The sequence below is a fragment of the Cytobacillus sp. FSL W7-1323 genome (assembly GCF_038595015.1).
In the GTDB taxonomy this organism is placed as follows: Bacteria; Bacillota; Bacilli; order Bacillales; family Cytobacillaceae; genus Cytobacillus; species Cytobacillus kochii.
Genome location: NZ_CP151998.1, coordinates 230,686 through 346,028 on the forward strand (window position 1 = coordinate 230,686; position 115,343 = coordinate 346,028).

General features: G+C 37.9%; 126 protein-coding genes, 1 pseudogene, 6 riboswitches and 1 other annotated feature (2 of these 134 only partly in view). Of the genes and pseudogenes, 103 read left to right on the top strand and 24 right to left on the bottom strand.

The genetic code is table 11. From position 1 onward, the window contains the following. The 4 genes from MKX67_RS01225 to MKX67_RS01240 form a co-directional block, all read left to right on the top strand. Positions 1-62, top strand: partial view of an ABC transporter ATP-binding protein gene (locus MKX67_RS01225; protein ID WP_095371049.1) — the end only. 862 nt of this gene lie to the left of the window's left edge; the window shows 62 of its 924 coding nt (coding positions 863-924); the start codon falls outside the window, past its left edge; its stop codon occupies positions 60-62. Continuing rightward, entirely contained in the window at positions 55-738 is a 684-nt protein-coding gene (locus MKX67_RS01230) for an ABC transporter permease (RefSeq protein ID WP_095371048.1), read from the top strand. The genes MKX67_RS01225 and MKX67_RS01230 overlap by 8 nt, the downstream gene beginning before the upstream one ends. Before the next feature lie 165 nt (positions 739-903). Then, positions 904-1,464, top strand: a complete 561-nt coding sequence (locus MKX67_RS01235; protein ID WP_095371047.1) for a dihydrofolate reductase family protein — start codon at positions 904-906, stop codon at positions 1,462-1,464. A gap of 190 nt (positions 1,465-1,654) precedes the next feature. Continuing rightward, positions 1,655-2,143, top strand: a complete 489-nt coding sequence (locus tag MKX67_RS01240; RefSeq protein ID WP_322910237.1) for a GNAT family N-acetyltransferase — start codon at positions 1,655-1,657, stop codon at positions 2,141-2,143. Positions 2,144-2,370: 227 nt separating this feature from the next. Here the strand turns inward: MKX67_RS01240 and MKX67_RS01245 are convergent, their stop codons facing one another. Continuing rightward, positions 2,371-3,234, bottom strand: coding sequence for a LysR family transcriptional regulator (locus MKX67_RS01245; RefSeq protein ID WP_095371038.1), 864 nt, complete (start codon positions 3,232-3,234; stop codon positions 2,371-2,373). A gap of 199 nt (positions 3,235-3,433) precedes the next feature. Between MKX67_RS01245 and MKX67_RS01250 the strand changes: the two genes are divergently transcribed. From MKX67_RS01250 to MKX67_RS01275, 6 genes are all read left to right on the top strand, one after another. Then, complete coding sequence (locus MKX67_RS01250; RefSeq protein ID WP_095371037.1) at positions 3,434-4,456, top strand: AbrB family transcriptional regulator; 1,023 nt, start codon at positions 3,434-3,436, stop codon at positions 4,454-4,456. Between the two features lie 98 nt (positions 4,457-4,554). Continuing rightward, entirely contained in the window at positions 4,555-6,036 is a 1,482-nt protein-coding gene (gene tcuA / locus MKX67_RS01255) for an FAD-dependent tricarballylate dehydrogenase TcuA (protein ID WP_095371036.1), read from the top strand. Between the two features lie 209 nt (positions 6,037-6,245). Next, positions 6,246-6,557, top strand: a complete 312-nt coding sequence (locus tag MKX67_RS01260) for a hypothetical protein (protein ID WP_233435324.1) — start codon at positions 6,246-6,248, stop codon at positions 6,555-6,557. Between the two features lie 237 nt (positions 6,558-6,794). After that, positions 6,795-7,301 (top strand): sigma-70 family RNA polymerase sigma factor, encoded by a 507-nt coding sequence (locus tag MKX67_RS01265; RefSeq protein ID WP_095371035.1) that lies wholly within the window; start codon positions 6,795-6,797, stop codon positions 7,299-7,301. Beyond that, positions 7,288-8,151 (top strand): anti sigma factor C-terminal domain-containing protein, encoded by an 864-nt coding sequence (locus tag MKX67_RS01270; RefSeq protein WP_095371034.1) that lies wholly within the window; start codon positions 7,288-7,290, stop codon positions 8,149-8,151. The genes MKX67_RS01265 and MKX67_RS01270 overlap by 14 nt, the downstream gene beginning before the upstream one ends. A gap of 260 nt (positions 8,152-8,411) precedes the next feature. Further along, on the top strand, positions 8,412-8,702 hold the full coding sequence (locus tag MKX67_RS01275) for a hypothetical protein (protein WP_095371033.1): 291 nt from the start codon (positions 8,412-8,414) through the stop codon (positions 8,700-8,702). 20 nt (positions 8,703-8,722) lie between these two features. Here the strand turns inward: MKX67_RS01275 and metE are convergent, their stop codons facing one another. Beyond that, positions 8,723-11,023, bottom strand: a complete 2,301-nt coding sequence (metE, locus tag MKX67_RS01280) for a 5-methyltetrahydropteroyltriglutamate--homocysteine S-methyltransferase (protein ID WP_322910239.1) — start codon at positions 11,021-11,023, stop codon at positions 8,723-8,725. Positions 11,024-11,170: 147 nt separating this feature from the next. Continuing rightward, a riboswitch (cobalamin riboswitch) is annotated at positions 11,171-11,351 on the bottom strand. Positions 11,352-11,404: 53 nt separating this feature from the next. Continuing rightward, positions 11,405-11,517: riboswitch (SAM riboswitch) on the bottom strand. A gap of 74 nt (positions 11,518-11,591) precedes the next feature. Continuing rightward, positions 11,592-11,879, bottom strand: coding sequence for a DNA-binding protein (locus MKX67_RS01285; protein ID WP_322910240.1), 288 nt, complete (start codon positions 11,877-11,879; stop codon positions 11,592-11,594). Positions 11,880-12,161: 282 nt separating this feature from the next. On the opposite strand from MKX67_RS01285, the pseudogene MKX67_RS01290 reads away from it, so the two are divergent. The 5 genes and pseudogenes from MKX67_RS01290 to MKX67_RS01310 form a co-directional block, all read left to right on the top strand. Beyond that, positions 12,162-13,202, top strand: a pseudogene (locus MKX67_RS01290) (glycosyltransferase family 2 protein); the annotation flags it as partial. Between the two features lie 462 nt (positions 13,203-13,664). Beyond that, positions 13,665-14,906, top strand: a complete 1,242-nt coding sequence (locus MKX67_RS01295) for a nucleotide sugar dehydrogenase (protein ID WP_322910328.1) — start codon at positions 13,665-13,667, stop codon at positions 14,904-14,906. A 65-nt stretch (positions 14,907-14,971) separates the two neighbouring features. Then, positions 14,972-16,459, top strand: coding sequence for a glycosyltransferase (locus MKX67_RS01300; protein ID WP_307315779.1), 1,488 nt, complete (start codon positions 14,972-14,974; stop codon positions 16,457-16,459). Continuing rightward, positions 16,449-16,688, top strand: coding sequence for a hypothetical protein (locus tag MKX67_RS01305; RefSeq protein WP_095371029.1), 240 nt, complete (start codon positions 16,449-16,451; stop codon positions 16,686-16,688). The genes MKX67_RS01300 and MKX67_RS01305 overlap by 11 nt, the downstream gene beginning before the upstream one ends. Before the next feature lie 19 nt (positions 16,689-16,707). After that, complete coding sequence (locus tag MKX67_RS01310) at positions 16,708-16,947, top strand: hypothetical protein (RefSeq protein WP_095371028.1); 240 nt, start codon at positions 16,708-16,710, stop codon at positions 16,945-16,947. Positions 16,948-18,722: 1,775 nt separating this feature from the next. Here the strand turns inward: MKX67_RS01310 and MKX67_RS01315 are convergent. Together MKX67_RS01315 and MKX67_RS01320 are read right to left on the bottom strand one after the other, a co-directional pair. Beyond that, on the bottom strand, positions 18,723-19,409 hold the full coding sequence (locus MKX67_RS01315) for a DUF1796 family putative cysteine peptidase (protein ID WP_322910241.1): 687 nt from the start codon (positions 19,407-19,409) through the stop codon (positions 18,723-18,725). 116 nt (positions 19,410-19,525) lie between these two features. Then, on the bottom strand, positions 19,526-20,659 hold the full coding sequence (locus tag MKX67_RS01320) for a CamS family sex pheromone protein (protein ID WP_322910242.1): 1,134 nt from the start codon (positions 20,657-20,659) through the stop codon (positions 19,526-19,528). Between the two features lie 167 nt (positions 20,660-20,826). On the opposite strand from MKX67_RS01320, the gene MKX67_RS01325 reads away from it, so the two are divergent. Further along, entirely contained in the window at positions 20,827-21,591 is a 765-nt protein-coding gene (locus tag MKX67_RS01325; protein WP_180317028.1) for a hypothetical protein, read from the top strand. A 121-nt stretch (positions 21,592-21,712) separates the two neighbouring features. Here MKX67_RS01325 and MKX67_RS01330 read toward each other — a convergent pair whose 3' ends face one another. Next, complete coding sequence (locus MKX67_RS01330) at positions 21,713-22,099, bottom strand: hypothetical protein (protein WP_180317027.1); 387 nt, start codon at positions 22,097-22,099, stop codon at positions 21,713-21,715. Between the two features lie 70 nt (positions 22,100-22,169). Between MKX67_RS01330 and MKX67_RS01335 the strand changes: the two genes are divergently transcribed. The 3 genes from MKX67_RS01335 (at position 22,170) to MKX67_RS01345 (ending at position 23,481) form a co-directional block, all read left to right on the top strand. After that, positions 22,170-22,352 (top strand): CAP domain-containing protein, encoded by a 183-nt coding sequence (locus MKX67_RS01335; protein WP_322910243.1) that lies wholly within the window; start codon positions 22,170-22,172, stop codon positions 22,350-22,352. Between the two features lie 182 nt (positions 22,353-22,534). After that, positions 22,535-22,708 (top strand): hypothetical protein, encoded by a 174-nt coding sequence (locus tag MKX67_RS01340; RefSeq protein WP_322910244.1) that lies wholly within the window; start codon positions 22,535-22,537, stop codon positions 22,706-22,708. 17 nt (positions 22,709-22,725) lie between these two features. Further along, positions 22,726-23,481: a class I SAM-dependent methyltransferase gene (locus tag MKX67_RS01345; RefSeq protein ID WP_095371024.1), complete on the top strand. Its 756-nt coding sequence runs from the start codon at positions 22,726-22,728 to the stop codon at positions 23,479-23,481. Between the two features lie 50 nt (positions 23,482-23,531). Here MKX67_RS01345 and MKX67_RS01350 read toward each other — a convergent pair whose 3' ends face one another. Next, positions 23,532-24,245, bottom strand: a complete 714-nt coding sequence (locus MKX67_RS01350) for a class I SAM-dependent methyltransferase (protein ID WP_322910245.1) — start codon at positions 24,243-24,245, stop codon at positions 23,532-23,534. A gap of 131 nt (positions 24,246-24,376) precedes the next feature. Between MKX67_RS01350 and MKX67_RS01355 the strand changes: the two genes are divergently transcribed. From MKX67_RS01355 to MKX67_RS01430, 16 genes are all read left to right on the top strand, one after another. Next, complete coding sequence (locus MKX67_RS01355) at positions 24,377-24,853, top strand: NUDIX domain-containing protein (protein WP_322910246.1); 477 nt, start codon at positions 24,377-24,379, stop codon at positions 24,851-24,853. Next, entirely contained in the window at positions 24,846-25,391 is a 546-nt protein-coding gene (locus tag MKX67_RS01360) for a hypothetical protein (RefSeq protein ID WP_307315750.1), read from the top strand. Before MKX67_RS01355 ends, MKX67_RS01360 begins: the two co-directional genes overlap by 8 nt. A 16-nt stretch (positions 25,392-25,407) precedes the next feature. Further along, positions 25,408-25,965, top strand: a complete 558-nt coding sequence (locus MKX67_RS01365) for a DUF4256 domain-containing protein (RefSeq protein WP_289432618.1) — start codon at positions 25,408-25,410, stop codon at positions 25,963-25,965. 284 nt (positions 25,966-26,249) lie between these two features. Beyond that, on the top strand, positions 26,250-26,564 hold the full coding sequence (locus MKX67_RS01370; RefSeq protein ID WP_322910247.1) for an antibiotic biosynthesis monooxygenase: 315 nt from the start codon (positions 26,250-26,252) through the stop codon (positions 26,562-26,564). A gap of 228 nt (positions 26,565-26,792) precedes the next feature. Then, the gene (locus MKX67_RS01375; RefSeq protein ID WP_342488794.1) at positions 26,793-27,344 is read left to right on the top strand and encodes a hypothetical protein; all 552 of its coding nucleotides are present in this window, start codon (positions 26,793-26,795) and stop codon (positions 27,342-27,344) included. A gap of 400 nt (positions 27,345-27,744) precedes the next feature. Continuing rightward, on the top strand, positions 27,745-28,254 hold the full coding sequence (locus MKX67_RS01380) for a phosphoribosylanthranilate isomerase (protein ID WP_322910249.1): 510 nt from the start codon (positions 27,745-27,747) through the stop codon (positions 28,252-28,254). After that, entirely contained in the window at positions 28,241-28,438 is a 198-nt protein-coding gene (locus MKX67_RS01385; RefSeq protein WP_322910250.1) for a hypothetical protein, read from the top strand. Before MKX67_RS01380 ends, MKX67_RS01385 begins: the two co-directional genes overlap by 14 nt. Before the next feature lie 169 nt (positions 28,439-28,607). Continuing rightward, positions 28,608-28,949, top strand: a complete 342-nt coding sequence (locus MKX67_RS01390; protein WP_342489248.1) for a MerR family DNA-binding protein — start codon at positions 28,608-28,610, stop codon at positions 28,947-28,949. Beyond that, complete coding sequence (locus MKX67_RS01395; RefSeq protein ID WP_322910251.1) at positions 28,942-30,447, top strand: long-chain-fatty-acid--CoA ligase; 1,506 nt, start codon at positions 28,942-28,944, stop codon at positions 30,445-30,447. Before MKX67_RS01390 ends, MKX67_RS01395 begins: the two co-directional genes overlap by 8 nt. Next, entirely contained in the window at positions 30,444-32,120 is a 1,677-nt protein-coding gene (locus tag MKX67_RS01400) for an acyl-CoA dehydrogenase family protein (RefSeq protein WP_322910252.1), read from the top strand. Before MKX67_RS01395 ends, MKX67_RS01400 begins: the two co-directional genes overlap by 4 nt. Before the next feature lie 447 nt (positions 32,121-32,567). Then, entirely contained in the window at positions 32,568-32,750 is a 183-nt protein-coding gene (locus MKX67_RS01405) for a hypothetical protein (RefSeq protein ID WP_095371010.1), read from the top strand. Between the two features lie 10 nt (positions 32,751-32,760). Then, positions 32,761-33,081 carry a cytochrome C biogenesis protein gene (locus tag MKX67_RS01410; protein ID WP_095371009.1) on the top strand — a complete coding sequence of 107 codons (321 nt, stop codon included), beginning with the start codon at positions 32,761-32,763 and terminating at the stop codon, positions 33,079-33,081. 218 nt (positions 33,082-33,299) lie between these two features. Next, a complete protein-coding gene (locus tag MKX67_RS01415) occupies positions 33,300-33,545 on the top strand; it encodes a hypothetical protein (protein WP_095371008.1) in 246 nt (81 codons plus the stop codon). Between the two features lie 133 nt (positions 33,546-33,678). Further along, positions 33,679-35,106 carry an aspartate ammonia-lyase gene (aspA, locus tag MKX67_RS01420; RefSeq protein ID WP_095371007.1) on the top strand — a complete coding sequence of 476 codons (1,428 nt, stop codon included), beginning with the start codon at positions 33,679-33,681 and terminating at the stop codon, positions 35,104-35,106. Between the two features lie 98 nt (positions 35,107-35,204). Then, positions 35,205-35,507, top strand: coding sequence for a hypothetical protein (locus MKX67_RS01425; protein WP_322910253.1), 303 nt, complete (start codon positions 35,205-35,207; stop codon positions 35,505-35,507). A gap of 33 nt (positions 35,508-35,540) precedes the next feature. Next, positions 35,541-35,699 (top strand): helix-turn-helix transcriptional regulator, encoded by a 159-nt coding sequence (locus tag MKX67_RS01430; RefSeq protein WP_322910254.1) that lies wholly within the window; start codon positions 35,541-35,543, stop codon positions 35,697-35,699. A 270-nt stretch (positions 35,700-35,969) separates the two neighbouring features. Here the strand turns inward: MKX67_RS01430 and MKX67_RS01435 are convergent, their stop codons facing one another. Then, complete coding sequence (locus tag MKX67_RS01435) at positions 35,970-37,226, bottom strand: cytochrome P450 (protein WP_322910255.1); 1,257 nt, start codon at positions 37,224-37,226, stop codon at positions 35,970-35,972. A 181-nt stretch (positions 37,227-37,407) separates the two neighbouring features. On the opposite strand from MKX67_RS01435, the gene MKX67_RS01440 reads away from it, so the two are divergent. Next, positions 37,408-37,941, top strand: coding sequence for a helix-turn-helix transcriptional regulator (locus MKX67_RS01440; protein WP_322910256.1), 534 nt, complete (start codon positions 37,408-37,410; stop codon positions 37,939-37,941). 125 nt (positions 37,942-38,066) lie between these two features. Here the strand turns inward: MKX67_RS01440 and MKX67_RS01445 are convergent, their stop codons facing one another. Genes MKX67_RS01445 through sigY form a run of 4 tightly spaced genes read right to left on the bottom strand, consistent with a single transcriptional unit; the run spans position 38,067 to position 39,437 of the window. Continuing rightward, complete coding sequence (locus tag MKX67_RS01445; protein WP_095371002.1) at positions 38,067-38,381, bottom strand: YbjQ family protein; 315 nt, start codon at positions 38,379-38,381, stop codon at positions 38,067-38,069. Continuing rightward, positions 38,362-38,580 (bottom strand): hypothetical protein, encoded by a 219-nt coding sequence (locus MKX67_RS01450; RefSeq protein ID WP_095371001.1) that lies wholly within the window; start codon positions 38,578-38,580, stop codon positions 38,362-38,364. The genes MKX67_RS01445 and MKX67_RS01450 overlap by 20 nt, the downstream gene beginning before the upstream one ends. Further along, positions 38,567-38,926 (bottom strand): YxlC family protein, encoded by a 360-nt coding sequence (locus MKX67_RS01455; protein ID WP_307315724.1) that lies wholly within the window; start codon positions 38,924-38,926, stop codon positions 38,567-38,569. The genes MKX67_RS01450 and MKX67_RS01455 overlap by 14 nt, the downstream gene beginning before the upstream one ends. Continuing rightward, positions 38,880-39,437 carry an RNA polymerase sigma factor SigY gene (gene sigY / locus MKX67_RS01460; protein ID WP_322910257.1) on the bottom strand — a complete coding sequence of 186 codons (558 nt, stop codon included), beginning with the start codon at positions 39,435-39,437 and terminating at the stop codon, positions 38,880-38,882. The genes MKX67_RS01455 and sigY overlap by 47 nt, the downstream gene beginning before the upstream one ends. A gap of 556 nt (positions 39,438-39,993) precedes the next feature. Here sigY and MKX67_RS01465 point away from each other — a divergent pair. Then, positions 39,994-40,389 carry a hypothetical protein gene (locus MKX67_RS01465; RefSeq protein WP_322910258.1) on the top strand — a complete coding sequence of 132 codons (396 nt, stop codon included), beginning with the start codon at positions 39,994-39,996 and terminating at the stop codon, positions 40,387-40,389. A 410-nt stretch (positions 40,390-40,799) separates the two neighbouring features. On the opposite strand, the gene thiT is transcribed toward MKX67_RS01465, so the two are convergent. Further along, on the bottom strand, positions 40,800-41,378 hold the full coding sequence (thiT, locus tag MKX67_RS01470) for an energy-coupled thiamine transporter ThiT (RefSeq protein ID WP_095370997.1): 579 nt from the start codon (positions 41,376-41,378) through the stop codon (positions 40,800-40,802). A gap of 104 nt (positions 41,379-41,482) precedes the next feature. Beyond that, a riboswitch (TPP riboswitch) is annotated at positions 41,483-41,587 on the bottom strand. A gap of 133 nt (positions 41,588-41,720) precedes the next feature. Between thiT and MKX67_RS01475 the strand changes: the two genes are divergently transcribed. Both MKX67_RS01475 and MKX67_RS01480 read left to right on the top strand, forming a co-directional pair. Next, positions 41,721-41,960: a hypothetical protein gene (locus tag MKX67_RS01475; RefSeq protein ID WP_095370996.1), complete on the top strand. Its 240-nt coding sequence runs from the start codon at positions 41,721-41,723 to the stop codon at positions 41,958-41,960. Between the two features lie 23 nt (positions 41,961-41,983). Continuing rightward, positions 41,984-42,958, top strand: coding sequence for a M23 family metallopeptidase (locus MKX67_RS01480; protein ID WP_341098318.1), 975 nt, complete (start codon positions 41,984-41,986; stop codon positions 42,956-42,958). An 899-nt stretch (positions 42,959-43,857) separates the two neighbouring features. Here MKX67_RS01480 and MKX67_RS01485 read toward each other — a convergent pair. The 4 genes from MKX67_RS01485 to MKX67_RS01500 all read right to left on the bottom strand — a co-directional run bounded on the left by MKX67_RS01485 (position 43,858) and on the right by MKX67_RS01500 (position 49,377). Next, on the bottom strand, positions 43,858-44,829 hold the full coding sequence (locus MKX67_RS01485; protein WP_095370994.1) for a phosphotransferase: 972 nt from the start codon (positions 44,827-44,829) through the stop codon (positions 43,858-43,860). A 344-nt stretch (positions 44,830-45,173) separates the two neighbouring features. Next, on the bottom strand, positions 45,174-47,228 hold the full coding sequence (locus MKX67_RS01490) for a UvrD-helicase domain-containing protein (RefSeq protein ID WP_322910260.1): 2,055 nt from the start codon (positions 47,226-47,228) through the stop codon (positions 45,174-45,176). A 51-nt stretch (positions 47,229-47,279) separates the two neighbouring features. Further along, positions 47,280-48,119 (bottom strand): AraC family transcriptional regulator, encoded by an 840-nt coding sequence (locus MKX67_RS01495; RefSeq protein WP_233435361.1) that lies wholly within the window; start codon positions 48,117-48,119, stop codon positions 47,280-47,282. A gap of 379 nt (positions 48,120-48,498) precedes the next feature. Beyond that, positions 48,499-49,377, bottom strand: a complete 879-nt coding sequence (locus MKX67_RS01500; RefSeq protein ID WP_095370991.1) for a LysR family transcriptional regulator — start codon at positions 49,375-49,377, stop codon at positions 48,499-48,501. A gap of 106 nt (positions 49,378-49,483) precedes the next feature. Here MKX67_RS01500 and MKX67_RS01505 point away from each other — a divergent pair, with 106 nt between their 5' ends. The 11 genes from MKX67_RS01505 (at position 49,484) to MKX67_RS01555 (ending at position 55,942) form a co-directional block, all read left to right on the top strand. Continuing rightward, positions 49,484-50,485, top strand: a complete 1,002-nt coding sequence (locus MKX67_RS01505; protein WP_095370990.1) for a putative sulfate exporter family transporter — start codon at positions 49,484-49,486, stop codon at positions 50,483-50,485. Between the two features lie 87 nt (positions 50,486-50,572). Further along, positions 50,573-50,986 (top strand): hypothetical protein, encoded by a 414-nt coding sequence (locus MKX67_RS01510; RefSeq protein ID WP_095370989.1) that lies wholly within the window; start codon positions 50,573-50,575, stop codon positions 50,984-50,986. Further along, positions 50,983-52,260 (top strand): hypothetical protein, encoded by a 1,278-nt coding sequence (locus MKX67_RS01515; protein WP_322910261.1) that lies wholly within the window; start codon positions 50,983-50,985, stop codon positions 52,258-52,260. Before MKX67_RS01510 ends, MKX67_RS01515 begins: the two co-directional genes overlap by 4 nt. 63 nt (positions 52,261-52,323) lie before the next feature. Then, complete coding sequence (locus MKX67_RS01520; protein WP_342488796.1) at positions 52,324-52,713, top strand: DUF4275 family protein; 390 nt, start codon at positions 52,324-52,326, stop codon at positions 52,711-52,713. Next, positions 52,710-53,039: an HAD-IIB family hydrolase gene (locus MKX67_RS01525; RefSeq protein WP_322910262.1), complete on the top strand. Its 330-nt coding sequence runs from the start codon at positions 52,710-52,712 to the stop codon at positions 53,037-53,039. Before MKX67_RS01520 ends, MKX67_RS01525 begins: the two co-directional genes overlap by 4 nt. Next, entirely contained in the window at positions 53,036-53,482 is a 447-nt protein-coding gene (locus tag MKX67_RS01530; protein ID WP_322910263.1) for an HAD hydrolase family protein, read from the top strand. Before MKX67_RS01525 ends, MKX67_RS01530 begins: the two co-directional genes overlap by 4 nt. A 14-nt stretch (positions 53,483-53,496) precedes the next feature. Then, a complete protein-coding gene (locus MKX67_RS01535; RefSeq protein WP_322910264.1) occupies positions 53,497-54,228 on the top strand; it encodes a class I SAM-dependent methyltransferase in 732 nt (243 codons plus the stop codon). Positions 54,229-54,258: 30 nt separating this feature from the next. Further along, the gene (locus MKX67_RS01540; RefSeq protein ID WP_322910265.1) at positions 54,259-54,381 is read left to right on the top strand and encodes a hypothetical protein; all 123 of its coding nucleotides are present in this window, start codon (positions 54,259-54,261) and stop codon (positions 54,379-54,381) included. Then, a complete protein-coding gene (locus MKX67_RS01545; protein WP_322910266.1) occupies positions 54,378-54,947 on the top strand; it encodes a hypothetical protein in 570 nt (189 codons plus the stop codon). Before MKX67_RS01540 ends, MKX67_RS01545 begins: the two co-directional genes overlap by 4 nt. A gap of 46 nt (positions 54,948-54,993) precedes the next feature. Then, positions 54,994-55,725: a cytochrome c biogenesis CcdA family protein gene (locus MKX67_RS01550; protein ID WP_322910331.1), complete on the top strand. Its 732-nt coding sequence runs from the start codon at positions 54,994-54,996 to the stop codon at positions 55,723-55,725. A gap of 19 nt (positions 55,726-55,744) precedes the next feature. Next, positions 55,745-55,942 carry a hypothetical protein gene (locus MKX67_RS01555; protein WP_095370983.1) on the top strand — a complete coding sequence of 66 codons (198 nt, stop codon included), beginning with the start codon at positions 55,745-55,747 and terminating at the stop codon, positions 55,940-55,942. 90 nt (positions 55,943-56,032) lie between these two features. Here MKX67_RS01555 and MKX67_RS01560 read toward each other — a convergent pair whose 3' ends face one another. Next, positions 56,033-56,743 (bottom strand): hypothetical protein, encoded by a 711-nt coding sequence (locus MKX67_RS01560; RefSeq protein ID WP_095370982.1) that lies wholly within the window; start codon positions 56,741-56,743, stop codon positions 56,033-56,035. A 309-nt stretch (positions 56,744-57,052) separates the two neighbouring features. Between MKX67_RS01560 and MKX67_RS01565 the strand changes: the two genes are divergently transcribed. The 8 genes from MKX67_RS01565 to MKX67_RS01600 all read left to right on the top strand — a co-directional run bounded on the left by MKX67_RS01565 (position 57,053) and on the right by MKX67_RS01600 (position 65,569). Continuing rightward, positions 57,053-57,592 (top strand): hypothetical protein, encoded by a 540-nt coding sequence (locus MKX67_RS01565; RefSeq protein WP_322910267.1) that lies wholly within the window; start codon positions 57,053-57,055, stop codon positions 57,590-57,592. Between the two features lie 423 nt (positions 57,593-58,015). Further along, positions 58,016-58,291, top strand: a binding site (T-box leader). An 80-nt stretch (positions 58,292-58,371) separates the two neighbouring features. Beyond that, on the top strand, positions 58,372-60,012 hold the full coding sequence (metG, locus tag MKX67_RS01570) for a methionine--tRNA ligase (RefSeq protein WP_095370981.1): 1,641 nt from the start codon (positions 58,372-58,374) through the stop codon (positions 60,010-60,012). 61 nt (positions 60,013-60,073) lie between these two features. Further along, positions 60,074-60,937 (top strand): aminoglycoside 6-adenylyltransferase, encoded by an 864-nt coding sequence (locus MKX67_RS01575; protein ID WP_095370980.1) that lies wholly within the window; start codon positions 60,074-60,076, stop codon positions 60,935-60,937. 112 nt (positions 60,938-61,049) lie between these two features. Further along, a complete protein-coding gene (locus MKX67_RS01580; protein ID WP_322910332.1) occupies positions 61,050-61,298 on the top strand; it encodes a hypothetical protein in 249 nt (82 codons plus the stop codon). A 25-nt stretch (positions 61,299-61,323) separates the two neighbouring features. After that, positions 61,324-61,785 (top strand): helix-hairpin-helix domain-containing protein, encoded by a 462-nt coding sequence (locus tag MKX67_RS01585; protein WP_095370978.1) that lies wholly within the window; start codon positions 61,324-61,326, stop codon positions 61,783-61,785. Positions 61,786-61,933: 148 nt separating this feature from the next. Next, positions 61,934-62,416, top strand: coding sequence for a VOC family protein (locus tag MKX67_RS01590; protein ID WP_095370977.1), 483 nt, complete (start codon positions 61,934-61,936; stop codon positions 62,414-62,416). 205 nt (positions 62,417-62,621) lie between these two features. Further along, the gene (locus tag MKX67_RS01595; protein ID WP_095370976.1) at positions 62,622-65,102 is read left to right on the top strand and encodes a peptidase G2 autoproteolytic cleavage domain-containing protein; all 2,481 of its coding nucleotides are present in this window, start codon (positions 62,622-62,624) and stop codon (positions 65,100-65,102) included. A 77-nt stretch (positions 65,103-65,179) separates the two neighbouring features. Further along, entirely contained in the window at positions 65,180-65,569 is a 390-nt protein-coding gene (locus MKX67_RS01600) for a DUF2283 domain-containing protein (protein WP_157733822.1), read from the top strand. A gap of 20 nt (positions 65,570-65,589) precedes the next feature. Here the strand turns inward: MKX67_RS01600 and MKX67_RS01605 are convergent, their stop codons facing one another. After that, positions 65,590-66,228, bottom strand: coding sequence for an alpha/beta family hydrolase (locus MKX67_RS01605; protein WP_322910268.1), 639 nt, complete (start codon positions 66,226-66,228; stop codon positions 65,590-65,592). Between the two features lie 161 nt (positions 66,229-66,389). Here MKX67_RS01605 and MKX67_RS01610 point away from each other — a divergent pair, with 161 nt between their 5' ends. Further along, positions 66,390-67,535: an MFS transporter gene (locus MKX67_RS01610; protein WP_324837809.1), complete on the top strand. Its 1,146-nt coding sequence runs from the start codon at positions 66,390-66,392 to the stop codon at positions 67,533-67,535. Positions 67,536-67,599: 64 nt separating this feature from the next. Beyond that, positions 67,600-67,995 (top strand): VOC family protein, encoded by a 396-nt coding sequence (locus tag MKX67_RS01615; protein ID WP_095370973.1) that lies wholly within the window; start codon positions 67,600-67,602, stop codon positions 67,993-67,995. Between the two features lie 18 nt (positions 67,996-68,013). Here MKX67_RS01615 and MKX67_RS01620 read toward each other — a convergent pair whose 3' ends face one another. Further along, positions 68,014-68,469 (bottom strand): SRPBCC family protein, encoded by a 456-nt coding sequence (locus MKX67_RS01620; RefSeq protein ID WP_095370972.1) that lies wholly within the window; start codon positions 68,467-68,469, stop codon positions 68,014-68,016. A 361-nt stretch (positions 68,470-68,830) separates the two neighbouring features. Continuing rightward, positions 68,831-68,986, top strand: a riboswitch (cyclic di-AMP (ydaO/yuaA leader). Positions 68,987-69,116: 130 nt separating this feature from the next. On the opposite strand from MKX67_RS01620, the gene MKX67_RS01625 reads away from it, so the two are divergent. From MKX67_RS01625 to MKX67_RS01780, 32 genes are all read left to right on the top strand, one after another. Further along, positions 69,117-70,379, top strand: a complete 1,263-nt coding sequence (locus MKX67_RS01625) for a cation:dicarboxylase symporter family transporter (RefSeq protein WP_095370971.1) — start codon at positions 69,117-69,119, stop codon at positions 70,377-70,379. Between the two features lie 270 nt (positions 70,380-70,649). Further along, a complete protein-coding gene (locus MKX67_RS01630; protein ID WP_342488797.1) occupies positions 70,650-70,790 on the top strand; it encodes a hypothetical protein in 141 nt (46 codons plus the stop codon). Positions 70,791-71,735: 945 nt separating this feature from the next. Next, positions 71,736-71,879, top strand: a complete 144-nt coding sequence (locus MKX67_RS01635; protein WP_322910270.1) for a hypothetical protein — start codon at positions 71,736-71,738, stop codon at positions 71,877-71,879. Between the two features lie 153 nt (positions 71,880-72,032). Further along, a complete protein-coding gene (locus MKX67_RS01640) occupies positions 72,033-72,485 on the top strand; it encodes a GNAT family N-acetyltransferase (protein ID WP_322910271.1) in 453 nt (150 codons plus the stop codon). Positions 72,486-72,500: 15 nt separating this feature from the next. Continuing rightward, the gene (locus MKX67_RS01645; RefSeq protein ID WP_095370968.1) at positions 72,501-73,502 is read left to right on the top strand and encodes a DUF1835 domain-containing protein; all 1,002 of its coding nucleotides are present in this window, start codon (positions 72,501-72,503) and stop codon (positions 73,500-73,502) included. Positions 73,503-73,614: 112 nt separating this feature from the next. After that, positions 73,615-74,310, top strand: coding sequence for a response regulator transcription factor (locus MKX67_RS01650; RefSeq protein ID WP_095370967.1), 696 nt, complete (start codon positions 73,615-73,617; stop codon positions 74,308-74,310). After that, positions 74,307-75,659 carry an ATP-binding protein gene (locus tag MKX67_RS01655; RefSeq protein WP_095370966.1) on the top strand — a complete coding sequence of 451 codons (1,353 nt, stop codon included), beginning with the start codon at positions 74,307-74,309 and terminating at the stop codon, positions 75,657-75,659. Before MKX67_RS01650 ends, MKX67_RS01655 begins: the two co-directional genes overlap by 4 nt. A 7-nt stretch (positions 75,660-75,666) precedes the next feature. Continuing rightward, positions 75,667-76,347 (top strand): PepSY domain-containing protein, encoded by a 681-nt coding sequence (locus tag MKX67_RS01660; protein WP_095370965.1) that lies wholly within the window; start codon positions 75,667-75,669, stop codon positions 76,345-76,347. A 106-nt stretch (positions 76,348-76,453) separates the two neighbouring features. Further along, the gene (locus tag MKX67_RS01665; RefSeq protein WP_095370964.1) at positions 76,454-77,017 is read left to right on the top strand and encodes a PepSY domain-containing protein; all 564 of its coding nucleotides are present in this window, start codon (positions 76,454-76,456) and stop codon (positions 77,015-77,017) included. 219 nt (positions 77,018-77,236) lie between these two features. Beyond that, a complete protein-coding gene (locus MKX67_RS01670; RefSeq protein WP_095370963.1) occupies positions 77,237-78,133 on the top strand; it encodes an NAD(P)/FAD-dependent oxidoreductase in 897 nt (298 codons plus the stop codon). 18 nt (positions 78,134-78,151) lie between these two features. Continuing rightward, positions 78,152-78,583: an Rrf2 family transcriptional regulator gene (locus MKX67_RS01675; RefSeq protein ID WP_095370962.1), complete on the top strand. Its 432-nt coding sequence runs from the start codon at positions 78,152-78,154 to the stop codon at positions 78,581-78,583. Between the two features lie 177 nt (positions 78,584-78,760). Next, on the top strand, positions 78,761-79,306 hold the full coding sequence (locus tag MKX67_RS01680; RefSeq protein WP_233435322.1) for a glycerol-3-phosphate acyltransferase: 546 nt from the start codon (positions 78,761-78,763) through the stop codon (positions 79,304-79,306). Continuing rightward, a complete protein-coding gene (locus tag MKX67_RS01685) occupies positions 79,306-80,904 on the top strand; it encodes an aminotransferase class V-fold PLP-dependent enzyme (RefSeq protein ID WP_322910272.1) in 1,599 nt (532 codons plus the stop codon). The genes MKX67_RS01680 and MKX67_RS01685 overlap by 1 nt, the downstream gene beginning before the upstream one ends. Beyond that, positions 80,901-82,742 carry an LTA synthase family protein gene (locus tag MKX67_RS01690; protein WP_322910273.1) on the top strand — a complete coding sequence of 614 codons (1,842 nt, stop codon included), beginning with the start codon at positions 80,901-80,903 and terminating at the stop codon, positions 82,740-82,742. The genes MKX67_RS01685 and MKX67_RS01690 overlap by 4 nt, the downstream gene beginning before the upstream one ends. A gap of 10 nt (positions 82,743-82,752) precedes the next feature. Continuing rightward, on the top strand, positions 82,753-83,040 hold the full coding sequence (locus tag MKX67_RS01695; RefSeq protein ID WP_095370958.1) for a DUF4190 domain-containing protein: 288 nt from the start codon (positions 82,753-82,755) through the stop codon (positions 83,038-83,040). 140 nt (positions 83,041-83,180) lie between these two features. Then, entirely contained in the window at positions 83,181-83,981 is an 801-nt protein-coding gene (locus tag MKX67_RS01700; protein WP_342488798.1) for a DUF2837 family protein, read from the top strand. 17 nt (positions 83,982-83,998) lie between these two features. After that, positions 83,999-85,030 carry a S66 peptidase family protein gene (locus tag MKX67_RS01705; protein ID WP_322910275.1) on the top strand — a complete coding sequence of 344 codons (1,032 nt, stop codon included), beginning with the start codon at positions 83,999-84,001 and terminating at the stop codon, positions 85,028-85,030. A gap of 581 nt (positions 85,031-85,611) precedes the next feature. Further along, positions 85,612-85,887, top strand: a complete 276-nt coding sequence (locus MKX67_RS01710; RefSeq protein WP_180317025.1) for a hypothetical protein — start codon at positions 85,612-85,614, stop codon at positions 85,885-85,887. A 1,238-nt stretch (positions 85,888-87,125) separates the two neighbouring features. Next, positions 87,126-88,304 carry an acyl-CoA dehydrogenase family protein gene (locus MKX67_RS01715; RefSeq protein WP_251163015.1) on the top strand — a complete coding sequence of 393 codons (1,179 nt, stop codon included), beginning with the start codon at positions 87,126-87,128 and terminating at the stop codon, positions 88,302-88,304. Positions 88,305-88,321: 17 nt separating this feature from the next. Further along, positions 88,322-88,801: a flavin reductase family protein gene (locus MKX67_RS01720; RefSeq protein WP_095370951.1), complete on the top strand. Its 480-nt coding sequence runs from the start codon at positions 88,322-88,324 to the stop codon at positions 88,799-88,801. 20 nt (positions 88,802-88,821) lie between these two features. Continuing rightward, positions 88,822-89,610: an FAD synthetase family protein gene (locus MKX67_RS01725; protein WP_322910277.1), complete on the top strand. Its 789-nt coding sequence runs from the start codon at positions 88,822-88,824 to the stop codon at positions 89,608-89,610. Between the two features lie 34 nt (positions 89,611-89,644). Then, positions 89,645-90,601, top strand: a complete 957-nt coding sequence (gene hpaD, locus MKX67_RS01730; RefSeq protein ID WP_322910278.1) for a 3,4-dihydroxyphenylacetate 2,3-dioxygenase — start codon at positions 89,645-89,647, stop codon at positions 90,599-90,601. 20 nt (positions 90,602-90,621) lie between these two features. After that, complete coding sequence (locus MKX67_RS01735; protein ID WP_095370948.1) at positions 90,622-91,479, top strand: alpha/beta hydrolase; 858 nt, start codon at positions 90,622-90,624, stop codon at positions 91,477-91,479. A 63-nt stretch (positions 91,480-91,542) separates the two neighbouring features. After that, positions 91,543-92,334, top strand: coding sequence for a 2-keto-4-pentenoate hydratase (locus MKX67_RS01740; RefSeq protein ID WP_233435320.1), 792 nt, complete (start codon positions 91,543-91,545; stop codon positions 92,332-92,334). A gap of 65 nt (positions 92,335-92,399) precedes the next feature. Beyond that, the gene (locus MKX67_RS01745; protein WP_095370946.1) at positions 92,400-93,689 is read left to right on the top strand and encodes an MFS transporter; all 1,290 of its coding nucleotides are present in this window, start codon (positions 92,400-92,402) and stop codon (positions 93,687-93,689) included. Positions 93,690-93,831: 142 nt separating this feature from the next. Then, positions 93,832-94,581, top strand: a complete 750-nt coding sequence (locus MKX67_RS01750) for an IclR family transcriptional regulator (protein ID WP_322910280.1) — start codon at positions 93,832-93,834, stop codon at positions 94,579-94,581. Positions 94,582-94,607: 26 nt separating this feature from the next. Further along, positions 94,608-95,483: an acetaldehyde dehydrogenase (acetylating) gene (locus tag MKX67_RS01755; RefSeq protein WP_322910281.1), complete on the top strand. Its 876-nt coding sequence runs from the start codon at positions 94,608-94,610 to the stop codon at positions 95,481-95,483. A gap of 16 nt (positions 95,484-95,499) precedes the next feature. Beyond that, positions 95,500-96,519, top strand: coding sequence for a 4-hydroxy-2-oxovalerate aldolase (gene dmpG / locus MKX67_RS01760; RefSeq protein WP_307315616.1), 1,020 nt, complete (start codon positions 95,500-95,502; stop codon positions 96,517-96,519). A gap of 143 nt (positions 96,520-96,662) precedes the next feature. Further along, positions 96,663-98,543 carry a helix-turn-helix domain-containing protein gene (locus tag MKX67_RS01765; protein WP_322910282.1) on the top strand — a complete coding sequence of 627 codons (1,881 nt, stop codon included), beginning with the start codon at positions 96,663-96,665 and terminating at the stop codon, positions 98,541-98,543. A 292-nt stretch (positions 98,544-98,835) separates the two neighbouring features. After that, positions 98,836-100,248 (top strand): catalase, encoded by a 1,413-nt coding sequence (locus MKX67_RS01770; protein WP_322910283.1) that lies wholly within the window; start codon positions 98,836-98,838, stop codon positions 100,246-100,248. Positions 100,249-100,323: 75 nt separating this feature from the next. Beyond that, positions 100,324-100,593, top strand: coding sequence for a hypothetical protein (locus MKX67_RS01775; protein ID WP_095370940.1), 270 nt, complete (start codon positions 100,324-100,326; stop codon positions 100,591-100,593). Positions 100,594-100,747: 154 nt separating this feature from the next. Further along, a complete protein-coding gene (locus MKX67_RS01780; RefSeq protein WP_322910284.1) occupies positions 100,748-101,716 on the top strand; it encodes an LLM class flavin-dependent oxidoreductase in 969 nt (322 codons plus the stop codon). Between the two features lie 120 nt (positions 101,717-101,836). Here the strand turns inward: MKX67_RS01780 and MKX67_RS01785 are convergent, their stop codons facing one another. Then, positions 101,837-102,145, bottom strand: a complete 309-nt coding sequence (locus tag MKX67_RS01785; RefSeq protein WP_322910285.1) for a hypothetical protein — start codon at positions 102,143-102,145, stop codon at positions 101,837-101,839. 135 nt (positions 102,146-102,280) lie between these two features. Next, on the bottom strand, positions 102,281-103,180 hold the full coding sequence (locus MKX67_RS01790) for a 3-hydroxyacyl-CoA dehydrogenase (RefSeq protein WP_095370937.1): 900 nt from the start codon (positions 103,178-103,180) through the stop codon (positions 102,281-102,283). Between the two features lie 226 nt (positions 103,181-103,406). After that, positions 103,407-103,558: riboswitch (cyclic di-AMP (ydaO/yuaA leader) on the top strand. Positions 103,559-103,980: 422 nt separating this feature from the next. On the opposite strand from MKX67_RS01790, the gene MKX67_RS01795 reads away from it, so the two are divergent. Beyond that, positions 103,981-104,211 (top strand): hypothetical protein, encoded by a 231-nt coding sequence (locus tag MKX67_RS01795; protein ID WP_322910286.1) that lies wholly within the window; start codon positions 103,981-103,983, stop codon positions 104,209-104,211. A gap of 89 nt (positions 104,212-104,300) precedes the next feature. Beyond that, complete coding sequence (locus MKX67_RS01800; RefSeq protein WP_322910287.1) at positions 104,301-105,623, top strand: TrkH family potassium uptake protein; 1,323 nt, start codon at positions 104,301-104,303, stop codon at positions 105,621-105,623. A gap of 11 nt (positions 105,624-105,634) precedes the next feature. Here the strand turns inward: MKX67_RS01800 and MKX67_RS01805 are convergent, their stop codons facing one another. Beyond that, complete coding sequence (locus tag MKX67_RS01805) at positions 105,635-106,348, bottom strand: MerR family transcriptional regulator (protein WP_322910288.1); 714 nt, start codon at positions 106,346-106,348, stop codon at positions 105,635-105,637. 80 nt (positions 106,349-106,428) lie between these two features. On the opposite strand from MKX67_RS01805, the gene MKX67_RS01810 reads away from it, so the two are divergent. From MKX67_RS01810 to MKX67_RS01850, 9 genes are all read left to right on the top strand, one after another. After that, positions 106,429-107,124: a type II CAAX endopeptidase family protein gene (locus MKX67_RS01810; protein WP_322910289.1), complete on the top strand. Its 696-nt coding sequence runs from the start codon at positions 106,429-106,431 to the stop codon at positions 107,122-107,124. A gap of 70 nt (positions 107,125-107,194) precedes the next feature. Beyond that, on the top strand, positions 107,195-107,767 hold the full coding sequence (locus tag MKX67_RS01815; protein ID WP_322910290.1) for a hypothetical protein: 573 nt from the start codon (positions 107,195-107,197) through the stop codon (positions 107,765-107,767). Between the two features lie 18 nt (positions 107,768-107,785). Continuing rightward, positions 107,786-108,256 carry a nucleoside deaminase gene (locus tag MKX67_RS01820; protein ID WP_251162997.1) on the top strand — a complete coding sequence of 157 codons (471 nt, stop codon included), beginning with the start codon at positions 107,786-107,788 and terminating at the stop codon, positions 108,254-108,256. Positions 108,257-108,333: 77 nt separating this feature from the next. Further along, a complete protein-coding gene (locus tag MKX67_RS01825; protein ID WP_307315597.1) occupies positions 108,334-109,020 on the top strand; it encodes a thioredoxin domain-containing protein in 687 nt (228 codons plus the stop codon). 2 nt (positions 109,021-109,022) lie between these two features. Then, entirely contained in the window at positions 109,023-109,442 is a 420-nt protein-coding gene (locus MKX67_RS01830; RefSeq protein WP_095370930.1) for a disulfide oxidoreductase, read from the top strand. A gap of 440 nt (positions 109,443-109,882) precedes the next feature. Then, entirely contained in the window at positions 109,883-110,185 is a 303-nt protein-coding gene (locus MKX67_RS01835) for a polyhydroxyalkanoate synthesis regulator (RefSeq protein WP_095370929.1), read from the top strand. 29 nt (positions 110,186-110,214) lie between these two features. Further along, the gene (locus MKX67_RS01840) at positions 110,215-111,879 is read left to right on the top strand and encodes an AarF/ABC1/UbiB kinase family protein (protein ID WP_307315593.1); all 1,665 of its coding nucleotides are present in this window, start codon (positions 110,215-110,217) and stop codon (positions 111,877-111,879) included. A gap of 117 nt (positions 111,880-111,996) precedes the next feature. Then, on the top strand, positions 111,997-113,532 hold the full coding sequence (locus tag MKX67_RS01845) for a glycosyltransferase (RefSeq protein ID WP_322910291.1): 1,536 nt from the start codon (positions 111,997-111,999) through the stop codon (positions 113,530-113,532). Positions 113,533-113,617: 85 nt separating this feature from the next. Beyond that, positions 113,618-113,719: riboswitch (TPP riboswitch) on the top strand. Positions 113,720-113,811: 92 nt separating this feature from the next. After that, positions 113,812-114,567 (top strand): 3-oxoacyl-ACP reductase, encoded by a 756-nt coding sequence (locus MKX67_RS01850; RefSeq protein ID WP_322910292.1) that lies wholly within the window; start codon positions 113,812-113,814, stop codon positions 114,565-114,567. A gap of 222 nt (positions 114,568-114,789) precedes the next feature. Here MKX67_RS01850 and MKX67_RS01855 read toward each other — a convergent pair whose 3' ends face one another. Further along, positions 114,790-115,343: the 3' portion of an IclR family transcriptional regulator gene (locus MKX67_RS01855; RefSeq protein ID WP_342488799.1), read on the bottom strand. The gene runs 208 nt beyond the window's last position; only the last 554 of its 762 coding nucleotides appear in the window; its start codon lies beyond the right edge, outside the window — the gene reads right to left on this strand; it ends in the stop codon at positions 114,790-114,792.

Here is a 115,343-nt window from a genome sequence, read left to right on the forward strand (position 1 = left end):
ATACGAGTACACTGGAAGATTATTTCTATCAAATTATCCATGGAGGTGAACAGCATGTTTAAATTAATGGAGCTGGAGTGGAGGAAACTAAAGCAAAAAATGGTGATGGGTGAGATCATTATTTATGCGGGTATTCTTATGTTTATGCCGATTTTCTTTATTAAAATGGTAAGCGCTGACTTCGGGCGAAGTTATGCGACAATTATTCAATTGATTTTGGCCATACAGATGGGCTGGGTGCTATTTGGAGCTTCTCTTATTAATCAGGTGGTTATAGATGAGTATAAGAACAAAACGTTCTCTCTTTCATTCGGCTATCCAATTAGTCGGAAAAAGTTAATTATCGCAAAAGTGCTTTTTATCTCACTCGCAGTTTTTCTCTGTACACTCGTATCCTTTCTGTTGTCAGGTATCGTCACGTATCTTCTTGATCATCTGTTCCATATCATTAATGGGCAACCAACCGTTGTAGATATTACTTCATATGCTAGTAAGATGATCATTCATTCTTTTTTCATTACACTAATTAGTTTAATTCCCCTCTTTTTCTTTGGGATTTGGAAAAGAGCAACGATTCCAACTGTCATTTGTGCCATGTTCCTTATGCAATTTCAAAACTTTTCTTCTCTTCTTAATATAAATCTCAATTCTGATCTTGTGAACGCAGGTCTATGTCTTTTGGGAGCGGTTAGCATTTTTCTTTCAATTAAGATGGTTGATAGAGTGGGGGATGTTTAGTACTAAGTTGATATTAGAGAGGGGATGGGAGATACAGGTTTTAAGTACCATGGATTCATTTCTTAAGAAACTAAAAATCAATTCTTATGAAGGTAAACGTAGCCCTAATTTTGCATATGCATAAAAGAGTACGATATAGCTTGTATAAAAAAGGAGGACAAAGGAATGGCAGAATTGATTTATCATGTGGCAATTACGGCAGACGGATATATTGCAGATCCAAACGATATAGCAGATGACAGCATTTTTCTTTATGAAGGTGACCATGGTCCGGATTTTTTAGCTGATATAAAAGGATACGGTATTGCTTTAATGGGCGGGAAGACATACGAAGTCGGATTAAAAGATGGAGTAAAGCCAGGTGAACCATGGCCTCTTGCAAAGTTTGCCAATCCCGACCTTAAGCACTATGTTTTCTCGAGTAAAATGGAGATGGAGTCAAATGAGGAAGTGAAGTTTGTAAAAGAAAATACAATTGAGTTTGTCAAACATTTAAAAAAGACAACGAATGAGAGAATTTGGCTTTGTGGCGGTGGTGAACTGGCTCATTCACTTCTTTACCATGAATTAATTGACACTCTTATACTTAAAGTGAATCCCGTCATGATAGGAGAAGGTATTTCACTTTTTGGTTCGAGCAAAAAACAAATCCAACTAGAACTAATTGACCTTAAAAAATATAATAATGGGGTTTTATTGCCTAAATACAGAATCATATACAAGTAAAGTAGTTTTTTGTGTAACCACGTATTGTTCATTACAAACACCATTAAAAGAATACCAAGCAAAACAACTTAATAGAGCTTACTACAATAAGATGTAGCAAGGCTCTTACATTTTTATATAAATGAAATAACCTTTATATAATTAATGTTAATGGAGATGTTAGATAGATTAAAAAGGAGGAGCTTATATAATGCCTGTGGCGCTTAGAGAAGTATTAAAATCAGAAAAGAATATCTTAAAAAACCTATACTCCCTGTACCTTCATGACCTTTCAAGATACACATCAACACTGGATATTGGGCCAGACGGTATCTTTGAATACGAGGGGGTTGATCAGTTTTGGGAAGTAGATGGGCTATCCCCATATTTCATCTTGATAGACGAGCGTATTATAGGGTTTATCCTCTTATTAGAGCGTCCGTTTCTAAGGAAAGAGTATGATTTTGCAGTGAATGATATTTTCTTGCTTAATAAATACAGAGGGAAAGGAAATAGTACGCGGGCTATTAAAGAGATATTTCATAAGAAACAAGGAAAGTATTACGTCATTGAACTGATTGAAAATAGAACTGCAGTATCTTTCTGGAGAAAAATATATAAAAATTTCAATATTCCATACGAAGAAAAGCAAGATATGATTGACGATGAGCTATGCTTGATTCAAACATTTAAAGTATAAATGTTAAGGTACAGACAGTTTGAAAACGAAAGATCAAACGATACAGCAGACGATAGCATTTTTCTTTAGGAAGGCGACTACTACCCTGAATTTTTATCGGACGTTAAAAAATGTGAATTCAGGCCAAAATAAATCCGTTTTTAGTGGTCAAAAAAAGATTTTAATAGTATTTATCAGACGCTTTAAAGACGAGCCAAACGCTAACGATTGGCCCCCTCCTCAGCAATTTACACATTATAATGACTCTTTAAAAAATCTATAAATAATTTAACATGACGTAAGTTTTCGACGAATGGGTTATAGAAGAGACTGGTTTCTCGGTAATAAATGTCTTCTCCAAAGTCATTTAATGAGATGGTGTATAAGTCTTCTTCACCTTCGATACTGATACCGGGTAGTACGGCGATACCAACGTTATACTTTACCATCTCTTTGCATGTAGCGGCTTGATCAGTTTCGATACTTGGATGTACAGGCTTTTGAAAATTGGTACGCCACCATTTATCAATTATGAGACTTAAGGGTGGATCTGTTTTATAAGTGATAAATGGTAGGTGAGGGATATCTTCTTTTTGAAACGGATTTTTTGATACGATAAATAATTCTTCATTACATAGTGTACATTTCTTTGCATTTAGGGAGTAATTACCGCGGATAATGGCTAAATGGATTTCTTCCGCATTGAGTGCTTCTTTCATTTCGCTGCTCCATCCCGTTTTCAGTTGTATATTTATATTAGGGTAAAGCTCTTTAAAGGCATTCAATATTCTGGGGAGGTGGTGTAGCGCGAACAAACCAGAAGCACCGATTGAGATCGTGCCCTTTATTTCTTCAGCTAGATTAGCTAGTTGATCTACGAGTAATCTTTCGTTATGTAAGGTTTGTTCTGCATGTTCATAAAGAATCCGCCCCTCTTCTGTAAAGTCAATTCCTTTTGACCCTCGTACAATCAACTCAATTTCATATTTTTTTTCGAGCTGTTTAATACGATAGGTGAGAGCAGGCTGCGATGTATACAAATTATTAGCAGTGTGTGTAATATTCTTTGTCTTGTACAAATCAATTAATAGGTGGCAATCATTAAGGTTCATAGCAATTTCCTTCCGCATTGATATAAAAATTTTTTATCGGTGTCGCTGAAATTTATTTATTTTATTCATTGGAATATATCATATATTCTGTAAAAGGAAAAATAAATTTGAATCTGGAGAGTTTTTTTACGGCTGTTGTTTTTGATTTAGTAGGCGTAATTACTGGAGGTAGTAGTGTTTAATCTTTGGAGGGGATTTAATGCGCGCAATTCTTCCTATTGCCACAGTGGTGATTGTAGCGATAGTTGGTGTAGGCATTTTTCAATTACTCTCCTTTCCTATGCCGTGGATGCTAGGCTCGTTATTTGGCGTATTGCTCACACAACTGATATGGAAAATACCTATGAAGTGGCCCGTTATGATGCGAAATATTGGGCTACTTATAGTAGGGACGGCAATTGGTCAGCTTTTTACTCTTAATATATTAGTCTCGATGAAAGACACTTTACTTTTTATGCTCATGCTCAATATTTCTTTAAGTGTATGTTGCTTTGGATTAGCCTATCTTTTGAAAATATGGGCAAAAATACCATTTGCGACAGCGATAACAGCTAGTATTCCCGGTGGGTTATCTCAATTAGTTATTTTTGCAGAGGAACAAGAGAATATTAACGTAGCTATAGTAACGTTTTTTCATGTCATTCGTGTTCTGTTTGTTGTTGGGCTTATTCCGATTATTGTTTCCCTAACTGGAGAGGCGCCGGAATCAGTCATACAAAGTTCAAACAATGTTCTGCATAATATCGGTCTAATCCTATTGGGACTTCTGTTTTTGCCAATTGGGAAAAAATTAAGATTGCCGGTGCCACATTTTTTAACGCCTGTCCTTATGGGTTTGCTATTAAGTCTATTTAAAGTAGATTTAGCCCCAATGGATAGTCACCTGTTGCATATAGCACAGCTTTGTATCGGTGCGTACATTGGATTACTGTTACATCCGAAATCTTTACGATTACCCGTTCGCGTATTAATAGGAGGGATTAGTAGTGCAATATTACTGTTAATCATCACCTTTATAATTGCAGAGGGAATGGTTTTATTATTTGATATGGATTTTGCCACCAGCTATTTAAGCACAGCTCCAGGTGGAATGGATCAAATGGGGCTCATCGCTACCGCATTACAAGCAGATGCTACACAGGTAACGATTTTTCAATTATTCCGCATGCTATTCATTTATATAGTTATTCTACCTGTATTAAAGTGGAAGATATTCAAGTGATAAAAAATTTTTATGGATATGTTTAAAAATTATGTATTTTATTTATTTCTAATCATTTCTTATAGTTAATCTATCAACGAATAAAGGGGATATGTTTGATGGCTAAATATGACGTAGTAATTGTTGGGGCGGGAAATGCGGCATTATGTGCAGCGATATCTGCAAAAGAGCAAGGGAGTTCGGTACTCGTATTAGAGAAAGGACCAATTGAAAAACGTGGTGGTAATTCATTTTTTACTGACGGCGCCATTCGTGTAGCTTATCAAAACTTAGATGCTATTACGAAAGTGATTGATTTAGATCAGGACACGATTAATAAAATTGATATGCCTGAATACAGCACAGAAGATTTCTATAATGATATTATGAGAGTTTCAAAAAATCAAAGTAAACCTGAGTTGATTCGTCAATTAGTTGATCAATCCTTACCAACGATTGAGTGGATGAAAACACAAGGTGTCGTATTTGAGTTGAACTATGCGAACCAATCTTTTGAAAAAGAAGGAAAGGTTCATTTCTGGGGCGGTTTACCAGTTAAAACCGTTGATAAAGGAATCGGCTTAATGCGCAGCTTATTTCATCGCTGTGAAGAGTTGGGAATTGAAATTTGGTATGAAAGTGCAGCCACGAATATTGTCACGGAAAATGAGGCAGTGGTGGCGATTGAAGTGCAAACAAAAGAGCAACTGCAAACGATTCAATGTGAAAGTGTTGTTTTAGCATGTGGAAGTATAGAAGCGGACAAAAAGAAACGTGCGGAAGCATTAGGAATGGAGTGGAACGAAGCAATCGTTAGAGGGACTGAGTTTAACACGGGTGATGGGATTGATATGGCGGTATCAATCGGTGCGCAAACGTTTGGTCAACGGAATGGCTGTCATGCCATTGGAACAGATGCCAATGCCCCACGAGTAGGTGATTTCCAAAAACCAGGTGATATTTTCAAAAAGCATTCTTACCCTTATAGCGTGATGGTCAATGTGGAAGGTCACCGTTTTGTAGACGAGGGAGCCGATTTCCGTAACTACACCTATGCAAAATATGGTAAAGAAATATTAAAGCAACCGAAAAATATAGCCTACCAAATTTATGATGCTAAAGTTCGCCCAATCTTACGTGCGGAGTATGATTTAGAAGAAGCGACCGTCATTGAAGCAGCTACACTTGAAGTGCTTGCAGATCAATTAGATATAAATAAAGAACAATTCCTACAAACCATTTTTGACTATAATGCAGCGGTTCAAGAAGGTGAATTCAATCCTTCAGAAAAGGACGGTAAATCGACAAAAGGCATTACCCCAGCCAAATCTAACTGGGCACAAACCATAAGTGAAGGCCCATTCTATGCCTATCCTGTGACTTGCGGGATTACGTTCTCATTTTGGGGATTAGCGACAACAATCGAAGGGGAAGTAGTCAATCAATCGAATAAACCAATCGAAGGCTTATATGCTGCTGGAGAAATGATTGGCGGTATCTTCTACGAGAATTATCCCGGCGGTTCAGGCTTAATGTCTGGCGCCGTCTTTGGTAAATTAGCTGGTGCAGCGGCTTCGCGCCATGCTCAGAAAGTAAAATAACTCCTTTCACACAAGGTATTCTCGTTACCTTGTGTGTTTTTTTGTAGTGTAGTGTGCTGACAGTTCGCTTACGCTGGTTTTGATTTTTACTTTCCTGCTCTTTAATAAATTATGTTTTTTATATAAATGTAAATAATGGTAATATAATGAAGATATCTATTTCTAGAAGTTTTATGAGTAAATTTCCTGTGAGGTGTAAATCAGATAGTATGATAGGTTTTATCGCGGTCTTATTCAGCATGCTAGGATTCTTCTTAATTATTAATATGTTCCTAGCCATTTTGTATTTTTTTAGTAGTAGAGCTGGTGGAAAATTTTACAGCTGGATAACAGAGGATTTTGTGTTTCTGATGATTTTATCCATACCTTTCTTTGCTTTAACGGAACTAACTGCTAACGAATTGTATAATCGCTTTAACGGGTTTCTTGCAAGAATCCTACTGATTTTTTATATTATTACCTTATTCATCTTAGCGATCGTTTTCTTTATATTATTTGGCTATTTTGCAGAAATGGGGTAAGGGGAGACTAATGCTGTTGATTGATATCCTGTTTTAGTCTTACTTTAGTGAACACTATATAAAATATAATTTATCACCATATAAAAGAGTGCTAATTATCGAGACCACAGTTTAAGCTCATGCTGTGGTTATTTTATTATGGTTTGAAACATTATTATGCTAGATATTAATATTAATTTTAGAATTTTGTTAACATTACTACTATCTGTTTCGTCTTATAAGCATAGGAGGAGGGATATGAGAGAAGCGTTGAATATCGATGTCTTGAATAGAGAGTTAAATATTGTTTATAAATATTTATTAAAAAAAGGGGTACCCCACATAGATGCTCAAGATGCTGTGCAAGAAACAGCGCTTAAGTATATCAAATTATCTGACACGATTCGTTCATCAAAGGTACGAAGTTGGTTAATTCGTGTGGCATTGAATTACCATTATGACCAATGTCGCAAAAATAAGAAATACCACTTTAATTTAGATGAACATAGTGGTGAGCCGGAAAGTACGGAAACCCCCGAGGCGCTAGTTATCTCAAAAGAACGTGCGAGAGAATTGTCTAGTATACTCAATCAGTTAAAACCTTTTTATGCAGAGATTCTACTATTAAAATATCAATCAAATTTCACATATGAGGAGATAGCTATCATTTTGGGGATAAGCATTGGCGCTGTGAAGATTAATTTATACCGCGCTCGAAAGAAATTATTGAAGTGTTTGGAGGAGGCACGTGATGACGAATCATAAAAAGGATGAAATGGATTTTATTAGTGATTCACTATTCCGGCGTTCAGTAAGAAAGGCAAGATGGAAGCAATTTGGTTTATATTTTTTAATTTCTACGATATCCGTTCTTATTTTAATCTTCTTAGTTTTTAGTGGTGTTCAATATCTTATCAATAAAAAAATAGAAAGTGGTATGGATGAGGATTTAAACAGTTGGTCGAAAGGAGCAGGTATTATCAGCCATAATACTACCTTTCATTATAATCTCTTTAGCGCCATTGGTGAGACGGTCTATTTTAAGGAAATTGGAGGAAGACAATTTGTTTGGAATAAAGAGACAAATGAATATCCAGCGATAGGTAGAATAAAGCTTGTTAGTCGAGAGAGCGGTTTAACTGAAGGAAATAAGGTAGATGAAGAAACTAAAAGGGTTGTTCGGTACAACCAAATGAATAATGAGCGTATTGTTGATTTTTATTACCCTCGAATCAACTACAGTTATTTACCTCAGGAAATTGATATAGCTGTAGGACTCGACAAAAACACATTAGTAGAAGTAGCAATATCATTTGATGAACCGATGACTCTTAAAGAATTGGGTAATATCATGGGTGTGGAGAATATCGACTGGTTATGGGTTAATGAGCACACACCGAAACCAACAGAAGGAGATCCTGACCTGCATCATGTGTTGAATGGTGATAACGCTTATGGATATGGTGTTTCAGAAGACGATCCTTATTATAACGATGAATCAGAAACGCTAATTAGTGGAGCCATGATAAGCGGCACACCAGAGGAGTTGGAAAGGTTTAGAGATATAAGTATCATTAGGGCATCTGTTTTAGGGGTAACGATTGATAAATATTAGGATAAAAGGGGTACTCGTATGAATAACAATTACAAATGAAAGATACAAAGGTTATATCGGAAGAAAATTAATGAAAATAAGCAAGATGAGGCCGCAAATGGTCTAGAGCTTCTCCTCGTCGTTTTGATTTTAGTGGTGCTCGTTTTTTGAGTGCGGATGTGAACTGGTTTTGACGTAGTATCATCTCTGATTTGGTAAACGAAAAGGTACAAATACCCAACCAACAGTAATGTGAATAAATAAGAGAGGATGCACCCACTATGAAAAAGCTGTTCCTAAATATGATAAGTATTATTTCTTTCGCCCCTTTTATTACACAAGTCACGCAAGCAGATGTGACGAATAATCTGCGGAAGTTAAAGGATTATAGTTGGTTTAATGCTTATTTGCAGAATGAGATTTATCGCAACTTAATCATCCATAATGTCCGGGTACGGAATGTGATTGGTGAATTTAACGAAAAGAGATTTAACCATGGTTCTTATCAGAAGAAGATGGATAAGAAACTAAACACTGTACTATTAAACGAGGAAATCCGAACGAATGTATAATCGTTCGGATTTCTGTTTGTTTATTCGCCTTTTTTTACAAGTAATTTTTCCCGCGAGAGTTTGGCAGCTTGCACCATGACTGTTAGGGCTGCGACGGTTTCGTCCATGCCTCTTGTTTTGAGGCCGCAGTCAGGGTTAATCCAGAAAAGTTGTGGGTCTAGTACTTGTAAGGCACGGTCGATGTTTTTCGTTAGTTCGTCGAGTTGTGGCACCCGAGGGCTGTGAATGTCATATACACCTAAGCCGATACCTTGTTCGTAGGTGCTTTCTTCAAATGAGTGAATGAGTTCGCCGTGGCTTCTTGATGTTTCAATGGAGATGACATCAGCGTCGAGTGCTTGAATGCTTGAGATAATGTCTTCGAAATCGGAGTAGCACATATGCGTATGAATTTGTGTTTCATTTCTGACAGAAGTGGTGGCTAGTCTAAAAGCATAAACAGCAGCGTTCAGATAATCTTCCCACTTCTCTTGTTTGAGTGGTAATCCTTCACGAATGGCTGGTTCGTCTACTTGAATCATCCGGATACCATTTGCTTCTAGTGCTTCTACTTCTTCTCGAAGGGCAAGGGCAATTTGGTTTGCGACTTCGTAACGAGGGATATCGTCGCGGACAAATGACCAGTTTAAAATCGTAATCGGACCAGTGAGCATACCTTTTACCGGGTGATCTGTTAAGGACTGGGCATAGACTGTTTCTGCAACTGTCATTGGCTGTTCAAATGAGACATCTCCATAAATGAGTGGTGGTTTGACACAACGAGAGCCATAAGACTGCACCCAACCGAATTTTGTGAATTGGAATCCGGCTAATTTTTCACCGAAGTATTCGACCATATCTGTGCGCTCGAATTCGCCATGAACAAACACATCAAGGCCTAGCTCTTCTTGAATATCAATCCACTTTTTAATTTCCGTTTTGATATATGTTTGATAGTCAGTAGCAGTTAACTCTCCTTTACGCCATTTTAAACGATTTCTTCTCACTTCCTGTGTTTGTGGGAAGCTTCCAATCGTTGTTGTAGGTAGGAGTGGTAGTTGGAAGGCTATTTTTTGTGTTGCTTGACGAACAGAATAAGGTGCTTCGCGCTCTGCTAGTGATGATGGTAAGTTTTGAATGGCTGTTTGTACTTGTTGATTGTTTCTAATAGAAGATTGATTTAGCACCTCGATAGCAGTTCGTCTCTCGTTTATCTCATCTTGGATTTGCTCTTTTCCTTCTCTTATTCCTTTCGTTAGCACTACGATTTCTTGTAATTTTTCATCAGCAAAGGCGAGTGCGGTCTTTAATGTATGATCTAGTGTTTCTTCAATTTTGACTGTAACGGGTACATGCAATAAGCTGGATGAAGGCTGGATGATTAAGCGATCTTTCGGAACAATTGCTGTAATTTTTTCTAGAAGAGAGAGCTTATTATCAAGTTTGGCGCCCCAGATATTACGGCCATCGATGAGACCTGCAGCTAATACTTTATCACTTGGGAAGCCGAATTTTTGTAAAGAAGCGAGGTTTTGACCTGCATCATGGACAAAATCAAGGCCGATCGCTTGCACAGGTAATGAGGTAACAGCTTCAAAATGAGTGATGCTTTCAAAATACGTTTGTAAAATGATATTTATCTGTGGTGCTGCCTGGTGTAATGTTTGGTAAACTGCTTGATAGAGTGAGATGTCTTCTTCTGTGAGGGTAGTTGCTAAAATAGGTTCATCGATTTGTACCCACAAGGCACCTTCTTGCTGTAATTCTTTTAAAATTTGTGCATAAAGAGGAACGAATTGATTGACGATTGATTTGAATTCACTTTCTTTATAGCCCTTTGATAATTTCACAAACGTAATCGGGCCCAAGATAACCGGTTTCCCGTCGATTTCAAGCTTCTCTTTTCCTTCTTTATAAAAGGCAAGTGGCCGGTTTTCAGCAAGTGTTGGCGTGAGGTTGTTGAGTTCTGGCACGATGTAGTGATAGTTTGTGTTAAACCATTTGGTCATTTCAGCTGCCACGGCATCTTTGTTCCCTCTGGCAATATCAAAATACGTTTCGATATCAACCTTCCCACCTCTGTATGTAAAACGCTCAGGAACAAGTCCAAACATCACAGCTGTATCAAGGACATGATCATACAGTGTGAAATCGCCAACCGGGATGAGATCAACGCCAAGTTGTTTTTGTTTCTCGAGAGAGGATAAACGAATGACTTCCATTTGTTGCAGAAAAGTCTCTTTATTCAACTTACCACTCCAAAATTGTTCTAGAGCTTTCTTCCACTCCCGCTTCTCGCCAATTCTTGGATAACCTACATTTGAGCTTTTTACTTCAGTCAATTTAAACACTCCTTTAGATTGTATTTTCTCAACAAAAAATCTCTCTATTTATTATTAAATGAGAGATTCATACGCAATATTAACTAGAGTTGAGACCATTTGATTTGCTCAACACGTATTCATCACTCCTCTCTATGCATCCGTAGAGTCTAAGTGCAAACAACAGACAGGTCTCCTGACTTCGGATTATCGCTCGTTATCCCTTCCCATTTCTATTATGAAATAGTGGTCAATGATAAGTCGCTCTCCTTCACAGTGGCGGGACCGTGCCGGCATTCCACCGGGCTTCCCTTTTAAGCAATCATGCATCTGTTGCCTTTGTTATTAAGTTTTGAAAATACAAAAGACCTCTCTAATTAAAAATAGAGAGGTCTTTATCCTCTCTTATTTGCCAAAGCTATTACACTTTGCAGGAATTAGCACCTTTTTAACAAATAATTGTTAAAGGTTGCTGGGTTTCATCGGGCCAGTCCCTCCACCTCTCTGAATAAGAGAATTACATATTTATAATATTTTGAATTTTACAGATAGATTAGCATAATAAATGGAAGCTGTCAAAATAAATTCTTCATGAGTGATATATATCATCAGATTCAAGCCACTTGCGAAATTTATGTAGATGGTAATAATGCTTGCCATTAAGAATGACTTTTGGTGCGTGAGGATGCTTCTGTAATAGATCCTTCATGTCAGCTTCACTTAAATAAAAGTAAAGATGAAGGTGGCTTTGCTCCACAAGTAAATGATTCATATTACCTTCATTTTTACTACTAAATTGCTTCAACCCATTGCCTATGAAATAGCCAAGTAATGCTAAACCGGCGGCAATCCAAATAAAATTCAACTCGAATTCCAATTTGTACTCCCCCTTAAATACATATATATCTACTTTAACATCTCCTAACGAATAGTAATAATATATTTTTTAGTGCCGAATCGGATCAATGCCCCCATAATTAAACCAATCTACCCTGTCTATCGCACCATCTTTCATAGATTGTATACTTGTCCGAGAACAAAATTGGCCAAGCTGTATATATTGATATTACTTAGTGTTTTTCTCGGGTTTGTGATGGAAAAGGCTATAGTTAGCACAAAGGAGACTATTAATTTTGCTGAAGGAGAGAAGTGAAGTGTTATGAATCTATCTGTTATTATTCCCATTCAGAATGAAGAATCTACGTTGTCAGCCGTTTTAGAAGAGTTAGTGAAGATTGAGCCATATGAAATCATCGCTGTTTTGAATGGTTCAACAGATGGATCGGAGAAAATAGCGGAAGCATTTGAATGTAGAAAGCTTGTTTATAAAGAACCTCTAGGGGTGGATATTGGACGAGCAATTGGTGCAAGGGAGGCAAAAGGAGATACGCTTCTTTTTATTGATGGTGATATTGTCGTTAGAGCACAGGAGCTACAAGCACTGCTTGATGGCATTCAGGATGGGGCTGATATTGCCCTAAATGATTTAAGCTGGACAATGAAGCGCCCCATTAGACCACATCCGACAGCAGTATCAAAGTTCTCTCTTAATCATTTTTTAGGTAAAGGTGAGTTATCCGTTAATTCCTTAGTCGCTGTTCCTCATGTGATGAAAAAATCAGCGCTTGATACAATTGGTTGGGAGAATTTAGCTTGTCCGCCATTAGCTCATAGTATAGCTGTGATGAAAGAATTAAAGATGAGTGCACCAGTAGCCATTGATGTGATTGCTACAAATAAGATTCGACCGAAACATCAACAGAAGATTACGGGCTCCTCTTTTTCATTTTCAACAAGTTTAATAATTGGTGACCATTTACGTGCAGTGGCCCAACTGATTGAAGAGAGAGGATATCGCGGTGGTTTAAACGATGGCAGGCGAAATCGGCAATCTTTTAAGGAATATGTACAAGCCTTTTCGGTAAAGGAAGAGAAACGAGCGAAGTATAGTGCGATTATTCCTGTAGGGAAGGAGCCGGATACGATTGCTGAAGTGATTGCTGAGGTAAAGAAGGCAGGCATTGATGAAATCATTGTTGTGTTAAATGGAGCAGATGAACGAACAAAGGAAAAGGTAGAAAAGTCAGGTGTGAAAGTGATTGCGTTTGACCAGGCACTCGGACATAACATTCCAAGAGCGATTGGTGCGCTTCACAGTACAGGAGATATCTGTTTGTTCTTAGATAGTGATTTTGTTATCAAAGCAGAAGATTTAACCCCTTTTATACATGCTGTAGAAGAAGGGGCAGATATTGCTTTAAATGATTTAGAAATATTGCTCGACCGTGCCCATCCGTTGCATTCTGTGAGTGCTGCTAAGTACCTTCTGAATATGGCACTGAAAAGAGAGGACCTCACCGTTAATTCTCTCACTGCTATTCCACATGCAATGAGCAGGAAAGTGATTGACGAGATTGGTATCCTCACATTAATGTCTCCACCGTTATTTCAAGCAAAGGCAATTCTAAAAGGATTTAAAGTCGAATCCATTCATTATGTCGATGTCGTCAAGCCAAATAAAATTAGAAAACAGCATCACAGGCAAGCCGATGGTCGGGTCGAATCAACTGACCGGATTCTAGGTGACCACATTGAAGCATTTTCATATTTACTATCGTTCAATCAGAGATGCGGTTATACAGATGGCAATCGAAAATGGGACATGCTCCAAGGTCAAATAGATAGAGTTGCTGTTATTGGTCTCGGCTATGTTGGTCTCCCACTGGCTCTCCACTTAGCAAAAAAGGGCTGTCATGTAACGGGCATCGATCAAGATACTCATAAGATTGAGTTATTACAGCAAGGGAGCAGTTATATTCCTGATGTAAAAGATGAAGAGCTGCAAGCGGTTCTAAATTTCATTCCAAAACATACGGATGCAGCTATAGCTTTGCTTAAAGCCGCTGAGTATATCATCGTCACAGTTCCAACCCCAATTGACGAACATCATGAACCGGATTTAAGAGCGATGATTGCCGTTACTAACTATCTTTGCCAATATTTACAGACGGGACAAACGATTATTTATGAAAGCTCTACTTATCCGGGAACAGTAGAAGAGGTGATTGAGCCTATATTCACACGCCATCACTTTAAAGCTGGTGAAGACTACTACTTATGTTATTCACCCGAGAGAATTGATCCTGCAAATAAGCAATATACGTTAGCCTCTATCCCAAAAGTAATTAGTGGTCAAACAGAGAGCTCTCTTGCGAAAATTGATCAGTTTTATGCAAAGTATTTTGCTGAAGTTGTGCCAGTAAGCTCGCCGAAAGTTGCAGAGTTAGCTAAGTTATTTGAAAATACACAGCGATTAGTCAATATTTCACTAGTGAATGAGTTGGACGAGCTATGTGAACGATTAGACATTGATTTTTATGAAGCCCTGCAGGCAGCTGCGACAAAGCCATTTGGATTTACTCCTTATTGGCCTGGTCCGGGAATAGGTGGACATTGTATCCCTGTTGATCCGATATATTTACAATGGAAGCTCAATCAATACGGCTTAAGCAGTCAGCTCGTAGCAGCAGCAAGAGAAATTAATGATACGATGCCTCAAAAAATCGTCAAAAAAGTAGAAGCTGAATTAGCAGGGGAGACCGGGGCAATCCTTGTTGTTGGCCTAGCGTATAAAAGGGATGTGAACGATGTCCGTGAATCCCCAGCTTTAACAATTTTTAACGAACTCTTGCAAAAAGGTTATCAGGTAGACTATCACGATCCTTATGTACCAACAGTTGTTCTTGAAAATAAAAGCTATCAATCTGTTCCGTTAACAAACGAGACATTATCAAAGTATCAATTAACCCTGCTTCTTACGGACCATAGTAATTTGGATTATAAACTTTTATCGAAAGTAGAAAATATCATTGATACGAGGCATGTATTAAAAACAGGGAAATGAACAAGCGATACTATATTCCTTGTAAGGGGGTGATGCCACTTAAAGATGTAAGGAGACGATGCTTTTTGGATGGTTCGTGTTTATCTTTGATTGTTCCTATTAGTCGGGATGCGAGTAATCAGTATGTGAGTAAGTTAATCCAGACCTATCAATCTATCACAAATGTTGAGCTAATCTTTGTTGCCCATAAATTATTAAATGTTGATCCGTTTCGTCTCGTAGTAAATGATGCTTGGCAACATGTCTACGAAGCACATGTCATCGGGGCAAAAAAGGCAACAAGATCATGTATGTTATTTTTAGATCTCAACCAACATATTACGGTACCAACGCTCCAGCAATTTTTACAACCTCTGATGGACAATAGCGCGGACGCTGTTCTCAATAATATGGACTATGAATTTCAAAAAAAACACCGCCACATTCCTTCTACTATTTTCCCGCAAATAACCAATGCTTTTATCCATCGTTCGGATTTAAAAATAGACCAAATCGTGTTCGTCCCTTATGGACTCTCTAGAAAAGCAGTAGATACTATTGGTATCGATACGCTTAGCAATCCTGTTGAAGCACATGTGAAATTAGTTCAACAAGGCTATGTATTGTCACATCAGCTTCCTATTCGTAATATCTTTCAGCTGCAAAATCAAGTGTGGGATAGGAAAGATGACAGGAGAAGAATAGACGATTATTTACAAGCTTACACACAAAGGTTCCCGCCTAATAGCCGATCAAAGTTTTCTGATGGTGAAAGAAGATTAGATGTACTAGATTCTGTTATCCAGGGCCATCAGCCAACTATTAGAAAAAATGACCATGCCAACAATCCCTTATCCCAGTTATCAGTTATCATCCCAGCTCAAAATGAACAAGCACGAATTAAGGCAGTAATTGAGGAGTGTATGCGATTAGGTCCGTTAGAAATCATCGTTGTAGTGAATGGGTCAAATGATCAGACAGCGGTTCATGCATATGATGCAGGGGCAACGGTTATTCAGTTTGCTGAAAAACTAGGTTTAGATACTGGTAGAGCGATAGGTGCCCACTTTGCCACCGGAGAGATTTTGTTATTTGTTGATGGCGATTTTGTCATCGCGATGGAAGACTTACAGCCATTTGTACAGGCTGTAGAGAGGGGCGTTGATGTTGCAGTAAATGACCTCAATGCTAGCTTAAAACAGCACTGGCCACTTCACTTAGTTACTGCCTGTAAATACGCAATAAATGTAGCATGTAATCGAGCTGATTTAGGTGTGGGTTCCACTGTTGCTGTCCCCCATGCCTTGAGTAGGAAAAGTATTGAAAAAGTCGGTGTTGGGTCACTAGCTAATCCTGTATTAGCTTACGTAAAGTTACTTGTTAATCATTGTGTAGTCGAAAATGTACACCATGTTGAAGTGGATAAAATCAATCGCTTTCGCCCGCATACTCATTATGCTAATCGAAAAGGATGTCTAGCCCCCACTACTTCAGTCATCGTCGGTGATCATTTAGAGGCGATGATATATTTAGGGAATTTACAAAAAAAAGGAGAGAAAAAGAATGGCTTGTAAAGATGAAAGTTGTTTTGATGTGTGTCTAAAATTGGTGGTAAATACGAATAACAGAAGGGCAGAAACGTCCGTTGAGTGCGATGATGCTTGCGGTGGTATCGAGTTCGAATTTGAAAATGGTGTCATTCAAATCACTTTACCACTTGTAGCGTGTGTGGAGACGACATTAAAAGATGATTTAAGTGCAAGTGCAGAGCTAACAAGCTTATCTTTACCAGGCTATCAATAAACACAAGGAGTGAATGGAAATGGCATGTAGTCATAAAAGTTGTTTTGATATTTGTTTGAAGATCATAGTAAATACGAGAACAGGAAGAGCAGAAACGGAAGTGCAATGCGATGAGGTCTGCCCAGGTCTTGAGTTTGAATTCGAAAATGGCATCATTATCATCACGATTCCACTAGTTGCCTGTGTGGAAACAACCTTAAGAGACTCCCTGCGTGCAGATGCACAACTCGTCAGTTTATCTTTGCCAGGTTATTCTTGAACAAATAAGGAGTACGGAACCTGATACCATTTTGGTGTGAGGTTCTTTTTATACATAAAAAAGATGGATGTTGATGTGTTTAAGAGTGAGGAGGAATAGAGAGAAACTCTTGTCTAGTCGGTCAAAGTCGGTTTAAGAACTGCGGGAAAAAAGGAAAACAGTCGCTCTTGGGATACTAATATATGTTGATAACGGGAAAAAAGAGACACCGTCGAATAGGAGGGGATATCTCACCTTTAAGCCCTTCTCAATTGGAGAGAGATAGAAAAGGGAAAAATCAATTTTGTGCACCATCCTCAGAGATGTTGAATTTTTGCTCTTCATTCAGGCTGAAATTGGCTAACGAGAGCCAAGTATGCATAAATTACGAGTCATACAAACGGAAATGAGTTAACCAGAGGTAAGCAAACTGTGATTGCGAGTCCCTCAAGAGGGAATCTGTAAAGGAGAGGTGAGCAAACTGTGATTGCAAGTCCCTCAAGAAGGAATCTGTAAATGAGAGGTGAGCAAACTGTGATTGCGAGTCCCTCAAGAGGGAATCTGTTAAGGAGAGGTGAGCAAACTGTAATTGCGAGTCCCTCAAGAGGGAATCTGTTAAGGAGAGGTGAGCAAACTGTAATTGCGAGTCCCTCAAGTAGGAATCTGTTCACGAGAGGTAAGCAAACTGTAATTGCGAGTCCCTCAAGTAGGAATCTGTTCACGAGAAGTGAGCAAACTGTGATTGCAAGTCTCTCAAGAGGGAATCTGTAAAGGAGAGGTGAGCAAACTGTGATTGCAAGTCCCTCAAGTGGAACCCCTGTTAATGAGAGGTGAGCAAACTGTGATTGCAAGTCCCTCAAGTAGGAATCTGTTCACGAGAGGTAAGCAAACTGTAATTGCGAGTCCCTCAAATGGGAATCTGTAAAGGAGAGGTGATCAAACTGTAATTGCAAGTCCCTCAAGAGGGAATCTGTAAAGGAGAGGTGATCAAACTGTAATTGCGAGTCTCTCAAGAGGGAATCTGTAAAGGAGAGGTGATCAAACTGTGATTGCAAGTCCCTCAAGAGGAAATCTGTAAAGGAGAGGTGAGCAAACTGTGATTGCAAGTCTCTCAAGTGGAACCCCTGTTAATGAGAGGTGAGCAAACTGTGATTGCAAGTCCCTCAAGTGGAACCCCTGTTAATGAGAGGTGAGCAAACTGTGATTGCAAGTCCCTCAAGTAGGAATCTGTTCACGAGAGGTAAGCAAACTGTAATTGCGAGTCCCTCAAGAGGAAATCTGTAAAGGAGAGGTGAGCAAACTGTGATTGCAAGTCTCTCAAGTGGAACCCCTGTTAATGAGAGGTGATCAAACTGTGATTGCAAGTCCCTCAAGTAGGAATCTGTTCACGAGAGGTAAGCAAACTGTAATTGCGAGTCCCTCAAACGGTAATCCGTTAATGAGAGGTAAGCAAACCGGAATTGCGAGTCTCTCAAGAGGGAATCTGTTCACGAGAGGTTAACAAACTGATTTGCGAGTAACTCAAACAGAAATTTCCCAACGAGAGGATAGCAAAATGAAATTGCGAATCACTCAAACCAAAACCCCTCAATGAAAGCTGAGCAAACTGGATTTGCACGTCACTTAAAGGAAAACCACTCACGAAAGCCGAACAAACGGAATTTACCATCATTTATAAGAAAATCAAACCAATTGGTCTAGGGATGAGAGACGCAGTGAGCAAAATATAGCTACACACTTAATTCCTTTCGATATCTAAGTACTAAATAAAAAAGACAGTGCATTATCGACTGTCTTTACTTCCTCAAACTCACATCAGTAAGGATTTCATTCCATATTTGTTTATCATAATGATGGTTAACGGGTATTTTAACGAAGCAGATTCGTTCATGTGGCCATTCCTCATCAATGAGTGGTCGTTCTAATGGTACATTTACTTGTTGGATGATAATGAGGTTGAAGGGGCCGCGGGTAATTTTGGAGAGAGTCGTTTGCAATTCAATAATGTCTTCGTATTTTGCAATTTCCCATTCATATCGGATGAATAAGGTTTTTTTGCTAGTTTGTATTTTTGTGAGAAAGTTTTGAATGCGTTTGTTGAGTTTTTGTTTGAATGCTGGGTACTGATCTGTCCACTGTTGGTTGGCAATCATAGGGAAATCGTGGACAGAATCAATTTGATATAGACGGTCATGAACAAAATGAGCCCTTGCAGGAGTGGTTCCTCCTTCTTCATAAATGACTTGTCCTTCATGGACGAAATGTGCGGTAATATTCTTTTCCTCCATGTGATCTTTTTCCATGTAATTTTTAAACTTGTTTTTAAGTAGCTGATTGACCATGTTAAGATGTGGCGACTGTATCCAATCAAAAGGGAATGAATTTTTTCTTAGATGATGCTCTTTTGTGTAGATGGCAGGACCACACCAACAGCCTAAACTTACAACGAGATCATATACGCCTTTTGTTTCTGATAGCTTCAAGTTATCACTCCTTTACTTATAATTATTTTATTGATAAAGGAGAGGAAATGATTGGACAAACAGTTAAAAGCAGTAGAAAAGGCTCCTCCTTTTTTAAAAAAGAAGAAGCCCTACTTTTATAATATTTCCGTTAAGATCTCTTTGTTCTCTGTATCCCAAATCATGAGCCCAAGTTCTTCATCTACATTGATGATGCGAATGGAGACGGGCACATGGTCGCCTGCTATAGAATTAATTTTCGTACCGCAAAAGTTAAGAATGCTCGTTAACTCGGCCTTTGAAATACCTGGTGCATAGATTTTTAATTCTATATTCGTTAAATTATCATGCTCATAATTAATATCGCCGTTTAATCTCAAATCTAAATTTGTAAAGTAGGTAAGAAGGTCATCTGATAGATAATTGAGACTATCATGGAGACTTTTATCCACTTCATTTAATTCATCTGAAGGATAGACATATTGGTCTTTTTCAACCTCTTCCCAGCTGCCGATACCTTGTTTGCCTTTATCAATATAAGTATGAGCAAGAAATTGGCCAGGTGTAATTTCATTTTGGCCTGCCTCTTCATAGATAGATAAGATAATGGGTACATTAGGGACATTTTCAATCCCTCTGACGGCAGAAATAACATTTTTTGCGATGTTTTTCGCATATTTTTCGTTGTAACTCTTGTCTTTATAAACCTCATTCACTCTTACTTCACCTGTGTGAACTAATCCGGCATCATCCATTACTCGAATATGGTAGTAATCATTGATAGAAATAGCTAATGAAATCCCAACAACTTTACCTTTGTCATTTAAGTAATTTTGTTCGTGAATATGAGAGATGATTTTAGGGGTTTTTTCCTCATCTTCCAGTCGATCTTTTGTTTCTTTCATTTTAGGGTTCAGCCCATTAGGCGTATCATTAGACTCTCTAGCAAGTAATTCATTGAGCAAGTCACTATCTATGTATTGACCTGATTGATAAAGGTGGTCTTCTGGTGAAAAATATTCAGAAGTGATATCCATCAACCCTAGTTCAATCTCAGTGATATCGTAGTTATTAGAAACATTTGCTGTAATTGCACCTCGTGCCATAGCTGGCTCAAACGGTTGCTTGACTTTAAATATATTATTCTCAATTTGCGTTGGAATGACGATATCTTCGGGTTGATCTGTGGTTTCTTCCTCGTCCTTATTCATACATGCTGTTAGCGTAATAAGTAGTAATGGTGTAAGTGTAAGTAGTAGAAGCCTTCTCATGGTTAACTCCTTGTTTGTATGTTTTTGAACCAATTATCTTGCAAATAAAAGGTACCATATAATGACATTATGTACAAATGATATTTTCATAGCTTGCTTGAAAAAGGAGGATTATGAAAGGTGGAATAGAAAGGGTTAGAAAAGAAAGAAGATGGATGTGAATGATAATGAGAGCAAGCGAAAGTATTCAGTGTGTTTGGGATCAATTTAACACGTTCCCAATGGAAAATCTAACGAAAATATGGCATTACCAAAAGGGAAGTGAGAGAAAGCAAAGAGAACTATCCTTAATGAAGGAACATAGAGATCAATATGGCCTGGCGGGTAATTGTTTTGATTTAGCCATTTGGTTGTTGGATGCTTTTCGACAAGCAAAGATTCAAGCATTTCCAATCGGTCATAATCTAGGGACAGTAAATGCCCATGTAGCAGTAATTGCACTGGACGATAATGGTGGCCGCTACTTATGTGATTTGGGAGATCAATGGTTAAATCCGGTGTTAATAGATAAGAAACGAGAAAATTTTACAAGTGAGAAACTAGGCGGTTTTTTCCCAGGTGCTAAAATACAATTGATACCGAATGAATTTATGGTCGAGGTGCGCTATCATAGACCTAATGGGAAAGAGTCAAGACAAATATATGATACACGCCCGATTGATTGTGATGTTTTTCTCCAAGCAGCTGAACATTCACAAAATCTCCTTAAGCCCACTCCCTTACTCGAATGTAGAGTTCCTTATCAAACAGAAGTAGCGCACTGGGAATTTACGAATTGGATCAGCTTTTTGAGCACGAATCATGGACTAATGAAAGAAAGTCCATTAGTTGGTATCGATGAGTGGGTAATGAAAATTCATGAAAAAACGGGTTATAATAAAGAAATTCTGTTGGAGATGTTAAAGCTATATCACGCTTTTCAAAATAAATAATACGACTTGAGCCTTGGTTGTCGTGCTTTGGTTCAAATACACGCCTGTAAATAGGTTTTTTATCATCCCTCTCCTTTCGATCTTTATAAAATTAGGTTATTTTGGATTGTAGTAATTTTTATTAGTCCGTATTTTGAAATGGAAGGCGCGGTTTTTCCTCTTCATAGATGGAATAACTTAAACCTCCTTTTTCCATACTTGAACATTGCTTATCGCTGCAGTAAAATAGGTACGTTTGTTGCTCAGTTCTAACGCTGACTTCCATATAATACGGGAAGACGCCACCTTTAAACTTGTTAATATCTGATTCGATGGCAATGATTTTTTCTCTTTCTCTTAAAGCTAAGTAATCCTCACTTTCAACCGTTTTTAGTATCATTTCACTTAAAATAATAGCTTCTTCTCTTGTTGCGGCAGACCATTGTTCTAATAAGAACCATTTGCAGAAGTAATATATGTTCAGCAGTAGACTAATAGTTAATAAGAAAACTAACAGCTTGTTTTTCAATCAAGACACCTTCTTGTTTTTTAGTGTAATTTTACACTATTTATAATTTATTTACAATCGTATAATTGAAATGTTAACGGCAAATGGGGTTACCTATCTTACTGCTGGTGAAAATATTGCTAAAGGCTATACATCACCTAAAGCGGTTGTCCAAGGCTGGATGAACTCTGAAGGTCATAGAGCAAATATATTAAACGGTAATTTTACAGAAATCGGCATAAGGTTATGGAAAGTAATGATTATAATTGGGTGAAGATGTTTATAGGGAAATAAAGACTAAGAAGGCTGAACCTAACGCGGGGGGTTCAGCCTCCTTATAATATTTAAACGACATCAGTACTCGTTGTTTAATTTTCTAAATATTAAGTAATGTATTATAATTTGTTAAAATGGCTAAGTGAGATTGACATTTATTTATCGAATGAGAAGTTACATATGCTACAAGAGTTACATTTAAGAAAGATGTATTTGAGTGACGCCATTTATGTAATTGATGAGGATGAATACATTGGAGAGAGTACGCGAAAGGAAATACAATATGCAAAGAGTAAAGGTAAAGACATTCATTATTATTCATCTAGTAAAAATAAGTTAGACATGCTCCTTTAGGAAGGATGTGAGAGTCATTGTTAAGTTATTATAGTAAACTTTCTTCTGAAGTATATGATTTAGATAAATACATAGGTTCAACATTTGGAGACATTGCCTTTTACCGAGATAGATTAGCTACTTGTAAAGGCAGGATTCTTGAACCTGGAGTGGGTACGGGGAGGACGCTTATTCCCCTTTTGGAAGCTGGTTTTACAGTTGAAGGGTTTGATGTATCAGATGAGATGCTCCGTATATGTCGGCGTCATTGTGCAGAAAGAGGGCTTGAGACCAATGTATTTAGCGGGAAAATGGAGTCGTTTAGTTTACCAGCAAAATATGAAGCGATAATTATTCCAACAGGTACTTTTCTGTTGCTGCATGAGCGAGAGGACTCTATAAAGGCATTAAAGAATTTCCACCACCATCTCTCGCCAGGTGGAAAGTTGATCGTAGATATTTTTTTACAACCGGACGTTACTCTAAATCAAGCATCGACTAAGACATGGAGAACAGAAAATGGCGATATAATTACGCTGGAGAAAAAGGTGATTGAAGTCGATTATATAAAACAGTACACGGTTTCTCACCATCGTTATGAAAAGTGGAGAGATGGGCAGCTGATACAAACAGAATTGGAACATTTTCCCCTACGTTGGTACGGAGTCGAAGAGTTTAGGAACATTCTTGAGACAACAGGTTTCCACAGCATCATTATTTCAGCCGATTATGAACAAGGGCTATATCCTACTAATGCTCATCAATCGATTACATTTGAGGCAGTAGCGAAATAGAGCAAGCATGCTAAAAAAAGCCAGTGACCACACCACTGACTTTACTCACTTTATTTCTTACAGTGAAAAACAAAACTAACGGAATCATCATTCGCTTGTTTATCTTGATAATCTCCGTAACATGATTTGATTGTAAACCCGGCTCTTGTTAAAGAGCCTTCAATATCTTTGAGCGTGCGAAACCTTATTTGATGCTTTCTCCTAGTGAAGAGTTCACCGTTGTCACAATACTGAACGGTCTCATAGAAGGTGAAAACATCATCTTCCATTCCTTCATAGGAAGAAATAATGGTAAGTTTCTCTCCAGTATAGGGATGATTTGTATAGTCAGGTGTCTCATCCTCCATCCAGTTCTCCCATTCTTTTGCATGAAGGTTGCGGCAATCAAAAATAAGGGAGCCATTAGGTTGTAAAGCCTGATGGATATCAGAAAGCGTTTCTGACCAGCTTTCATCCGTTAAAAATACTTGGGCAACATTTGCTGTCATGATGACAGCATCGTATGTGTTTGCCTGCAAGAGTCGACTATCGCCTACGAGCCATTGGACATTTGTTAACCCTTTACCTTTAGCGACGTCGATCGCCTCATTATCGGGATCAATTGCTGTAATTTCATATCCCTTCGTATCTAAGTAACTCGTTAATCTCCCTGTACCACATCCTAAATCTGCTAAATGATGAGTCTGTAAATTGTTAATGATAGATAATAAAAATTTATCTCCCGGTCCCATTTTGTACATTTGGTCATATATCAAAGGTATCATCTTAGTGTCCAGTCTCCTTTGGAAGTAAATAAAGGTTTACAATTGTATATTTCAATTTCGACACTAGTAAAAGCAAACCCTTTAAAGGAAATGGCTTTATCTAATCGAATAAATGAGTGAGGTGTTTTTCTATGGCGAATCTCCCCATTTACTGTAATGGCATAGCCGTAGTTTTATTAAAAAAGTATGAGAATGATACGTTGGTCCTGCTTATGAAAAGGAATACAGAGCCTTTTCATGGCGAATGGTGCTATGTCGGTGGTGCTATTGAAGAGGATGAGAAGGCGTGGGAAGCAGCATTAAGAGAAGTGAGAGAAGAAACGGGCCTAACGGATATTCGTTTATATGTCAGCAATACATTTGAGCAGTACTATCATCCAAAAAGTGATTTTATCTATATGGCGCCGGTTTTTGTGGGCTTTGTTGGCGAAGAAGAGCAGGTGAAATTGAACGAAGAGCATAGCGATTATGCCTGGTTCACATTCAAGGAGGCACTTCAGCAAATAACTGTGCCTGGCAATGACTGCGTGCTTTCTTTTATTGAGAAGCATTTTGTAAAAGTAAAACCGTATACACAATTGGAGGTCAGGTGGTGGCTAGATGAATAAGGAATTCTATATCATGACTGAAGCCTGTCCTGCGTTGAATTTTTTTATCTATATTCAAAACATATATGGTAATCAGACGAAAAAGAGTGAGCACAGATTTCCATATATGATTAGAGAGTATGTTTTTAGTCAAAACTTTGAAGATAGCTATAAAGAGAAGTGGGCAGAAACGGTTCAGCTTGTGGCGGAGAATCGATTTAATGGAGAAAAATTATTTTATAATCATAAAAACTTCTTTTTTGAAGGCTTGTTTATGGACCATACAAGCTTTAATGAAGTTTATCAATCTTTTAAAGTATGGTGGCAGAGTCTAACGGGGGAACTGGCCGTCACAAGGACAGTAGATGAAGAGATAAGTAATATCTATCGTGATTTACCTGAGTCTTCCCCAAGGAAAACCTTGTTTGTGCAGGTTATATATGATGATTGCTTCCTAGGGGACTTGATGAGTCAACCATATTTTTGTATTGTAACGATGGAGCAATGCTTACATGGAAAAGAAAAACTACTACAATTCGTACGAAAAAGTATGAGATAAAGGAAGGTTAAAAAGAATGACTAAAAAGTTATCAGCAGAAAACCAAGAAGAGTTATTATCCATTTTAAAATTGCGTTTTGAGAAGAATTTGGAAAGACATGAAGGTATTGAATGGGAGAACGTGCAAGAAAAACTAGTTGCACAGCCGGACAAGCTGTGGTCCCTTCATGAAATGGAGAGAACAGAAGGTGAACCTGATGTGGTGGGCTATGATGAATCCACAGGCGAGTACCTCTTTTTCGATTGTTCAAAAGAAAGTCCAAAGGGGCGCCGCAGTGTTTGTTATGACAGAGAGGCACTTGAGGCAAGAAAAAAACATAAGCCAGAAACGAGCGCGATGGATTTAGCAAATGAGATGGGCATTACAATTCTTACTGAAGAACAGTATGAATCATTGCAGCAGCTAGGAAATTTTGACCTTAAAACATCTAGCTGGATACAGACCCCAGAGAATATTAGAAACCTCGGAGGTGCATTATTTTGTGACCGCCGCTATGATCATGTATTTGTCTACCATAACGGCGCCGATTCATACTACGGGGCTAGAGGTTTCCGTGGTGAATTAAGGGTTTGATTTTGTTAATGATTAATCGTTCGAGAAAAGCTGATATGACTCCAAACCCACGTTTGAAAAATGGCATCTACTCTGTTCTCTAGTTCTTCGGTTGACATCTGTTTATGTAGAGATAGTTCTTCAAGCGAAAAGATTCTATTTATACAAGAGTGAGCGAAGAAGACATCAAGAATTTTCTTGCTGATGGCAACTCGGTGTCTGTTGAAACGAAATATAAACTAGCTGTGCCTGTACTATTTTTACATTATATTTGTAAATAATATCTCATTTATTGGAGGTCAATCATGCAGGAGCTACCATCAACATATTATGCTGTGATCTTTACTTCCAAAAGGACAATTGGCGATAACGGGTATGAAAAAATGGCATTGGCCATGGAGGAGTTAGCGCAAAAGGAAGAAGGTTTCCTCGGGATCGAAAGTGCCAGAGACTCACAATTAGGAATTACAGTTTCATATTGGGCAACATTTGAGGATATTAAAAGGTGGAAAGACCATACGGCTCATAAAGTCGCACAGGAAAAAGGAAAATCGGACTGGTATGAGAACTATCAGGTGCGTATTTGCAAGGTGGAAGAGAGTTATGGTTTTGAACGATGAAGTCTACTTTAGAAGTAGGCTTTTTTATTTAGAATTGAAACTATTTACCATTTTTTTCGTATGTAAACGAAGGGGTGTTTGTTTGGTTAAGTTAAATTTACTATTTGTTTTGCTATCGTTCATTTTGTTTGTACGCTTTATGCTGTTTAATGCATTTAACCTGTGGCATTGGGCTGCGATATTTTATTCCCAACAACCGCGCTTATTATTTATTTAGTAAGTAAACGTATGGCTGGAAAAGAAGATAACTATCAACCTCCTGATAAAGACGGGTGGTCGTTTTATCATCTGCAACGAACATTGATGAATAAAAAGCCGCTTTTTAAGGGTGAGGAAAAACGCGGTTTCATTCAGCAATATTTCACGCAGAGATGGCAATATGTTGTGAGTGATATCTTTGATTTACGCTGGTATTTATCTTTGCGCATATATATAGAAGAGGATTCCTTTGATGTACGTTGGAAAAGAAGTCGGGGGATTTCTCAACAGGAGCAATGGCTGATTTACAAAAATGGTATCGTAATTGGCAAAGCTAACACAGTAATGAATGTGAAAAATATGTCCAAGCTGAAGGAAGTGATTTTTTTTGAAATAGAAGAGGAAACCTGGGCCACAAATGCATTGACGGTTACTTCATCGATCTCGCTAATGAGAGATAACAAGAAAGAAGGCTTACTGCGGCGTAATCATTTGATAAGTAATGTACAATCGATAAATGTAACCGATGATCGATCAGAGTATATCATGTCTCTCATCCTTCACTCTTATTATTTTAAGTAAGATGCTATGAGGCAAACTCGGAACTAATCGAGAGTCCCATCAAGAAATGAGTCATGGAAAAGGTGAACTTGTGCAAATAGCACAGTTCATCAAGATAAAAGCCACCTAAAAAGAGGAATCAAAGCAAATAGAGAGAGTCATCAATATATAAGCCAGGTTAAAGGTGAAATTAAAGCAAATAGCACAGTTCATTAAGATAAAAGCCATGTAAAAAGAGAAATCAAAGCAAATAGAGAGAGTCATCAAGATAAAAGCCAGGTTAGAGAAAATCAATGCTAATAGTAATAGCAAAGTATGAACAATACGGGCAAAGAAATCGCGGCAAAATATGAGCATGCATTGTACATCATCTAGCAATCTTAAAATATCGGCTAAAAGAAAGTAACGAGGAGGGCCACATGTGAACAATCCTAAATTCAAAGAGTTTTTAAGAATAACAGAAGCGCTGAATCAAGTGAATATCATTCCTTTGTTAATGGGTTCGGTGGGGCTTGAGCTTTTGACAGGAGTGGATTGGCAAGCAAGAGATTTAGATATTCATGTGCCAGGTGATGACAGAGGGTGGGCAGTACCTCCGGATCAGAATGTTTTTGAGTGGCCAAAGATTGTTGATGTGATGGTATCGCTGGGATATCAATTAGTCGATTTGCATGAACATGAATTTATGAAAGAGGGTTTGTCGGTTGAGTTTGGAATTATTGATACGTTACCTAGCTTTGCTGGAATTCCCTTAGCAGAATTAATGCTAGAACAAGTTGAAAATAGTAAGTACTATTTATTAAATCACGAGCAATATTTAAAGGTTTATCAAGCTTCTTCTAAAGATAGTTATCGTGCTGATCAAAATAATGATAAAGATAGGGAGAAAATAACTTATTTACATAAGGGGGGAAATCATGCTAAAGAATAGCCTTTCTTTTGCGGTGATCTTCTTTTTAACGGGAACGATATGGCAATTAATAAGTAGTCAGCCCATTTCTTGGTTTGAGAATATAATGGTAAGTTTGTTGGTGTTTCTTGGGTATCTATTTTTTGAATGGACCAACATTCCTTTTGATTGGAATAAAAAAAAGCATAAGAACAGAGAAGAATGATATCTAAGACAGATATCATTCTTTTTTGTTTAAATATAAGAATTTTGATAATATACAAAAAACATTTGAAGTTAACGTTAACGTCAATTGTATACTAAGAAAAAGGAGGTGCTGATGACTGAAGACAATACGTGAAGTAGCTGCAAAATTTGATGTTTCTACAAGGACGATTCGCTATTATGAAGAGCTAGGGTTAATTAGCTCGAATCGTTCTGAAGGCAATCATCGTTTGTATACAAAAAAAGAGTGTGCCAAGTTAAAGTTGATTTTTCGTGGAAAGCGGTATGGTTTTTCATTGGAAGAAATTAAAGAAATGGTGTTGCTATTTGATTATGACAGAACGGGTATGGCCCAGTTAGAACGTACGATTACTTATGGTAATCAGCGGATCCAGCAAATTGATCAAGCCATTGAAGAACTGTTGGAAATGAAAGAAGAGTTGCTGTCTTTGAAGAAGAGCTTTAGTGAAAGGCTCGAAAAACTAGTAGAAGAGAGGGATCGTCATGAATAGTTCGCAATTAGTCGCAAGAAATGCCAGGAAGTATCCTCAAGCACAGGCAGTAATCGGTTTTGAAGGAAGTCTTACTTTTCAAGAGTTAAACGATAAAGTAAATGCGCTTTCAAACGGTTTATTGGAAAGAGGAATTGATAAAGGAGACAATGTCTGTTTGTTTATGCCTAATACATTTGAATTTATCATTACCTATTTTGCTGTGCAAAGAGTGGGTGCTGTTGTTATACCGATAAATGCCAAGTTCACATTAGATGAGGTGCAGTACATTGTCGATCATTGTGAAGCGAAAGCTATTTTCGCACATGAGATTATTTTTTCAGCAGTTGAGAGTATTGAAAAAGTACCATTGAAGATTAAAACGGGAGAGCATGCGCAGAATTGGGAAAGCTTTGAGCAGTTATTGGCCCTTTCTCCTGGAAAAGAAGTTGAGTGTAATCTAACGGAAGATGACTACAGTACCATTCTTTATACATCTGGAACGACAGGTGATCCTAAGGGTGTTCTTTTTAGCTATCGCAATATTTTAACAGTGGCGCAAATGATTGCTGTTGAAATGGAAGTAAAACCAGATAGTAAAATGCTTTTAATGATGCCTTTAACGCATTCAGCCCCTCTACATTTATTCCTCATGTCAGCAACCGTTGTCGGGGCAGCAGTTGTCATTACTCCTACCTTTACGCCAGACCTTCTTTTGAAAGCGGTTGCAACACACCGCACAACACACTTTTTTGGTGCACCGGTCGCTTATTTACTGACCGCACAACACCCAGAATTAAAAAACTACGACCTATCATCGATGAAATGGTGGGTTTACGGAGGGGCGCCGCTTGCCAAGAAACAAATTGATCTTATTGCTGAAAGATTTCACACGGATCGACTAACAAGTGTATATGGCTTAACGGAAGCAGGACCAAGTGGCGCCATCATGTTACCTGAAGAGCATGGGGAAAAGACGGGTAGCATTGGTATGCGAGCACCCCTTCATACGGAGTTAAGAATTGTTGATGAACACGGTCAAGTGATCCCGGTAGGTGAAGTTGGAGAAATTGTCTTGCGTGGAGAAGGCAACATGGTTGGTTACTACAAAAATAAGGCATTAACAAAAGAAACATTTATCGGTGACTGGTTAAAGACTGGGGATTTAGCAAGACGGGATGAAGAAGGCTATATTTGGATAGTCGATCGTAAAAAGGATGTTATTATCTCAGGTGGTGTAAATATTTATCCGAAAGAAATCGAGGACGTTATGATGAAGTATCCCACTATTCAAGAGGTTGCGATTATCGGTCTCCCACACCGTGAATGGGGAGAAACAGTAACAGCCATCTTCTCAGCAACAGAAGATGTAAATAGTGAGGAGCTCAATCGATTCCTTGTTGACCATTTAGCAAAATATAAAATCCCACGTTCCTACCATCAAGTTGACATGTTGCCAAGAAATGCGTCAGGGAAAATATTAAAAAGAGTGTTAAAAGAAGGGGTGGAGCAAGTATGAAAGTATTAAAGGAACCGGAAAAGAAGAGCGGCTATGCAACTAATTTTTTCAAAGAAGACGAGACGTTACTTCATATTTTAAAAGAAAAGCTTCCTCCTGCGTTTTTTGATTACGCAGTTGAAAAATTAACAGCGTACGGCGCGCAATGTGCTGGTCCGATTGATGAACGTGCTAAATACACTGATCGAGAAGGACAACCAGTGCTAAAACAGTATGACCGCTATGGTGAAGAAGTTTCTGAAGTGTGGGTGAATAGCGGCTACAAACAAACAGTAAAAGAATCATACGGTACGGGTATGGTGGGCTATGTGCATAAGGAAATCCCTGAGCTTGGTAGAAAAGGCAACTATATTTACAGTTATGCGCAAGGGTATCTCCTTTCTCAAACAGAGCCAGGATTTTATTGTCCAGTTACTTTATCAATGGCGACCGCCTATCTATTGGATCATTATGGAAATGAAGAAATAAAGAAACGCTTCTTACCGCATGTGTGTGCAACAAATGCTGATGAGGAATTATACGAGGGAGCGACTTTTTTAACTGAACGGCAAGGCGGGTCAGATGTAGGTGCAAATGTCGTGAGAGCAGTAAAAGAAGAGGGACAATACCGGTTGTATGGTGAGAAATACTTTGCTTCCAATGCTGGCCAATGTGGTGTAGCAATGGTGTTAGCAAGAAAGGAAGGCGCCAAAGAAGGAACGCGGGGCTTAACATTGTTCGCTGTTCCGTGGAAACAAGACAATGGCGAGCTAAACCATCTTCGCATTAGAAGATTAAAAGATAAATTGGGTGTGCGTGCTGTCCCATCTGGAGAAGTAGAATTTGATGGTAGTGTTGCCTATGTAGTCGGCGATGAATCAAAAGGTTTTTACTATATGATGGAAGCATTAAACCTTTCTCGGATATGTAATGCTGTCGCATCAAGCGGCATCATGAAGCGAGCGTATGAGGAAGCAAAGCAGTATGCCATGGCAAGGGAAGCGTTCGGTCAAAAGTTGATTGATTTGCCAATGATTCAACAAACACTTTCTCAACTTAAGGCAAAGCTTGAGGTAGAGGTCGCCGCAATTTTTGATTTAGTAGAACTATACGACAAGGTTGTAGCGGGTGAGGCAAGCGATTCGGAGGTTATTCTACACCGTCTCTATATTGCCCTTTTGAAAAAAGAATCAGCAGAAAATGCGATTCATTTTGCCCATGAAGCAATAGAGTTGCATGGAGGGAACGGTTATATAGAGGATTTTATCACCCCAAGGCTTTTACGAGATGCCCAAGTGCTAACGGTATGGGAGGGCACGGCGAACATACTCGGTCAGGAATTAATCCGTCTCGTTAATAAATTCTCTGCCGACGAACTATTTATCAATCAAACGTTTGATCGAATTGCTTTACTAGCTAAAGGTGAACAGACCGCACTCGTTGAAGTAAAGTTTGCTGAAGTGAAACAACAGCTGCAACAATTCGCTAAAGCTGAGCCCCTCGTGCAGCAACTTCAAGCGAAACCATTAATGGAAAAAATGGCTCATCTTTATGAAAGTGTCATCGCATTAGAATATGCGCAGAAATTTAAGGGTAAATATGAAGCGATTGCCGAACTCTACTTAAAGCAAACTTGGGGGAATGCTGATGGAGAAGAAACAAGGGTTTTGGAGTTAAGTAAGATCGTTATATAATCAGTTGCATCCCTAGAGTGCTAGGGGTGTTTTTTTATTTGGGTGGGGGGATGAGATCTGAATCAGGTAGGGTTGTATATCGAGGGAGGGGATTAAAGGGTTAAATAATTCGCCAGTAAGTTTGCTCAAAAGAGAATGTCCACTCAAATGGGTGGAAGGAGGGCAAGAAGTGTTGGGAAATGGGGAATAAGAACACAAGAGTAATGAAAACTACAAGGATGTGTTGTTAAATCAAAAATGCGAACATAGCAAGGCGGATAATACCAAGCCACCAGCGAAAAATTAAAATAACAGCTTGATTTAACAAAAACCTTAATGCAACTCATGCTAATGCCCTAACCCTGAATCAGACTTAAAACTAATTTTTACTTTTTGAAACTAAATGTCTCACAAAATCGTATAGAATAGTAGAGAAGAGTCTAAAAAAAATCCTGGGGGGGATGAAAGATGTCTACAGGAATGCTATCAATTATTGCAATCGCATCTATCGTTATTTGGCTTGCGGTATCGAATGAAGTTTTAAAAACGGAGAATAGTCGCTCGAAGTTGATTACTTTGATGACTGCTGGCACTTTAACAACAGTGATATTGACGATTTCACTTTTTCAAAGCGTGTCATTTAAATGGTAGGTGAAACTTCATGATATTTGAATTTGTAAAAGTCGAAGTATTAATACCAGGCGAATATATTGTGAGATTAAGAGATGAATTGAATGCAATAGGAACATTAACAGTGGGGAATTATGATCAGGTTATATCCTACTCAGAGGTAAAAGGTTACTATAGACCTTTAGAAGACGCTAATCCTTACTTAGGTCAAATTGGGAACATCTCGTTTGGGACAGAATGTAAGATGGAATTTCGTTGCCTATATAGCCGGATGGAAGAAGTGAAAACAATCATCAAACGCATTCACCCATATGAAGAGCCAGTGATCTATTTTCATCCGGTGTTCGTTTAATATAGAAGGGATTTAAACAAGGCCTGATTATAACCAACCTAGGTCTATTGATGATGGCTAGGTTGGTGAAGTTTTTACCTTGTTCATTCGAATCCACAAATTGTATCGAAAACCTCTTAGAATGAACCTCTCTCATCATTTAATCCATTTTTCCGTATATAAAGACTTATTGTGTAATATGATGAACTATAAGCTTACTTTTGAAAAGAGGCGTGCATTTGTCAAAAGTTCATCTCTCTCTTATTTTAGGAATACTTTCTATCATCACACCGTATATTGGACTTGTTATAGGTATCTTTGGAAGCATCTATGCATCAAAGTTATTGTGCAATATTAATGGACCTAAAGAAAGAAAGTTAATTTCTGCTGGAAAAGTATGCAGTGTGATTGGCATTTTCCTTCATACTATTCTGCTCATTTTATTAAGTTTTTCTCTTATTATTTTTTTCTTAACCAGTGTGTAAGCAGAAAAAATCTTTGTGGCTCCCCGCCTTTATAAAAGAATTAGACTGTGCTATTATTTAGGAGGTATATCGTCTTAAAGCAAGATGATATATCTATAGTTAAATGATGAAAATAGGCGAGGCGAAAATAAAAATGTCAAATGATAAAGTAAGGATTGAAAACGATTTCTTAGGTTCGAAAGAAGTGCCAATAGATGCATATTATGGTGTTCAAACCTTACGTGCAGTTGAAAACTTTCCAATTACCGGATATCGCATTCATGAAGAGCTGATCATCGCAATTGCTATGGTTAAAAAGGCAGCCGCGTTAGCAAATATGGACACAAAAAGATTATATGAGGGGCTTGGCAATGTTATTGTACAGGCTGCTGATGAAATTATTGAAGGTAAATGGCATGATCACTTTATTGTTGACCCGATTCAAGGTGGCGCTGGGACATCCATTAATATGAATGCCAATGAAGTGATTGCCAATCGTGCGCTAGAGTTACTAGGGAAGAATAAAGGAGACTATGCACTTCACTTAAGTCCGAATAGTCATGTCAACATGTCACAATCAACAAATGATGCTTTCCCAACAGCGATTCATATTGCTACATTGAATGCATTGGAAAAACTGACACAAACGATGGAGCATATGCTTGCGGCATTTAAGGAGAAAGCAAAGCAGTTTGATCATGTGATTAAAATGGGTAGAACACATCTGCAAGATGCGGTTCCGATTCGTCTTGGACAAGAGTTTGAAGCATACAGTCGTGTAGTCACAAGAGATATTAAACGGATCCAGCAATCTCGTCAGCATTTATATGAAATCAATATGGGGGCAACGGCTGTAGGAACGGGACTAAATGCAGACCCTATTTATATTGAAAGTGTTGTTAAACATATGGCTGAGATTACGGGCTTACCACTTGTTGGCGCCGATCATCTTGTCGATGCGACTCAAAATACAGATGCTTATACAGAAGTTTCTGCAGCGTTAAAAGTCTGTATGATGAATATGTCTAAGATTGCTAATGACATTCGTTTAATGGCATCAGGCCCACGCGCTGGTCTAGGCGAAATTTCATTGCCTGCGCGTCAACCAGGTTCTTCTATCATGCCAGGTAAAGTGAATCCTGTTATGCCTGAAATGATTAACCAAGTGGCATTCCAAGTCATCGGTAATGACCATACCATTTGCCTTGCATCCGAGGCAGGACAGCTAGAATTAAACGTAATGGAGCCGGTACTTGTTTTTAACTTATTACAATCAATCAGTATTATGAACAACGCTTTCCGTGCTTTTACAGATTACTGTTTATCAGGCATTGAAGCGAATGAAACACGTTTGAAAGAATATGTAGAAAACAGTGCAGGGATCATTACAGCAGTGAATCCACATATCGGATACGAAGTCGCAGCACGCATCGCGAGAGAAGCAATCATCAATGGCAAATCCGTTCGTGAACTGTGCTTAAAATACGATGTGCTTACTGAAGAAGAATTGGATCTTATCTTGAACCCATACGAAATGACGAACCCAGGTATCGCGGGTGTGTCTTTGTTAAATAGAGATTAATTTAAATGCTTAGAGTTGATAATGGCTCTAAGCATTTTTGTGTTGTTTTAGTAAAAAAATGTATAAAGTATTTTACATTTTTTGAAGGAGGAATCATTTTGAACGGGATTGTTATTATCTTTTTTTCACTGCTAGTTTTAAGTTTAATACTCATTTTTTTGACAATCAATACGTTACCTCAACTCGGTGATGAAAGGAAAAAATTAATTAAAATGAAAGCACAATCTTATTCCTTTGCAGTAGTTATAGCCGTGTTAGTTTTTGAAATGGGGAAGAAGGTTTATTCAGCTTTTTGGGGAAGCAACACTTATGAAGGAATCTCACCATTCTCCTTTCTACTAAGTATTTGCATTATCTACTTGATTACTTTACTTTTTTATAAGAGAAAATACGGTAATTAAGATGAAAAACCGATACGTGAGTTTAGGAAGTCAATGAAACTATCGCAGGAGGATGTAGCGAAACGTTGCAAAGTAACGAGGCAAACGATTAATGCTATTGAAAATAATAAATATGATCCAACACTGCAGTTGGCGTTTAATTTAGCTGCAATATTGAATACAACTGTGGATGAATTGTTTATCAATGAGTAGTAGGAAATGAGAGAATACACTAGTAAAATTTCTATGGGAATTATTAAATTTTATTTAATTCTATCTATATTATTCATTTTCACCTCAACTTTCATTAAATACAATGAAGAGATTGAAGATAATAGGTGTAACTAACAATGGTACGAAGTCTTAGTGATAATTAGAGTTTAGGTATACTAGATTGGGATTGAATGTGGAAGTCACTGTGGAAGAGCATCACAGTGACTTTCGTAAAAACATTATCTAGATAATAATTATAGGATTTGTTGGTTAGAAAGTGACGGGTAATGAATCGATACTTTGTGAAGAAAGGTTAAATTGCCATTCCACTTTTTCTTTAGGGATTTTTAAAGATAAGTTAGGCATACGTCTTAATAGGGAATTAAAAGCAATTTCTCCTTCCAAACGTGCGAGTGGTGACCCTAGACACATATGCATACCATGACCGAAAGCTAGATGTTGATTTATTTTTCTTGTAATATCTAAATCTTCAGAATCAGTAAAAATTTTTTCATCTCTATTCGCGGCTTTTACCATGACCAAAACCATATCGCCCTTTTTGATTTTATTACCAGATATCTCAACGTCTTCTTTTGCAAAGCGTGGTCCTACAGCAGTTGAAGGGCCGTTATATCTTAAAAGTTCCTCTATAGCAGATGGTATTAATCGAAGATCCTTTTTGAGTAACTCAAGTTGCTTAGGATTTTCAAATAACATCATACTACCTGTAGCTATTAAATTTGAGGTAGTTTCATGTCCTGCGAAAATTAATAAAGTAATCATGGAAATTAATTCTGATTCATCGAGGCGATCTCCTTCAGCCTCGATAGCAATTAACTGACTAATTAAGTCATCAGAGGGGTTCATTCGTTTTCTTTCAACTAATTGTTTCGTATATTCTCCGAATTCTTGAAGGTTTTTTGCAACAGTAGCATCTTGCTTTCCCCATCCAAGCCCCGTAGCAATTGCAGAAGACCAATCTTTTAGTTTTTCACGATCTTCATAAGGAACGCCTAACATCTCAGATATTACATTAATAGGTAATGGATAGGCGTAGTCTTTTACGAGATCCATTTCACCTTTAGAGTGAACATTATCTAGTAACTCATCTGCAATTTCTTGTACTCGAGGTCTCAAACCCTCCATGTATCGAGGAGTAAAAGCTTTTGATACCAACATACGTAATCGCCTATGATCTAATCCATCTAAAAAGAGCATTGATTTACCAGTAAAGAAGGTATCGGGAGCTGACGATTTTTCTTTACTATTAATTTTATCTCTAAAATTCTCTTTTTCTTCAATGGATGTTGGGTCTACTGTAAATTGCTTAGCGTTTTTAAGAATTTGAACAGCTTCTTCCATATGGACAACTATCCAAGTTTGATTATCTGTATCGCCAATAGGGTTAGATATTGGAATAATTGGCCCTATATCACGTGTCTTGGAAAATACGAAAAATGGATTCTCTTCACTTTTGCCACTTAATACACCTAGAACCTCGCTGGAAATATCTGATTTGTTCAGCATCTTAACTTCCTTCCGGTAATTAATTTTATACTCAAATTTGAGTATATTAATAAGCTTACTAAATATCTTTATTAATAGTAAATAAGAGTAAAGTACCTATTGGTGATAGGTCTTAAGTGGGGGAATAATTGCATTTTTCAATGTGTTATTATAAACGTATATGAGTATAAGGAGAAACAACATGTCTATTCAAATTTTTATTTTAAGTAAACTAATGAATGAAGATAATTATCCATACAACATAAAGAAATTGTTATCTGAACCCGTACCGTTAGATAAAATGCGGGCGATTACAGAAAGCAAATTATATTATCATTTCGATTCCTTAGCCAAGCAAGGCTTAATTGAGATTGTAAAAGTGATTAAAGAAGTGCATCGACCAGATAAACAAGTTTATCGTATAACCGAAAAAGGACGTTTGGAACTTCCGAAAAAAATATATAAAGTCTTTGAAGATGCTGATACTATAAATGATATGATCTTAGGCATCGCGAATCTAAATTATGTTAATCCGGACAAGGTGATAGAGATAATAGAAAAAAAGATTATCGAAGCAAGAGAGTTACAAGAGACTAGGGCTCGTTTGGAAATATTGATAAATAATGATAAAGATCACCGCTATAATCGTTTCTTAAGTAATTATTTCTATGAAAGTATACAAAGCAATATCTATTGGTTAGAAAAACTACTGAGCGACTTAAAAAAGGATAATTAGCCCATATTGACAATATTAAAGGCTAGTTCTTGATAATAAAGAGATCTTGTTCTGCATAGGTTTAAGGTACTCAACAAAAAAGCTGTCGAGAAATCGACAGCCAACAAATATATATAACCCCTTGTTTACTCCACATACACCGCCGTACCATAAGCCAATATTTCACTGGCGTTTGCCATTATAGCTGACGTTTCTAAACGTACACCGATAATCGCATTTGCCCCTTTTTCTTTGGCATGCTCTACCATTCGACCGATTGCTTTCTGGCGAGATTCCGTCATCATATCTGTATATTCCGAGACTTCTCCACCGACAATCGTACGTAATCCGGCAACGATATCTTTTCCAATATGTTTCGATTGGACTGAATTTCCCCTAACAAAACCTTTTAACTCTTTTATTTCTTTACCTGGTATTGTTTCAGTAGTCACGATAATCATTTAATTCATCCTCCTCTTTTCTACGAACGTTTCTTACGATGAAATAGAATATTAGTGGTACCGGTGCTTGAATTAAGGCGATAATACCCCAGAACCAATGATTCATTCCATTTTTCTTTGCATTAGTAAATAAAAAGATACTTTGTGATAATAAAATAATTGCTACTAAGAATAGTAAAAAGAAATCAATATTCGTCATGTCGCACCTTCTCTCTATGTTTTTGGATTTGCAGAAAGGTATAACAGATGACAAGAAGGACTGTAAGACCTTGTAATGTGATAAAGACAACTGGTATTTGGGTTAATGTTGTAAAAAATAAAACAAGAATAAGTGTTGCTATTCCGCTGAATAAGAGTAATTCTCTTCGCCATTTTTTGCTAGCTTCATCCTTTTCTGCGATGACCATTTTTTCAAACCAATCTTCACTAGGAGTAGAGATGGGGTTATTTTCCTCAAACTGTGCAAAAGAACGTTTCATTTCTTTTGAAAAATCTTCTTCATCCTTGTTTGATAGGATTTTCCATTGTTCCTGGGCCTTTCTCATCTTCACCCATCTCCTTTCGAATGGTTTTAATTCCGCGGTGAACTCTAGATTTTACTGTTCCTTCAGCAATTCCAAGCATTTTGCCAATCTCATCATACGCATAGCCATAATAATGTTTTAAAATAATCGGCACTCTTAATTCATCTTCTAATTCACCGAGAGAAGCTAATAAGAAATCCCAATCTTCATTTCGTGACTGTGCCTGCCATTTTAATTTCCGCATATGTTGTGCTTTAAAGGCATCAGCTCGCTTCTGGCGCCTTTTTTGATCGATATATAATTTTGTACCAATGGATATGAGCCAAGTGGAGAATTTCGATTTCACCTGAAATTGATTTAGTTTTTCAATCGCTTTTGTCATTGTCTCTTGTGCCAAATCCTCAGCTTCTTCTCGATTAAGGGTGAGCTTCATTAAATAATGAACGAGAAGGGGATAACTCTCCTTAAATAAGTGAGCTAACGCCTGGTTATCGCCTTTTTTCGCTGCTTTAATCCATTTTTTCTCTTCCAAACCTTGCCCCCCTTTTCTTTGGATTTACTATTATGACGATTAGTGTTCTCCTTTCGTTCACGAAAAATAAAATTTTTTGAATGGAGATAGAGATTATATCTTGTTATTGCATAGAAGTTATGCGAGTGGATAAATATGTAAATGATTAGAATGTTCAATTATATCCTTATTTTCAATGACATGGACCCTCTGGTGGCATGACTACAGAGGAAAGAGCCAGCAGTATCTAGGCGTGTGTGCTATACAATCTCCATATAAACTTGGGCGGTGGTATCTTTTAAATATGTGTCAGCTTCATCCAATCAATACGGTAATTCTTAAATGAGCGTTTATAGTTAAGACTGAACGCAAAAGATGTTTACGCGCAAAAGAGAAAAGAGGAAGTCAGAGAACTGCGCGTAAATCGTGTATACGCGCAAAAGAGAAAAGAGGAAGTCAGAGAACTGCGCGCAAATCGTGTATACGCGCAAAAGAGAGAAGAGGAAGTCAGGGAACTGCGCGCAAATCGTGTTTATGCGCAAAAGAGAGAAGAGGAAGTCAGGGAACTGCGCGCAAATTGTGTATACGCGCAAAAGAGAGAAGGGGGAAGTCAGGGAACTGCGCGCAAATTGTGTATACGCGCAAAAGAGAGAAGAGGAAGTCAGGGAACTGCGCGCAAATTGTGTTTACGCGCAAAAGAGAGCAGGGGAAGTCAGGGAACTGCGCGCAAATTGTGTTTATGCGCAAAAGAGAGAAGAGGAAGTCAGGGAACTGCGCGCAAATTGTGTTTACGCGCAAAAGAGAGAAGGGGGAAGTCAGAGAACTGCGCGCAAATCGTGTATACGCGCAAAAGAGAAAAGAGGAAGTCAGAGAACTGCGCGCAAATTGTGTTTACGCGCAAAAGAGAGCAGGGAAAGTCGGAGAACTGCGCGCAAATCGTGTATACGCGCAAAAGAGAGCAGAGGAAGGTTGAGAACTGCGCACGATTGTGTTTACGTACAAAAATCATAAGAAAGAAAACAGATGATGTTGGTTTAAACTACCGTAGATAATAGTTGTTGCAAATTCATAAATAATCAAGAGTGTTCATCGTTAGATTGACATTGACGGAAGAAAAGTGCTGCTAAAAAAAGTAAGGATAAAGATGTGTCTACTCCCCCTCTCAGAAATCCAAAAAGAAAACTGCCGGTCTCAAGGAGAAAATAGAAGAGAAGATGTTGGTTTGTCTAGCTGCTTTTGGCGCTTTCATTTTGCATGGTTATCTTATGGATATCACGCCGATGTACATGTCACCCTGATTCCACAGTTCATTCATCGTGCGAAAATCCCCCAAAACGTTGACTTGAAAAAAAGGCCCTGAGTTCCCCCAGAGCCTTTAGATGATTAATATGCTTTTTTCAGAAGGACCTTATTGGCTGTTGTGTAAAGCATGACAACTACTAAGGCACATACGATAAAGGTAGGTAGCATATATGTTCCGTTATATACGAGTGAGTAAAGTGCGACAGGTTGATCTGCCGGAGCATAGGCACCAAATAGGATAATGCCTGATAAATAATGGCATAAGAAGCGTAAGAAACTTCCTAAGAAAACGCCACTAATAACATACATGTTTGCTTTGGCAAATTGGCCGTCTTGATAATTTTGCACAACTTTATTCATATAGATGCCTGCGAGTCCGACAACAGCAAAGGCTACGAAATAGTCAATGATCCAAGAGGCGAAATGAAAAGGAACAGCTCCTGTTAAGATTTGAAGTCCTCCTAATAGTAAGCCCGTTAAGACGCCGCCTTTAACACCCCAACGAAAGGCCATTAAGAAAACCGGTACCATAGCAAGTGAGATGGACCCACCTTGTGGCCAAAATCTCCCCATCAGTAAGCCTGATAAGAAATCAAGTAATAATGCCAAAGCTGCAAATATAGCAATTTCCACCATAAAAAGTGTTTTATTTTGTTTCATGTTTTTCCTCCTTCTCCGAAAAGAGAAGCGAACGAGTAAACCTGTATTACTTTTTTGTCATGAAAAAAAGCAATACATAGGCGGTGATGGATGCCTAGTATTGCTCATATCCAAAACCACGATCCCTACGCTAGCATTATCTAACAGGTTCTTAGGGTCAGAACGAACTCGCTCACTCTCAGCCATATTAGGCTCCCCTTGTGGAAGTATTAAATTTATCCTCGGTTAGAATATACTATGACTTTCATCAGAATTCAAGAATCTTTTTTTGGTAGTAAAAAAACAGATTATTTGTGAAACTTATTCCCTAGATAGTCGTAGAATAATCAAGGAGTGATTGATATGAAGAAGGTTTTTGAAGTAAACCATCATGGAAATCATATATTAATCGAAAATTATTGGATTAACGGAGAAAAGTTGTATGTAAATGGTGAATTACAGGATGAAAATTTAGGTCTAGCATTAAGAGGGGATTTGAAAGGTAAGTTAGAAGATTCAAGTGAAATTAAAGTAACTATTGGCGGTTTCTTTACTATTAATTGCAAAATATTTCTTGAGAATCGTTTAATTTTTTCATCTTAATAAAACTTACGGGGGTAGAGGGTATGGTAGGGTCAATAGATCCTGATAGGTTTATAGATCATTGGTTAAGAGAAGATTTTAAAACAATTTATGAAGCAACTTCAAAAGTGTTTCAAGGAATGGTTTCATTATCGGCATTTATTGAGATGAGCGCAGCTTTTAATAAAGGTGTGCGTAGTTATCATCTTACGTCACGGACGGATGTCATAGGCATTGGTCAGTTCGTATGGGTAGATAACTCAAAAGCAAAAGCAGTTGTGGTTGGATTCGATGATAAATATACAATTGTCAGTCTCTATTTGAAACCCTACTTTGTCTTTCCAGAAACAGATAAGATTTATACAAAGAATGAATACATTATGCCAGTGATGGATGATTGGTTTGTTTTCTGGGGTGGCACAAATGAATTTATTAATTACCATTACGTATATGAACATCAAAGGTACGCGTATGATCTATTAAAGGTGAAGGATGGCTCTACATATAATGGTAGACCTGAAAAAAATGAGAGTTATTACGCATTTGCAGAGGAAGTTATCGCCCCTCAAAATGGCAAAGTAATAAAAGTGGTTGATGGTCTCGATGATAATATTCCAGGGCAGATGGATGAAGAACACCCCCCAGGCAACTATATTGTGATAGAGCATGCGCATAAGGAATATAGTATGATTGCTCATTTTAAAAAAGACAGTATCATTGTCCAAGAAGGAGAAGAAGTTCTTCAAAAACAATTACTTGGCAAATGTGGGAACTCGGGTAACTCTTCTGAAGCGCATATCCATTTTCAAATCATGGATTCAGAAGATCTTCATAAAGGAAAATCAGTTCGCATTCGTTTTAAAAATGGTGTAGAACCGATTCAAGGAGAAATCGTAACAAATCATTTAACAAAATACCTTAATCGATTCGAAGAGAAGTTCGACAAGGTTGAAAATACGATGACAATAGCAGACTATGTTTTTGCCGTTCCCAGAGCAATTATTCAGCTTTTTAAATAGAGAAATACAGTTAAATGGAGGTCGCTTGTGCCGGCCTCCTTGCCCACAATTCAATCAAACATTTATTTAAATCGCAAAAAAAGTGGTTTGATAATAATCGTTGCTCTTTTCGTAAGACTCAGTGCGGTTTTTTAACGTATCAACTAATAACTGGATACTGTGATTCAAGTTCGTTCCTTTGATCAACACATAAGAGAAGGAATGTTCTTCTTAAAGCCTTCCAGCTTCTACAGGCCGTATGTCAACTCCTCTTTTATAGTTACCTCGGAAAATAAGGAGCGTCTAAGCTACTTTTTACACTCCTCTTTATTCCTTGTGTAGAGCTGATGAACGTCGATTTGACGCTAATTTGATGTAATTCAATCAAGTGCCTTTTTCGTGACCTACTCTTGGTCATATAAGTCCTCTATCGAATGAAAATGCCTTTCCATATGTGGGTGAACAGAAGGTCAATAAGCAATCTTCTGCAAAGGGGTTCTGGACAAACTCTTTCGCATTGGTTTGCCTTTCCACAAGCCAATATCTACTGCTATGGTGCCTGCCACTATCAATTACTTATTCGCTATTCCCAATTGTAACATGATAAGATAATTGCTCATGAGTGGCTCGTAATTGTGCGATAACACTTAGCAAAATAGCTTTACCAATCGTAAAGCTAGCTCCGATTCGTATGAACCCTGGGGCAACTTGTTTTTTTATGCTAATTATAGAATCGATCTTTCGACACCTCAAAACTGAATAAGTGTTAAACAGAAGGAGAATAAGCTCTAGGTAATGATGATTCTAAATTTAGTCATATGAAACTAAATAAACGTGTGCCGATTGAATATCGACACACGTTCAATGTTCAGCTTTTTATGTTGTCTACGTGACAGGGACAAGACAAAAGATTACGTTTTTTAAACTAACTTCATGGCTAAAGAATCAACATTCTTATTTAGCCATGCTAACTGCTTTGTTGTCAGCCTAGCAATTTTTAAATATTCTTTTGGTAACTTTCCATATGGTTCGTAAAAATTACTGACAGCTAGCTGAAAGAAATACAGATACGGCATATGGAACAAATCGTACTTAGTCAAGGTAAACCACTTTGAATAGTTATCTATATAACGTTTAAGAGCATTAGATTCAATTTTTCCACTCTTAGCAACAGGGTCCGCATAAGCGAAAGACATCATTACTTCCCAACATGCAGGTAAATGACAGGCGTCTGTCCAATCAATTGTATATAATTTTGTTTCCTTACATATGATTTGAGAAGTATAATAATCTCCATGTGAATTAGTACATGTAAACTTAGAATAATCAAACGTATAGTTATTAATTGTATCTAGATACTCTAATCGGTTAATAATATCTTTCATAGTTGTCGTATCGTTTGACTGTTGTGCTTTTTTAAAAGTCTTGAGGTAGGATTTTTTTGCCTTAATAATTTGACCGTTAGTAAATAATTCTTTATTAATCATTCCTGTTTTTAATTTGGGGGTTTGAGATAATACATGTTGAATTTTTCCTAAATTTTGAGCGGATACATCCTTAAACCAGTCAGTTCCATTATTTAAGTCATAAATTTCCCCATCTATATATTCTTGTAAGTGGTATTTTTCCCCGTTTATGGAGAATGAATAAGTTCCTTGATTAGATTTAATAACTTGTGCTACAGGAATTTCGTTTTCGTAAAGGTACTTAACCAATTTGCCTTCTATTTCGGTATCTTGAATATAGGAAGGAATACGTTTTAGAACGTAACTTCCTTTAGATGTATTTAAATAATAGGTTGCAGATATATTATGATCGGTAAGTTGTGTCATGTGAGTAATTTTTAAATCGAACTGTTCGTTCAGTATATCTTTCATTATATAAAAGTTCATTAATTACACTCTCCTCGATGAATTATTTTTGAGAAAAGCTATGAACCAGACTTAAACATAAGTTATTCAAACAAAAATCCTCCTTCATTAATCTGATTAATATTCTATAAAGCATATAGAGTAATATCAAGTAAAACAAAACGGTAATAACTAAGTTATTTCCTCTAGATAGTTTCTTTACACATAGTTATAGTTTTTATATTAGTCTGCTCTGGTTGGTTGATAGTTACTTTATTTCTTTAAATAAAGGGAATTCTTCTAGTTATGTTGCTAAAGGGGTAGAATAGTGACAATTGATTGATAAAAAGAGAAGACCCCAATCTTTTATAGAATGGGGTCGATTTTTACTCGTTTTTAATTAAAGGAGTTAATTCGCTTTTTTTGTGCAGTAAAGTCAACGTATGCATCGCTCTAGTTGCTGCGATATATAATAAGCCTTTGTCAAATTTAGATTTATATACATCAGCATTTGCAAAAGGAATGAGTACCTCATCAAATTCCAATCCTTTAGCTAATTGGATTGTTGTTACGGTTATCCCTTGCTCAAATGTTTCACTGGTATCACTTAGTTTATTAAGTGTAAAAAACTGTTTTAGTTCATCATAAATTTGATTTACTTGTGCTTCACTTTTACAGATGATACCTAAACGATTAAACGAGTTATTTTGGAACTGGATGATTAATCTTTGTAATTGATCAATCAAAGAATGCTGGTTTGTATACGATATAATTTCTGGTTTTTCTCCATGGCGATCAATTGCTTCGATGGAGTAATCCGGCATAAACTGCTTCGCAAAAGCGATAATTTCATAAGAGGATCGATAACTTTTTTTCAGTTCTACAAATTCCATTCTATCAAATATGTTACTGAAGGATTGATCGGAATTTAAACTAAAAGGATTCAACATTTGACCAAAATCACCTAAGATTGTTTTCTTGCACCTAAATATTTTATTGATTACAGCGTAATGAACGGGACTGTAATCTTGCATTTCATCAATAACTAAATGCTTAACTAAGTTAAACGACTCGATGCCCTCAAAATAGTAGATACAATATATATATGGAAAGACATCTTGATATTCTAGTCTTTCTTTATTCCAATTTAGTGCATCAGCATTATTTATCACATTAAAGAAATGTATATAAATAGATTGGGCATCACTAAATTTTAAATAGCTGCTAAGTCTTTTTTTTAAGTCTATTTTGGAAGGGATGTTTTTAATTTCTGCTGCTTTACTCTTCTTTAAAATGTCCAAGACATCATTAGATAACTCATCCAACCGTTGTTTTACTGGGAGGTTATTATAACTATGGAATCTTGATAAAAGGTATTCCTTTGTTATGATCGTATCACCAAAATGCATATTTTCATCCGGTTGGAAGATGTTTGAATCAATATTCTTTATATAATTGCTCAATTGCTTAAAAAAAGCTAATGAGGATTTTAGTTTTACTCGAAGCGTATAGTTAGAATGAGGTTCCTCTATGATTCTTTTGGTTTGTTCGTATAAAGATTCAGCTTTTATATTATTTGGAAGAAGAGCTGTGGCAATATCATCAAATGTCTGTTCACGAACTGGGTCTTCACCCAGTTCAGGCAAAACATTTGCTATAAAATCAGCAAATATTTTATTCGGTGATATGATTGTGATCTGATCAGACGATAGCTTTTCTTTGTGCTTGTAAAGCAAGTAGGCAATGCGATGCAGAGCAATGGCTGATTTTCCTGAACCAGCAACTCCTTGAATGACGAGAGTATGAGCAGATTCATTTCGTACAATCTTATTTTGTTCTTTCTGTATGGTTGATATAATTGTTTTCATTCGATCATCAGACGTTGTACTCAATTCTCTTTGAAGGACATCATCTTGGATAGTCATAGAGCTCTCTAATGCATACTGCAATTGCTGATCCTTAATTTTATACTGTCTTTTTCGGCTGATTTCCCCATGTATCATACCAACCTGTGCTTCATAAGCAGCTTGCCCAAGTTCGTATTCATAATACATACTCGATATCGGTGCTCGCCAATCGTAAATTAATATATCGTTATCTCGATCAGCTAGGTTGAACTTTCCAATATAAAATTCTTCTACCTCATCGCCATCCTCAAATTTAAAATCGATACGACCAAAATAAGGTGATTCTAAAAGCTTTTTTACTTTATTTAATTGACTATAGTAAAAGTCAATTGTTTTATCAATATTAGTCATAGACCGATAATTTTGGTACATCTCCATCGGATCAGCAGTAAACTCGGATAAATAATGCTTTAAATCATGATAATCTGCATCGTCTTTTTTAATTTTATGATTGATGTAATCTTTTTCTTCTTCCAAATGACTAATCATTTCTTTTAATCGTATACTTTCTTCCTGGAATATATCAGATGTCATTATAGCACTCCTTTCTTATACTTAAGTTTTCATAAATATAGTGTAACTGGCTTAATCATGTATCTCTCCTTGTTGGTATAAAACCATTTCCTGAGTAGGATAACCAAATTCAGTCAGAAGTTCTGCTTCTCTAAAACCTAGTTGAATTAATGCATTTCGGTAGCCTAGGTCAGCTTTATCTCCTTTTCTAAAAGACGTGATGTGGACTTTTTCGTAATTTGCCAAATCGGTCATCTTTATAAAAAGATGTATAATCTCTGGTTTATCATATAAAGGATGAACCCCCAGGAAATCAATTCCCCCATTTATGTGGGAAATCAACATATTTCCAATGATTAATCCATTTTCTATCATGATGAAGGCACGTCTGTCAGCAATGTATGTTTGAAGTACCTTTCTATGCTCTGCTTCTTGCAAGTGAGGAAAGCCATCAATTACGAGGCTTACAAAAGCCATCCAAGATGGTACATCATCCTTGGTAGCTTCTTTAATTATTCGTAAGTTCTCTAATTCTTTATTGTTACTCGTCTGAGTCCATTCATGATTAAATTGGAATCGTAACTGTAATGGATAATAGTCTTTTTCCTCACGGTATTGAAGGGGTGATTTCTTATACATTGCTTTAAATATAGTGGTAAATGCTTGCTGACTCTCGTAACCAGCAACCAATGCGATTTCTAGAATAGACTTATCGGAGAATACAAGCATCTTTGCTGCCTCAGTTAACTTTCTTCGCTGTACATAATCATGAATAGTCATACCTACTGTTTGTGAAAATACCCTATGCAGATAATACTTCGAATAATGCAAGGCATGTGCAACAAGTGCTAGGTTCATTTTCTCTGATAGATGAGCTTCGATATAATCAATGGTATCCATAATTAGATTCACTTTTTTCAAAGCTTGACCCTCCCTCACAAATAATAACAAGAAAACCTAAAGATCTTTTCATTATTCTTGCTCTTTTCTTACACATATACTAGCGGATGCCAGCAATATTATATTTAAATATGACAATGAAGGGAGAGTAATATACATTTAGTATTGGAAATGAGGGAATTTATACGGATAACAAACTATTTTTTTGTTGATAGCTCATACTATCATTACAATGTTAGGTGGAATTCAGAAGTTTACTTATATATTGAAATAACTATCACCTTAAAATGGACAATGCTTAAAAAGAGGTGGTTTGGTCGAGTAGAAAAGGAACGAATAGAACCTGTCACTTGTTCCATTCATCCCATTTAATCAAACGTTTGTTTAAATACTAAGCTTCAGTACCATATTTCAACGTATTGACCAATAATTGCGTATTGCGATTAAGGTTTGTCCCTTTGGTCAGGATATAAGAAAAGGCTCGTTTTGCATAAAGGCCATCTATCGGTACAATCTTCAATAGACCGTATGTTAATTCCTCTTGTATGGTTGCCTCGGATAGTAAGGCGAGTCCTAGTCCACTTTTTACGCTACTTTTTATTCCTTGGGTAGAGCTGATGATGAAGGTGGATTTGACTCTAATTTGATGAGATTCGATTAGATGGTCAAATGATTGCCTTGTCCCCGAACCTTCTTCACGGATAATCCATTCTTGATCATGCAAATCTTCTATCGAATGAAAATTTCCTTCATAGGCAGGTGAACAGACAATCACTAAACGATCTTCTGCGAAGGGTGTTTGGACCACCTCTCTTGCATAGGTTTGCCCTTCCACTAAACCGATATCTACTTCTAACCGCCTCACACTATTAATCATCTGATCTGAATTACCAATCGTCACATGGAAGGATAACTGCTCATGAGTTGCTTGTAATTGTGCGATCACGCTCGGCAAAATGTATTCACCAATTGTAAAACTAGCTCCGATTCGTATGAGTCCTGAGGCAACTTGTTTTTTCTCATATAATGTTTCTTTAAGCTGTTGATACACATCCCATATTTTTAAGCCTTGATTATAAAAAAGTTCCCCTTCTGCTGTTAAGTGGACTTTTTTTGTTGTGCGCTGAATGAGTGAGGTCGCAAATTCATTTTCCAGGTTTTTTATATGGACACTAACGGTTGGTTGAGATAACGCCCTTTGTTTAGCTGTTTTTGTAAAATTTTTCTCGCGTGCGAGGACAAGAAACGTCTCAAGTTCCTCCATATGCATGATAACCACCCCATTTATTAATAAAATGAATAAGTATTATTATATATATTTATTTCCAAAATAAAAAGGACAAAACTATACTGTAATAGAGAAAGGGGAGGCAGCAATGGATTTAAAGTCATCTTTGAGAACAGGCTCCTTTTATTTTGGAATAGGAACGACATTGATTATTGCAATTATGGCTGGCCTTCTCGCCAAACTACCTTACCTGACGATAATCGGTCATCTTGTTTTAGCCATTTTGCTAGGTATAATTTGGTCTCATACGATTGGTTGGAACCGTTCATATAAAGTCGGTGTTGATTTTTCTAGTAAAAAATTATTAAGACTAGGCATTATCTTGTTAGGTTTGCGCCTTAATTTATCCGATTTAGCTCATGCAGGTGTAAGTACTTTTCTTTATGCGGCATTCTTATTATGTGTCACCCTCATAGCAGTTTATAGCTTCGCTAGGATGCTTCGTGTGGATAAGACATTAAGTTTATTAACGGCATGTGGTACGGCGATTTGTGGTGCGGCTGCGATTGTGGCGATTGCATCTGTTGTCAGAGCGAAGGAAAGTGTGACTGCTGTCAGTGTCGGTGTGATTGCTGTGCTTGGTACGCTATTCACGTTACTTTATACATTTCTTTATCCGATTTTACCAATAACCGATTACCAATATGGTATGTTAACTGGAGGCACCCTGCATGAGATTGCGCACGTTGTTGCTGCTTCTTCTGTTGGTGGTGTGGAGGCAGAGAATATCGCCATCATCGTTAAACTAACAAGAGTCATTTTACTTGTACCAGTGGCCATTCTTATCGGCTATTATATGAAGAAGCGGGAAAGTCAAGAGAGCGCAACAAAGAACAAGTTACCTATTCCTTGGTTTATTTTCGGTTTTCTCGCAATGAGTGCCATCAATACGTTGGGGTGGTTGCCGACTGAACTTGTTCAATGGCTTATTAGTGGATCATATTTATTATTAGCGATGGCAATGGCGGGCTTAGGGCTAAATGTAGAACTCTCCGCTTTTAAGAAAATGGGCCTGCAGATTTTTTATGCGGCATTACTTGGTACGATACTGCTTGTTTTATTAGGATTTATCATTATTTTTATGATGTAAAGGGTCACATGAAGTGTGGCTCTTTTTTTTGTTCCATTGTATGATAATAAGAATATATTTCCATTTTATATGTATGAAGGAGTAAGTATGAAAAGTATATACCTCGCTATCGTTTTAAGCGTATTAGTTCTCATCGGTTGTGAAAAGGGAGAGCCGATGGTGTTATTGAACGAGCCAATTAAAGCTATTCATTTTTCACCATCAAAAGGCGTGGGTGAAATAAATGAAACCATCCTTTTTTCTATCAAAGAAGATGCAGACATAAAAACAGTGGAAAAAGTCATTTTAACAGCTGTAAAAGAGCCAACAGTAATAAATGAAAGACTGCCAGATTATGATGTAATGGTTGAGTATAAAAAGGGTTTGCCTACTCATGCCATTCATTTATGGGTAGGAGAACAAGATGAACCTAGTATTCTCATGTATATGGTTAATGATGGGGAGACGTATTTGACCACAGGCGACATGACGAATGTGTTAAGGGAGATGCTTAAGAAATGATTATAAACGAACAAGAGCAAAAAATAATAGAATGGACCAGATTCAAGTTCGGCTTAGCTCATTATGATTTATGTCGTAGTAGTTACAGTCGCCGTGTAACACTTTTTAATGAAACAGTTTACCAATATTGTATGGAGTGGTTTCCTAAAGAGGCAGGTATTGTTGAGGAAAATTTAAATCCTGAGGGAACGGCAGTAATTACGATCGATTTGCAAACAAATAAGGTAGAATCCGCTATTTTTGTGGAAGGGAAAACATATGCAAAGCATGGTGTTGTCTTTCAACAGCGGGATGTAGAAAGCATTATCAAATGGATAGAAGCGGAAACGAATTTAATATATGGTAGGCATTTTCAACTGGATTCTCATAAAGGGGACAAGTACGTTTTTAAAGAATGTTATAAAGGGATAGACATATCTCCACCTGGTTATATTGAACTGAAATTAAATAGTGAAGGGAAACTCGTTTTTTATAGTGTTTATGGGCAATTTCTAAAAGAAGAAGTAGTGAAAGAAGAGGAATATACATTGACCGTTGAGCAAGTAAAGAAAGCTGCCCAATCGCAAATCAAACTGATACATGATCCTTCCTTTGAAGAGGAAAAAATCCACGCTGTATATGCTGTAGAGGAAATTTATATAGCCAATGATCTTTCGAAAACATTTCCTTTTGAAGGTTTTACCGATAGATGTGGACGTATTGAATTGGAAGAGCTATTGGTTTGGTCGGAGCCGTTACAAAATAACTTCACTCGGAGTGAGTTGATGTTGATAGAAAATATCTCAGCAAAACAGGCATTCACGAATGAACCTAGTGCTGATACTGAACTGATTAATGAAAGTGAAGTAACTGCTTATATTGACGTCGTTCAAACGTTTTTAAGACAAGTATACCCAGAGTATTCAGGGGAATGGTTATTAACTTCTTTCAATCGGGATATTGGTTATATTCACGCAAATTTAAAAGGAAGTAAGAGCCACTCGTTTGTTTTCCAGCGGAAACTGAAAGTCTTTATCGATCCCCGTTCGCTCGAGGTGATTAATTATATAGACAACCAGATATTAAGTGATCAATTTAAATCGTATGATGGCCCGGATGAGGTTGTCCTATCAAAAGAAAAAGCCTATGAAAAAATCAAGGAATTCATTGAGTTAAAACCTAGTTATGTGTATGACTTTGATACACGAAAATATATTTTAAGTGCAATGATTGATAGTTTGTATGGGGTTGATGCCAATACAGGTGAGGTTTTCTTGTTGGCGGATAGGAAGTGATGGAGTGGTGGATTTAGTAACAAGATTGCGAGATCGGGGAGTAAAAGTAACCGAGATACCGAAATGGGGTCTTATTTACAATATCGCTGGGAGCAGTCAATTGCTAGTCACTTGAATAAGAGTGAAGAAGAAGAGATTCATTTATATGATAAAGGGAGAATTTGTGGGTTTCTATGGCACGTTTTTAGTTATGAGACAGTCGCTTGTCTAGAAGGAGAACAGGCTAGAGGTAGGTTAGATCAAATGAAAAATATGTCTTGTTATATATTTTACGAGATGGATGCTGCTGCGTATATCATTGATCGGGTAACATCACTCAAGGCGATTGATTTCGAGAGAGAAAGTGATATTTATGTGGTGGATGTTGATTTTACTTGGACATATATAAGGACACATGAACCCCCGTGGTACAATCCTTATTTTTATCATCATAAAGAGGTTGAGAGAAGATGACTTATAAACTGGTATTCTTTGATGTGGATGGAACGATAACGAGTGAAAAAGATGGGAGTATACCACCGACAACTAAGGTAGCGATTAGAAAACTGATGGAGAAAGGTATACACGTTGTTGCGGCTACTGGTAGACCATTATCCATGTGTGAAGAGTTGCGGGAAATAGGAATTGAGACATTTATAACAGCTAACGGAGGGTATGCCAAGCATCAACAGACGGTCATACATAAGATTCCATTTAATAAAGAGAGATTAATAGACGTGATGAACTTTGCAGAAAAAATGAAACATGGTTTATCTTTTTATACTGAATCCTTTATATGAATGGTGTCAAAGAAGAAGCTATTCTTACAGCACTTAATGAGACTTTATCTCTTGCTGATTATCCGAGTACACAGCCTGCTATTCTTGAGGAGGAGGTCTATCTTTTATGTTTATTTGCGAATGATAGAGTAGTAGATATTTATCGGCAAACGTTTCCTTATTTAATCTTCAAGAGGTGGCACCCTTATATCTTAAATGTAGTTGAAAAAGAGGTATCTAAGTATGTAGCAATAAAAGAAGTATTAGCCTATTTCAATGTGTACCCCCATGAAACAATTGCTTTTGGTGATGGCGACAATGACATTGATATGGTGAAACTTGTTGGGCTAGGAATTGCGATGGGGAATGGTAGCCAAGGCGTTAAGACTGCTGCGGATTATGTGACTTCTAGGGCAAGTGAAGGAGGGATTTATGAGGCATTAAAGAAGTTCAATATTTTATAAGAAGGAGGTTCGTTATGAAGGAGAATATATATGATCAAGCATCCTTTTTTGAAAAATATAGCCAAATGACACGATCGGTAAAAGGCTTAGAAGGAGCTGGAGAATGGCAAACATTAAAAGGTATGCTGCCGACCTTTCAGGATAAAACCGTCTTAGATTTAGGTTGTGGTTTCGGTTGGCATTGCCGATTCGCGGCAGAGCATGGAGCTAAATCAGTTGTGGGAGTAGACATTTCTGAAAAAATGATCTCGAAAGCAAAAACAATGTCACAAGACTATGAAAATGTTACATATATTCGATCCACAATAGAGGATATGCAAATAAAGGAGAGGCATTATGATGTGATAGTAAGTTCGCTTGCCCTACACTATGTACCTGACTTTGAAGAAGTGGCTAATAATGTTCATAAGGGATTGGTAAAAGGAGGACAATTTATTTTTTCTGTAGAACATCCTATTTTTACAGCACAAGGTAGTCAAGATTGGTTCTATGATGTACAGCAAGAGGTTTCTCATTTTCCTGTCGACCATTATTTCTTTGAAGGAGAAAGACAAACAACCTTTTTGGGAGAAAAAGTAACGAAATACCATAAAACTTTGACTACTTATCTTGATGGCTTACTAAAGCAAGGTTTTCAAATCACAAGAGTAGTGGAACCAAAGCCACCAGAACATATGATGCATACAGAGGAAATGAAGAATGAAATGAGAAGACCCATGATGATCATCATTTCGGCGACTAAATAAGAGTAGCTAAATATCAATGATGATTGGTTGTTGAAGAAAGGAGTAGATGATTTGGTCGTTTCAAGAGATTATTCTCTTAACCAGTTTTATGAAATTCCGCCATATACGTACAATCCGGTAGCAGGAGCTTTATGTATGGGGTTGAAATTATGACGGAGTTCCAACTTTGTCATAGAGTAAAGGAACTCATGTCGGGATTTGATAAACCGTGGTTTATTGCGGGTGGTTGGGCGATTGATTTGCATATCGGTCAAAAGACTAGAGAACATAAAGATATTGAAATCGCTGTATTTCGTCATGATCAAGCGCATGTAAAAAATCACCTTAAACAATGGAGGCTTCAGAAAGTGGTGAATGGTGAACTAGTTATGTGGGAAGGAGAAAACTTACAGCGACCGATTCATGAAATTCATTGCCAGAATGTGATAAATGGTACTTCTTTAGAGGTATTGTTAAATGAAATCCAACATAACGATTGGATCTTTAGAAGAGATGAGCGTATTCGTTATTCATTTGAAAAAATGAAGTCCGTAAACAAAGAAGGCATTCCTTATTTGAGTCCCGAAGTGGTGTTGTTATATAAAGCGAAAGATACGAGAGCGAAAGATCAAGAGGACTTTCTTCGAGTCGTCGATTTCCTATCTTCTGAAGAAAAGAAATGGCTACAAACGGCGATGCAATTACATATGCCATATCATAAGTGGTTAGAATTACTGTAAGATACTGAAATACACTTACTTAAATGGATCAGGAGGATACCTAGTGATGGATATAATGAATATGACAGTAACCTTAGCATTATTAGGCGGGCTATTGGCATTTTTCTCTCCGTGTACGCTACCGTTATATCCGACTTTTATCTCTTATATTACCGGGGTATCGGTAAATGACCTGAAACAAAAGCATGGTGCACAGTCGAAGGTAATCCTTCATGCGGTTGCGTTTTGTTTCGGATTAGCATCTTTAAACTATGTATTGGGTTTTTCTGCGAGTTTTCTTGGGGAGTTTTTTAGAGAATATAATGATCTCATTCGCATGTTTGGTGGGATTTTCCTTATTATGATGGGGATATTTTTAATGGGTCTTTTTCAGCCGAAACTTCTTATGAAGGAGATACGCCTCTTTAAATATAAACAAGCAGGAACTTTTTTGAGTTCATACTTAGTAGGCGTCATTTTTGCTGCCGCTTGGACCCCATGTATTGGCCCCATCTTAGGTGCTATTATTTACGCTAGTTTGGCTCAACCACCAGAACAAACTTTTATCCATATTACAGCTTATTCGTTAGGATTTTCTATACCGTTTATTTTACTAGGTTTTGCTATTGAGAAGGTGCGATTCTTTCATAAATATTCGAGTCATTTGATGAAAATGGGTGGTTTCATTTTGATTATTATTGGGGTAATGGTCTATTTTGATCAAGTGTATGTCATCAACATTTGGGGAGCGAAGGCGGAATTCTTTTTGAAAGGGTTGTGGGGGATGATTACTAGTTAGCACAAAGGGGGAAAATTAGTTGAATCAGTTTAATATAAAGTGGCAAAACCCAATCATCCGTCTGTATATTTTAGGCATGCTACCTTTGATCGTGCTGTCTATCATATTTTTTAGTACTTTACCGAGTGAATTGTATTGGATCCCAAACAGTTTATTAATGATTGGTACAGTCGTTATGATTCTTACTAGTGCTATACTTTACAGAAAAAGTAAGTAAGAAGAGTTGAGTACAACTCCATAAAAAAGACATGAACAAATGTTTCTGGGAATTTGCTCATGTCATTTAAATTGGGTTTTCTCCTTTTATTTACCAATTAAAGACGGTTTTAAGAGTAAAGAGAATCAATGAGTACAAAAGGGAAGCCAATAAGAAAGTGGGCAGGTGGGCATAGTCTTCCTCCGGTAACTCTTTACTAATGACATTAAAGATCATTGCGCCTGAACTGAAAGCGATGATGGAGTGGACGAATAACCCTGTAGTAGGGCCCATTGATCCGGCAATTGCCCCTATAAGCGTAGCTATCGCAAATAGAAAGCGTCCGTATTGGTGGTGAATATCCTCGTTTTCTTTTCCAATATGATAGGATATGCCGATAAAGTGAAGACCGATGGCTAATCCATAAAATAAAGCTTCACCAGAGTGAACGTCAGATGAGAATACAATATAAGAAACCATAAATGTATAGATAGCGAAAAAAGTTGCTTGCACAAAATAGGCGGCGTTTTGGTTCATTTTTTGCGCTTTTGTAGATTTTGCGAATTTATACACACTATAGTAAACAATTAATCCGATTAACCCCAAGAAGTATAGTTCGGAATCGATCGCTAGTGTGCCACCTAACTTGTCTTGTTCTTCATGCATGGAAGGGAGAATATATACAAATACATAAGCGATCGCCACACCGCCGGAAAGTGAAAGTATTTTCTGCTCTTTCATTGGTAGCCATTTAATAATCCTTAGTGCAAAAAGTTGAATGAATATAAGAATAACGCCAATGATGATGGATTCAATGGTCATGGTGATTCCCCTCCTATTTCTCTACCCTTCTATATACCCAAAAATCATAAATGAGTCATCCTCCGCCAATTTTTATTTGTCTGGTTATTTAACCTGACGAGACGAGATAAAAGGCCAATAGTAGTAATAAGTAAGCTATGAGAGGGAAAAGAATAATCCATGGTCAGTGGTAGATGACGCCGCGTGCCTGCCCGATGAGCCCAGGCCTTTTATTGGTAATCGAAAGATAAATCGTCGGCAAATATTGTTTTCCCGTGCCGCCGAGAAATAGATAAAGACCCGTGATTTGGCCGAAATACACAACCAACAATGGTGAAAAAAGTAAAAAAGGAAGCGTTAGCGAGTCATTCAGCACGAAAATCCGCCACGAAAGCCGAGCAAATAGCATTAGCAAGTCATTCAGCCAGAAAATCCGTCACGAAAGCCGAGCAAATAGCATTAGCGAGCCATTCAACTAGAAAACCCGCCACGAAAGCCGAGCAAATAGCATTAGCAAGTCATTCAGCCAGAAAATCCGTCACGAAAGCCGAGCAAATAGCATTAGCAAGTCATTCAGCCAGAAAATCCGTCACGAAAGCCGAGCAAATAGCATTAGCGAGTCACTCAGTCAGAAAATCCGCCACGAAAGCCGAGCAAATAGCATTAGCGAGTCACTCAGTCAGAAAATCTGCCACGAAAGCCGAGCAAATAGCATTAGCAAGTCATACAGCCAGAAAATCCGTCACGAAAGCCGAGCAAATAGTATTAGCGATTCACTCAGTCAGAAAATCCGCCACGAAAGCCGAGCAAATAGCATTAGCGAGTCATTCAGCCAGAAAATCCGTCACGAAAGCCGAGCAAATAGCATAGGCGAGTCATTCAGTTAGAAAATCCGCCACGAAAGCCGAGCAAATAGCATTAGCGAGTCATTCAGTTAGAAAATCCGCCACGAAAGCCGAGCAAATAGCATTAGCAAGTCATTCAGTTAGAAAATCCGCCACGAAAGCCGAGCAAATAGCATTAGCGAGTCATTCAGCCAGAAAATCCGTCACGAAAGCCGAGCAAATAGCATTAGCGAGTCACTCAGCCAGAAAATCCGTCACGAAAGCCGAGTAAATAGTATTAGCGAGTCACTCAGTCAGAAAATCTGCCACGAAAGCCGAGCAAATAGCATTAGCAAGTCATTCAACTAGAAAATCCGTCACGAAAGCCGAGCAAAACACATTTGCCTTTCACTTCTCCCATTGACTTTCAAAACCCAGTTGATTACAATTACATTTAAATATTTTCACTCCAAAAGCAATGAAGAGAAAAAGTAGAATGTGTCGTTTTTTAAGCAGAGAGCTTCGGTAGCTGAGAAGAAGCAAAAAGCAATCATTCGAAAATGGTCTCTGAGCTGTGTACTGAACATACTTGTTTATAAGTATAAGTAGGCTACACCGAGTTTTGGCACTCGTTATCAATGTCACAGTATAAAGGCCGATTGGGACTGGCGTACTTGATGAGGCAAGTAGGGCAACCTATTTGTAAAATAAGGTGGTAACGCGTGGTGTAAACCTCGCCCTTAGCTAGAAATAGCTATGGGGCGAGGTTTTTTGTTTGCAGTCACGTCTCAATCAAACAGGCTAACAATTTAGGGGGAATAGAAGATGAGTATTTTTATTGGTGGGGCGTGGGCTTATGCAAATGGATCTTTACATCTCGGTCATGTTTCAAGTTTGCTACCTGGAGACATTTTGGCAAGATATTATCGTTTAAAAGGAGAAAAAGTGCTATATGTTTCAGGCAGTGATTGTAATGGTACACCGATTACTGTGAAGGCAAGACAGGCGGGGGTAGAGCCGCAGGCGATAGCGGATCACTATCACCAAGAGTTTGTTGATTGCTTTACGCAATTAGGTTTTTCTTATGATATTTATACAAGAACAGATACAGCTCATCATCATCATGTAGTACAAGAAATATTTTTAGCGCTTTTAGAAAAAGGCTTGATCTACAAGCGAAAGGTAGAGCAAACCTATTGTGACCATTGTCAGCAGTTCTTGCCAGACCGCTATGTGGAAGGATTATGTCCAGTTTGCAATGAACCTGCCAGAGGCGATCAATGTGATCATTGTGCAACCATCTTAGAGCCCCTTGAACTTCATGAACGCAGCTGTAAAATTTGTGGTCACACACCGACGACAAGGGAGACAGAACATTTTTATTTTGCACTAAGGGACTTACAAGCTGATTTGGAGAAATATACACAACGGGCTGAGGTGCAACATTTATGGAGAGAGAATGCACTGCATTTAACGAAAAGGTATTTAGGTGAAGGCTTGCACGACAGAGCCATTTCTCGAGATCTACCAATCGGTGTCAGTGTCCCTGTTTCTGGTTATGAAGATAAAAAGGTGTATGTATGGATTGAGGCGGTTTCAGGCTATTATTCAGCAAGTAAAAAGTGGGCCGAAGAAAACAATCAGGATGATCATCATTTTTGGTCAAATGAAACAACCTCGTATTATGTGCACGGAAAAGATAATATCCCGTTCCACACGGTCATTTGGCCCGCCATTTTACAAGGAATAGGAATTGCGGCATTGCCGACAAGGGTGATTTCCAACGAATATGTTACTTTAGAAAAAAAGAAGTTATCGACGAGTAAAAATTGGGCTGTTTGGGTGCCTGATTTCTTAGAAAGATATGAACCAGATTCGATTCGCTACTTTCTTACGATTAATGCACCGGAGAATCGCGATGCCGATTTTTCTTGGAAAGAGTTTATCTATAGCCATAATAGCGAATTGCTCGGTGCATATGGGAATTTTGTGAATCGTACGTTGAAATTTATTGAAAAATCATTTGCCGGTGTCATTACAACGTCGGATATTGATGAAAAGATAAAAGGAGAAATAAACTGCTTATATCAAGAAGTTGGAAACCTCATCGAACAAGGAAGCATGAAGCAAGCACTAGAGAATATATTCGCCTATGTACGAAAATTTAATAAATATTTTGATGAGCAAAAGCCATGGCAACAATGGCATGAGGATCAAGGGACTTGTGAAAAAACGTTAGCTAATTGTGTTTATCTTCTTGCCAACCTCGCGCAATTACTTTCTCCTTTTTTACCGTTTTCAAGTGAAAAGGTATTTGAATTACTCAATGTCCAAGAGCGGAGATGGCAAGAGGTTGTTTTGAATGGTGTGACACTCACTGCACCAGTTGAACCATTGTTTGCGCGCATTGATGTAGAGAACATTGAAAAAGAATTAACGAGATTACAAGCACAATCACTTATCTAATAATCGCCGGAAGCAGGACTTTACTTAGCAAACAAAGAACCAATACTTGGGTGGTGAAGTGATGAGGTCAGAAACAGAAATGATGGCTACGATTATAGACTTTGCAAAAAACGAAGAGAGGATTTTTGCTGTCTATATGAACGGTTCCAGAACAAATATAAATGTCCCAAGAGACCAGTTTCAAGATTATGATATTGTTTATGTCGTTGAAGATACCGAGCCTTTTATTAAAAATCAAAATTGGATCGCATCATTCGGCGAGTTGATTATGAAGCAAGAACCAGATAAAAATGATTTTGGTAAAGAAATAGTGCAAGACTTCAAGAGTTATGGTTTTCTGATGCTATTTACAGACGGCAATCGCATCGATCTTCGCTTTCAAACGAAGGAAGTGATGCGAAAAGAATATGGGGAAGATAAACTGACTGTTCCTTTATTAGATAAAGGTGAGTACTTGCCCATTATTCCTCCTCCGACAGATGTCGATTACCACGTGCAAACACCGAGTGAAGGTGAATATGATGCTTATACAAATAACTTCTGGTGGTGTCTACAAAATGTGGCGAAAGGCATTTGGCGAGATGAATGGCCATATGCTCAAGCAATGTTTAACTCTGACATAAGAGACGCATTAAACAAAATGGTCGATTGGTGGATCGGTATTCAATATGATTTTCGTATTTCTACTGGTAAGTTAGAAAAATATTATAAGTGTTATCTCCCTCCTTCCTATTGGGAGATGTACAGAAAAACTTATAGTGATGGAGATGAGGAAAATATGTGGGAAGCAGTTATGACCACATGCGAATTGTTTCGTGCGTTAGCTCAAGAAGTGGCTAATCACCTTCGATTCTCTTATCCTATCAATGATGATCGCCGCATGTTGGCGTATTTGGAGGGGGTTAGGCAATTACCGAAAGCGTGAAGGAGATAGGCTACTTAAAGAATGAGAGGAAAAAGCGGAAAAAGGGATTGAAGACCTTTCGTATAAGGGTAAAGAATTGTACGACTTAAAAGCAAAGGGATGGATTCACACAATGAATATTCTTTCCTATTCTTATAAAAAACGGGGAGCGATTGAATTTACTTTCGATGCTTTTCCCCATTCAAAAGTAGTCTTTCACCCAATTAAAACGTATTATTTCATTCGCACTGTGCGCTGGAATGCGGCGGATCCTGTTGTGACAAGAAGAGATTTAGAGAGAATGGAAATGGTAGCTAACTTAGAGATGGGTACACTTGAACATTATAAAAAAAGAAAAGGTTATAAACCACTAACACTATAAATGTAAGCCAGTAAGGAGGAAGCCGATGCCATCTTATCAACCTAAATTACCTTTAACAGCGGATGAAAGGTCTAGACTACGAGAGGCAAGATTGAAGATCAGCCAAATACATATACTTGGGATAAAAGAAATTAGTCAGCATTTAAATATATCAGATGAAAGGGCACGGAAGATTAAGGGATGGGCAGACTTCCAATTGGTGCCCTCAATTGGTTTTGAATTAGCGGATAAACTTGTTCGATATCTGCAAATCTATCGTTTAGAAGATATAAAGAATGAAAACCCTGGACAACTATTTGATCTGCTGGAAAAGGAAATGGGTGTGAGAACGGATGGCTGTGTGGAAGATCAAATTCGCTGTGTCATTCATTTTGCTAACAATAAGCAAATGTCTAAAAAATGGTTTGACTTCACGGAGGAGAGGAAGGCGTATCGCATAACACATGGCTTTCCATCAGATCGACCAGAGAAATCGTGGAGGGACTAGGAGAAGTTGGCTATTGTGATTCAAGAGAGTAGCTTATTGCAAAGTCCGCTCTCCATCAAAAGTCGTAAGTAAGATACAGCTTTTATCGGTCGTGATGAGTTCTCTTTTGTATAAAAATATAATTAGATAAAGGAGGACTGATGATGCAATGATAGAAGGCTTATATGAAGCTCATTTACCAGTCAAAAATTTAGATGACGCGATTGAATTTTATACGAATCTAGGGTTACAGGTGGCATTAAGGGATGAAGATACAGTATTTCTCTGGATTGAAAAGGATAAAAGTTGGTTAGGTCTATGGCAAGGTGAAGAGTACAAGTTGCCTTATCATCCTTCTGTTAGACATGTTGCCTTTCGCGTTTCCTATGAAAATTTAAAGCGGTCATTAAATTGGTTAGAAACAAAGGGAATTGAAGCAGTGCCATTTGGTAACAGAAAGTCGGTGGCTCCATTTATTCGATCACATCAAAGTAATGCGTCAGTTTATTTTAAAGACCCGGACGGCAATAGTTTAGAGTTGATGTGTACGGTGGATACACCAGAGGAGTTGCAGAAAGTTTGCAAAAAGTGGTCTATCACTGAATGGGAAGAATCTTTGAAGGGACTTAAGCTACAAGATATATATAAATAGAGTAATTTTACGAAAAAATGTTGCTTCATATATCATTTTTTCGTTTTTTTTTTGCCTTGTAAGAGTTGAGCGGTAATATGGTTACATTTAGAAAATGCCAAAGAGATAAAGTGATAAAAATAGGTTACTTGTCCACACGAAAATGATCTCTTCTTAATAAACTATCAGGATAAAGATTAAATTCTTGTGGAAAGGAGTGTTACATTTGGCTGATTGTAATAGAAATGCTTTAGGGACATGTTCCGATGCAGGTGGCTATAATACTACTGCAAGTGGTGTGGCTTCGCATGCGGAAGGTAGTACAACAGAAGCTGTTGGCACAGCGTCTCATGCGGAGGGCTATAATAGTATAGCAACTGGTGAGACATCACATGCCGAGGGTTATGCATCAACAGCAACAGGTGCAGCTTCTCACGTGGAAGGATCAAGTACTAATGCGACGGAGGTCGCCGCACATAGTGAAGGGTTTAATACACTAGCGAGTGGGCAAGCCTCCCATGCGGAGGGGAATTCGACGGAAGCTTTAGGCACAGCATCCCATGTGGAAGGCTTTGGGAATACAGCGATTGCTGATAGCTCACATGCAGAAGGTTATGGAACAACAACAGAAGGAATTGGTTCACATGCAGAAGGGGCTCAATCGAATGCAGGTGGAGTCGCTGCACATGCAGAAGGCTTTAGTACAACTGCAAACGGTGATGGGTCTCATTCTGAGGGGAATTCTACGAATGCATTAGGGACAGCCTCCCATGCGGAGGGTTTTGAAAGTTTGGCCATCGGTGGAGTATCACACGCTGAGGGACATGGGACTGAAGCAAGTGGATATGCCTCTCATGCCGAGGGGATTAATACTTCGGCAATTGGAAATGAGGCACATGCTGAAGGAACAAATACGTCGGCGGTTGGAGATAATAGTCATGCCGAGGGTTATGCAACAACAGCTAGTGGAGAAACCTCTCATGCCGAAGGTTCTGAAACAAGTGCAAGTGGAGATGTTTCGCATGCAGAAGGTTCAGAATCAACAGCAAGTGGGGGTGCTTCGCATGCAGAAGGGTTAGGTACAACCGCGAGTGGAGATGCCTCTCATGCGGAAGGAGATGGTACGTTAGCTTCTGGTAGTGCTGCACATGCCGAGGGTTTATCTACTTCTGCTACCGCTATCGCTTCGCATGCAGAAGGTGGTTCAACAAATGCAACAGCTTATGGTGCTCATGCGGAGGGCATTCAAACAACTGCCTCCAATTCTGGCGCACATGCCGAGGGTTTTCTAAGTGTAGCAAGTAACTTTGGTACTCATGCCGAAGGGTACAATACTCAAGCGATAGGATCTTACTCTCATGCCGAAGGGGGGAGTACACAGGCACAAGGTGTGTATACTCATGCGGAAGGATATTTAACCGTTGCAAGTGGAGATGCGGCTCATGCGGAAGGTACTTCAACAGTTGCTTCTGGTACTTGGTCTCATGCGGAGGGTGATGGATCAGAGGCATCTGGCTACGCATCGCATGCAGAAGGAAATTCCACAATTGCTTCAGGCACTTTTGCACATGCCCAAGGTCAGAGTACTGTGGCAGCGGGCACTGCTTCCCATGCTGAGGGCTACTTATCTAGTACAACACTTGATGCCCCTTATGCACATGCAGAAGGATTAGGTACAATTGCCAGCGGAAATGCTTCTCATGCGGAAGGAACAGAAAATACCGCAAGTGGTTTTTCAGCACACGCAGAAGGGGGTTCAGATGGTGCAAACTTACCTGCACCTAACACTGCAAGCGGCAATAGTTCCCATGTTGAAGGATTTAACAATGTGGCGAGTGGATTAGCAAGTCATGCAGAAGGCACAGATACGATCGCTTCAGGTGATTACTCTCATGCGGAGGGACTTGGAACAAGTACAAATGATCAAGCCGGCGCACATATTATAGGTAGATACGGTGATGCCGAAGAACCTTTTTCATGGTTTATTGGTAACGGTACAGCTGCAGACACAAGAAGCCTCGGTGCTAAATGGTTAGCTAGTAATGGCGAAATGTATATTGATGGAGCCACATACAATACTGGTGGGGCAGATATAGCAGAGATGTTTGAAAGTATAGATGGCTTGGCAATTGATCCAGGATACTTTGTTACATTAGAAGGAGATAAGATGCGAAAGGCAACTGCATCTGATAGCTATATTCTTGGTGTAACAAGTGCTACTCCAAGTTTATTAGGTAATAGTGCAAGCTTGAATTGGCAGGGGAAATATGAATTAGATGAATGGGGACGTAGAATATACACCCATATTGAAGTACCTTTGCCAGCTACAAAAAATGGAGAAACTCGCTCATCGGTTACAGAAACCAAACCGATCATTAGTACGAAATGGGATCCATCGCAATCTTATGTTTCAAGACAAGATAGACAAGAGTGGTCTGCAGTAGGGTTATTGGGACAATTAAGAGTAAGAGATGATGGTAGTTGTCAAGTGAATGGCTATTGTTTACCAAATAATGAAGGAATAGCAACTACTTCACAGCAAGGGTATCGCGTGATCAAAAGAACGGCCGCTAATCAAGTCATTATTATGATAAAAGGCAATGAAAGTGAAATAATCGAGCTTTCTAACCGATATCAACAAGAGCAACAAGAAATGAAACAAATGCTTTCCCAGTTGGCTAATACAATTAATAATAAAAATAATTAAACCGTAAGAATGTAGGGTTTCTATAAAGAGGAACCCTATGTTTACATAATAAACTAAAAATCTGGGGGGGAAAACGATTGGAATCTAGAATTACATTTGATACAGAGGCGAAGGCTGGCTATATTTATTTACTGGCTGATTCAGAAACGTATACTATTCAAGCAACAGAAGATGTGGGTGATTCTCCATTACTAGTCGATATTGATGAGCATGATCGAATCGTTGGTATAGAATGTTTTGGAGAGATTGCGCAAAGATTATCCCCGATAGCAGGGGAAGAAAAAATATATCACGAAAATGGAGAAACCCTATCCTTCCGGCTATCTGGACAAGCTGTTAAGAAACATTATCTGCTAAAAGGCATCCAATTTTATTTTGCTGATGAGCAGTCTAAATACTTTATCGGCTTCGACATTATTGATTTTCACAAATATAAGAAACAGATTTTAAAAAGCATGGTAAAATAATTTTTAGTTTTTTTTCGCTTTCAAGAAATAAATCTTTTTAATTCAGCCATTACTGTTTTTAAAGTTTGAAGGGATTGTTCCGTATGATAGTTGATGTCGAGTGAGTGATTTGCGCCATCGATTATTTTTATTTGAATAGAACGTTCCTTCATTTCTTCGATTGTTTCATGATGGAAATATGGATCTTGATTACCGATGACGAGTAACACCTCTTGCGTTATAAGTACTGTTGCCTTAGCGATTGATGGGAGTTTTAATAACGGTGTTAAAAGAATAATCTGTGCCTCACGGAAAATTTCTTCTTTCGCAAGGTGTAAAGTGATCGGTATCGTACCAAGAGATTTGCCCAACAGGATGGTTTTTTGATAGATATGTTTTTGAGATAGATCCGTAATAACTAGGTGAATATCTGCCATCATTAAGGATGAAATGTCTTCTACTCTATGTGTTTTTAATAAATTTGCTTCATATTGATAATGGATATGAACAACATCAATGCCCTGTTCAATCATCATCATCGTAGCGTAGTAAAACAATGGATGATTATAGTTGTATCCCGCTCCTGAAAACATAATACATACGGACGGAGCACCTGAATTTATATGAGTATATCTAACTACTTTTTCCTCTTTTTGTAAGTTTCTTTCGTGAATTTCCATCGATTTCCCCTTGTTATTTTTTATAAGTAGTGTAACATATTTCCTGTACTGTATTTTCTGAATCTTATATTTTTTTGCAAGGGGTGATACCTATCGGGTGGAGAAATCCTGCGCTGCTTATATTGGGTATAGGCGTTTCTTATTTAGGAAATTGGATTTATTTGATTGCGTTGAACGTATATATTATTGACTTAACCGGTTCTGCAGCTGCAGTTGCGGGTCTTTATATTATTAGACCTCTAGCAATGCTTATGACCAACCTTTGGTCAGGAAGCGTGATTGATAGAGTAAATAAAAGAAGGTTAATGATTTTTATCGATATTGTACGTGGTCTTTTAGTTGTCTGTTTACCATTTTTACATTCATTATGGTTAATTTACTTTTTATTGTTACTTATTAATTTGGCTGGTAGTTTCTTTGGACCAAGCTCACAAGTATACATAACCAAATTAATTCCAGAGTCAGAACGTAAGCGAGTTAACTCTCTTATCGGAATGGCAGGTAATGGGGCAATTATGATTGGTCCAGCTATTGCAGGTGTACTAATGACGACGGTTAGTTTGGCTGTCTGCTTCTATATTAATGCGGCTACTTTTATTATTTGTGCTTTCTTTATTTTCTTACTTCCTAATGTGGATGAGCAGAATAATCATGTTAGAGAGCGAATTCGCTTAAAAACATTAATAGAAGATTGGCGAACAATTATCCGGTTTTCAAAAGGAGCCAAATATTTTATATCTGTCTATTTGTTGTTCCAAACGACGATGCTCATATGTGTCGCCCTAGATTCTCAAGAAGTTACCTTTTTAACGAGAGATCTTGGCCTATCTAATGAAGCGTATGGCTATATTGTGGCTATGACAGGTATCGGTGCTATATTTGGCGGTTTATGTTCGAGTTTATTAGCGAAAAAATTATCATTAAAACTATATATTGGTGCGGGGATGTTATTGACATCCATCGGTTACATTGTCTTCTATGCATCTTCACATTATTTGACTGCAACCATAGCCTTTGTCATATTAGGGTTCTTCTTTACGTTTGCAAATGCAGGTTACGTTACTTTTTTCCAAAAACAAGTACCTGTCGACATAATGGGGAGGTTTGCAAGTGTAGCTGATCTATTGCAAGGAATCGTCCAAATTGGTTTGACATTACTACTGGGTCTCCTAGCTGAGTGGTTTACCCTACAAGAAGTAAGTGTTGTATTTGCAGTGATTAGTGGAATTGTTTCCATTGCGTTAGTCGCAACTATCTATCGTCCATCAAAGGCAAGTTATTTTGAAGATAAGGCTGTCTCTAGCTAATGATTTGCTCCTAACTTCCGATTGAAGTATGATGAATGAAAATGAGAGATAAAGGAGATTAGCGATGAAAAGTGTCATGCCTTTTCTTATGTTTCAAGATGGCCAAGCAGAGCAAGCGATGAATTATTATACGTCAATTATTGAAGACTCAAGCATTATAAATATTGTCCGCTATGGTGAAAATGAAGTGGGTGATGAAGGAACAGTAATGAATGCCATATTCAAGCTAAAGGACCAAGAAGTGATGTGCATTGATAGTAATATCGCCCATCAGTTCAATTTCACACCAAGCTTTTCCTTTTATTTGAATTGTGATACTGAGGAAGAACTTCGTGTTGTCTACGAAAAGCTAGTAGACGGTGGTACGGAATTAATGCCTTTAGGTGATTATGGTTTTAGTCAACAATTTGCCTGGATTAATGATCGCTTCGGTGTGTCTTGGCAAATCAATCTACCTTAAGTAAAAAGATGGCGAGGGTTATGTATTCCCTTCTGCCATCTTTTTTAATGCTATCGCTCTTTTGGTTATGAATCGTTGCATATAAGCTTTTAAAAAGAGGAAGTCTGCTATCTTTCCAATCAATCCTAATGGTGAAATATAAGAAAATGAATCAATCATTTCTGTTCCTTCATCATGCTCGCGGAACTCATGAACATGGATAAATGATTGAAAAGCACCCTTTACCAATACATCTGTAAATTGATAGGGGCGTTCCATCTCCGTAACTTTTGCTGTTAGTCTCTGCTTTACACCAAAATGTATAGCTTCCCATGTTACTGTATCCCCACTCCTGAGTAAACCTGAAGTCACTCCGGCAACAGCTCGCTCCTGTGATTGCTTTGCTGTCTCCGTATGTACTTCCACATTTCTAGCTAAATCAAAACATAAGTGAATATCGGCATGAATCAACAAACGATGTTTAATGACAGGCATCTGTAAACCCCCTTATTTTAGTGATAACAAAAGCATTCGATGAAATCAACCACCATAAACAAGATCATTGCGGTAACCGTTGATTAATTATTTAGATAGACTAAATAATTAATATTTCAGAAAAATTAGTTTTGTAAAATTTGTGTATATTTTTCTTTAATTTTTATTTAAAAAAAGAGGAATAATCGGAAGAATTAAACTGAAGAATATTATAGTAAACAGGAGAAATGATAAGTATTTGCTAGAATTATAAAGGTTTTGCTAGATAGGTGCGCTATAGTGAACGCACAGCTTTAAATATCCTCGGTAATTCTTGCTATTTACAATTTCAATGTATTAATAATATAATAGAAAAGTATTTTGTAATATATTGCTTAATCTTTTTTCTAAGAACGGGGGACCCAATTTTTACAGCGGACATGTCCGTTTGGGGTGAATCTATGTATGTTAGAGGGGCTTACTGTTTCCCTTAGTCCTAACCCGAAAGCTAACCTCGTCAGCATTAAAGGAGACAAAAGGAGTTTATATGATTGCGGGAAAATGACTGAAAAGGCTTTTTTTTTTGGTTTATTTTCACCTTAAATTAATTAACCTTGTTTCCCTTGCCTAAGCACTAGATCAAATTTATAGAAGGTGAGGTTTTTTAAATGAAAAAAATATTTAAAATGAGTCTAGCTACTCAAATTTTGATTGGTCTTATTTTAGGTATTGTCATTGGTGGTATTTTCTACGGAAATGAAACCGCTCAAAGTTTTTTACAGCCATTTGGTGATTTATTTATCCGTTTAATTAAAATGATCGTCGTACCGATCGTTCTTTCAACAATCATCGTTGCTATTGCTGGTGTTGGTGACATTAAATCAGTCGGTAAGCTCGGCGGGAAATCACTGTTTTATTTCATTGGAATGACAATGGTAGCGATTGCAGTGGGACTTATTTCTGCTAATATATTCCAACCTGGAGCGGGTTTGGATATGGAGAGCTTAGAACAGAATGATATTTCTGGATATGTTGAAACGAATGAAGAGCAAGAAGGAAAATCAATAGCCGACACACTATTGCATATTGTACCGACAAATCCGGTTCAAGCAATGGTGGAAGGTGACATGCTTGCGATTATATTCTTTGCCGTTGTATTTGGACTAGGAGTCGCAGCAATAGGTGAAAAAGGGAAACCAGTATTAAGATTTTTTGAAGGCACAGCTAAGGCCATGTTTTATGTAACAAACTTATTTATGAAGTACGCACCAATAGGGGTGTTTGCGTTAATTGGTGTGACTATTTCAAAATATGGTTTTGCTTCATTGATTCCTTTGGGGAAATTAGCGTTAACAGTGTATGGTACAATGGCATTCTTCGTTATCGTTATTTTAGGAATTATGGCTAAAATTATCGGTGTGAATATCTTTAAATTACTTGGATCCATTAAAGAAGAATTACTGCTTGCTTTCTCAACAGCGAGTTCAGAAACGGTTCTTCCAAGAATTATGGACAAGATGGAACAAGCAGGAAGCCCGAAACATATCGCTTCTTTTGTTATTCCAACTGGTTACTCATTTAACCTCGATGGTTCCGTTTTATACCAAGCCATTGCAGCATTATTTATTGCACAAATGTTTGGTATTGAGTTAAGTATTGTTGAACAAATCACACTAATGCTTGTACTAATGATTACTTCTAAAGGTATGGCAGGTGTACCAGGCGTTTCGTTTGTTGTTCTACTAGCTACTTTCAGTACAATTGGACTACCTGCAGCAGGTCTTGCTTTTATCGCAGGTATCGACCGTATCCTAGATATGGGTCGTACAGCAGTAAACGTAGTTGGTAATTCCCTTGCTGCACTTGTTATCGCAAAGTGGGAAGGCCAATTTAACCCGCCAGCTGATAATAAAGTTCAAAAAGCTTCTTAAAAGTTATCATAGAATTTGTATGCCACAGAATTTAATTCTGTGGTATTTTTTTTGTTTGCGATTAATAGTCTAACTTGGCTGCATAACCTAAAATGCGAGGGAAGAGAATAAGAAACTATGTGGCAGGAATCAAATACACGCACAAGCTAAGGGAAAGAGAATAAGAATTGCGCGAAAATGTCAGATACGCGCAAAAGCGGTATAGAGGAAGCCGAGGAAATGCGCGAAAGAGCCAAATATGCGCACAAGTTATGAGAAAGAGAAGAAGAATTGCGCGCAAAAGCCGGATACGCGCAAAAGAGGTATAGAGGAAGCCGAGGAAATGCGCGAAAGAGCCAAAAACGCGCACAAGTTATGAGAAAGCGAAGAAGAATTGCGCGCAAAAGCCAGATACGCGCAAAAGAGTCATAGAGAAGGCAGAGGAAATGCGCGAAAGAGCAAAATATACGCACAAGTTATGAGAAAGCGAAGAAGAGTTGCGCGGAAATGCCGGATACGCGCAAAAGAGTCATAGAGGAGGGGAAGGAATTGCGGGAAAGAGCCAAATACGCGCACAAGTTATGAGAAAGAGAAGAAGAGTTGCGCGGAAATGCCGGATACGCGCAAAAGGGTCATAGAGGAGGGGGAGGAATTGCGGGAAAGAGCCAAATGCGCGCACAAGTTATGAGAAAGAGAAGAAGAATTACGCGCAAAAGCCAGATACACGCAAAAGAGTCATAGAGAAGGCAGAGGAAATGCGCGAAACAGCAAAATATACGCACAAGTTATGAGAGAGAGAAAAAGAATTTCGCGCAAATACCGAATACGCGCAAAAGGGGTATAGAGGAAGCCGAGGAAATGCGCGAAAGAGCCAAAAATGCGCACAAGTTATGAGAAAGAGAAGAAGAATTGCGCGCAAAAGCCAGATACGCGCAAAAGAGTCATAGAGAAGGCAGAGGAAATGCGCGCAAGAGCCAAAAATGCGCACAAGTTATGAGAAAGCGAAGAAGAATTGCGCGCAAAAGCCAGATACGCGCAAAAGAGGTATAGAGAAGGGGGAGGAAATGCGCGAAAGAGCCAAATATGCGCACAAGTTATGAGAGAGAGAAGAAGAATTTCGCGCAAAAGCCAGATACGCGCAAAAGCGGTATAGAGGAAGCCAAGGAAATGCGCGAAAGAGCCAAATATGCGCACAAGTTATGAGAGAGAGAAAAAGAATTTCGCGCAAAAGCCAGATACGCGCAAAAGAGGTATAGAGAAGGGGGAGGAAATGCGCGAAAGAGCCAAAAACGCGCACAAGTTATGAGAGAGAGAAAAAGAATTGCGCGCAAATACCAGATACGCGCAAAAGAGGTATAGAGGAAGCCGAGGAAATGCGTGAAAGAGCCAAATATGCGCACAAGTTATGAGAAAGCGAAGAAGAATTGCGCGCAAATGCCGGATACGCGCAAAAGTGGTATAGAGGAAGCCGAGGAAATGCGCGAAAGAGCCAAAAACGCATACAAGTCTAAAAAAAAGTAGGAAACACTTTACTCCAAAAGTATCGCGCTCAATGCGGACTTCGCTGTCAAAAGCAGGGCCCTGCATATTAAATGGCTAGTTAGGGCCTTGAATAGATAGGAAGTGGTATAATTTACTAAAATAAGGAGGAGTCTATAATGCCGATTCATTTAAATGTCGCAACAGGAAGCTGAGGAAATTTCTTTAACTTGGCAGTATGATGCCCCCTATGATTTTTATAATATTGAAGAAGATGAGGAGGATTTAGTTGCATTTTTGGATGAAAAAGAACGGGGCGAGTTTGTTTTTTTTGTAAAGGATGAAGAAGAGCTTATCGCTTTTTTGATGATTGAGCAAATGGGTGACTCAATGGATTTAGGCCTTGGGATGAGACCAGACTTAACTGGTCAAGGAAAAGGTGCCACTTTCTTAAAGGCTGCGATGTGTTTTTTAAGAAAGAATTATGAACCTAAACAGATGACATTATCTATAGCTACTTTCAATAAAAGGGCTATTAAACTATATAAACGAGTAGGGTTTCGCACGAGTCGCATATATATGCATGAAACAAACGGAAGTACTTATGAGTTTATAAATATGGTAATTGATTGTTATAAAAGTGTATAGGGAGTGGATTAGCAGTTGCAAATTAAACAGCAAGTAGATAAATTATCGGATCATAAAGCAAGATCCTTACTGTTACAAATGTTATTACATACTGAAATGCTTCGTTCAGGAAATTACTCTGATGAGGATTATATGACTAGCATGAAGAAGTTTTATCAAGCAGTGTTAACATTTGATAAGGAAACTCCTCCTATTCAAGGAGGTAATATACATATTGTTTTTAGCGATTCGAGTGCGGGGAGTTTAAAACAAGCAATAAAGAAATTAAATATGAGTGATAGAGTCATTACTATTCCGATTAATTTTTCGATCGGGCCATTATGGCAATTGCATCAAATAGAGGGTCTTGAGAAGCGAAGGGACTGGTTGTTTGAACATATTAATTTAGAAGATGAATTTATTTTTGACTATATTCCACGGATAGAAGAAAGTTGGATGAAGTTACAGGCATTACCCGAACAATGTAAAATTTTTATTTGGGGATGTGAAAATGCGCATGAACAGGCAGGAATAGCCTATGCAGTCTACCTATTACGGGAGAAAAACAATCAAGTATATATAGGTTTAGATCAGGAGCACCAGCAAAGTTTAACACGTCAAGATATTCTACATACAGGTGAGCTTGCGCCCGAGCAGTGGATGGAATATATAAAAAATGTGGAAAATTATCTCCTCTTATCAATAGATGAACGTCAAAAATGGATAGAACTTTGGGTTACGCTTGCTCAATCGAAGGACGTCTTTTTAAGGACATGGAAAGAAGGAAGGTTGACTCCTGTCAGTGAACATTATTTAGATGAGATGATTATTGCTAAGGCAAGGGAGCTTCAAAAGGGAAAAGAATTTATGAAGTCTACCCGCCTAATTGGTGAGGTCATTGGACATTTAGACCAACCCATTGGGGATTTGTTTATTGAATACCGTTTAAGAACGCTAGCGTTCTTAGGTGTTTTTGAATTGAAGGGTGTGCCGAGGGCAATGAGATTTTATAGTGTACGCCTCAAGTCGAACGAATAATCAATATGGTGAGACCTCCTTCAAAAAAGGGAGATTTATTTAATGAAAATTTTAATTTGTTTTTAATGTTCTTTTGGTAAGTTAATAATAACTGTAAAAGGAGGCGTGGTGGATGGCAGAGGAGATTTTGATTGTTGAGGATGAGGAAAAAATTGCGCGCTTATTAGAGCTTGAATTAACGTATGAAGGTTATCAAGTGACAAAGGTGTATGATGGCATGGAGGCGATGAATCATTACCGAGAAAAAGAGTGGGATCTTATCCTCTTAGATGTGATGCTACCAGGTTTAAGTGGGATGGAAATTCTGCGTAGAATTAGAGGGAATGATACGGTTACACCGGTTATATTACTAACAGCTAAAGGTGCAGTAGAAGATAAAGTAACTGGACTTGATTTTGGGGCGAATGACTATGTCACCAAGCCTTTTCAAATAGAAGAATTGCTAGCACGAGTGAGAGCAGCTTTGCGATTGAAACAAAAAGGCGGTAAGGAAGAAGGAGGAAAATGGTTAACTTGTAGCGATTTAAAAATGAATGAGCAGACGAGAGAAGTCATGCGAGGGGAACAATCCATTGAGTTGACTGCTAAGGAATTCGATTTATTGCTCTATTTAGCTGAGAATGAACGCCAAGTGCTGACAAGAGACCAAATATTGTCTAAAGTGTGGGGGTACGATTACAGCGGTGATACAAATGTGGTTGATGTGTATATTCGTTATTTAAGAAGGAAGTTAGAAGTATCTGATGATGTCAAACCGCTTATTCAAACAGTAAGAGGTGTGGGCTATACCCTCAGGCAACCAACATGAAGATCAAAAATAGAATTCATTTATATACTGCGGTCTTATTTATTGTTTTACTCATTGTAATGAACTTTACAATATACTTTATTTTTCAATCCATTACGCTAGAGGGTGAGAAGGAGCAGGCAAAAGAAGAATTAAATAGGGTTTTAACTGAGTTCCATCAATCCCTAGGCACTCTTCCTCAAGGAAGCTTATTAAGGGCGTATGTACCGGTTGATGGGTTTATAAGAATTATTCATGAAAATGGAGAAGCAACAACAACCACTTCGATGGATAATGAAAAGGTAGATAAGCTGGCTTTTCAATTTGGAGCAAGTGATAAGACAGAAATTATTAAGAACGACCATATAGTTATTAGTTCAACACCAATGATTTTGCCTAGTGGAGAAGTGGCAAACTTACAAATAGGAAAAGATATTGAAGCAAGTTATCGAAATTTAAATATATTAAAGACCGTTCTCTTTATCGTAACGCTAGTTGCAACGATACCTGTATTCCTTTCAAGTAGGTTTGTCGGCAACGTGATTATTACGCCGATTCTTTCTTTAACTGCAACAATGAAGGAAATTAGAAATAGTGGCCAATTTAAACAGCTGGAGCTCCATCGAAATGCAGACATCGAATTGAGGGAAATGGGTGAAACCTTCAATCATATGATTACGTTGCTTGAGGAGAATGATGAGAAACAAAAGCAATTTATTGCTAATGCTTCTCATGAATTAAAAACACCATTAACAATCATAGAAAGTTATGCTAATTTGCTTAAGAGACGCGGGTACCAAGATAAAGATTTAGTCGATGAATCTGTTGAAGCTATCCACTCAGAGGCAATAAGAATGAGAGAACTAACTGAACAATTGCTTCTTTTGGCGAAGAATAACGAAGAATGGAATGTACAAAAACAGGAGATTACGCTCTCCCCGTTCCTTTCTGAAGTTAGTCGTTCATTTGAGAGGGCGTATCAGCGCCACATTACAATAAATGGCTTAAAAGAAACGACGGTCACTTCTGATGAGCAAAAGCTTAAGCAACTATTGTTTATCTTATTAGATAACGCTAGGAAATATAGTGAAAATGAGATTGAAATTATTATCGGGAAGGCAAATGAGCAAACATTTATTGAAGTAATTGATACAGGAGTTGGTATTTCTAAAGCTGATCAGGCGAGAGTGTTTGATCGCTTTTACCAAGTAGATCCCGCAAGGAAGCGGGGGAAAAATGGTAGCGGACTCGGTTTATCTTTGGCAAAAGAAATCTCAGAAGCGATTGATGTTCAGTTAACGCTTCAAAGCGAATTAGGAATAGGAACGAAAGTGAAAATACTTTTTGATAAAGGGCAAAGTCAGGAGTGATGAGAAAATGAAGAAGAAGGTAATTAGTAGCTTAGGATTCATTCTGTTTTTTTTCATCATGATCATTATTGTCTGGCTCTTGCTCAAACAGTTTGTGTTGCCATCGGATGAATTAGCTGAGAGCGAGGTAAAGCAGATAGTTGAGGAACGATATGGAGGCGTTATCCAAGAAACAGAGAATAAAGGTAAAGAGTTTATCGTTTCTTTCGATCGCGCAGGCCAAATGTATCAACTACACATTAATCGTGCAAGTGGTGAAATTGAAGAAATGTCAAGAATAGGAGAAGAAAAACAACGTTTAACGGAACAAGAAGTCAAGGAATTAGTGCAAACTGCTTCTTTAGGGGAAATTGATTCAGTAAATCTAAAAGAAAAGTCAGGCGAAGAAGTATTTGTCGCTCAAGTAGTTAAAGACGGAGAAGCGCGTGAAATTACCTTACATGCAGTAACTGGGAAAGTCCTTTCAAATGAGCTGGCCAATGAACAGCCTCCGAAAAATACGATTCTGACAGAAGAAGAAGCGATTGAAATTGCTCTCCAAGCTGTTCAAGGCGAAGTAGACGATGTTGACTTGGAAAATGAAGAGGATCATGTCTTCTATCTTATCGAAATTGAAACGGGTGATGAAAAAGAGGCTATAGTTGAAGTGAATGCCATTACAGGTGAATCAACTGTGACTTGGGATTAATGAAAAAGAAGTGAATTCTAATCTTATTTTAATCTTCCTCACAATTTTATCTCATGATAGCTGTTTAATATAGCAGTATAGACATAACAAACAGGAGGAAATTAAAATGAAAAAAGTAGGAGTAGGTTTATTAGCAGGAGCTATTACATTAGGAGGCGTTTTCGCTGCAACCACATTTGCCAATGATGATGCCCCAAAAGCAACGGTAACAAATGGTGAAGAAGTGAAACAAAAACAAACAAGCAATACAAATGAAGGAACCCTTTCAATTGAAGAAGCAATCAAGACAGCACAAGAGGAAGGGAAAGGAAAAGTAACTGATGTTGAATTAGAGTGGGAAAGAGGAAATCTCGTATATAATGTAGAGCTACAAGGGAATGGGACTGAAACAGATGTAGAGTTAAATGCAAATACTGGTGAAGTGCTTAAAGTGAAATCAGAGAAAGAAGATGAGCAGGACGAAGAAATTACACTGGATCAAAAGCTATTCTCTGCAAGTGAAGCCATTCAATTAGCTGAAAAAGAAGCAGGCGGAGAGTTCAGTGAACTGCAACTTGATCACGATAATGGGACACTTATTTACGATATTGAATTAGAAGGCAAACAAGAAGCAGAAATAAAAATTGATGCTTTAACGGGTAAAGTACTAAAAGTTGAATTAGATGATTAATAAAAATAATAAGAGAGTGCTCATCTTCTGGTGAGCACTTTTTATTATGAACATAAGTACAAATAATGAGAGTAATTCGCCAACTGCTGCTATTAATTTTTATCTAGAAAACGTCTTTACTCTAAAGTGCGAGTTGTTTTCCTTGTTTTTAATCGTTATACTTCTTATTATAGATATTAAAGGTCTATAATATATTTATATTGAGGAGTGAGTAATAAAATGTTAGATTGTGTGATTATTGGTGGCGGTCCAGCAGGTATGAATGCGGCGCTTGTATTAGGGAGAGCAAGAAAAAATATCATGCTTTTTGATGATGATAAACCGAGGAATAGTGTTACACATGAATCACATGGTTTTATTACACGAGATGGAATTGCACCAGTTGAATTTAAACGTTTAGCAAAAGAAGATCTTCAGAAATATCCAAGCATTTCATTAAAGAACGAAAAGGTGACGGGGCTTAAAAAAGAAAACAATATATTCCTCATTAAGACAAGCTCAGGTAATCTTATACAATCGAGAAAAGTGATTTTAGCAACGGGAGTGAAGGATCAATTACCTCCTATTAAAGGATTAAAAGAGTTATATGGCAAAAGTATCTTTCATTGTCCTTTTTGTGATGGTTGGGAGTTAAGGGAGAGAAAACTCGTGGTTGTTTCTGAGATGGAAGGTATTACCCATATGGTTAAATTACTAACGAATTGGAGTAATGATATTATTGTATGCTCTAATGGGAAAAAGATTTTAACAGGAGAAGAAAAAGAAATGTTAGCCTCGAAAGGAATCCGTGTATTGGAGGAAGAAATTGCTTATTTACATGGTGAAGAGGGACAATTACAAGAAGTTGTCTTTACAAATGGGGATAGATTAGAAAGGAATGGTGGATTTGTTGGGATGATGTCAAAGCAAGCTTCTCCTTTAGCTGATATAATAGGTTGTAAAGTAAATGAAAATGGTGGCATTATCACAGACGAATTTGGTAGAACAAATATAGAAGGTGTTTATGCTAGTGGTGACACATCAACAATGCCAATGGCTCAACTTATATTTGCGGCTAGTGACGGAAGTAGGGCGGGCATTGCTGTTGTGAGTGATTTATTAGCCGAAGATTTTTAGAAAAAAGGAGTAGTAAAAATGAAATATTCAAGTGCGACGAATTATGGTTTACACACAATGGCTTACTTATACTTGGCTCCAAAAGGTGAATCTGTCGGGGTGGACGTGTTAGCAAAAGTGCAAGATCTATCGCCGACTTATTTATCAAAAATATTAACAAAGCTGGTAAAAGCGGGGTTAATCGAATCCACACCCGGAGCAAAAGGTGGTTACCGTATAGTGAAGCGTAATGGAGATATTTCATTTTTACAAGTGATCCAAGCGATAGAAGGAAGTAATCAACTGTTTCACTGTTCACTTGATCACGACCACCCACATAATGAAGGCTGTTTAATTGAGCAGGCAATGCTTAGAGCAGAAGAGCAAATGGTAAGACAGCTGGAGCAAACCTTCATTAGTGACATTGCTGAACAAATGAAAGCTTCTCAAAAAGCAGTTGATTTAAATTAAGTAAATGAAAATGGAATGAAAAGGCTCGAGACTCTATATGATTGGTGGCTTGAGCCTTTTTTTATATTTTAAAACCTATGTAAAAAATGACATTTAGGGTATTCCTACACATTGGATAATAATGTTAAGATATGAGGTATGTAGTTATGTTAAAAAGAGAGGTGACCCTTCCTGAATTTGGTTTTATGGGTTCTTTTTGCGTATGCTTGTGGTTGTTTAAATGGGGCCTATTATATTGGTCATTTTTTATATGGTGAGGATATAAGAGTAAAGGGAAGTGGTAATGCAGGTGCACGTAATGCCGGTAGAGTGATGGGTAGGAAAGCTTTTGTGTATACCGTGATTATTGATGCACTCAAAACCATTTTCCCTTTATTAGTAGTCATTTATTTGGGGGAAGCTAGTAATCTAGTACTCGCTTGCGTTGTGGTAGCAATCTTATGTGGTCATATCTGGCCAGTGCAATTACATTTCCATGGGGGAAAGGGAATTGTTGTCTATCTAGCTGTCTCATTGGTATTGTTGCCAATGGGTTTACTAATCGTCGGTGGACTCATTCTCCTGCTATATATCATCACAAAGAAGTTGACTATCCCTACACTAACTAGTTTTTTTATCATGCCTATTCTACTTATGATAAAAAGTAGTTGGATGTTAGCGGCGGCATACTTTTTTATGCTATTCATTATTGTAAGGCTGCATAGAAGTGGAGGAGTGGAATGATGACAGCAATTGTTTATAAACGTGCAGATCAAAGTTCTGAACTGGAGCAGATTCATCAATTAAACTATGAAACATTTGTAGAGGAAATACCGCAACATAGAGTGAATGAACAGAGAAAATTAATTGATCGCTTTCATGATGCTAATACATATATTATCGCTAAAAAAGAAGATGAAGTCGTTGGTATGATTGCTGTGAAAGGGACGAGACCATTTTCATTAGACGAAAAGCTTGATCAATTAGACGCGTACCTGCCACCAAACGAAACCTTATGTGAGATACGGTTATTATCTATCAAAGCACCTTATCGTGGGAGTCGCGTATTTTACGAGTTAAGCAAAGCTTTAGTTGATTTCTGTCTTAAAGAGCATTATACAATGGCTATCATTTCTGGAACATTAAGACAGACAAAGTTATATAGACATCTTGGATTCCGTCCCTTTGGTCCTTTAGTAGGTACAAAGGAAGCGCCATACCAACCAATGTATTTAACAAAAGAAAGTTTCGAGGCAGCATCTAAGCTTTTTCAAAAAATGCTGAGGCGGAACGCGAAAGAGAATGGACATTTTTTCCTTCCTGGTCCAGTTTCGATCGCAGATAAGGTAAAGGAGGCGTGGGGGAGAGAGCCAGTGTCCCACCGTTCTCATGAAGTAAGCTCTATGTTGAGCAAGCTAAAAAAGAAGCTTTGCGCATTAACTAATGCTAATGAAGTCGAAATAGCTGTTGGTACCGGAACAATGGCAAATGATATGGTTGCTGCCCATTTATCAATAGTAAATGAGAAGGGGCTTATTTTAGCAAACGGTGAATTTGGGTACCGGCTCATTGAGCATGGTAAGCGTTTCAAATTACCTTTTGCGACAGTTGAGAAACCATGGAACGCACCTATAGATATAAGCGAAGTAGAGAACATGTTACGGGACAATCGAGATATTGGCTGGATTTGGACTGTACACTGTGAAACATCTACAGGTTATCTTTTTCCATTAGAAGAATTGGAACAGCTTTGTCTGCAGTATAATGTGAAGCTATGTGTAGATGCTTGCAGTTCGCTAGGAATTGTTCCAGTTCATCTAAAGAATGTATATATCACGAGTGCGGTAAGTGGGAAAGGCTTAGGTTCATATCCTGGTTTAGCGCTGGTTTTTCATCAAACACAAATCAAGCCTCATCATCAATTACCGAAATATCTTGATATTGGTGTGTATCAGGCCAAGGCGAGTATTCCGTTTACACATTCATCAAATGGACTGTATGCACTATCTGTAGCGATAGAGAATCATCATTATGCAAGTCATGCTTTATATGAATTAGTACGTCAAAAATTAGTAGAGGCAGGCTTAAGAGTGTTTTATGGAGAAAATTATTCTCCGGGTATTTTGACTGTTCAATTAGAGATAGAAATTAGTTCAAGAGAGTTTGGCGATCAATTGAAGCACGTAGGGGTTTATGTCAGTTATGAAAGCAACTATTTGCTTGAGAGAAACTGGTTTCAGATTGCACTAATGGGGGAACAGAAAAAGGCAGATGTTGAGGATGCGATGATTCGCTTGCTTAAAGTCTATGACAGCTTTCATAGTAGGAAGGTAATGGGATGAAAAACTTTATAAATTGGGTTGGTAAGCATTATCTAGCTGCACTCTTTGTCATGTTATGGGTAAAGGTAGTGGTTGTTACATGGGTAGGCTTCAATTTAACCGTCGAGACATGGCTAGACTTTCTCGTCCTTCTCGTTAATCCAATTGGTATTAGCTTGCTACTTATGGGCCTTGCTTTTATATTCAAAAAAAGTTTTTCCATGATAGGCGTGTTAATTGCCTATGTGTTGCTTATTGGTTTATTATATGCGAACTTACTATATTATCGTTTCTATATTGATTTTGTAACAGTATCTGTCCTTATGCAGCTAAATAATGTTGGTGGACTTGGACCTAGTACGTTAGAGTTAATTTCGCCTTTAGATTTGCTATTATTCTTAGATATTATCTTTTTTGTTTATGTATGGCGAAAAACAAAACAAACAAAGTGGCAACCAGCTATGCCTCATAAAAAGAAGTATGTTGGCTTGACTATGGTCTTAATCATGATGACTGTTTCCCTCGCATTATTGAGAAATCCCTACGTGCTTCAAGCAAACTATGACAGGGAACAGCTTGTTGAGTCATTAGGGCTATATAATTATCAAGTGTTCAACATTATTAATAGTTTGCAATCACCAATGATGAAAGTATTAGCTAGTGATAAAAGTGTTGAGCCTGTAACTAACTATTTACAGGGGATGCCTGATACTAAATCAGACTATTTTGGTCTTGCTGAGGGAAAGAATTTAGTATTGATTAGCTTAGAGTCTACGCAGAATTTCGTCATTAACCGTAAAGTCAATGGAGAAGAAATTACCCCATTTCTTAACTCCTTAATAGAAGATAGTTATTATTTTTCAAATATATATGAGCAAGCAGCACAAGGAAAAACGTCAGATGCAGAGTTCATGATTCATACAGGCTTATACCCTTTATCCAGTGGTTCTGTCTTTGTTAGACGCCCTGAAAATGAGTTTATTTCTCTACCTAAATTATTGAAAGCAAAAAATAATTATAGCGCTGCCACTTTCCATGGTAACAGCATTAATTTTTGGAATCGAAAGCAAATGTATCCGAGCTTAGGGTATAATCAATATTTTTCTCAAGAGGACTATCATATTACAGAAGAGAATTCCGTAAACTATGGTATTAAAGATATTCCCTTTTTTGAACAATCAATCACACATCTTTCAACGCTAACTGAACCTTATATGGCTAGTTTCCTTACATTAACAAATCATTTTCCTTTTTTATTAGAAAGTGAGGACCAACGAATGCCTCCTGCTGATACGTCGGTTGACGTTGTTAATCGTTATGTGACAACGGTTAATTATGAAGATGCAGCGATTGAAAGATTCTTTGATTTGTTAAAAAAGGAAGGCATGTATGAAGACACCATTTTCGTTATCTATGGTGATCATTATGGGATTTCTCAAGAATTTGAAGAAGGCGTGCATGAGTTATTAGATCAACCGGAGACGCCGATTAATCATCTTCAATTGCAGCAAATTCCTCTTATTATTCATATACCTGGTGAAGAAGGTGCGATATTTGAAACAATCGGTGGCGAAATTGATATTCATGCGACTATCCTCGAACTAATGGGTATTGATGAGGAGCAAAGAACAAACTTTAGTGAAAACCTCTTTACGAGAGATCCTAATAAACCTGTTGTCTTTCGTGATGGCAGTATGGTAGCTAGTGAATATGCTTATCTTAACAATGCTTGTTACAGCATGAATACTGAATCACTAACTGAAGAAGAAAACTGTGAAACTTATCTAGAAACGGTACGTAAAGAACTTAAGTTATCTGATGAAATTATTTTAGGGGATTTATTTAGGTTTATAGAATAGGAGGGAAAGAATGGAACAACAAAAAACAAATACGAAAGCAGTGGTTTCCCTGACTCTAGGGATTCTCTCATTGCTCGTTCCATTTATCGGCTTCTTATTAGGGATTATTAGTATTGTATTTGGAAGGTTGTCAGCAAAAGAAATCCTGCAAACAGGAGAAAAAGGGAAATCGCTAGCAACGGCCGGCCTTATCTGCGGGATTATAGGTATCATTCTTACGGTCATATGGATATTATTTGCGTTACTTGGTTTCTTTGCTTATTCAACTTTTGAGACAGAAATACAGGAAATGCCTTAACGGAAATGCGCTTCTTCTAATGGAAGGAGCGTTTTTTTTATGCCCAAATACCAAAGGAAAAGGATGGTATTTTTTATTGTTAATTTATCCCACTTGATTTATAATTGCTTTTAATATAAAGAGCTGGAGTGAACAAGTTAATGGCAGAATTGATCACAGCAAAATTACTTTTGATCGCATGTTTTCTATTAATCGTTACATTAATAGAGACTTTAGCTTACTCGACTAGGATTGCTGGAACAAGAGTAAGGTTGATTGCTACAGCAATCTCATTGTTCAGTACATTAGTGATTGTCTCGCGATTTTCGACGATGATTCAGCAACCGATGACGGCAAAGTTGATTAATGCAGCACCTGAAGGGAATGTCATGAAGTTCATTGAAGAACAGTATCGTCTGTTAATAGGTGTATTGCTAGGCATATTGCTCTTCCCTACATTTATTTTGATATTTTCAAAGGCAATCGTGCAAATGTCAGAACAACGGGGCTCAATCCCCGCATTAGTAAAGAAAAATATGAATTTACGAGGAATCAAGCGTATGCTTTCATGTATTAGAATCCCACGTTTCTATTATTTAAAAGGAATTACGTTACAAACCATTCCTAAGCGCTTATTTTGCTTGAATGTAATCGTCACAGCGGTGTTTACGACAGGGGTGCTATCATCTATCTATGCTTCCATTATTGCACCAGAGTATGCGCAAGCAGCGTTAATGTCGTCGGGTATCATAAACGGTGTAGCAACAATTATTCTGACATTATTTATTGACCCAAAAGCTTCAGTACTAGCTGATAGGGTGGTAACTAACCCAAGCAAATATATTTATTTGAAAAGTTATTCATTAACAATGGTCAGTTCTAAGTTTGTTGGCACATTGGCAGCGCAAATCATATTCTTGCCTGCTGCTTACTATGTAGCTTGGTTTGCACGTTGGATATAACAGATGGGGGGATATATATGTTGAAAAAACCACAAAGATTGCAAAGAGGTGACCGAGTAGCAACGGTGAGTCCTTCATGGGGAGGTGCAGGAGAAGAAGAAATTAAATGGCGTTACGAACAAGGGGTAAGGCGGCTTGAACAAGTATTTGGACTAGAAGTCGTCGCAATGCCGCACAGCCTGAAGGGGGCAGATTATTTATATCAACATCCCGAAGCGCGCGCCGAAGACTTAATGGCAGCTTTTTCTGATCATAGTATTAAAGCCATTATTGCCAATATTGGTGGAGAAGAGAGTATTCGCTTGCTGCCCTATATTGATTTTGATGTGATAAAAGAAAACCCTAAAATATTTATGGGCTATTCAGATGTCACGATTACTCATTTATTCTGTCACAAAGCAGGGCTATCGTCTTTCTATGGACCTGCGATTTTAACAGACTTTGCCGAGAATGTTGAGATGGATCCGTACACGGTTGAAAGCATCGAACGTACGCTATTTTCCTCTTCTCCAATTGGTGAACTGATGCCTGCTCCGCATTGGACGAGTGAGAGACTCGAGTGGATAGAAGTCAATAAAGAGAAGCGGCGAAAAATGAATAAGAATAACGGTTATGAGGTCCTGCAAGGAAGCGGTAAGGTACAAGGATCGTTAATTGGCGGCTGTATTGAAGTGCTGGAATTTGCTAAGCAAACCATTCTTTGGCCAGAGAAAGAGTATTGGGAAGGTAGTATTTTGTTTTTTGAAACGTCTGAAGATAAGACGGCCCCTGATTATGTGAAGTATTGGCTCAGAAATTATGCAGCGCAAGGAATATTGAAAGCAGCAAATGGAATCGTATTTGCTAAGCCTTATGATGAAGCATACTATGAAGAATACAAGATGGTGATATTAACCGTTTTACAGGAATACGGTTTAACTGATGTACCCGTTCTTTATAACTTAAATTTTGGACATACCGAACCAAAATTTATTTTGCCTTATGGGGCAACTGCTCAAATTGATGCTGATCTTGGCTCCTTTGCCATCTTAGAAAATGGTGTGGAGTAGTGTTAGTCTATAATTACTGGATGAGTTCATTCATTGGTTTTATATTATTGCAATGTATTGTAGGAATTTGGTTGTTAGCAAAAAGGGCAAATAAGACTATGAGAGGTCTGGTTTTTTCTATCCTTTTTACATTTTGGATGTTAGTGAATGCGGTGTTTTTCTATTTTTTCGCTGGTTTATCAAGGGGATTTTGGGGCTCACTCTTGTTTTTCTTAATCGGAGGCTTGCTTATATATTATTTTTTGAAACGTCGGAATAAGGAATTAAAAAAACTTGAGAGACGGTGAAGGATATGGGTTTGTTTTTTGAAAAAAGTAAAGAAGAACCTATCAAGGCTTTTATGATACTACGGTTCATTCTCGCTTTTTTGCTATTATTCTATATCATGATAGGAATCAAAAACACTGAACTCTTTATATCAGGTTGGTTATATTTCATACTTGCCTTTAGTTTTCTGCTAGATTCAATAGAAGCCTGGATACAAAAAGGTAAATATAAGCTTCTATATATGATAATAGGTCTGCTTTTTTTGTGGCTGTTTTTTATTAGTTGAAAGAGACCCGATGAGGATGGTGATAGAGGTGGAGCAGTACAAAGCACAGAAAATGCTAATTCCTTTATTGTTGTTGCTAGTAAATATCGTTCTTACTTCTTTAATTATTCAAGAGCTTTTAGATACAACCGGCAAGATCTATGGCATCTTTGGATTACTTACCCCCATTTTAGCTATCATTTCTTTCTTTTATATTAGGAACAAAAATAGCATGAGCCCGCTCATTATCTTTTTACAAGGGTTAAATGGGTTTTTTGTTCTCTTTCCTATTATTGTTTTACTTGTTTCTTTCCTTGGATTGTAAATTTGGTATTTGGTCTCCTTGATATCAGAACCTGAGCTGTGAGCGTTGTCAAAGGAAGAATCACAAGGGGGCAGAAAAGAAAAATCGTCTGCCTGCTTAAGAAGTTGAGTTTGCGGACAAAAACTAATAGGAAAAGAAAGAAAACTTGGGGCAAGTTGCGTATATGAGCAAAAGTCATCCAGAAAATCAAAGATAAGTAGGGTAAAAGGAGGAGTCGCGACTAATCAGAGTGGAAACTGAAAGATAAGTAGCGAAAAAGAGGAAATCGCGACTAATCTGAGCCAAAACTTAAAGATAAGTAGCATAAAAGAGGAAATCGCGACTGATCTGAGCAAAAACACAAAGATAAGTAGCGAAAAAGAGGAAATCGCGACTGATCAGAGCAAAAACACAAAGATAAGTAGCGAAAAAGGAGAAATCGCGACTAATCAGAGACAAAACACAAAGATAAGTAGTGAAAAAGGAGAAATCGCGACTAATCAGAGCAAAAACACAAAGATAAGTAGTGAAAAAGGGGAAATCGCGACTAATCTGAACAAGAACTAAAAGATAAGTAGCATAAAAGAGGAAATCGCGACTGATCTGAGCAAAAACACAAAGATAAGTAGTGAAAAAGAGGAGATCGCGACTGATCTGAGCAAAAACACAAAGATAAGTAGTGAAAAAGAGGAGATAGCGACTGATCTGAACAAAAACACAAAGATAAGTAGCATAAAAGGGAAAACCGCGACTGATATGGAGGTAAAAGGTAAAGAACTGCGTGCATGTTGTGTTTACGCGCAAAATGGTACAAGAAAAGCAAGTGAAATTGTGAGTTAAAATTTATTAGCAGATATTTGTTTTTGTACATTCTTCGCTGCTGCCAGGAAAGGTTCCAGAGTCGAGAGCATCACAAACAAGAATCCTCTACTATGGTGCCCAATGGAAATTAATAGTTGATTTTCACAGCAACTCCTCTCTGTATTATTAGACGATATTTTCATAAAATCACAAAAAAGAAGCGTTCTTCATTTGAACGCTTCTTTTTCATTTTACGCCAGTTATTTTGTAAAAAAGTTTTCCGGCATGAACAAATAAAGACGAAAAAATCAAAAATCATGAACAGTTTTTGTTCTAGTTTGAATTTTCATTTTTCACTACACTAACAGTAGAAACTTAATTAAAAGAAAATTTCGAATCAACAATGTAAGCGATATCAAATTAATTGTTTTTATATTTCATAAACGGGGTGAGTAACAATGAATGTTAATACGGTGGATAATATAACGGAAGAAGCGCTATTACAGGGAGCCGAAAAGATTGGTATGCTCGCTGAAGAAGAAGCACATGAGGCTGATAAGAATGCCACGGTTTCAGCAAATGTTGTGAATTTGATAAAAGAAACACAAATCTCAAGGATGATGTTACCGAGGGAATATGGTGGGCCACAAGCGAGTTTATCTACTTTTGCAAAAGTGATTCAAAAGGTGGCAAATTATAATCTTTCTGCTGCTTGGTTAACCTTCCTTTACCCTTTACACAATTCATTACCATCTTATTTACCGAAAGCAGGAAGAGATGAAGTAGTCAATCAAGGTGGATTGATTGCAGATATCTTTGCAGCATTAGGTACAGCAGAACCTGATGGAGATGGATTAAGAATTAGTGGGAAATGGAATTTTGTCAGTGGCATTCTTCATAGTGATTGGGTTGGCGTAGGGGTGAAAGTTCAATTACCAGGACGTGATAAACCAGTAGTCTGCCTACCCATTTTGAAAACATCTGAGGTTGAAATCGTTAAAAATTGGGATACTTTTGGATTAAGAGGGACGGGAAGTAACCAAATCATTGCAGATAATGTGTACGTACCGAAAGAGCGTATTCTCGATTTAGAAAAAGCGGAATCAACAAGAAGGCCACCAGAAGAAGATTATGATAAAAGTTATCCGTTTTATCATGTGCCATTTTATCCGGCATTTTATATTGGATTCCCAGCGATTGCTATCGGTGGTGCGGAAAGAGTGATTGAAGAGTTTAAAGTGTTAACGGAAAAGCGTGTTCGTTTGATGGATGGGATGAGAGAAAGTGAGTCCCCTCGAAGTCAACGTGTAATAGCAGAAATTTCTACTGATTTGCATGCAGCAAAAGGGTTGATGGCTCAATACATTTCTTTATTAGAAAATTACGAAAAGGATGGCGAAATGACACCGCTCGGGGAGTTTTTTGCCATTAGAACTAAAATTATAAAGCTTTGTACAGATATCGCTGTTCGTGCCATGTTAACACTTGGTGGTGCTGCACTGTATAAAGGTGGAACTTTAGAAATGTTTATCCGTGATATTTTATCCGTGGCTACACATAAAACATCACTTTATGAAGATTCTGTTGCTGCTTACGGGCAAGACTTATTTGGATTTGAGAGTGGCGTCAGAGGTTAATGAAAGGAGAGGTAAAGATGGATGATCGTTTATTTAGAAATGCAATGAGTAAATTTGCCACCGGTGTAACGGTGATTGCAACCGAAACAAATGGGAATGTTCATGGGATGACGGCTAATGCCTTTATGTCGGTATCACTTGATCCTAAATTAGTCGTTATCTCTATTGGGGAGAGAGCGAATATCCTTTCGAAAATTAAAGATAGTGGGATATTCACCGTCAATATTTTGGCTGATGATCAAAAAGAGCTGTCTATGAATTTTGCTGGACAGTTAAAGGAAACAAAGGAAGTGTCATTCGCTAGATTAAATGACATGCCGGTCATTGACGGGGCAGTGGCACAAATGGCATGTGAAGTATCGGCCACACATGTAGAAGGTGACCATACGTTATTTATTGGTCGCGTGAAGGATGTGTATTTAGAAGAAAAAGATCCGTTATTATTCTTTAACGGCAAATACCGTTCAATGATAGCAGTAGAAGAGCCAATTTCTTAACAATAAAGGAGGGAAGTCAGATGAAAACCATCGTCTTAAATGAGGAAGAGCTCCATGGCGTATTAGGTAAAAACATAGAATCATGTGTGATGGCGCTCGGATTTTTCGATGGCCTTCACCTTGGTCATCAAGAAGTCATTCGCCAAGCAAAGGTGGAAGCAAATAAACGCAACCTGCCACTAGCAATCATGAGTTTCTTTCCTCATCCGAAAACGGTGTTAATGAAGCGATCTGACTTTCCTTATTTGATGCCATTAGAGGAAAAGAAAAAGAGAATGAGTTCTCTTGGTGTCGATCTTTTCTATATCGTTCCATTTAATCATGCATTTGCTAGCCTTTCCCCAGAAGCATTTGTTGAGCAATATTTACTCACTCTCGGCGTTAAACATGCAGTTGCTGGTTTCGACTTTCATTATGGTAACAAGGGAGTCGGACATATGGCCAGATTAGCAACTGATTCAGGCTATCAAATAACGACAACATCTGTTTCAAAATTGAGCAGAAATGGGTTGAAAATTAGTTCCTCTTATATCCGCAGCTGTTTACAGCAGGGGGAAGTAGATTTAGCAAATGCGCTTCTTGGTAGGCCGTATCAAGTGAAGTTGCAAAGGAACGGTAGCACGTACTGGGTTAAACCTTTTTATACTCTACCTGCACTTGGTGAATATGAAGTGAATTGCCAAGGGGATATGCATACAGTCAAAGTCCTTAGCAAAGAAGAAGTAGAATGGCAATCGAACAAGACCTTACCAAAAGAATTAAGCATTCATTGGTTGAAAAAAACAGATGCAAAAGAACAAATTAGTTAAATCAATATATTGATAAATAGGAGAGTGAAGAGTAATGATTCTTCGTTTAGGGCAAATCGAGCTGTTTGTAACAGATTTAAATAAGTCTAAAGACTTTTATGTAGATGTACTAGGGTTTATTGAAGTGGAAAGAACAGAGTCAAGTCTATATTTGCGTGCTATTGATGAATTTGATCGATATTCTTTAATTTTAACGCAAAAGCCAAAAGCAGCTCTTGGTAGTTTTAGTCTACGTGTATCTAGTCCTGAGTATTTAAGAGAGTTAGAGAAGCAACATCAAGAAATGGGAGTTGCCACTCAATATGTCGAGAATAGTATCCACCCAGGAAAAGGGCCGGTACTTAAAGTAGCTGAGCCAAATGGTCATCCGGTTGAATTCTATCATGCAATGGAAGAGATTAATGTAGGGAACAAAAGTGGCGGAGTAGATGCCTTGCCAATGAGGTACTCCCATTTACATCGTGGTATACCGCCAGTAGCAATCGATCATATGAACCTGCGTGTAACAAATGTAGATAAAGCATTAGAATACTGGCAAGCAATTGGCTTTAGCATTTCAGAATATGTTCAAGGAGATGAGGGGAAATTTGCTGCATGGACAAGAGCGAAAACATCTACACATGACGTAGCCCTTGTCCAACATAAAGAAACATCTCTGCATCATATTGCTTATATTGTAGACGGTATTTCTTCCGTTGTGAAAACGGCTGACTTACTTGCAGACGCAGGCTACCGCGCAAATATCGATTATGGACCAGGTCGTCATGGGGTAACAAATGCCTTCTTCTTATATGTAAGAGACCCAGACGGTCATCGTATTGAGATTTATTCTGGTGATTATAAACGTGATACTGATTTACCACCAATTGGCTGGACCAAGGAAGAATATGATACAAAGGGTCGTTTATGGTGGGGACCATCAGTGCCGGATTCTTTCTTTGAAACAACACCAGTGAATGATGAGTGGATGAAAGAGAAAGTGACAAAATAAAGAGAATAGGAGAGGATTATATGTCTATTTGGAACGATTTAGCAGATATCGAATTTAAACTTCATTTTGTCGATGCAGATGGGGTGAAAACGAGAGTACTAGAATCGGGAACAGGAGAGCCTCTTTTACTTTTACATGGTACAGGGGGGCACATCGAGGCTTACGCAAGAAATATCAAAGGATTGGCTGAGCATTTCCGCGTGATATGTATCGATATGTTAGGTCATGGATATACAGAAAAGCCAGACTATCCGTACGGCATTGATAGTTACAGTGACCATTTATTAGCTGTAATCAAAGCGCTTGATTTAGAGAAAGTATATTTATCTGGCGAGTCTCTTGGTGGATGGGTGGCTGCCTGGTTTGCTGCTCACCATCCGTCCTATGTGGAATCCATGGTGCTCAATACTCCTGGTAATGTGAATAACAAACCTGAAGTTATGGCAGGGCTAAAAGCGTCAACATTAAAAGCTGTACTTGAAGCAAACTATGAAAATGTGAAAACGAGATTAGAATGGTTAATGTATGATAAATCACAAGTAACAGATGAGTTAATTGAATCTCGGTACAATATTTATACTCAACCTGCTTATCAGGAAGCTGTCCATCATATTGTCCATTTGCAAAACATCGAAGCAAGAAAACAATTTAGTTGGGACCCATCATGGTGTGGCAAAATCAATGTACCAACATTACTTGCTTGGACTGACCATGATCCAACTTCAACAGTAGAAGAAGCAGAACCGATCAAAGAGATGATTCCAGGGAGTGAACTGACAGTAATCAATGAGGCTGGCCACTGGCCACAATGGGAAAAACCGGAAGAATTCAATCAGGTGACTATTGATTTTTTAAAAAAACAAGTGGTATCTAAATAAATATTTATACACCCGTCTCTTAACAAAGTGGCGGGGTCTTTCCATATAGAAGGAGGTTCAATGATGACACTACAGTTAAATGATCAACTAAAAGAAGCTGCTCAAGCGCTTTTAGAAGCGGAGGAAACAAAGAAATCCCTCCAGCCATTAACAGATGAAATCGAGCAACTATCAGTTGATGAGGCGTATCAGATTCAGATGGAAAATATTGATGTGAAGTTGGCTCAAGGAGAAAAGATAGTTGGGAAGAAAATCGGTTTAACCTCTCTAGCTATGCAAAAGGCCTTAGGTGTTGATCAGCCAGACTATGGCCATTTATTAAGTAGCATGGATGTCACCATGCAAAAATCGGCCATTCCTATGGATAAATTATTTGAGCCGAAAATTGAGGGAGAAATTGCGTTTGTATTGAAGCATGATTTGCGGGGGCCCAACATAACAGAGGCCGATGTTGTAGCAGCCACTGATTATATTATCCCTGCTTTAGAAATTGTGGATAGTCGAATCGAAAATTGGCGAATTAAACTGGAAGATACTATTGCTGACAATGCCTCAAGTGCCCAATTTGTTTTAGGTGAAGAACGATATGCTGTTGATAGTGTGAAGCTAAAAGAAATGGAAATGAAGTTATACAAAAATAACAAATTGATTAATAAAGGCTATGGTGCGGATGTATTAGGTAATCCGATAACTTGTGTTGCTTGGTTAGCTAATAAGCTGTCTGACTATGGTGTTCACTTGAAGGCAGGAGAAGTCATTTTATCAGGTGCATTATCTGCAGCGATTCCTGTGGAGAGAGGCGATTCATTTAAAGCAGAATTTAGTGGACTTGTGAGTGTAGAAGTGAGTTTTTAAAAACATAGCGGAGCGTAGTCCTTCGCTTACTTTATCTTAAAAATCTTGAGAGTGAGGTCATCTAAATGGCGAAAAATCCTCGTACGAAAGAAGGTAAAATCTCGCGTCAGGCTATTCTAATTATTATTTTATTATTTTTACTGACAGTGATTAGTAATGCAGATAAAGCGATTATTGGATTTGCATCTGTTCCTCTGATGGAAGAATTAGGGTTGAATGCTGAACAGTGGGGGATCATTGGAAGTGCCTTTTTCTTTTTATATTCTATTTTTGCTATTATCGGGGGAACGTTAGCTGACAGATTCGGTGCAAAAATTGTTATTGCTGGTATGGCAATTGTTTGGGCGACAGTGCAGTTTTCTACCCTATTTGTATCAAGCTTTACCTTTTTATTGATAACACGCATTATACTAGGCGCAGGGGAGGGACCATCTTATTCACTCGCTATGACTGCTGCAACAAAATATCTACCAAAAGAGAAGCTTGGGATAGGTTTAACACTTGTTTCTGTAGGTGGTCCTTTAGGGGTAGCTATGTCGGCACCTATACTTATTTCATTAATCACTCAATTTGGTTGGCGTTCGGCATTTCTAGCAACTTGTATTGTCGGTTTGATTTGGGTTGTATTTTGGCTAATGATTGCAGAAAATGATCGCAAAGAAGCAATAGCAAAATACAAGGCTAATCGCCAACAAGGCCAACAAACAGCAGTAAGTAAATTTGGACCAGTGCTAAGGTCAAAAAACTTTATTCTTATTGCCATTTGTGGTTTTGCAACGTATTGGTCTTTTACCATTGGTTTAAATTGGCTTCCTAATTACTTGGAAAATGTCCGTCAATTGAGTGCAGAAACCTTATCTATAGTAGCAGCACTCCCATGGATAATGATTACCATTTCTCAAATCACCTTCTCTACTGTCTCAGATCGATTATTTAAGAAAACGAAAAGTATCGTGAAGGGTCGAGTGTTTGTACTGGGTCCGGTGATGCTAGCGGGAGCAGTTAGTTACTTTATAGGAACATTACTAAATGCGAATATGTTGGTGATTGCCTTTCTTTCTTTAGGGCTTACTTTCGGTTGTATCACACTTGTGCTTGGTCCGACTATTCTTTCGAGTATGGTCTCAAAAGAGCATATAGGTAAAGTGCAAGGGTGGTTTATGGCGTTTACCTCTTTAGGAGGAATCGTTGGTCCTTATATTACTGGTCTTCTTATTGAAAGATCTGCAACACAAGCAGCGGGCTTTCATATGGCATTTCAATTATGCGGTATAATCCTCCTTATTTGCGGTGGACTTGTCTGGTTATTTGTCCGGCCAAATAAAGATGAGAATATTCAATCAAACGTAGCATAAAGAAAATGAATGCGGTTACAATTAGTTTTTGAAAAAAATAAAAAATCAGAATAATTATATTGACAAACAAAAGGAAAACATCCTACAATTTTAATATGATATTAATGAATACCATTCGATATTATCGAACGTTGGAGGATGTATGACGATACAATCAGTTTTGCGTGCAACAGACATTTTAGAATTATTCCTTAATGGTCAAAAAGAGTTAAGTGTAAAAGAAATAGCGGAAGCCATGGAACTCTCTAAAAGCACGGTACATGGTTTAATAAAAACTTTGGCCTCGAAAGGTTATCTTTATCAAAATGAGGAAAGTGGTAAGTATCGTTTAGGTATGAAGCTTTTTCAACTAGGTCATATTGTTGAGAACCAACTCGATTACGCTGAAGTTTCGAGGCCAATCATCAATAAGCTTGTTACTACTCTAAAAGAAACGGTGCATTTAGTATCTTTTGAGCAAGGTGAAGCGATTTACATTGAAAAGAAGGAAGGTACTCATTCTTTACGAATCTATTCGCAGATTGGTAGGAGGGCACCCTTTCACTGTACGGGAGTAGGGAAAGCGATATTGGCTTTTTTACCAAAAAAAGAACAAGAAGAAATCATCGAAACCCTTACTTTAGAGTCGTTCACTGAGAATACCATTGTTACTAAGCAAGCATTAGTAAAGGAATTAGCTGTAGTGAAAGAGCAGGGATTCGCTGTTGATAACGAGGAGATTGAAATCGGTCTTATATGTACAGCAAGCCCGATCTTTAATTATCAAGGAAGGGTAGTTGGTTCCATTAGTTGTGCGGTACCAACAGTACGATTAAATGAGGGACATCAACAAGAGGTTATTACTGGAATTAAAACTGCTGCCAATGAAATTTCAACTACACTTGGATATTAGAAGGAAATTAAGGAGGGAACTGAGGTTTGAGTAAAGTAAAAGTAGCGATTTTAGGATCAGGTAATATTGGAACAGATTTGATGATTAAATTAGGTCGATCAGACATTTTAGAACTTACAACGGTGATAGGTATTGATGCAAATTCTGATGGCTTAAGACGTGCGAAGGAATTAGGGTATGTCGCCATTGATACTGGGATTGATGGGTTTTTAGAACAGCCGGAACTTGCAGATATTGTTTTTGATGCGACATCAGCAAAAGCGCATATTCGTCATGCAAAAGCTTTAAAAGCAGCAGGTAAGAAGGTCATTGATATGACACCAGCAGCTGTAGGTAAGTTGATTGTTCCCCCGGTTAATTCAAAGGAACATTTAGATGCTGCGAATATCAATTTAATTACATGTGGCGGTCAGGCAACTATACCAATGGTACATGCGGTGAACCGAGTGAGTCCAGTTGCCTATGCTGAAATCGTTGCGACAATCTCAAGTAAAAGTGCCGGACCTGGTACGAGGGCTAATATCGACGAATTTACTGAAACAACTTCAAGGGCGATTCAAGAAGTGGGTGGAGCGAAAAAAGGGAAAGCTATTATTATATTAAACCCAGCAGAACCGCCAATACTCATGAGAGACACCGTCTACACGTTAGTGGAAGAGGGGACGATGAAGGAAGAAGAGATTAAGGCATCAATTGCTGATATGGAAAAAACTGTGCAGAGCTATGTGCCAGGCTACCGATTACGGACGGAGCCAATTATTGACGGTAATCAAGTAACTATCTTTATAGAAGTGGAAGGAGCCGGCGATTATTTACCTAAATATTCAGGAAATCTAGATATTATGACAGCGGCTGGCGTAAAGGTAGCTGAAGAGTTTGCAAAGAATTTAATTACACAGTAAAAGGAGAGAGATTCATATGACCGAACGTCAAAAGGTATTATTAACGGAAGTGGCATTGCGAGATGGGAGTCATGCGCTTTCACATCAATATACTGTTCAGCAAGTAGAGAAGATTGCCAAAGGCTTGAATGAGGCTAAGGTGCCTTATATTGAAGTAGCTCATGGAGACGGCCTAGCGGGATCTTCTTTGCAATATGGCAGGTCAAAAACAAATGAGTTTGAATTAATAGAAGCAGCTGTTGCTGTAACTGACTTTTCAAAGGTTGCTGTGTTGTTAATTCCTGGTATAGGGACAGTTAAAGAATTGAAACAAGCCCAGCAACTAGGGGCGAAGATGGCGCGTATCGCTACACATGTGACAGAAGCAGATGTGTCTGCCCAACATATTTACGCTGCCAAAGAGCTTGGAATGGAAACGGTTGGATTCTTAATGATGTCTCATATGGCAGAACCGGAGAAAATCGTGGAACAAGCAAAACTAATGGAAAGTTACGGTGCCGATATTGTTTATGTCGTTGATTCAGCTGGAGCTTTATTACCAAATCAAGTAACAACAAGAATCAAAGCAATGAAAGAAACCATTGGTGTGGAAATTGGTTTCCATGCTCATAATAATCTTTCATTAGCAATGGCAAATACGTTAGCTGCCATTGAAGCAGGCGCAACAAGAATCGATGGAAGTGTACGATGTCTCGGAGCAGGTGCGGGTAATACGCAAACAGAAGTGTTAGTAGGTGTATTAGATCGGATGGGCATTGAAACAGGTGTGGACTTTTATAAAATGATGGATCTAGCAGAAGATGTTGTGGCACCGATCTTACCTGTTCCTCAAGAAATTACTAAAAATAGTTTAGTTCTTGGATATGCAGGCGTTTATTCTAGTTTTGCTTTACATGCCCAGCGTGCAGCAGAAAAGTTCAATTTAGATGCACGAGATATTTTAATTGAACTAGGTAACCGAAAAGTTGTCGGCGGGCAAGAAGATATGATTGTTGATGTGGCGGCAGAATTAGCAAAAGTAAAAACATTCGTCTAAAGTTCAAAGCAGCGAACCTTCGTTTCAAAACTCGCGAATGTTTCAATTTTCTAATAAAATAGACTGGAAGGGGCGAAATTTCCCCTTTTTTTATAAAAATAGAAATGTTTGCGCTTTCAATCTTGCGCTTTAGGAGGTTATCTATGCATATTGTTGTTGATGAAGTTTCAATCAATCCTATTACAAAAGGACATGAAAGAGTTGTTTCGACACCATCGGCATCACTAGGTATTTTGCGTCATCAACTCGTTAAGCATATAGGTTTTGAACGCCTAAAAAGTTTCTTATTTTCTTTTGGATGGGAGAATGGTGTGAAGGATGCTAAAAAGGCAATGAAAGAGCATACTTCGGTTCCTTATTTAATCAAGCACGGCCCCCTGTATCATAAGGAAAATGGACAAATTACAGGTGTGAAGCATATATGCCATTTAACAATGTGTGAAGACAATCAGCATGTGAAATCTCTCTATTCGGAGGGTATTTGGTATGGTTCTTATGAGGCTGAAGAGCATATACGACTACATGGTTATAGTGATACACCTCAATGTCATACATTAGTAGGTTATGCAAGCGGCTATATGACTACTATCACAGGTGTGTCGTTGCTAGTAAAAGAAACGTGTTGTGTGGCGAAGGGTGATGCTGAATGCAAATGGACAATCCAATCGCAAGAACAATGGGAGATGGAGGGTGAAGATGCTCATTCTCCATATGAAGAAATCCCCATCGTTAAAGAGTTAGCTTATACATATGAACAATTATTAGATCAACGTAATTTTGTAACAAAACTGGCTGAATTTCAAAGTAAATTAACTGAAGAGATTTCTGGGGGCAGTAGTTTAGAAGAAATTACTGAACTTGTCTACGATCATATGAAAATACCAATTGTGATAGAGTCTATTGATTTTTATCAAATGTCTAGTGCAGGCTTATCTCCAGATGAATGCGGTGAACTGACGGATGATATGAAGCAATATTTTTCATTTCCTATGAATGATAAGGAAGAAAAGCCCCCTACCTATCCATTGTTTTTTCAAAAGAGAATCGTCCATACTGAAAAGCAAACAAGGCTGATGGCTCCAATTTTAGTGCAAAAGAAAATTCAAGGGTACTGCTCATTTGTTTATGAACCAATGATAGATAACAGTCATGAATCTGACTATTTATTACTGGAACGATTTGCTAATGCTGCTTCCCTTATATTATTAAATGAAAAAACTCGATTTGAATCGTTAGAAAGAATGAAGGGTAGTTTCCTTGAACGTATATTAGAAGGAGAAACGTCTAAAGCAGAGATTATTAAAAGGGGTAAATATACGGGTATCGATTTAACACAGTCCTATTTCTTAGTCATGATCGATTTTAGTATTGGTACAGAATCCTTTGAGGAAGAATTTCAGTTGCAGGAAGATATATATGAATGGATGATTCAATACTTTAGTGAAAAAAAGAAAAGTGTATTAATCAATATGCGTGATCATCATCTAATCATTCTGATCCCTGATGCGGCACTTTCATATGAGCATCATGAAACATTCTTCCGCCCATTAATGAAGACCTTACGTGCGGACTTTCCTAATGGTGAATTTACAATTGGTCTTAGCAATCAAGGAAATGAGATTACAAGTGCCCATCAACACTATGAAGAAGCCCTTGTTTCTTTAAGACTATCTTCAAAGGAAAATATGATGTCCTTTAAACAATTAGGAATCGTTGGTGTTCTGATTAATTCTAAAAATACAGCTGGGGTAAAAACAATTGCCAAGCAGGAATTAGGCTCACTATATGATTTATCGGATAGCAAGATGGTGGACTTATTGCAAACCTTATATGTGTTTTTACTAAACGGAGGAAAATTGGAACAAACGACAGCAGATCTGAATTTATCTATGAGCGGTCTTCGCCATCGCATTCGAAAGATTGAACATACATTAGATAAGGATTTGCGTAATCCTCAAGAAACACATCAACTATTCTTGATTATGCAATCTTTAATTGCTTTAGGAGAATTGAAAATGAACTAAGTAGATGATTATATTACCCCACCAGAGTTGGTTCTGGTGGTTGTTTAATGTAATTGAACGTCTGGTATTTCCATTAAACGGATAATATTAAGGGTCAAACTTTTAATAAGTCATATTGAAGGCACTCCCTCCACTTTTTAATAAAGTACTCCTATCTATTTAATGTTCGTTGTAATGATCAGCTTGTATGCTTCGATAGAATTCTAAGAAAGTTGTTATAGAAAGTAACATAAAACGAAGTTGTCCTTCATATTAAATTAACAGGAAGACATAGAAGAATATGGAGGGAATTATGGACGAAAACAACGAAAAACACGAGCGACAAGCAAAGATTCATTTCAATAGTCGAGGAAGTCAAGCGCAAGAAAAAGTGGAAGAGAGGGATATAAATAAATGGAAAGGGGACGAACCTGCAAAGCTTCATTCACAAACTGTTGGCAAAAGAGGACCTATTTTAAAACAGGATAGTGTAGAACATGAAACACTGCAAGAATTTATCCATGAGAAAATCATTGAACGACCTGTTCATGTCAAAGGATTCGGTGCTTTTGGCTATTTTCAAACGGTGCATTCAATGAAAGAACATACACAGCTTAGTTTCCTACAGCGTCCTGGTCAACAAGTACCTGTAATGGTGCGGTTTTCATTAGCAGTGAGTACGAAAGGAACGCCTGATACATCAAGGAATGTAAGAGGGTTTGCAACTAAGTTTTATACAGAAGAGGGGATATTTGATTTAATTTGTAATCATATTCCTGTTTTCTCTGTGCGTGATACGATTCGTTTCCCTGAGGCGATTAAAGCGTTTTTACCATCTCCAGTCAATAATTTAATTGATCCCAATCGCTTCTGGAGCTTTGTAGCACGAGCACCAGAGTCGTTAAATTTTGTTGTCCATCTATATTCAGATGCTGGAACAGTGAAAAGTTTGCGTCATATCCCAGGACATAGTGTGAATACATATGTCTGGCGTAATGCGAAGGGAGAAAGGAAATATGTGAAATATCATTGGTATCCGTTTGCAGGTATTGAATATATTACGAGGCAGGAAGCGGGCAAACTAGCCGGTGAGAATCCAGATTATGCTGGGAAAGATCTTTTTGATACCATTGCATCTGGCAAAACAGTAGAGTACGGATTATACGTTCAATTAATGGATCCCATGGATGAGGAAAAGTTATCGTATGATCCGCTTGATGATACGAAAGTGTGGGATGAAAGGCAGTATCCATTGGTACCAGTTGGTCGAATGGTTTTAAATAGAAACCCCCAAAATTATATGGAAGAAGTAGAGAAGGTCTCTTTTTCACCTGTTAACCTGTTAGAGGGAGCGGAGTTATCCGATGATAAGATGCTTCAAGGTAGAGCGAATATTTATAGCGATTCACAAAGAAGAAGAATCGGACCTGGGTTTAGGAAGTTGCCAGTAAATGGCCAAGCAGATTGGACACCTGCCAACCAGGTGACAAGTGGAGATGGCCGATTTGTTGAAGGGAAATTACAAAGAAGTGATTTAATAAAACAAAATGATTATGCGCAGGCTGGAGAATTTTATCACGCTTTAAGTCCACAAGAGAAAGAACATTTAGTCAATAATATTGCTGCAGATTTAAAAGGGATTGATCAAGATATAAAAGAAGTGGTATTGTCATATTTTCACCGAGCTTCTTCAGAACTTGGGGAAGCGATTGCCAAGCATGTCTAAAATTCTCAGCATAACCTCCGTTTAAAATAATCTGTTACGAGGTAATTAATACGTAAGAGATGGAGGCGATATAAAATGGCAGAATTAACAGCTGTGAAAGTCGTATTACAGGATGAGATGGAAGAATATTTTACAGACGATAATGATCAGAAGGAAGCAGCAGACGCTTTATTAAGAGTCGATACCGTTTTGTTTTACGGGAAAAATATGGAGCTTCTAAATGATTATGAGCCAGCGAAAGAATGGGACCACTTTTATGATTTTGAATTCAATTCAGCTGATGATATTAAGAAAGAAATTGCTGAGAGGTTAGAAATCAGTCCTGATATAGTGGAAGTCGAATAAACCAGCTATCAGCTGGTTTTTTTTATGGATTGGAAAAGATTAGATAGATGCATGCCTATTTGGAGTCGATTATTCAAGCAACTCCGTTTGAAGTTGGTCAACAGACTGGTATACTTTTCTTTATTAAAACGATCGTTTAGAAAGGGTATGAAGCATGCATTTAGGAATTCTTGATCAAATGCCGAGACCACGTCACTTGTCAGTTGAGGAAACGGTAGAAGAAACAATCCATAAAGTACAGATGGCAGAAGAATGGGGATATGAGCGTTATTGGTTTGCTGAGCACCACGGGACAAAAGGGATGACTTCTAGTGCACCTGAAATCCTAATGGCAACAGCAGCGGCAAAAACAAAGACCATTCATGTAGGCAGTGGCGGGATTTTATTGTCTCAGTATAGTCCGTATAAAGTGGCTACACAAATGCTACAACTTCAATCAATTTTTCCAGGTAGGATTGAGGCAGGTGTAGGACGTTCACCAGGGGGACCGGAACGAATTCGTAAAGCCTTAGCTAATGGTGTGAAGAATGAAACGGGCATTTATCCTGAAAAAATAAAACAAATGCTGCATTATTTCGCAGGGGATCAGTCGGTGCAAGCGACACCTAGGCCGAGGGTATCGCCGCAGCTTTATAGTCTGGGTCTTGGGGAGAATAGTGCCCAGCTAGCAGCAGAGCTTGGAATTGGTTATGTCTTTGGTCACTTTATTCAATCTGGAAGAGGCGTGCAGGCCCACAAACAATATCGGGAGTATTTTCAGCCGGGCTTTTTAGTAAATCCGAAGGCGATTACTGCTGTATTTGTCATTTGTGGTGCGACAGATGAAGACGCAGAGGAAATGGCCATTACACAAGATATATGGTTATTAAGGACGGAAAAAGGAATTGATAGTCGGATTCCGACACTTGAGGAAGCAAAAGCAATGCGGTTAACAACAGAAGATAAAAAAAGAATCGCATTGAATAGAAAAAGAATGATTATCGGTGGGCCAGCAAAAGTAAAAGAAGAGCTCAGCAAATGGAGCGAACTTTATGAATGTGACCACTGGTTATTATTAAATAACACCTATCATTTTGCTGATCAACGCCAATCTTATGAACGCATTGCAGAAATGTTTTTCTGAAGATGTGGTTAACTCTCAAGTAGTACACGCATTAATAGAATTTAACTAACAAAAAATGTGTTGGCAAGTGTAAAGGTGGAGAAGAAGAGGAAGGTTTTTCCGCAAATCAGAAATACCAACTCAACTGGGATTAATTGTGACGAGTTGTGCCTGCAAATAGGAAATACGAATACAAGCGGGATGAAAAGCGAGAAGAAGTGTTGGTAAATGAGAAATGCGAACATAAGTGGGAAGAAGAGCGCCGAGAAGTGTTGGTAAATTGGAAATGCGAACCCAAGTGGGATGAAAAGTGCCGAGAAGTGTTGGCAAATGAGAAATGCGACCACAAGTGGGAAGAAGAGCGCCGAGAAGTGTTGGCAAAGCGGAAATGCGAACATAAGTGGGAAGAAAAGCGCCGAAAAGTGTTGGTAAAACGGAAAATAAGACCACAAGTTCCACCAAATATACCAAGTGGGCAAAACATTTACAATAGTAAGGGCATCCAGAAAGTCTCATTGCCGACTTTTTAGACGCCCTAAAATATACTAAGGTTCTAAGGATATCAATTTTTCAATTGCGCCCTCGTTACCTTTTCAGAAACTCAGGATCAGCAAAACTTGGATTCGGATAGTTATAGAAGCCTTCTCCTGTTTCTCGTCCGAGTTTACCTTTATCTATATACTCCGTTTTTAATAGGTGAGCTAATTTTTTAAAGGCTTCATTGCCGGTTGCATCGGCTTTTGCTTGTGAGATATTGTAAGCTGTGCGGATTCCAACGACATCAAGTATAGCGAACGGGCCTAGTGGAGCACCAGTGCCAATCATCCATGTTTTATCAATGGTTTCTGGGTCAGCTACTTCATTCACTAATAACATTTGTCCTGCCTCTAATAATGGAACGAGTAAGGAATTTAAGATATACCCTGGTTGTTCTTTATGCAATTGTAGAGGGACCATCCCTATTTCTCTTGCAAATTCAACGATTTGGTTAAAAACATTCATGTCTGTACCTGGGTGTTTCATTACTTCAGCCGTATTGTTTTTCCAAATTTCATTTGCAAAATGCAATGCTAGAAATTGTGACGGTCTCCCTGTGAAAGCTACAAATTGGCTAGGAAGTAATGTGGATGAATTCGTTGCAAAGATTGTTTCTTTCGGTGCGACTGCACTTAATTTTGTATAAAAGTCTTCTTTAATGCTAACCACTTCTGGAACAGCTTCAATCACTAAATCAGCTTGCTCGACAGCTTTAGATAAATCAGTATAAAAAGACATCCGTTCGAATGCCGCATCGACTTGTTCATCGGTTGCCTGTAAATCATTTTTATAGCTTTCCTTCAGCTTCAATATTCTACCTTTTGCTGTTGCTAGTGCTTCCTCAGAAATGTCATACACACTTACTTGAAATCCACTATACGCTGTTTGGTAAGCAATCTGACTGCCAAGTACCCCACTACCTGCAACTGTGATATGTTTGAATCCCATTGTAATCCCCTCTTTATAAAAAGTTATTTTCACATTTTCATTATGGCATAGTCTTACCTTCTATGACTTTCGACTTATAGAAGGATTGTTAAGTAAAACTGAAACATCTTTATTCGTTAACATGGCTCTTCATTTAATGTAGGTAAATGGATGGTTTGGTAAACATTTTTTATTTTATCTTTACAGATAACAAAAAGGGGAGTAATATAACTTCATCAATTAAATATCATCTCAATCGCTGAATCCTTAATTGGAGCGGAGGAACCACTTTTGTAGAGGTAATCTACTTGGGGTGAATCCTTTAAAGAATGTAAAAAGGAAGGGTTATTCTTGACCCTAATCCGACAGCTAACTTCGTAAGCGTTAAGAAAAGATGGTAACTTGTGATCAAATAACGTGACCACGGGGGATCCCTCTGTGGTCTTTTTGCTGTTCCTTTTTTCTCATTGAAGTACTCACAAGTCGATAGTAAGGATGGGATAGCCTATAAAGAAAACCTTTGCTTTGTCTGGTTTGGGGCATTTTGAGCAACGATGCTACAAGAACTAAAAGAGATGAATGTTGAAGTTTTAGCAGTAGATAAGGATGAAATGAAAGTAATTAAACATCGCGACCTCTCTACAAATGTTGCTGTTTACATTCACTAGATGAGCACACGTTAAGGTAAGAAGGGGTGAATCATGTTTTTATTTCGTTTGGAGAAGATGTGCAATGAAGGATTTTAACAGCCTTTCTTCTGAAGGGTATGGGGGTCAAAGCGCATAACAATTTTCATGAGAAAGTGTTAGAAAGGATAGGTGTTGACCGAGTCATTCATTAAGAGAGATATGACTATAAGAGTTGCAGGAAATATTGTCACACTTTCAATGGTTGATTTTTTTGAATTTGCTCATGATTACACCATCGCTGAAATGCTTGTAGGAAAGAAATTTTGGGGGCGTAAATTAAAAGATTTACGAATTGCTAAGCGGTTTAATTGTCATATTGTCGGTATTCAGGCGAGAACAGAACTTTACCGTTTCTCCAAGTGAAGAAGGACCAATTCAGATGAATGATATTTTAATAGTAGTGGGTAAAAAAAGAGTCATTATACGCTTTGAAAAAGAAGGAGCATAGAAAGATGAACAACGCAATCGTTCGGTTAAATCCATCTCAGTTGTTATTGTTAGTGTTCTTGTTTTTCATTATATTAGGGACGATTTTTTTAAAACTTCCATTTGCAACGACAACACAGGTTACTTGGACAGATGCATTATTTACAGCAACTTCATCCATGACGGTAACAGGGTTAGCTGTTGTAGATACTGGTACGGTCTATACACTATTTGGGCAATTAGTCATCCTTGCATTAATACAAATTGGTGGATTAGGGATCATGTCATTTGCAGTGTTAATTTTTATGCTCCTTGGTAAAAGGATAGGGTTTAGGGAGCGGTTATTAGTTCAACAGTCATTAAACCATACATCTATTGGTGGAATCATTAAATTAGTAAAAAGTTTATTCATTTATTCCTTCACGATTGAATTAATTGCTATGTGTTTTTTAGCCATTACTTGGGTCCCTGAATTTGGTTGGGGAAGGGGTATGTACCTCAGCTTCTTTCACTCCATTTCCGCTTTCAATAATGCTGGCTTATCGCTGTTTCCTGATAATTTAATGGGATATGTGGGGGACCCTATTATTAATATTGTTATTTCATCTTTGTTCATTCTTGGCGGTATTGGTTTCACTGTTTTAGCGGATATTTGGTATAAACGTAAATTTAAGAAACTGAGCTTACATTCAAAACTGATGATTGTCGGCACTGTAGTTATCAATGCTTTTGCGATGTTAGTTATATTCGTGATGGAGTTCCATAATCCACATACATTAGGCGCTATGTCTGAAATGAGTGATAAACTTTGGGCAGCTTACTTTCAAGCGACATCACCGAGGACGGCAGGGTTCAATACAATCGATATAGGTAATATGCATGAAGCAACCATTACTTTCATGCTACTTCTCATGTTTGTTGGTGCGGGTAGCGGCTCTACTGGTGGTGGAATTAAGTTAACAACTTTTTTAGTCATCGTATTATCAGTTATCAGTTTTTTAAAGCAAAAGCAGCAAATTACCATTGCTAATAGAGCAATTAAAGAAACCATCATATTTAGATCATTGGCCATTTCTATGATTAGTTTCTTATTTATCTTCTTAGCTGTGTTTATTCTCAATATTACAGAACCAGAGCCGTTTTTAAAATTATTATTTGAAACGGTCTCAGCTTTTGGGACTGTTGGGCTTTCTATGGGGATTACGGCTGATCTATCTAACATTGGTAAGATTATTATAGTATTTATTATGTTTCTCGGAAAAATTGGGCCTTTAACATTTGCCTTTTCTCTAGCCAAACCAAGACAAGAGAAGATAAGATATCCGAGTGAAGATATCATGACAGGTTAAATATAATTGAGTCAGCTTTTATTGTTCATATAGGTAAGGGCTGACTCGAGAAACTCGATAACTTCTTGCTTAATAGGATATAAGTTTAATGATTTTGATTGCTCTTTTGATCTTCGTGCTTCCCAAAATTGTTCAGAGAGTGCTTGATTACCGTTGAACATTTCCATTGAGTAAATTTCCACATCACTCGCAATTAATTGGGCAACGTCAGAAGAAGGCGCTTCTCCGTTTTTTAAACAAAGTTCTATGCGCTTAATAATATTCATCCATTTCTTAATTTGACCATCATCATTCTCTAATTTGGGAAGTGATGTCTCCCATTCCTTTGTTAGCGGTGTATGATCCTCACTCTCTTTTAACGTTAAGGGAAGAAGTTGTTCCCAACCAATCTCTCCTTCTAAATCTACACTGTTCCTTAAAGTTTGTGTATATTTTTGCGCTTGTACGATATCGTCAATTGACGCTTTCAATGTTTGAAGGTGGATATCTAGCACTGATGATACAGTCGTCTCGTCAATGAGCTTTTGTATATCTTCTAACGACATATTCGCTTTCTTTAATAGCAATACTTTTTGCAGACGAAGTAAGTCCAGTTGTGTATAGAAACGTTTGCCATAATCATCTTTATAAGTAGGGGTGACTAATTGAATTTCATCATAATATCGTAAAGTTCTAACAGAAATGGACCAATCTTTAGCAATTTTACCCGTCGAAAAATAATCCATCTTTTCTCTCCTTTGAACTTGAAGATGACGTAACGTAACCAGGTACTCTTAATATATCAAATAAATTGGGGGTAAATGGAGTGAATACCTTATTTTCAAAAGAATCACGCTGGTCAATACAAACGTTTTTACTTATTCTGATGTTTGTCTTCATCATAGTGCCGATATTCATTGAAAATTGGGCACAAGACCTATTGCAGCGGTTATTTCAAAATGATTTATATGCGGGGACTTTGACAGGGTTAATCATGGCAATTGCCTTTACAGTGGCTCTTTATTATATTACGATTAAATCATATGGATTGAATTGGCAGTCGCTTGGCTTGAAGTCGTTTGCTAAGAGCTATTGGCTACCGATTATCGGATGGACTTTTTTTCTAATTGTGGGCAGTGGATTGCTTGTTATTCTTATGGATTTATTTGGTGTTGGCGTAGAAAATAAGAAAACCGCTTCATTAACAGCAGAACTGAATGGTTTTACGATTCTCATTGCATTTATATCTGCGGCCATTGTGTCACCCATTTATGAAGAAATTTTGTATCGTGGCTTTATTTACAAATGGTTTAGGACTAAATGTAATATTGGACTGAGTATGCTCATTAGTTCTATGATTTTTACGGTGGTACATTTACCGACTTATAACACATTACCAGTTAATTTTTTCAGTGGACTTATCTTCGCTTGGACTTATGAGAAAACAGGCTCCATCTACCCTGCGATGGTTATCCATAGTGTTTTTAACGGACTGGCGATTCTATTAACTGCCTTTACTTAATTATCTTAATTTTTAGTTTTCACGAAACGTTTGAAGCGAATAATCGTAAACAATAGAGGGGGTGAATAGAATGAAATGGTTATTTGCTATTTTACTGCTTATGTTATTACTTTTTTATTATTATCGCTTATTTAATGTTTTCTTTAAGATTAAGAAAAATAGGGTATTCCCATTACCAGATGAAGTATTAGAAGACATACGTATTGAGCCGCAAAGGCCGATAGCAGAGCCAAAGGTAGCTAGTCAGAAGGGCAGTATCTTTACTTATATTTTTATCACATGTATGGTGTTTATCGCGATCATGTTTATTGTTTTTTCCGATCAGTTAGTTGTTACGAATTATCTGCTGTTACTTGTACCTCTTTTTCAAATGGAGTTTCTGTTTAACCAATTAGTTTTTCTTCAAAAAGGGATTGTTAAAGGGCTAAAGTATATCCCTTGGCATAAAATTGATTCTTATGAAGTTCAGTCTATTGATATTAATAACCGTCATTTTGGTTTTGATAAAAAAGTAAATGATGGTTTTGAGATGAAGCTTCATTCAGGTCGTTCGAGTCAGGTTAGTTTACTAGTTACTTCAACAGAGGCTTATGAACAGTTGCAAATCCTGTTAGAATCTCATGGTATTAAACAAAAAGCCTAAATAAATGGGAGGGACGAGATGAGTAATCATGAACAATTTTTAACAGAGGCAGTACATCTAGCAGTAGAAAACGTAGGAAATGCAGGAGGACCTTTCGGAGCAGTCATTGTAAAGGACGGGAAGGTGATTGCCAAAGGTGTGAATAGGGTAACAGATCTTCATGACCCAACGGCGCATGCGGAAGTAATGGCTATTAGGGAAGCATGTACGAAGTTACAATCTTTCACATTAACAGGCTGTACTCTTTATACAAGCTGTGAGCCTTGTCCCATGTGTTTAGGTGCGATTTACTGGGCGCGTTTGGAAAATGTGTATTACGCAGCCGATCGGAAAGATGCGGCAAAAGCGCTTTTTGATGATGATTTTATTTACCAAGAGATTGGCATAGACCCGAAAGATAGAGGTCTTCCTTTTGTACAATTGACACTAAATCAATCACAGCTCCCTTTTGATGCTTGGAGTAAGCAAGTCAATCGAACTTCATATTGACTTCACGGAAATTCCTTACTTTCTGCATAAGGATATATTATTCTTAAAAGTGATACATCTACATAAAGGAGAGCAGTATGGGCACAAATAAAAATCAATTCCAACCGATGAAGTTATTATTTTTTATTACGATTATTGTCGTTATCGCAGTTGTTATCATGGTGTTCATAAACAATCAAGGAAATGAAAAGGATGAGTATACATCTTTTGAAAATGCACCCCCTATTGAAGGACAGCCTGTTTTAGGCAAGGCGGAATCACCTGTACAAATCGTAGAATTTGGCGACTTTAAATGTCCAGCGTGTAAACAATGGGGTGAGACTATTTATCCGCAATTAGTGGAAGATTATGTAGACACGAATCAAGTGAATTTCTCTTATATCAATGTGCTCTTCCATGGCGATGAGTCTAAATTAGGTTCAGTTGCAGCCGAAGCTGTTCATCTATTGGAACCTGATGCATACTGGGCATTCCATAAAGGTTTGTTTGATAAGCAGCCAGAGAGTGGGCAACATGATTCTGTCTGGTTAACAACGGAAGTACTAGAGGAAGTCGTTGCAGAAACGACGTCAATTCCACTAGAAGATCTATTGGCAGAAATGAAAAAAAGCGCAACAATAGAGGCGGTTAATCATGACACTTCACTCGTAGGTGAATATGAAGTCCAGCTCACACCGACGATTATGATTAACGATAAAATGGTGACAGATCCATTTAATTATGATTCAATCAAACGTTTGATTGAAGAAGAGTTAGAGGGATAAGAATGAAGAAAAATCAAATCATGTTGTATTTTTCTTGGGTGGTTGCACTCATAGCAACATTAGGTAGTCTATACTTTAGTGAAATTAAGCAGTTTATTCCTTGTGAGCTCTGTTGGTATCAAAGAATATTCATGTATCCACTCGTTTTAATCTTGGGGATCGGTACGTTCTATCAAGATATTTCTGTGCGAAGATTTGCGCTACCAATGGCGTTTATTGGCTGGTGTATTTCTCTCTATCATTATCTTGTACAAAAAGTGCCTGGACTCGCTGAGGTCACCCCATGTTCAAGCGGTGTACCATGTAGTGGCCAATATATCAATTGGCTCGGTTTTATCACCATTCCTTTCTTGGCATTAACGGCTTTCACGCTTATTATCTTCTTTTGCCTGATGATAAAAAAAGACAATCAAGCATCATAAACATTCCTCGTACATATGATTGTACGGGGTTTTTGTTTTGTTCGTAATAGAGTAGAAATCGGTTGTGAATTTGTAAATGGAAGAAGGGGAAGCTGCTTGACATGAGACAAGCGTAAAATCTCATTATATGCACACAATTCATTTGAAAATCACGAATAGAATTGTATGTAAATCGGACATCGCCATTCATCCGCAAATTCCGTGAGCACTTCCGCTTTAATCCGACTTGCCCACTCTTCATCTACTTTCTAGGGTTGGACATGAGCGTAAAAATGAAGGTCTGTGAGGCATTGCATTTTCTTCGATTAATTTTCTAACTATCTCTGAATTTACCATCTGTTAGAACAACTTGTGATATATGTTTTTTCATGCTTAATCTACTTGAAAATGGGTAAAATAATGTTAGTGAAAATCTGCCATTTATTAAAGGAGGAAATGAGATGAAAAACCCAATAAAACAAGGGATGATGTTAGGGTTAGGTTTAGCAGCAGCAGGGAAAGACCGTGCACAAGAAATGATGGATGAGTTAGTGAAAAGAGGAGAGTTAACAAAACAGGAAGCGAAGGATTTTATGCAGGAGGTAAGGGCGAAAGGCCAAGAGAAGCAAACGCAGATAGACGACAAAGCCCATCAACGAATGACTAGTTTATTGCATGATTTGAATATCGCTACAAAGGATGATGTCTTAAGATTAGAGGAACGGATTCTAGCACTTGAGGCAAACAATCGAGAAGAGAATTAAGGGAGGTTTTTGCCATTTTCAAACCAAAGATGAGTCATATTCATCGCTATCGTGAAATTGCCGTAGCCTTCTCTCATTACGGTTTTGGTTATCTCTTAAAAGAATTAGGCTTGCATGAAGTATTGTCCCTACCTAAACGTATGTTCATGCGAAAGCAAGAGGAAATTCATGAAAAGACGACAGGTGAACGTGTTCGTCTGTTTTTAGAAGAGCTTGGACCGACGTTTATTAAAGTTGGTCAGATTGCGAGTACAAGGTCAGATATTTTTCCGGAATCAATTATTAGGGAATTGGAAAAATTGCAGGAACATGCCCCGTCATTTTCATTTGCAGAGGTAAAAAAAATTGTTGAAACCGAACTAGGGGAAGAACTACATGACCTCTTTACAGAATTTCAAGAGGAGCCATTAGGATCGGCATCTATCGGTCAAGTCCATTATGGTGTCCTCCATTCTGGTGAAAAAGTAGCTGTTAAGGTACAACGGCCTGATATTGAGAAGACCATGAGAACAGATTTAGAAATTTTGATAGAAATTGCTAAAATCGCAGAAAAACGGCTACATTGGGCATCGCAATATCAGTTAGTGGAAATGATGAAAGAATTTTCTAAAGCATTGTTAAATGAGTTGAATTATTTACTTGAAGGTCGTAATGCAGATAAAATTGCCAATCAATTTGAAGACAATAATCATTATAAAATCCCAAAAACATACTGGAAATATACGACGAAAAAAGTGTTAACTATGGAATATATTGAAGGGTGCGGCATCCTTGAAAATAAAAGTTTGGCGGAACAAGGGTTTAATAAACAACTGATCGCCGAAAGAATCGTTGAAGGCATCCTCCAGCAAATATTAGAGGAAGGTGTATTCCATGCAGATCCTCATCCAGGTAACATTTGTGTATTACCAGGAAATGTAATTGTTTTCATGGATTTTGGTATGGTTGGACGTTTAACTGAGGATATGAAAGAAAATTTAGCATCATTAATTATTGCCATGTTGCGGCAAAGTACCGATGGAGTCATTAAAGCCATCACTAAAATGGGTATTGTCCAAGATGATGTCGATGTTGAACTTTTAAAAATTGATGTTGATTTACTAAGAGAGAGATATTATGATATTCCGTTTAGTGAAATATCAATTGGCGAGGCAGTTAATGATTTGTTTTCCGTTGCCAATCAACATCATATACATATCCCAACAAACTTAACATTAGTGGGAAAAACATTGTTAACAATGGAAGGTATTGTTGAAAAACTTGACCCTAATATAAGCATATTAAAAATTGCTGAGCCTTTTGGTAGACGATTAATTATTAATAAATATCGACCTGATCATTTGGCGAAAGATTCGCTAGCTCATATCGGGGAGTATTTTGATATTCTAAAGGAAGCGCCGTATAATTTGAAAGATTTGATTGCCCTTATCAAAAAGGGAAAAATCCCGCTCGAACTGAATTTGCCAAACAGTGAAAAATTTCTAACGAGAATTGATCGTATCAGCAACCGGCTAGCATTTAGTATCGTGTTGCTAGCATTTTGCATTATAATGGTGGGTTTAATTATCGGTTCCGCCCTTGGCAGGCAATCATCTCTCCTATGGAATATACCAGCAGTAGAAATCGGCTTCGTCATTGCGATATTAATGTTCTTATTTCTTATATACACCATCATTAGAGCAGGGAGATTCTGACGACTCTCTGCTTTTTGTTTTGGGTAGAATTTTTCTGATTTCACTACACAAGCAATTCATGGTGAGAATATAGTGTAGAGAGGTGAACGGTTTTGTCAATAAACGTTAATGTTGCTTATGGTTAATACAAAAATTCTCATTGGCAGTCCAATTAATCAAGAACCCGATATTTTAAAAGAGTTTCTGCTATCCTTAGCCAATTTAAAAACGGATACAATGGAGATTCATTATCTTTTCATAGATGATAATCAGAATGAAGAATCAAGTAGACTACTACGTCATTTTGCCAAATGGAAGAAAGATGTTGCGATTTTATCCGCAAAAGAAGATAGTATCTATATTCGTACCGACTTTACCCATTTCTGGAATGATGCTCTCATCTGGAAGGTTGCTCGCTTCAAAGATATGCTTATTGAGCAGGCGAAATTTGAAGAATTTGATTATTTGTTTTTAATTGACTCTGATTTGCTTTTACACCCGAATACCCTTCATACACTTATTTCCACGAAAAAAGAAATTGTTTCAGAGGTATTTTGGACGGCTTGGCAAGAGGGGACAATTCCTTATCCGCAGGTGTGGTTAACAGATGAATATACCCACTGGAGACAGGCGGATGAAGGTGCCATAACAGACGAAGAAAAGGCCGTTCAAACCGAGGCTTTTATTCAACAGTTACAAACTCCAGGTGTTTATGAAGTAGGAGGATTAGGTGCGTGCACGCTAATTAGCAGGAAAGCTTTGTTAGCAGGTATTCATTTTAGTAAAATTAAAAATCTCAGTTTTTGGGGAGAAGATCGACATTTTTGTGTGAGAGCTGTGGCATTAGGACTGGATCTACATGTAGACACACATCTGCCAGCTTATCATATTTATCGTTCTTCTGACCTTACAGGCATACCCGCATTTAAAGAAAAATGTCAGTATGCTTATAGCGAACTACCTATTTATCCAGAAAAAGCAGAAAGCCATCAAATTCGCTTATCGATGATTGTGAAGAATGAAGAAGGTCGTTATTTACAAACGATGTTAAAGAAAGTAAAGCCATTTATCGATGAAGCTGTGATTATAGATGATGCTAGTACTGATCAGACTATATCGATTTTCTTGCAAGAACTAAAAGGTATGCCAATTAAATTGGTCAAGAATGCAAGCTCCCAGTTTGCCAATGAAGTGGAACTAAGAAAACAACAGTGGTTAGAAGCAACGAATGGTTTTTTAGGTTGGGTATTAAATCTTGACGCAGATGAATGGTTTGAGGAGAGTTTTATTGATTATATTGATGACTTTGTTAAACAGGATACTATCGACCTGTACTGTTTTAGACTGTATGATATGTGGGATGAAGACCATTATCGTGAAGATGAATACTGGCAAGCACATTTCTTATACCGTCCATTTCTAGCAAGAGTTAGATCAACCTTTCAGCCTGTCTGGAAAGAAACACCACAGCATTGTGGGAGATTTCCAGAAAACATCTTCCAACTTACCCACAGTTTATCCACAATACGAGTCAAGCATTTAGGCTGGGCAAAAGAAAAAGATCGATTAGAAAAATATGAGAGATATAAGCTGCTTGACCCGAATAGCCTCTATGGTAATGAGAAACAATATGAATCGATTCTAGATAAGAATCCCCGTTTAAAACAATGGTGAGAAACATAAAGCAAATGGTCAGTTTCGAAATGAACTTCGATTCATAGCTAGGAAACTATTTGTATGCTAAACTAAAAATAATTAAAAATTGTTGCAGGGGGACTCAGAAAATGAGTTGAGAAGGTTAAAACCTGACCCTTAGAACCTGTTCGTTAAGACGATCGTAGGGAGCATCTTCCAACTATATGCATATGTATGGTAGGCTCTCCATTTTCGGGGAGCCTTTTGTTTTGTTTCCCTGAACATTTTTAATTACATCTATTGAAAAGAGGGAATAGCGTGAGAGAAGAAGTCGTGTTAGTAACAGGAGCAAGTCGTGGATTAGGAGCTGCAATTGCTGAAAAGTTTGGTAAGGAGGGCTACAAAGTAGTCGTTAATTATTTTAATAATAAAGAAAAAGCAGATGCAGTAGTTGAAAAAATCGGACAAGATCGTGCATTTGCTATCCAAGCTGATGTAAGAGATCATCAAGCAGTAAAAGCAATGGTAGCAGACACAATTGCTCATTTTGGTCGCTTGGATATCGTTGTAAATAATGCATTAGTTCAATTTAAATTTGATCCTGTGGCACAGGCGAAAGTAGAGGAATTATCTTGGGCTAGCTATCAAACCCAGTTTGAAGGCGCGATAAAAGCAAGCTTAAATGTTGTTCAATCTGCTCTTCCGGCTCTAAAGGATTCACAGCAAGCCCGTGTGATTGGTATTGGCACGAATCTTTACCAGAACCCAGTCATTGCCTACCATGAATATACAACAGCCAAAGCGGCATTAATTGGCTTTACACGCAATATGGCCAAGGAGCTCGGACAGTATGATATTAATGTGAATATGGTTTCCGGTGGATTATTAGAAACAACGGATGCAAGTGCTGTTACTACCCCTGAGGTATTTGCGATTGTGGCTGATAACTCTGCTATCCGCCGTGTGACAAAACCAGAAGACGTAGCGGAAGCCGTTGTTTTCTTAGCCTCTCCAGGCGCTAGAGCGATTACGGGACAAAATCTAGTCGTTGATCATGGATTGACGATGAACTAAGATAAAAAAGGTCGTCATCTTTGTTTATGGCGGCCTTTTTCAATAAATGGACTTATTTTGTAGGTTGATAAATCAGTAAAGAGCTTATATCAGCAAATGTGAGACTAAGTCGAAGCTAAACTCCAATTTATTCGCAGAAAAGGATATTTTTAAAATAATAACTTAATTTTCTCACTAGTATTTTATTCTACTAGATGTTAAAACGGTCGATTGAACGTTCAATCAGTATTGTTCAATTTTTCCTTGTTTATATCGATAGCCAAACATAGAAGATGCTTGTAGGTGAAACTTCCGCAGTTGCTTGCTCATCGGATCCGATGCTTCCTTAGGCATCTTATCGTTAAATCCAACAACTGTCACTGCACCGAGTAATTGATTCTGGTAGTCTAGCAAAGGGACGGAAGCCGAAGAAATCGATGGAATTAAAGGTTCGGTAGCGAAGGAGATTTTCGATTGTTGAATCATTTGCCATTCTGCGTTATCGATCGCTTCCCCGTCTCCTAGCCAATCTTTTGTCAGTACTGGGTTTAAGAAACTTAAGAAAATCTTCCCTGCGGCAGATGTTGGTGGTAAGCTTCCGCCTAGTTGTGTACCAATATGAAGTGGTTCATTCGAATGACAAATCTTTGTCGTAATAGGTCCGTTGTTTGTCCATAATGAAAACGAAACGGTGCAGGAAGTAAGCGAAGAAAGTTCCTGCATATACGGAGTGATTGCATCGGCAATATCACGACTACCAAAGGCGGCTGTACCATATTGAATCAATTTGCTTCCAA

Bases quoted from the DNA above. Each gene is read 5' to 3' on its own strand.
- MKX67_RS01230 (WP_095371048.1), top strand. From the start codon at position 55: ATGTTTAAATTAATGGAGCTGGAGTGGAGGAAACTAAAGCAAAAAATG.
- MKX67_RS01235 (WP_095371047.1), top strand. From the start codon at position 904: ATGGCAGAATTGATTTATCATGTGGCAATTACGGCAGACGGATATATT.
- MKX67_RS01240 (WP_322910237.1), top strand. From the start codon at position 1,655: ATGCCTGTGGCGCTTAGAGAAGTATTAAAATCAGAAAAGAATATCTTA.
- MKX67_RS01245 (WP_095371038.1), bottom strand. From the start codon at position 3,234: ATGAACCTTAATGATTGCCACCTATTAATTGATTTGTACAAGACAAAG.
- MKX67_RS01250 (WP_095371037.1), top strand. From the start codon at position 3,434: ATGCGCGCAATTCTTCCTATTGCCACAGTGGTGATTGTAGCGATAGTT.
- tcuA (WP_095371036.1), top strand. From the start codon at position 4,555: ATGGCTAAATATGACGTAGTAATTGTTGGGGCGGGAAATGCGGCATTA.
- MKX67_RS01260 (WP_233435324.1), top strand. From the start codon at position 6,246: ATGATAGGTTTTATCGCGGTCTTATTCAGCATGCTAGGATTCTTCTTA.
- MKX67_RS01265 (WP_095371035.1), top strand. From the start codon at position 6,795: ATGAGAGAAGCGTTGAATATCGATGTCTTGAATAGAGAGTTAAATATT.
- MKX67_RS01270 (WP_095371034.1), top strand. From the start codon at position 7,288: ATGACGAATCATAAAAAGGATGAAATGGATTTTATTAGTGATTCACTA.
- MKX67_RS01275 (WP_095371033.1), top strand. From the start codon at position 8,412: ATGAAAAAGCTGTTCCTAAATATGATAAGTATTATTTCTTTCGCCCCT.
- MKX67_RS01295 (WP_322910328.1), top strand. From the start codon at position 13,665: ATGCTCCAAGGTCAAATAGATAGAGTTGCTGTTATTGGTCTCGGCTAT.
- MKX67_RS01305 (WP_095371029.1), top strand. From the start codon at position 16,449: ATGGCTTGTAAAGATGAAAGTTGTTTTGATGTGTGTCTAAAATTGGTG.
- MKX67_RS01310 (WP_095371028.1), top strand. From the start codon at position 16,708: ATGGCATGTAGTCATAAAAGTTGTTTTGATATTTGTTTGAAGATCATA.
- MKX67_RS01320 (WP_322910242.1), bottom strand. From the start codon at position 20,659: ATGAGAAGGCTTCTACTACTTACACTTACACCATTACTACTTATTACG.
- MKX67_RS01325 (WP_180317028.1), top strand. From the start codon at position 20,827: ATGAGAGCAAGCGAAAGTATTCAGTGTGTTTGGGATCAATTTAACACG.
- MKX67_RS01335 (WP_322910243.1), top strand. From the start codon at position 22,170: ATGTTAACGGCAAATGGGGTTACCTATCTTACTGCTGGTGAAAATATT.
- MKX67_RS01340 (WP_322910244.1), top strand. From the start codon at position 22,535: ATGCTACAAGAGTTACATTTAAGAAAGATGTATTTGAGTGACGCCATT.
- MKX67_RS01350 (WP_322910245.1), bottom strand. From the start codon at position 24,245: ATGATACCTTTGATATATGACCAAATGTACAAAATGGGACCGGGAGAT.
- MKX67_RS01355 (WP_322910246.1), top strand. From the start codon at position 24,377: ATGGCGAATCTCCCCATTTACTGTAATGGCATAGCCGTAGTTTTATTA.
- MKX67_RS01360 (WP_307315750.1), top strand. From the start codon at position 24,846: ATGAATAAGGAATTCTATATCATGACTGAAGCCTGTCCTGCGTTGAAT.
- MKX67_RS01365 (WP_289432618.1), top strand. From the start codon at position 25,408: ATGACTAAAAAGTTATCAGCAGAAAACCAAGAAGAGTTATTATCCATT.
- MKX67_RS01370 (WP_322910247.1), top strand. From the start codon at position 26,250: ATGCAGGAGCTACCATCAACATATTATGCTGTGATCTTTACTTCCAAA.
- MKX67_RS01375 (WP_342488794.1), top strand. From the start codon at position 26,793: ATGGCTGGAAAAGAAGATAACTATCAACCTCCTGATAAAGACGGGTGG.
- MKX67_RS01385 (WP_322910250.1), top strand. From the start codon at position 28,241: ATGCTAAAGAATAGCCTTTCTTTTGCGGTGATCTTCTTTTTAACGGGA.
- MKX67_RS01395 (WP_322910251.1), top strand. From the start codon at position 28,942: ATGAATAGTTCGCAATTAGTCGCAAGAAATGCCAGGAAGTATCCTCAA.
- MKX67_RS01400 (WP_322910252.1), top strand. From the start codon at position 30,444: ATGAAAGTATTAAAGGAACCGGAAAAGAAGAGCGGCTATGCAACTAAT.
- MKX67_RS01405 (WP_095371010.1), top strand. From the start codon at position 32,568: ATGTCTACAGGAATGCTATCAATTATTGCAATCGCATCTATCGTTATT.
- MKX67_RS01410 (WP_095371009.1), top strand. From the start codon at position 32,761: ATGATATTTGAATTTGTAAAAGTCGAAGTATTAATACCAGGCGAATAT.
- aspA (WP_095371007.1), top strand. From the start codon at position 33,679: ATGTCAAATGATAAAGTAAGGATTGAAAACGATTTCTTAGGTTCGAAA.
- MKX67_RS01430 (WP_322910254.1), top strand. From the start codon at position 35,541: ATGAAACTATCGCAGGAGGATGTAGCGAAACGTTGCAAAGTAACGAGG.
- MKX67_RS01435 (WP_322910255.1), bottom strand. From the start codon at position 37,226: ATGCTGAACAAATCAGATATTTCCAGCGAGGTTCTAGGTGTATTAAGT.
- MKX67_RS01440 (WP_322910256.1), top strand. From the start codon at position 37,408: ATGTCTATTCAAATTTTTATTTTAAGTAAACTAATGAATGAAGATAAT.
- MKX67_RS01445 (WP_095371002.1), bottom strand. From the start codon at position 38,381: ATGATTATCGTGACTACTGAAACAATACCAGGTAAAGAAATAAAAGAG.
- MKX67_RS01450 (WP_095371001.1), bottom strand. From the start codon at position 38,580: ATGACGAATATTGATTTCTTTTTACTATTCTTAGTAGCAATTATTTTA.
- MKX67_RS01455 (WP_307315724.1), bottom strand. From the start codon at position 38,926: ATGAGAAAGGCCCAGGAACAATGGAAAATCCTATCAAACAAGGATGAA.
- thiT (WP_095370997.1), bottom strand. From the start codon at position 41,378: ATGAAACAAAATAAAACACTTTTTATGGTGGAAATTGCTATATTTGCA.
- MKX67_RS01475 (WP_095370996.1), top strand. From the start codon at position 41,721: ATGAAGAAGGTTTTTGAAGTAAACCATCATGGAAATCATATATTAATC.
- MKX67_RS01480 (WP_341098318.1), top strand. From the start codon at position 41,984: ATGGTAGGGTCAATAGATCCTGATAGGTTTATAGATCATTGGTTAAGA.
- MKX67_RS01485 (WP_095370994.1), bottom strand. From the start codon at position 44,829: ATGAACTTTTATATAATGAAAGATATACTGAACGAACAGTTCGATTTA.
- MKX67_RS01490 (WP_322910260.1), bottom strand. From the start codon at position 47,228: ATGACATCTGATATATTCCAGGAAGAAAGTATACGATTAAAAGAAATG.
- MKX67_RS01500 (WP_095370991.1), bottom strand. From the start codon at position 49,377: ATGCATATGGAGGAACTTGAGACGTTTCTTGTCCTCGCACGCGAGAAA.
- MKX67_RS01505 (WP_095370990.1), top strand. From the start codon at position 49,484: ATGGATTTAAAGTCATCTTTGAGAACAGGCTCCTTTTATTTTGGAATA.
- MKX67_RS01510 (WP_095370989.1), top strand. From the start codon at position 50,573: ATGAAAAGTATATACCTCGCTATCGTTTTAAGCGTATTAGTTCTCATC.
- MKX67_RS01515 (WP_322910261.1), top strand. From the start codon at position 50,983: ATGATTATAAACGAACAAGAGCAAAAAATAATAGAATGGACCAGATTC.
- MKX67_RS01520 (WP_342488796.1), top strand. From the start codon at position 52,324: ATGGGGTCTTATTTACAATATCGCTGGGAGCAGTCAATTGCTAGTCAC.
- MKX67_RS01525 (WP_322910262.1), top strand. From the start codon at position 52,710: ATGACTTATAAACTGGTATTCTTTGATGTGGATGGAACGATAACGAGT.
- MKX67_RS01530 (WP_322910263.1), top strand. From the start codon at position 53,036: ATGAATGGTGTCAAAGAAGAAGCTATTCTTACAGCACTTAATGAGACT.
- MKX67_RS01535 (WP_322910264.1), top strand. From the start codon at position 53,497: ATGAAGGAGAATATATATGATCAAGCATCCTTTTTTGAAAAATATAGC.
- MKX67_RS01545 (WP_322910266.1), top strand. From the start codon at position 54,378: ATGACGGAGTTCCAACTTTGTCATAGAGTAAAGGAACTCATGTCGGGA.
- MKX67_RS01550 (WP_322910331.1), top strand. From the start codon at position 54,994: ATGGATATAATGAATATGACAGTAACCTTAGCATTATTAGGCGGGCTA.
- MKX67_RS01560 (WP_095370982.1), bottom strand. From the start codon at position 56,743: ATGACCATTGAATCCATCATCATTGGCGTTATTCTTATATTCATTCAA.
- MKX67_RS01565 (WP_322910267.1), top strand. From the start codon at position 57,053: ATGGTGAAAAAAGTAAAAAAGGAAGCGTTAGCGAGTCATTCAGCACGA.
- metG (WP_095370981.1), top strand. From the start codon at position 58,372: ATGAGTATTTTTATTGGTGGGGCGTGGGCTTATGCAAATGGATCTTTA.
- MKX67_RS01575 (WP_095370980.1), top strand. From the start codon at position 60,074: ATGAGGTCAGAAACAGAAATGATGGCTACGATTATAGACTTTGCAAAA.
- MKX67_RS01580 (WP_322910332.1), top strand. From the start codon at position 61,050: ATGAATATTCTTTCCTATTCTTATAAAAAACGGGGAGCGATTGAATTT.
- MKX67_RS01585 (WP_095370978.1), top strand. From the start codon at position 61,324: ATGCCATCTTATCAACCTAAATTACCTTTAACAGCGGATGAAAGGTCT.
- MKX67_RS01590 (WP_095370977.1), top strand. From the start codon at position 61,934: ATGATAGAAGGCTTATATGAAGCTCATTTACCAGTCAAAAATTTAGAT.
- MKX67_RS01605 (WP_322910268.1), bottom strand. From the start codon at position 66,228: ATGGAAATTCACGAAAGAAACTTACAAAAAGAGGAAAAAGTAGTTAGA.
- MKX67_RS01615 (WP_095370973.1), top strand. From the start codon at position 67,600: ATGAAAAGTGTCATGCCTTTTCTTATGTTTCAAGATGGCCAAGCAGAG.
- MKX67_RS01620 (WP_095370972.1), bottom strand. From the start codon at position 68,469: ATGCCTGTCATTAAACATCGTTTGTTGATTCATGCCGATATTCACTTA.
- MKX67_RS01625 (WP_095370971.1), top strand. From the start codon at position 69,117: ATGAAAAAAATATTTAAAATGAGTCTAGCTACTCAAATTTTGATTGGT.
- MKX67_RS01640 (WP_322910271.1), top strand. From the start codon at position 72,033: ATGTCGCAACAGGAAGCTGAGGAAATTTCTTTAACTTGGCAGTATGAT.
- MKX67_RS01650 (WP_095370967.1), top strand. From the start codon at position 73,615: ATGGCAGAGGAGATTTTGATTGTTGAGGATGAGGAAAAAATTGCGCGC.
- MKX67_RS01655 (WP_095370966.1), top strand. From the start codon at position 74,307: ATGAAGATCAAAAATAGAATTCATTTATATACTGCGGTCTTATTTATT.
- MKX67_RS01660 (WP_095370965.1), top strand. From the start codon at position 75,667: ATGAAGAAGAAGGTAATTAGTAGCTTAGGATTCATTCTGTTTTTTTTC.
- MKX67_RS01665 (WP_095370964.1), top strand. From the start codon at position 76,454: ATGAAAAAAGTAGGAGTAGGTTTATTAGCAGGAGCTATTACATTAGGA.
- MKX67_RS01670 (WP_095370963.1), top strand. From the start codon at position 77,237: ATGTTAGATTGTGTGATTATTGGTGGCGGTCCAGCAGGTATGAATGCG.
- MKX67_RS01675 (WP_095370962.1), top strand. From the start codon at position 78,152: ATGAAATATTCAAGTGCGACGAATTATGGTTTACACACAATGGCTTAC.
- MKX67_RS01685 (WP_322910272.1), top strand. From the start codon at position 79,306: ATGACAGCAATTGTTTATAAACGTGCAGATCAAAGTTCTGAACTGGAG.
- MKX67_RS01690 (WP_322910273.1), top strand. From the start codon at position 80,901: ATGAAAAACTTTATAAATTGGGTTGGTAAGCATTATCTAGCTGCACTC.
- MKX67_RS01695 (WP_095370958.1), top strand. From the start codon at position 82,753: ATGGAACAACAAAAAACAAATACGAAAGCAGTGGTTTCCCTGACTCTA.
- MKX67_RS01700 (WP_342488798.1), top strand. From the start codon at position 83,181: ATGGCAGAATTGATCACAGCAAAATTACTTTTGATCGCATGTTTTCTA.
- MKX67_RS01705 (WP_322910275.1), top strand. From the start codon at position 83,999: ATGTTGAAAAAACCACAAAGATTGCAAAGAGGTGACCGAGTAGCAACG.
- MKX67_RS01715 (WP_251163015.1), top strand. From the start codon at position 87,126: ATGAATGTTAATACGGTGGATAATATAACGGAAGAAGCGCTATTACAG.
- MKX67_RS01720 (WP_095370951.1), top strand. From the start codon at position 88,322: ATGGATGATCGTTTATTTAGAAATGCAATGAGTAAATTTGCCACCGGT.
- MKX67_RS01725 (WP_322910277.1), top strand. From the start codon at position 88,822: ATGAAAACCATCGTCTTAAATGAGGAAGAGCTCCATGGCGTATTAGGT.
- hpaD (WP_322910278.1), top strand. From the start codon at position 89,645: ATGATTCTTCGTTTAGGGCAAATCGAGCTGTTTGTAACAGATTTAAAT.
- MKX67_RS01735 (WP_095370948.1), top strand. From the start codon at position 90,622: ATGTCTATTTGGAACGATTTAGCAGATATCGAATTTAAACTTCATTTT.
- MKX67_RS01740 (WP_233435320.1), top strand. From the start codon at position 91,543: ATGACACTACAGTTAAATGATCAACTAAAAGAAGCTGCTCAAGCGCTT.
- MKX67_RS01745 (WP_095370946.1), top strand. From the start codon at position 92,400: ATGGCGAAAAATCCTCGTACGAAAGAAGGTAAAATCTCGCGTCAGGCT.
- MKX67_RS01750 (WP_322910280.1), top strand. From the start codon at position 93,832: ATGACGATACAATCAGTTTTGCGTGCAACAGACATTTTAGAATTATTC.
- dmpG (WP_307315616.1), top strand. From the start codon at position 95,500: ATGACCGAACGTCAAAAGGTATTATTAACGGAAGTGGCATTGCGAGAT.
- MKX67_RS01765 (WP_322910282.1), top strand. From the start codon at position 96,663: ATGCATATTGTTGTTGATGAAGTTTCAATCAATCCTATTACAAAAGGA.
- MKX67_RS01770 (WP_322910283.1), top strand. From the start codon at position 98,836: ATGGACGAAAACAACGAAAAACACGAGCGACAAGCAAAGATTCATTTC.
- MKX67_RS01775 (WP_095370940.1), top strand. From the start codon at position 100,324: ATGGCAGAATTAACAGCTGTGAAAGTCGTATTACAGGATGAGATGGAA.
- MKX67_RS01780 (WP_322910284.1), top strand. From the start codon at position 100,748: ATGCATTTAGGAATTCTTGATCAAATGCCGAGACCACGTCACTTGTCA.
- MKX67_RS01790 (WP_095370937.1), bottom strand. From the start codon at position 103,180: ATGGGATTCAAACATATCACAGTTGCAGGTAGTGGGGTACTTGGCAGT.
- MKX67_RS01800 (WP_322910287.1), top strand. From the start codon at position 104,301: ATGAACAACGCAATCGTTCGGTTAAATCCATCTCAGTTGTTATTGTTA.
- MKX67_RS01805 (WP_322910288.1), bottom strand. From the start codon at position 106,348: ATGGATTATTTTTCGACGGGTAAAATTGCTAAAGATTGGTCCATTTCT.
- MKX67_RS01815 (WP_322910290.1), top strand. From the start codon at position 107,195: ATGAAATGGTTATTTGCTATTTTACTGCTTATGTTATTACTTTTTTAT.
- MKX67_RS01820 (WP_251162997.1), top strand. From the start codon at position 107,786: ATGAGTAATCATGAACAATTTTTAACAGAGGCAGTACATCTAGCAGTA.
- MKX67_RS01825 (WP_307315597.1), top strand. From the start codon at position 108,334: ATGGGCACAAATAAAAATCAATTCCAACCGATGAAGTTATTATTTTTT.
- MKX67_RS01830 (WP_095370930.1), top strand. From the start codon at position 109,023: ATGAAGAAAAATCAAATCATGTTGTATTTTTCTTGGGTGGTTGCACTC.
- MKX67_RS01835 (WP_095370929.1), top strand. From the start codon at position 109,883: ATGAAAAACCCAATAAAACAAGGGATGATGTTAGGGTTAGGTTTAGCA.
- MKX67_RS01840 (WP_307315593.1), top strand. From the start codon at position 110,215: ATGAGTCATATTCATCGCTATCGTGAAATTGCCGTAGCCTTCTCTCAT.
- MKX67_RS01845 (WP_322910291.1), top strand. From the start codon at position 111,997: ATGGTTAATACAAAAATTCTCATTGGCAGTCCAATTAATCAAGAACCC.